This window comes from Streptomyces sp. NPDC005435 (genome assembly GCF_040703155.1).
Lineage (GTDB): Bacteria > Actinomycetota > Actinomycetes > Streptomycetales > Streptomycetaceae > Streptomyces.
In genome coordinates this window covers 1-114,303 of sequence record NZ_JBEXEQ010000023.1, presented here as the reverse complement: position 1 = coordinate 114,303, position 114,303 = coordinate 1, and the positions used below count along the sequence as shown (strand labels likewise).

Annotated in this window: 93 protein-coding genes and 1 riboswitch (1 of these 94 only partly in view); of the genes, 46 read left to right on the top strand and 47 right to left on the bottom strand. The window is 72.6% G+C overall.

The genetic code is table 11. The features are described 5' to 3' along the window. Positions 1-1,368, bottom strand: partial view of an ATP-binding protein gene (locus AB0898_RS26475; RefSeq protein WP_366805497.1) — the 5' portion only. 576 nt of this gene lie to the left of the window's left edge; the window shows 1,368 of its 1,944 coding nt (coding positions 1-1,368); its start codon is at positions 1,366-1,368; its stop codon lies off the left edge, out of view. Between the two features lie 464 nt (positions 1,369-1,832). On the opposite strand from AB0898_RS26475, the gene AB0898_RS26470 reads away from it, so the two are divergent. After that, positions 1,833-2,732 (top strand): hypothetical protein, encoded by a 900-nt coding sequence (locus tag AB0898_RS26470; RefSeq protein ID WP_366805496.1) that lies wholly within the window; start codon positions 1,833-1,835, stop codon positions 2,730-2,732. Between the two features lie 75 nt (positions 2,733-2,807). After that, positions 2,808-6,182: a pyruvate carboxylase gene (locus AB0898_RS26465; protein ID WP_366805495.1), complete on the top strand. Its 3,375-nt coding sequence runs from the start codon at positions 2,808-2,810 to the stop codon at positions 6,180-6,182. 72 nt (positions 6,183-6,254) lie between these two features. Here AB0898_RS26465 and AB0898_RS26460 read toward each other — a convergent pair whose 3' ends face one another. The 3 genes from AB0898_RS26460 to AB0898_RS26450 form a co-directional block, all read right to left on the bottom strand. Next, positions 6,255-6,710, bottom strand: a complete 456-nt coding sequence (locus tag AB0898_RS26460) for a hypothetical protein (protein ID WP_366805494.1) — start codon at positions 6,708-6,710, stop codon at positions 6,255-6,257. Between the two features lie 165 nt (positions 6,711-6,875). Continuing rightward, positions 6,876-7,649: a polysaccharide lyase family 7 protein gene (locus AB0898_RS26455; RefSeq protein ID WP_366805493.1), complete on the bottom strand. Its 774-nt coding sequence runs from the start codon at positions 7,647-7,649 to the stop codon at positions 6,876-6,878. A 128-nt stretch (positions 7,650-7,777) separates the two neighbouring features. Continuing rightward, positions 7,778-9,004 (bottom strand): chitinase, encoded by a 1,227-nt coding sequence (locus AB0898_RS26450; RefSeq protein WP_366805492.1) that lies wholly within the window; start codon positions 9,002-9,004, stop codon positions 7,778-7,780. 344 nt (positions 9,005-9,348) lie between these two features. On the opposite strand from AB0898_RS26450, the gene AB0898_RS26445 reads away from it, so the two are divergent. From AB0898_RS26445 to AB0898_RS26435, 3 genes are all read left to right on the top strand, one after another. Further along, positions 9,349-10,440 (top strand): GNAT family N-acetyltransferase, encoded by a 1,092-nt coding sequence (locus AB0898_RS26445; protein ID WP_366805491.1) that lies wholly within the window; start codon positions 9,349-9,351, stop codon positions 10,438-10,440. Positions 10,441-10,681: 241 nt separating this feature from the next. After that, positions 10,682-13,222 (top strand): discoidin domain-containing protein, encoded by a 2,541-nt coding sequence (locus AB0898_RS26440; protein WP_366805490.1) that lies wholly within the window; start codon positions 10,682-10,684, stop codon positions 13,220-13,222. Positions 13,223-13,572: 350 nt separating this feature from the next. Next, complete coding sequence (locus tag AB0898_RS26435; RefSeq protein WP_356094491.1) at positions 13,573-13,809, top strand: chaplin; 237 nt, start codon at positions 13,573-13,575, stop codon at positions 13,807-13,809. A gap of 54 nt (positions 13,810-13,863) precedes the next feature. Here the strand turns inward: AB0898_RS26435 and AB0898_RS26430 are convergent, their stop codons facing one another. Together AB0898_RS26430 and AB0898_RS26425 are read right to left on the bottom strand one after the other, a co-directional pair. Further along, complete coding sequence (locus AB0898_RS26430; protein WP_366805489.1) at positions 13,864-14,595, bottom strand: class I SAM-dependent methyltransferase; 732 nt, start codon at positions 14,593-14,595, stop codon at positions 13,864-13,866. A 102-nt stretch (positions 14,596-14,697) separates the two neighbouring features. Beyond that, positions 14,698-15,867 (bottom strand): acyltransferase, encoded by a 1,170-nt coding sequence (locus AB0898_RS26425; protein ID WP_366805488.1) that lies wholly within the window; start codon positions 15,865-15,867, stop codon positions 14,698-14,700. A gap of 438 nt (positions 15,868-16,305) precedes the next feature. Between AB0898_RS26425 and AB0898_RS26420 the strand changes: the two genes are divergently transcribed. The 6 genes from AB0898_RS26420 to AB0898_RS26395 all read left to right on the top strand — a co-directional run bounded on the left by AB0898_RS26420 (position 16,306) and on the right by AB0898_RS26395 (position 22,473). Next, complete coding sequence (locus tag AB0898_RS26420) at positions 16,306-16,743, top strand: Fur family transcriptional regulator (protein WP_366805487.1); 438 nt, start codon at positions 16,306-16,308, stop codon at positions 16,741-16,743. A gap of 33 nt (positions 16,744-16,776) precedes the next feature. Then, positions 16,777-19,017 carry a catalase/peroxidase HPI gene (gene katG, locus AB0898_RS26415; RefSeq protein ID WP_366805486.1) on the top strand — a complete coding sequence of 747 codons (2,241 nt, stop codon included), beginning with the start codon at positions 16,777-16,779 and terminating at the stop codon, positions 19,015-19,017. Positions 19,018-19,216: 199 nt separating this feature from the next. After that, a complete protein-coding gene (locus AB0898_RS26410) occupies positions 19,217-19,822 on the top strand; it encodes a hypothetical protein (RefSeq protein WP_366805485.1) in 606 nt (201 codons plus the stop codon). A 131-nt stretch (positions 19,823-19,953) separates the two neighbouring features. Next, positions 19,954-20,880: a class A beta-lactamase gene (gene bla, locus AB0898_RS26405; RefSeq protein WP_366805484.1), complete on the top strand. Its 927-nt coding sequence runs from the start codon at positions 19,954-19,956 to the stop codon at positions 20,878-20,880. A gap of 283 nt (positions 20,881-21,163) precedes the next feature. Further along, entirely contained in the window at positions 21,164-22,099 is a 936-nt protein-coding gene (locus AB0898_RS26400; protein ID WP_366805483.1) for a hypothetical protein, read from the top strand. A 197-nt stretch (positions 22,100-22,296) separates the two neighbouring features. Beyond that, on the top strand, positions 22,297-22,473 hold the full coding sequence (locus tag AB0898_RS26395) for a hypothetical protein (protein WP_366805482.1): 177 nt from the start codon (positions 22,297-22,299) through the stop codon (positions 22,471-22,473). 94 nt (positions 22,474-22,567) lie between these two features. Here AB0898_RS26395 and AB0898_RS26390 read toward each other — a convergent pair whose 3' ends face one another. Next, on the bottom strand, positions 22,568-23,698 hold the full coding sequence (locus tag AB0898_RS26390) for an ROK family transcriptional regulator (protein WP_366805481.1): 1,131 nt from the start codon (positions 23,696-23,698) through the stop codon (positions 22,568-22,570). Between the two features lie 144 nt (positions 23,699-23,842). Between AB0898_RS26390 and AB0898_RS26385 the strand changes: the two genes are divergently transcribed. Both AB0898_RS26385 and AB0898_RS26380 read left to right on the top strand, forming a co-directional pair. Continuing rightward, on the top strand, positions 23,843-25,147 hold the full coding sequence (locus AB0898_RS26385) for a DUF1479 domain-containing protein (protein WP_366805480.1): 1,305 nt from the start codon (positions 23,843-23,845) through the stop codon (positions 25,145-25,147). A gap of 130 nt (positions 25,148-25,277) precedes the next feature. Next, a complete protein-coding gene (locus tag AB0898_RS26380; RefSeq protein ID WP_366805479.1) occupies positions 25,278-25,745 on the top strand; it encodes a hypothetical protein in 468 nt (155 codons plus the stop codon). On the opposite strand, the gene AB0898_RS26375 is transcribed toward AB0898_RS26380, so the two are convergent. Both AB0898_RS26375 and AB0898_RS26370 read right to left on the bottom strand, forming a co-directional pair. Beyond that, positions 25,740-27,080 (bottom strand): MFS transporter, encoded by a 1,341-nt coding sequence (locus AB0898_RS26375; RefSeq protein ID WP_366805478.1) that lies wholly within the window; start codon positions 27,078-27,080, stop codon positions 25,740-25,742. The two genes, AB0898_RS26380 and AB0898_RS26375, sit on opposite strands and share 6 nt — an antisense overlap. 139 nt (positions 27,081-27,219) lie before the next feature. Then, complete coding sequence (locus tag AB0898_RS26370) at positions 27,220-27,492, bottom strand: DUF3761 domain-containing protein (RefSeq protein WP_366805477.1); 273 nt, start codon at positions 27,490-27,492, stop codon at positions 27,220-27,222. Between the two features lie 221 nt (positions 27,493-27,713). Here AB0898_RS26370 and AB0898_RS26365 point away from each other — a divergent pair, with 221 nt between their 5' ends. Together AB0898_RS26365 and AB0898_RS26360 are read left to right on the top strand one after the other, a co-directional pair. Continuing rightward, positions 27,714-28,355 carry a PAS domain-containing protein gene (locus AB0898_RS26365; RefSeq protein ID WP_366805476.1) on the top strand — a complete coding sequence of 214 codons (642 nt, stop codon included), beginning with the start codon at positions 27,714-27,716 and terminating at the stop codon, positions 28,353-28,355. Between the two features lie 50 nt (positions 28,356-28,405). Further along, positions 28,406-29,371 (top strand): threo-3-hydroxy-L-aspartate ammonia-lyase, encoded by a 966-nt coding sequence (locus AB0898_RS26360; protein WP_366805514.1) that lies wholly within the window; start codon positions 28,406-28,408, stop codon positions 29,369-29,371. A gap of 54 nt (positions 29,372-29,425) precedes the next feature. Here the strand turns inward: AB0898_RS26360 and AB0898_RS26355 are convergent, their stop codons facing one another. Beyond that, the gene (locus tag AB0898_RS26355) at positions 29,426-31,333 is read right to left on the bottom strand and encodes an acyl-CoA dehydrogenase (RefSeq protein ID WP_366805475.1); all 1,908 of its coding nucleotides are present in this window, start codon (positions 31,331-31,333) and stop codon (positions 29,426-29,428) included. Between the two features lie 384 nt (positions 31,334-31,717). Between AB0898_RS26355 and AB0898_RS26350 the strand changes: the two genes are divergently transcribed. From AB0898_RS26350 to AB0898_RS31900, 4 genes are all read left to right on the top strand, one after another. Then, complete coding sequence (locus AB0898_RS26350) at positions 31,718-32,401, top strand: ScbR family autoregulator-binding transcription factor (protein WP_366805474.1); 684 nt, start codon at positions 31,718-31,720, stop codon at positions 32,399-32,401. Between the two features lie 248 nt (positions 32,402-32,649). After that, positions 32,650-33,885, top strand: a complete 1,236-nt coding sequence (locus AB0898_RS26345; RefSeq protein ID WP_366805472.1) for a cytochrome P450 — start codon at positions 32,650-32,652, stop codon at positions 33,883-33,885. A 55-nt stretch (positions 33,886-33,940) separates the two neighbouring features. Further along, entirely contained in the window at positions 33,941-34,543 is a 603-nt protein-coding gene (locus AB0898_RS26340) for a ScbR family autoregulator-binding transcription factor (RefSeq protein ID WP_366805471.1), read from the top strand. Positions 34,544-34,709: 166 nt separating this feature from the next. Further along, positions 34,710-34,931 carry a hypothetical protein gene (locus tag AB0898_RS31900; protein WP_407078410.1) on the top strand — a complete coding sequence of 74 codons (222 nt, stop codon included), beginning with the start codon at positions 34,710-34,712 and terminating at the stop codon, positions 34,929-34,931. A gap of 381 nt (positions 34,932-35,312) precedes the next feature. Here AB0898_RS31900 and AB0898_RS26330 read toward each other — a convergent pair whose 3' ends face one another. The 7 genes from AB0898_RS26330 to AB0898_RS26300 all read right to left on the bottom strand — a co-directional run bounded on the left by AB0898_RS26330 (position 35,313) and on the right by AB0898_RS26300 (position 41,980). After that, positions 35,313-35,804 carry a peptidylprolyl isomerase gene (locus tag AB0898_RS26330; protein ID WP_366805470.1) on the bottom strand — a complete coding sequence of 164 codons (492 nt, stop codon included), beginning with the start codon at positions 35,802-35,804 and terminating at the stop codon, positions 35,313-35,315. A 245-nt stretch (positions 35,805-36,049) separates the two neighbouring features. Next, positions 36,050-37,300, bottom strand: a complete 1,251-nt coding sequence (locus AB0898_RS26325) for a cytochrome P450 (RefSeq protein ID WP_366805469.1) — start codon at positions 37,298-37,300, stop codon at positions 36,050-36,052. A 108-nt stretch (positions 37,301-37,408) separates the two neighbouring features. Continuing rightward, on the bottom strand, positions 37,409-37,564 hold the full coding sequence (locus tag AB0898_RS26320) for a DUF6131 family protein (protein ID WP_366805468.1): 156 nt from the start codon (positions 37,562-37,564) through the stop codon (positions 37,409-37,411). Positions 37,565-37,684: 120 nt separating this feature from the next. Further along, positions 37,685-38,761, bottom strand: a complete 1,077-nt coding sequence (locus tag AB0898_RS26315) for an NAD(+)/NADH kinase (protein ID WP_366805467.1) — start codon at positions 38,759-38,761, stop codon at positions 37,685-37,687. A 103-nt stretch (positions 38,762-38,864) separates the two neighbouring features. Next, positions 38,865-39,695: a serine hydrolase gene (locus AB0898_RS26310; protein ID WP_366805466.1), complete on the bottom strand. Its 831-nt coding sequence runs from the start codon at positions 39,693-39,695 to the stop codon at positions 38,865-38,867. Positions 39,696-39,823: 128 nt separating this feature from the next. After that, positions 39,824-40,738 (bottom strand): CAP domain-containing protein, encoded by a 915-nt coding sequence (locus AB0898_RS26305; protein ID WP_366805465.1) that lies wholly within the window; start codon positions 40,736-40,738, stop codon positions 39,824-39,826. 399 nt (positions 40,739-41,137) lie between these two features. Beyond that, positions 41,138-41,980, bottom strand: coding sequence for a helix-turn-helix transcriptional regulator (locus AB0898_RS26300; RefSeq protein WP_366805464.1), 843 nt, complete (start codon positions 41,978-41,980; stop codon positions 41,138-41,140). Between the two features lie 108 nt (positions 41,981-42,088). On the opposite strand from AB0898_RS26300, the gene AB0898_RS26295 reads away from it, so the two are divergent. Then, on the top strand, positions 42,089-42,871 hold the full coding sequence (locus tag AB0898_RS26295) for a glucose 1-dehydrogenase (RefSeq protein ID WP_366805463.1): 783 nt from the start codon (positions 42,089-42,091) through the stop codon (positions 42,869-42,871). A gap of 180 nt (positions 42,872-43,051) precedes the next feature. After that, complete coding sequence (locus AB0898_RS26290; RefSeq protein ID WP_366805462.1) at positions 43,052-44,260, top strand: MFS transporter; 1,209 nt, start codon at positions 43,052-43,054, stop codon at positions 44,258-44,260. Positions 44,261-44,278: 18 nt separating this feature from the next. Here AB0898_RS26290 and AB0898_RS26285 read toward each other — a convergent pair whose 3' ends face one another. After that, positions 44,279-44,701, bottom strand: coding sequence for a DUF1398 family protein (locus tag AB0898_RS26285; protein ID WP_366805461.1), 423 nt, complete (start codon positions 44,699-44,701; stop codon positions 44,279-44,281). 108 nt (positions 44,702-44,809) lie between these two features. Between AB0898_RS26285 and AB0898_RS26280 the strand changes: the two genes are divergently transcribed. Then, complete coding sequence (locus tag AB0898_RS26280) at positions 44,810-45,289, top strand: MarR family winged helix-turn-helix transcriptional regulator (protein WP_366805460.1); 480 nt, start codon at positions 44,810-44,812, stop codon at positions 45,287-45,289. On the opposite strand, the gene AB0898_RS26275 is transcribed toward AB0898_RS26280, so the two are convergent. The 3 genes from AB0898_RS26275 to AB0898_RS26265 are packed head-to-tail and all read right to left on the bottom strand — an operon-like array spanning position 45,277 to position 48,162. Next, on the bottom strand, positions 45,277-45,957 hold the full coding sequence (locus tag AB0898_RS26275) for a hypothetical protein (protein WP_366805459.1): 681 nt from the start codon (positions 45,955-45,957) through the stop codon (positions 45,277-45,279). The genes AB0898_RS26280 and AB0898_RS26275 overlap by 13 nt on opposite strands. A 37-nt stretch (positions 45,958-45,994) precedes the next feature. Continuing rightward, complete coding sequence (locus tag AB0898_RS26270; protein WP_366805458.1) at positions 45,995-47,566, bottom strand: glycerol-3-phosphate dehydrogenase/oxidase; 1,572 nt, start codon at positions 47,564-47,566, stop codon at positions 45,995-45,997. Further along, positions 47,563-48,162, bottom strand: a complete 600-nt coding sequence (locus AB0898_RS26265) for a TetR/AcrR family transcriptional regulator (RefSeq protein ID WP_366805457.1) — start codon at positions 48,160-48,162, stop codon at positions 47,563-47,565. The genes AB0898_RS26270 and AB0898_RS26265 overlap by 4 nt, the downstream gene beginning before the upstream one ends. 116 nt (positions 48,163-48,278) lie before the next feature. Here AB0898_RS26265 and AB0898_RS26260 point away from each other — a divergent pair, with 116 nt between their 5' ends. Genes AB0898_RS26260 through AB0898_RS26245 form a run of 4 tightly spaced genes read left to right on the top strand, consistent with a single transcriptional unit; the run spans position 48,279 to position 52,923 of the window. Next, complete coding sequence (locus AB0898_RS26260) at positions 48,279-49,862, top strand: FAD-binding oxidoreductase (protein WP_366805456.1); 1,584 nt, start codon at positions 48,279-48,281, stop codon at positions 49,860-49,862. A 43-nt stretch (positions 49,863-49,905) separates the two neighbouring features. Continuing rightward, the gene (locus AB0898_RS26255; RefSeq protein ID WP_366805455.1) at positions 49,906-50,787 is read left to right on the top strand and encodes a YegS/Rv2252/BmrU family lipid kinase; all 882 of its coding nucleotides are present in this window, start codon (positions 49,906-49,908) and stop codon (positions 50,785-50,787) included. Between the two features lie 58 nt (positions 50,788-50,845). Further along, the gene (locus AB0898_RS26250; RefSeq protein WP_366805454.1) at positions 50,846-52,102 is read left to right on the top strand and encodes a glycosyltransferase family 4 protein; all 1,257 of its coding nucleotides are present in this window, start codon (positions 50,846-50,848) and stop codon (positions 52,100-52,102) included. Beyond that, positions 52,099-52,923, top strand: coding sequence for a hypothetical protein (locus tag AB0898_RS26245; RefSeq protein ID WP_366805453.1), 825 nt, complete (start codon positions 52,099-52,101; stop codon positions 52,921-52,923). Before AB0898_RS26250 ends, AB0898_RS26245 begins: the two co-directional genes overlap by 4 nt. Before the next feature lie 70 nt (positions 52,924-52,993). Here AB0898_RS26245 and AB0898_RS26240 read toward each other — a convergent pair whose 3' ends face one another. Both AB0898_RS26240 and AB0898_RS26235 read right to left on the bottom strand, forming a co-directional pair. After that, a complete protein-coding gene (locus AB0898_RS26240; protein WP_366805452.1) occupies positions 52,994-54,922 on the bottom strand; it encodes a cellulase family glycosylhydrolase in 1,929 nt (642 codons plus the stop codon). Between the two features lie 219 nt (positions 54,923-55,141). Then, complete coding sequence (locus tag AB0898_RS26235) at positions 55,142-57,256, bottom strand: SpoIIE family protein phosphatase (protein ID WP_366805451.1); 2,115 nt, start codon at positions 57,254-57,256, stop codon at positions 55,142-55,144. 231 nt (positions 57,257-57,487) lie between these two features. Here AB0898_RS26235 and AB0898_RS26230 point away from each other — a divergent pair, with 231 nt between their 5' ends. Both AB0898_RS26230 and AB0898_RS26225 read left to right on the top strand, forming a co-directional pair. Beyond that, positions 57,488-58,075 carry a thioredoxin domain-containing protein gene (locus AB0898_RS26230; RefSeq protein ID WP_366805450.1) on the top strand — a complete coding sequence of 196 codons (588 nt, stop codon included), beginning with the start codon at positions 57,488-57,490 and terminating at the stop codon, positions 58,073-58,075. 100 nt (positions 58,076-58,175) lie between these two features. Then, a complete protein-coding gene (locus AB0898_RS26225; RefSeq protein WP_366805449.1) occupies positions 58,176-58,538 on the top strand; it encodes an NUDIX domain-containing protein in 363 nt (120 codons plus the stop codon). A gap of 10 nt (positions 58,539-58,548) precedes the next feature. Here the strand turns inward: AB0898_RS26225 and AB0898_RS26220 are convergent, their stop codons facing one another. The 3 genes from AB0898_RS26220 to AB0898_RS26210 form a co-directional block, all read right to left on the bottom strand. After that, entirely contained in the window at positions 58,549-58,905 is a 357-nt protein-coding gene (locus AB0898_RS26220) for a thioesterase, FlK family (protein ID WP_366805448.1), read from the bottom strand. 113 nt (positions 58,906-59,018) lie between these two features. Then, entirely contained in the window at positions 59,019-61,550 is a 2,532-nt protein-coding gene (locus AB0898_RS26215) for an ATP-dependent Clp protease ATP-binding subunit (protein WP_366805447.1), read from the bottom strand. Between the two features lie 142 nt (positions 61,551-61,692). After that, on the bottom strand, positions 61,693-63,441 hold the full coding sequence (locus AB0898_RS26210; protein ID WP_366805446.1) for an FUSC family protein: 1,749 nt from the start codon (positions 63,439-63,441) through the stop codon (positions 61,693-61,695). A 188-nt stretch (positions 63,442-63,629) separates the two neighbouring features. Between AB0898_RS26210 and AB0898_RS26205 the strand changes: the two genes are divergently transcribed. Beyond that, positions 63,630-64,265 (top strand): DUF1345 domain-containing protein, encoded by a 636-nt coding sequence (locus AB0898_RS26205; RefSeq protein ID WP_366805445.1) that lies wholly within the window; start codon positions 63,630-63,632, stop codon positions 64,263-64,265. Between the two features lie 30 nt (positions 64,266-64,295). Here AB0898_RS26205 and AB0898_RS26200 read toward each other — a convergent pair whose 3' ends face one another. The 7 genes from AB0898_RS26200 to AB0898_RS26170 form a co-directional block, all read right to left on the bottom strand. Further along, entirely contained in the window at positions 64,296-64,766 is a 471-nt protein-coding gene (locus AB0898_RS26200) for a molybdenum cofactor biosynthesis protein MoaE (protein ID WP_366805444.1), read from the bottom strand. 83 nt (positions 64,767-64,849) lie between these two features. After that, positions 64,850-65,125 carry a MoaD/ThiS family protein gene (locus AB0898_RS26195; RefSeq protein WP_161181366.1) on the bottom strand — a complete coding sequence of 92 codons (276 nt, stop codon included), beginning with the start codon at positions 65,123-65,125 and terminating at the stop codon, positions 64,850-64,852. Between the two features lie 71 nt (positions 65,126-65,196). Further along, positions 65,197-66,444 (bottom strand): molybdopterin molybdotransferase MoeA, encoded by a 1,248-nt coding sequence (locus AB0898_RS26190; RefSeq protein ID WP_407078409.1) that lies wholly within the window; start codon positions 66,442-66,444, stop codon positions 65,197-65,199. After that, positions 66,441-66,710, bottom strand: a complete 270-nt coding sequence (locus AB0898_RS26185; protein WP_366805443.1) for a DUF6457 domain-containing protein — start codon at positions 66,708-66,710, stop codon at positions 66,441-66,443. Before AB0898_RS26185 ends, AB0898_RS26190 begins: the two co-directional genes overlap by 4 nt. A 115-nt stretch (positions 66,711-66,825) precedes the next feature. Continuing rightward, positions 66,826-67,863 carry a GTP 3',8-cyclase MoaA gene (gene moaA, locus AB0898_RS26180; protein WP_366805440.1) on the bottom strand — a complete coding sequence of 346 codons (1,038 nt, stop codon included), beginning with the start codon at positions 67,861-67,863 and terminating at the stop codon, positions 66,826-66,828. Positions 67,864-68,273: 410 nt separating this feature from the next. Continuing rightward, positions 68,274-69,326, bottom strand: coding sequence for a cytochrome d ubiquinol oxidase subunit II (gene cydB / locus AB0898_RS26175; RefSeq protein ID WP_366805438.1), 1,053 nt, complete (start codon positions 69,324-69,326; stop codon positions 68,274-68,276). A 16-nt stretch (positions 69,327-69,342) separates the two neighbouring features. Then, the gene (locus tag AB0898_RS26170; protein ID WP_366805437.1) at positions 69,343-70,908 is read right to left on the bottom strand and encodes a cytochrome ubiquinol oxidase subunit I; all 1,566 of its coding nucleotides are present in this window, start codon (positions 70,906-70,908) and stop codon (positions 69,343-69,345) included. Between the two features lie 718 nt (positions 70,909-71,626). Here AB0898_RS26170 and AB0898_RS26165 point away from each other — a divergent pair. Together AB0898_RS26165 and fdhD are read left to right on the top strand one after the other, a co-directional pair. Beyond that, positions 71,627-73,930, top strand: a complete 2,304-nt coding sequence (locus AB0898_RS26165; protein ID WP_366805436.1) for an FdhF/YdeP family oxidoreductase — start codon at positions 71,627-71,629, stop codon at positions 73,928-73,930. A gap of 562 nt (positions 73,931-74,492) precedes the next feature. Then, positions 74,493-75,329 carry a formate dehydrogenase accessory sulfurtransferase FdhD gene (gene fdhD / locus AB0898_RS26160; RefSeq protein ID WP_366805435.1) on the top strand — a complete coding sequence of 279 codons (837 nt, stop codon included), beginning with the start codon at positions 74,493-74,495 and terminating at the stop codon, positions 75,327-75,329. Positions 75,330-75,382: 53 nt separating this feature from the next. Here the strand turns inward: fdhD and AB0898_RS26155 are convergent, their stop codons facing one another. Continuing rightward, on the bottom strand, positions 75,383-76,306 hold the full coding sequence (locus AB0898_RS26155) for a LysR family transcriptional regulator (protein WP_366805434.1): 924 nt from the start codon (positions 76,304-76,306) through the stop codon (positions 75,383-75,385). Positions 76,307-76,567: 261 nt separating this feature from the next. Here AB0898_RS26155 and AB0898_RS26150 point away from each other — a divergent pair, with 261 nt between their 5' ends. The 3 genes from AB0898_RS26150 (at position 76,568) to AB0898_RS26140 (ending at position 82,288) form a co-directional block, all read left to right on the top strand. Then, positions 76,568-78,409 (top strand): FUSC family protein, encoded by a 1,842-nt coding sequence (locus AB0898_RS26150; protein ID WP_366805433.1) that lies wholly within the window; start codon positions 76,568-76,570, stop codon positions 78,407-78,409. 387 nt (positions 78,410-78,796) lie between these two features. Further along, complete coding sequence (locus tag AB0898_RS26145; RefSeq protein WP_366805432.1) at positions 78,797-79,759, top strand: Dyp-type peroxidase; 963 nt, start codon at positions 78,797-78,799, stop codon at positions 79,757-79,759. Positions 79,760-79,981: 222 nt separating this feature from the next. Next, entirely contained in the window at positions 79,982-82,288 is a 2,307-nt protein-coding gene (locus AB0898_RS26140; protein WP_366805431.1) for an FdhF/YdeP family oxidoreductase, read from the top strand. A gap of 101 nt (positions 82,289-82,389) precedes the next feature. Here AB0898_RS26140 and AB0898_RS26135 read toward each other — a convergent pair whose 3' ends face one another. Continuing rightward, positions 82,390-82,842 (bottom strand): Hsp20/alpha crystallin family protein, encoded by a 453-nt coding sequence (locus AB0898_RS26135; protein ID WP_366805430.1) that lies wholly within the window; start codon positions 82,840-82,842, stop codon positions 82,390-82,392. Positions 82,843-83,139: 297 nt separating this feature from the next. Between AB0898_RS26135 and AB0898_RS26130 the strand changes: the two genes are divergently transcribed. Continuing rightward, positions 83,140-85,791, top strand: coding sequence for an AAA family ATPase (locus AB0898_RS26130; protein ID WP_366805429.1), 2,652 nt, complete (start codon positions 83,140-83,142; stop codon positions 85,789-85,791). A gap of 88 nt (positions 85,792-85,879) precedes the next feature. After that, on the top strand, positions 85,880-86,161 hold the full coding sequence (locus AB0898_RS26125) for a hypothetical protein (protein ID WP_366805428.1): 282 nt from the start codon (positions 85,880-85,882) through the stop codon (positions 86,159-86,161). A 22-nt stretch (positions 86,162-86,183) separates the two neighbouring features. Here the strand turns inward: AB0898_RS26125 and AB0898_RS26120 are convergent, their stop codons facing one another. The 3 genes from AB0898_RS26120 to AB0898_RS26110 all read right to left on the bottom strand — a co-directional run bounded on the left by AB0898_RS26120 (position 86,184) and on the right by AB0898_RS26110 (position 89,524). Further along, complete coding sequence (locus AB0898_RS26120) at positions 86,184-87,404, bottom strand: M20/M25/M40 family metallo-hydrolase (RefSeq protein ID WP_366805427.1); 1,221 nt, start codon at positions 87,402-87,404, stop codon at positions 86,184-86,186. Positions 87,405-87,498: 94 nt separating this feature from the next. Next, positions 87,499-87,975 carry a GreA/GreB family elongation factor gene (locus AB0898_RS26115; protein WP_018548779.1) on the bottom strand — a complete coding sequence of 159 codons (477 nt, stop codon included), beginning with the start codon at positions 87,973-87,975 and terminating at the stop codon, positions 87,499-87,501. A 136-nt stretch (positions 87,976-88,111) separates the two neighbouring features. Continuing rightward, complete coding sequence (locus AB0898_RS26110) at positions 88,112-89,524, bottom strand: glucose-6-phosphate dehydrogenase (protein ID WP_366805426.1); 1,413 nt, start codon at positions 89,522-89,524, stop codon at positions 88,112-88,114. 188 nt (positions 89,525-89,712) lie between these two features. On the opposite strand from AB0898_RS26110, the gene AB0898_RS31895 reads away from it, so the two are divergent. Continuing rightward, positions 89,713-89,790: a 50S ribosomal protein bL37 gene (locus AB0898_RS31895; protein WP_374100450.1), complete on the top strand. Its 78-nt coding sequence runs from the start codon at positions 89,713-89,715 to the stop codon at positions 89,788-89,790. 100 nt (positions 89,791-89,890) lie between these two features. Here AB0898_RS31895 and AB0898_RS26105 read toward each other — a convergent pair whose 3' ends face one another. Further along, positions 89,891-91,351 carry a sugar porter family MFS transporter gene (locus AB0898_RS26105; protein ID WP_366805425.1) on the bottom strand — a complete coding sequence of 487 codons (1,461 nt, stop codon included), beginning with the start codon at positions 91,349-91,351 and terminating at the stop codon, positions 89,891-89,893. A gap of 290 nt (positions 91,352-91,641) precedes the next feature. On the opposite strand from AB0898_RS26105, the gene AB0898_RS26100 reads away from it, so the two are divergent. Next, on the top strand, positions 91,642-92,667 hold the full coding sequence (locus AB0898_RS26100) for a cation diffusion facilitator family transporter (protein ID WP_366805424.1): 1,026 nt from the start codon (positions 91,642-91,644) through the stop codon (positions 92,665-92,667). A gap of 22 nt (positions 92,668-92,689) precedes the next feature. Here the strand turns inward: AB0898_RS26100 and AB0898_RS26095 are convergent, their stop codons facing one another. Continuing rightward, entirely contained in the window at positions 92,690-93,985 is a 1,296-nt protein-coding gene (locus AB0898_RS26095; RefSeq protein WP_366805423.1) for a DUF3533 domain-containing protein, read from the bottom strand. 270 nt (positions 93,986-94,255) lie between these two features. Here AB0898_RS26095 and AB0898_RS26090 point away from each other — a divergent pair, with 270 nt between their 5' ends. The 3 genes from AB0898_RS26090 (at position 94,256) to AB0898_RS26080 (ending at position 99,188) form a co-directional block, all read left to right on the top strand. Continuing rightward, positions 94,256-95,626, top strand: a complete 1,371-nt coding sequence (locus tag AB0898_RS26090) for an NAD(P)-binding protein (RefSeq protein WP_366805422.1) — start codon at positions 94,256-94,258, stop codon at positions 95,624-95,626. A 366-nt stretch (positions 95,627-95,992) separates the two neighbouring features. Then, a complete protein-coding gene (locus AB0898_RS26085) occupies positions 95,993-96,556 on the top strand; it encodes a DoxX family protein (protein ID WP_366805421.1) in 564 nt (187 codons plus the stop codon). A gap of 328 nt (positions 96,557-96,884) precedes the next feature. After that, entirely contained in the window at positions 96,885-99,188 is a 2,304-nt protein-coding gene (locus AB0898_RS26080; protein WP_366805512.1) for an FdhF/YdeP family oxidoreductase, read from the top strand. Between the two features lie 2,297 nt (positions 99,189-101,485). Here the strand turns inward: AB0898_RS26080 and cydB (AB0898_RS26075) are convergent. After that, positions 101,486-102,487 carry a cytochrome d ubiquinol oxidase subunit II gene (cydB, locus tag AB0898_RS26075; protein WP_366805420.1) on the bottom strand — a complete coding sequence of 334 codons (1,002 nt, stop codon included), beginning with the start codon at positions 102,485-102,487 and terminating at the stop codon, positions 101,486-101,488. Positions 102,488-102,499: 12 nt separating this feature from the next. Then, on the bottom strand, positions 102,500-104,035 hold the full coding sequence (locus AB0898_RS26070) for a cytochrome ubiquinol oxidase subunit I (protein ID WP_366805419.1): 1,536 nt from the start codon (positions 104,033-104,035) through the stop codon (positions 102,500-102,502). Between the two features lie 477 nt (positions 104,036-104,512). Between AB0898_RS26070 and AB0898_RS26065 the strand changes: the two genes are divergently transcribed. Beyond that, complete coding sequence (locus AB0898_RS26065; protein ID WP_366805418.1) at positions 104,513-105,949, top strand: NAD(P)/FAD-dependent oxidoreductase; 1,437 nt, start codon at positions 104,513-104,515, stop codon at positions 105,947-105,949. Positions 105,950-106,236: 287 nt separating this feature from the next. Here AB0898_RS26065 and gap read toward each other — a convergent pair whose 3' ends face one another. Together gap and AB0898_RS26055 are read right to left on the bottom strand one after the other, a co-directional pair. After that, positions 106,237-107,235: a type I glyceraldehyde-3-phosphate dehydrogenase gene (gene gap / locus AB0898_RS26060; protein ID WP_366805417.1), complete on the bottom strand. Its 999-nt coding sequence runs from the start codon at positions 107,233-107,235 to the stop codon at positions 106,237-106,239. A 137-nt stretch (positions 107,236-107,372) separates the two neighbouring features. Continuing rightward, positions 107,373-108,329, bottom strand: coding sequence for a helix-turn-helix domain-containing protein (locus AB0898_RS26055; RefSeq protein WP_366805416.1), 957 nt, complete (start codon positions 108,327-108,329; stop codon positions 107,373-107,375). Positions 108,330-108,486: 157 nt separating this feature from the next. Continuing rightward, positions 108,487-108,627, top strand: a riboswitch (cobalamin riboswitch). A gap of 34 nt (positions 108,628-108,661) precedes the next feature. On the opposite strand from AB0898_RS26055, the gene AB0898_RS26050 reads away from it, so the two are divergent. Together AB0898_RS26050 and AB0898_RS26045 are read left to right on the top strand one after the other, a co-directional pair. Continuing rightward, complete coding sequence (locus AB0898_RS26050; RefSeq protein ID WP_018548793.1) at positions 108,662-108,883, top strand: CbtB-domain containing protein; 222 nt, start codon at positions 108,662-108,664, stop codon at positions 108,881-108,883. Between the two features lie 22 nt (positions 108,884-108,905). Then, positions 108,906-109,658, top strand: coding sequence for a CbtA family protein (locus AB0898_RS26045; RefSeq protein WP_366805415.1), 753 nt, complete (start codon positions 108,906-108,908; stop codon positions 109,656-109,658). A gap of 170 nt (positions 109,659-109,828) precedes the next feature. On the opposite strand, the gene AB0898_RS26040 is transcribed toward AB0898_RS26045, so the two are convergent. Beyond that, positions 109,829-110,443 carry a histidine phosphatase family protein gene (locus AB0898_RS26040; protein ID WP_366805414.1) on the bottom strand — a complete coding sequence of 205 codons (615 nt, stop codon included), beginning with the start codon at positions 110,441-110,443 and terminating at the stop codon, positions 109,829-109,831. Positions 110,444-110,489: 46 nt separating this feature from the next. After that, on the bottom strand, positions 110,490-111,335 hold the full coding sequence (locus AB0898_RS26035; protein ID WP_366805413.1) for an oxidoreductase: 846 nt from the start codon (positions 111,333-111,335) through the stop codon (positions 110,490-110,492). A gap of 107 nt (positions 111,336-111,442) precedes the next feature. On the opposite strand from AB0898_RS26035, the gene AB0898_RS26030 reads away from it, so the two are divergent. Next, on the top strand, positions 111,443-112,351 hold the full coding sequence (locus AB0898_RS26030; protein ID WP_366805412.1) for a LysR family transcriptional regulator: 909 nt from the start codon (positions 111,443-111,445) through the stop codon (positions 112,349-112,351). Between the two features lie 82 nt (positions 112,352-112,433). On the opposite strand, the gene AB0898_RS26025 is transcribed toward AB0898_RS26030, so the two are convergent. Next, positions 112,434-113,750 carry an amidohydrolase gene (locus AB0898_RS26025; RefSeq protein WP_366805411.1) on the bottom strand — a complete coding sequence of 439 codons (1,317 nt, stop codon included), beginning with the start codon at positions 113,748-113,750 and terminating at the stop codon, positions 112,434-112,436. Between the two features lie 225 nt (positions 113,751-113,975). Here AB0898_RS26025 and AB0898_RS26020 point away from each other — a divergent pair, with 225 nt between their 5' ends. Further along, positions 113,976-114,149 carry a thiazolylpeptide-type bacteriocin gene (locus tag AB0898_RS26020; protein ID WP_018548797.1) on the top strand — a complete coding sequence of 58 codons (174 nt, stop codon included), beginning with the start codon at positions 113,976-113,978 and terminating at the stop codon, positions 114,147-114,149. Positions 114,150-114,303 lie beyond the last annotated feature (154 nt).

The following is a 114,303-nucleotide window of genomic DNA, read 5'->3' as shown; positions in this document are numbered from 1 at the left end:
CGAGGCGTCCTTCCCCGCCCCGCCGGACGGCCGTACCGCCTTGCGGAAGCTGGTGAAGCGGGCCGCCCGGGTCTTGGCCTCGGCCGGATCGGGGGCCGGGGACGGGGTCGTGGAGTGGGAGGAACGGGAGCGTTCGGCCTCCGCCAGGGTGCGGCCCCGGCGCCGGCGCGGAAGCGTGTCCGAGTTCTCCGGCTCGGGCTCGACGGGCGCGGGCAGCGCCGCCGGAGGCACCCGCTCCGGCGGGACCGGGCTCGTCAGGATGTCCTGCGGGACCAGCACCAGCACGCCGGTGCCGCCGCGGGCCGAGGGCCGGAAGGAGACCTTGAGACCGTGCTTGTGGGACAGCCGCCCCACCACCGCGAGCCCCAGCCGGGTGCCGGTGAGGCCGCCGAGCCCGGACACGTCACCGGTGACCGCCTTCTCCGCGCGGCGCAGCTGCACGTCACCCATCACCAGGCCGCTGTCCTCCACGGACACGATGACCCCGGCCGGAACCTCCTCCACGTACACATGGACTTCGGCGGTCGGCGGTGAGAAGTTGGTCGCGTTGTCGAGGACTTCGGCCAGCGCGTGCATCACGCCCTCGGCCGCGTGCCCGGCGACGGCGGCGTCACTGGTGGAGTGCACCCGCACCCGCCGGTAGCCGCCGATGCGTCCCATCGCACCGCGCAGGATGGACTCCATCGCGATCGGCCGCGCCCAACGACGGCCCGAACGCGCCCCGGTGAGCACGGCGATGGAGTCGGCGAGCCGGCCCGCCTGGGCCGTACGGTGGTCGAGGTGGAGGAGGTCGGTGAGCACGTCCTCGTCGGTGTGCCGGTCCTCCATCGCGCGCAGGTCGGCCAGCGTGGCCGTGGCCAGCGCCTGCATCCGGGCCGCCGCGTTGGAGGTCGCGGAGACAGCCGCCGCCCGCTCGCGCCGGGCCTGCTCCAACTCCGCGCGCACGGACGCAAGTTCCCCGCGCACCTCGTCGAGCGAACCGGCCCCCTCTCGCTCCAGGCGCTGCCGCTCCTCCTTGAACTCCACGCGCTGGGCGGCGAGTTCGTTGATGAGCCGCTGCTGCTCCCGGCGCGCGTCCTCCGTCTGCCGGTCCCGCTGCTGGGTGAGCCGGGCGATGTCCCCGGCCGCGCCCTCCAGCCGGCGGCGCAGCAGGCGCCCGGTGTGGCGGGCGTAGGCGGCGGTCGCCACGGCGGCCGAGAGCAGGACCGCGGCCGGAATCCCGCACCACAGCAGCGCGTTGTGCGCCGGACCCGGCGCGACGGCCACCGCCACGGCGAGCGCGAGCGCCGAGAGGACGGCGGTCGTGGCGGTCGCGGCGGCGGGCGCGCGGAGGGAGGAACGGTCGCCTGATGGCGTGGGCGCGGTCATCGGTCCGGTGTGGTCCTCGCGGCAGGTGGCGGTTGGTGGTTGGCAGTGGGACGTCGGCGGAAGGGAAACGGAACGGGAACGGAAGGCGAACGGCACCGCAGTGCGGATCGGCTGACGGGAAAACGACTGTCTCGGTGAACCGGCGGTCACTATACGAGAGTTGATGATCAAAGTGGAAAGAAAGCAGCGGCAGTCCATGAAGTGGACGTACAAACCCGCGCGTTGGCCGTGAACCGGGCGCCCGGGGCCGTATGCGCATACGGCACGGAACGCCGGACGCCACCGGACCGCGCGAGGTTGAGACGGCCGGACCCGATTCTTGTCACGCGTCCGCCGCCGCCGAAGATCTTGACGACCGGCCTCCGGCTCGCTGAACTGTGACCGCCGTCCCGCACCCGGGCACGGCCGGGGGAGGGGGCGATGTGCGGGTCGGGGCAGCCGGGAGCGACCGGGGACCGCGTCTCATGAGGACCGGCGGCCGCACCCACGTGGTCCGCGCCGCGCTCGCACGGCTCGCCCGGGGCACCGGACGCGTGCTGCGGGGCGAGTGGCACGCCATCGTGGTCGATCCGGTGCGCAGACTCGCCCGCCGGGGGCTCGCGGGACTCCTGCTGGCGTTCGTCGCCGCCTTCGGGGTCATCTTCTTCCACGATGTCGCCCAGCATCCGGCCGGCGCCGACTGGGTGCGCCGGCTCGGCGGCGTCACCGCCGACCTGCCCCTGTGGCTGTCCCTGCTGCGCACCCCCGTCTCGCTGTACGTCCCCGCCCTCGACCTCCCGGTCTGGGCGGGCATCACCCAGCTCTTCCTGGCCTTCGCGCTCGCCGAACTCGTCCTCGGCCGCGCCCGCACCCTCTTCATCGCCTACGCCACCACCCTGGCCGGCACCCTCACCGCGCGGGCGATGATCGCGCTCGGCCCGGACGCCTGGTGGGGGCTCGGGCTGCCGCCCGAGGCGGGACAGGTCCTCGACACCGGCCCCTCGGCGGCGGTCGTCGGCCTGTTCACCTATCTGGCGGTGGTGCGCCGGGCGCCCGTGGTTTTCACTCTGACAGGCGGATCCATGGTGTGGGAGTCGATCGCCGTCCCCAACCTCGCGGGCCGCGAACACCTGATCGCCGTGGGCGCCGCCGTCGTCCTCGGCGTCCTGCACACCCACGGCACCCGCCTGCGCCGCCTCCTGCGATCCCTGGCGGTACGGCGCGTACGGCCCCCGGCGGCAAGGCGGTACACGCCCCCCGCTCCCGTGCCGCCCGCCCCCGTGGCGCCGCCCGCACCGCCTCCCGCGCCCGCACGCGCGGCCACGTCGACGCGGTCACGTCAATGTGACGGTTTTCGCACCTCGACCGGAGCGGGCGCCCCCTAGTGTTTCCGCGAGATACCGGGGCAGGGCTTGGCTGACACGATGGTGTCGTCGCCGGCAGGCTGAAGGGAATCCGAGATGTTCCGCAAGGTGCTGGTCGCCAACCGGGGTGAGATCGCGATCCGGGCGTTCCGCGCGGCCTTCGAGCTGGGCGCGCGCACGGTCGCCGTGTTCCCCTACGAGGACCGCAACTCGCTGCACCGGCTCAAGGCCGACGAGGCGTACGAGATCGGGGAGCAGGGGCACCCGGTGCGGGCCTACCTCTCCGTCGACGAGATCGTGTCGGCCGCCCGCCGGGCCGGGGCCGACGCCGTCTACCCCGGCTACGGCTTCCTCTCGGAGAACCCCGAGCTGGCCCGCGCCTGCGAGGAGGCGGGCATCACCTTCGTCGGCCCGAGCGCGGCCACCCTGGAACTCACCGGCAACAAGGCCCGCGCGGTCGCCGCCGCCCGCGCCGCCGGAGTGCCCGTCCTCGCCTCCTGCGCGCCCTCCGACGACGTGGACGAACTCGTGCGCGCCGCGGGCGAGATCGGCTTCCCCGTCTTCGTGAAGGCGGTCGCGGGCGGCGGCGGCCGGGGCATGCGCCGGGTCGAGGACCCCGCCCAGCTGCGCGAGTCCATCGAGGCCGCCTCCCGCGAGGCCGCCTCCGCCTTCGGCGACCCGACCGTCTTCCTGGAGAAGGCCGTCGTGGACCCCCGCCACATCGAGGTGCAGATCCTCGCCGACGGCGAGGGCGAGGTCATCCACCTCTACGAGCGCGACTGCTCGGTTCAGCGCCGCCACCAGAAGGTCATCGAGCTGGCCCCCGCGCCCAACCTCGATCCGGAACTGCGCGACCGCATCTGCGCCGACGCCGTGCGCTTCGCCCGCGAGATCGGCTACCGCAACGCGGGCACCGTGGAGTTCCTGCTCGACCGGGACGGCAACCACGTCTTCATCGAGATGAACCCGCGCATCCAGGTCGAGCACACGGTGACCGAGGAAGTCACCGATGTCGACCTGGTCCAGGCCCAGTTGCGCATCGCCGCCGGGGAGACGCTGGCCGGCCTCGGGCTCTCCCAGGACCGGATCACCCTGCGCGGGGCCGCACTTCAGTGCCGTATCACCACCGAGGACCCCGCCAACGGCTTCCGCCCCGACACCGGCCGCATCAGCGCGTACCGCTCGCCGGGCGGCTCCGGTATCCGGCTCGACGGCGGAACCACCCACGCGGGTACGGAGATCAGCGCCCACTTCGACTCCATGCTGGTCAAACTCACCTGCCGGGGACGGGACTTCCCGACCGCCGTGGGCCGCGCCCGGCGTGCGGTGGCCGAGTTCCGCATCCGGGGTGTGGCCACCAACATCCCGTTCCTGCAAGCGGTCCTGGACGACCCGGACTTCCGCGCCGGGCGGGTCACCACCTCGTTCATCGAGGAGCGCCCGCAGCTTCTGACGGCACGTCACTCCGCCGACCGGGGCAGCAAGCTCCTCACCTATCTGGCCGACGTCACCGTCAACAAGCCGCACGGCGAGCGTCCCGATCTGCCCGACCCGGTCACCAAGCTGCCGGAGGTCCCGGCGGGCGAACCCCCGGCCGGTTCCCGGCAGTTGCTGGTCGCTCTCGGCCCCGAGGGCTTCGCCCGGCAGCTGCGCGAGTCCCGCACCCTCGGCGTCACCGACACCACCTTCCGCGACGCCCACCAGTCGCTCCTGGCCACCCGGGTGCGTACCAAGGACCTCCTCGCCGCCGCCCCGGTCGTCGCGCACACCCTGCCGCAGCTGCTCTCCGTGGAGTGCTGGGGCGGCGCCACCTACGACGTGGCGCTGCGCTTCCTCGCCGAGGACCCCTGGGAGCGGCTGGCCGCCCTGCGCGAGGCGATTCCCAACATCTGCCTCCAGATGCTGCTGCGCGGCCGCAACACCGTCGGCTACACGCCGTACCCCACCGAGGTCACCGACGCCTTCGTGCAGGAGGCCGCCGCCACCGGCATCGACATCTTCCGCATCTTCGACGCGCTCAACGACGTCGACCAGATGCGCCCCGCCATCGAGGCCGTACGCGAGACCGGCACCGCCGTCGCCGAGGTCGCCCTCTGCTACACCGCCGACCTCGGCGACCCCGCCGAGCGGCTCTACACCCTCGACTACTACCTGCGCCTCGCCGAGCGCATCGTCGAGGCCGGGGCCCATGTCCTGGCGGTCAAGGACATGGCGGGCCTGCTGCGCGCGCCCGCCGCGACGAAGCTGGTCACCGCGCTGCGGAGCGAGTTCGGCCTCCCCGTGCATCTGCACACGCACGACACCGCCGGCGGCCAGCTCGCCACCTACCTCGCCGCGATCCAGGCCGGCGTCGACGCCGTGGACGGCGCGGTCGCCTCCATGGCCGGGACCACCTCACAGCCCTCCCTGTCGGCGCTGGTCGCCGCGACCGACCACTCCGAGCGGCCCACCGGGCTCGACCTCGCCGTCGTCGAGGAGCTGGAGCCGTACTGGGAGGGCGTGCGCAAGATCTACGCCCCCTTCGAGGCGGGCCTCGCCTCCCCGACCGGGCGCGTCTACCACCACGAGATCCCCGGCGGCCAGCTCTCCAACCTGCGCACCCAGGCCGTCGCCCTCGGCCTCGGGGACCGGTTCGAGGAGATCGAGGCGATGTACGCGGCCGCCGACCGCATCCTCGGCCGGCTGGTCAAGGTCACCCCGTCCTCCAAGGTCGTCGGCGACCTCGCCCTGCACCTGGTCGGCGCCGGAGTGTCACCGGAGGACTTCGAGGAGACCCCGGACCGCTTCGACATCCCCGACTCGGTGATCGGCTTCCTGCGCGGCGAGCTGGGCACTCCGCCCGGCGGCTGGCCCGAGCCGTTCCGCACCAAGGCGCTGCGCGGGCGCGCCGAGCCCAAGCCGGTGCCCGAGCTGTCCGCCGAGGACCGCGAGGGGCTGGCCAAGGACCGCGGGCCCACCCTCAACCGGCTGCTCTTCCCCGGGCCCACCCGCGAGTTCGAGACCCACCGCCAGTCGTACGGCGACACCGGCGTCCTGGACAGCAAGTCCTTCTTCTACGGGCTGCGCCCCGCCAAGGAGTACGCCGTCGACCTGGAGCCCGGGGTGCGGCTGCTGATCGAGCTGCAGGCGGTCGGCGAGGCCGACGAGCGCGGGATGCGCACCGTGATGTCCTCGCTCAACGGCCAGCTGCGCCCCATCCGGGTCCGCGACCGCTCGGCGTCCTCCGACGTGCCGGCGACCGAGAAGGCCGACCGTGCGAACCCGGGGCATGTGGCGGCGCCGTTCGCCGGAGTGGTGACGCTCACCGCGGCCGAGGGCGACGAGGTCGAGGCCGGGGCGACGATCGCCACCATCGAGGCGATGAAGATGGAGGCCGCCATCACCGCGCCGAAGGCCGGCCGGATCGCCCGGCTCGCCATCAACCGCATCCAGCAGGTGGAGGGCGGCGACCTGCTGGCCGAGATCGTCTGACCCCGGCCGGTCGCCGCCCTCCTGCCGCGGGCTCCGGGAGCCCTGTCACCGCTCCCGGAGCCTGAGCCGCCCTCAGTCCCAGAGCGGGTACGTCATGACCTGCTTGAACCCGTCGGGACGGGCGTCCTTGTAGATCAGGGTCATCCTGGTGAAGTGCTGCACCCCCGGCTCCTTCTTCCACTCGGCCGGGCGGTCGAGTTGCACGGTCACCGGGTAGCCCCTGAAGGTGCCGCGGGCGCAGTACGGGTCACAGTTGTTGACCCAGTTCACGCCCTCGGCGACCGCCTTGCCGTCGTTCCACTTCGTCCAGTTCAGCCCCAGCAGACGGCTGTTCCCGTCGCCGCAGGCCAGCATGAAGTCCGCCGGACGCACATCGCGCTGCCACTGGCAGTCGACCAGGACGGGCCGGGAGGCGTCCGTGTGCGCGGCGGAATCGTCCGGGGGGCTGGCCGAGGCCGTGGTCATGGCCGCCGTGAGCAGCGCCCCCGCCGCCAGGGTGACCGCCGTTCCCATCAGTGTTCCGCGCATGGTCGCTCCCACCTGTAGTGCCGTGTCCGACCGTGTGCGCACCGACGCTACGACCCTTCGCTCAAATGCACCAGTTGCGCAGGTCACACCGTATGTCCGGGTGTGAGGCGGGTCACGGGACGCCTTCCCGGAGGGTCTGTGGATCAGCTGTGCGAGGCCCTCGGATCAGCTGTGGGACACGGTCAGGCCGTAGAAACCGACCTTCGCGCCGTTGGTCGTACTGTCCGAGGAGGACTGGTTGTAGGACCCGGCCTTGAAGTACTGCCGGTACGGGGAGAAGGCGGACGGGATGCCGTAGCGGGTGACGGTGCCGTTCACGGTCAGCTCGATCGTGTTCCCGCCGGTCACGGCGATGGTGTAGGTCCAGGTCTTGCCGAGGGACACATGGCCGACCGGGTGGAGGGTCTGGCCGCCGGAGGGGGAGTCCTCGGTGCCGAGCACGATGTCGCCGTTCGCGCGGTAGTACAGCTCGACCAGCGGCTTGGTGGAGGAGCCGCCCGAGCCGAGGTGGATCTGGCCGACGCACACGTTCTCGGTCACCGAGACCACGCGCAGGGTCGCGCTCAGCCGGTGCGAGCCGGAGAGTTTCCAGTCGGCGGCGCCGCCGTCACGGTTCATCTCGCGCAGCTCCGAGCGCGCGTAGTGGGAGTTGGGCGTGGTGACGCCCTTCTCGGGCGCCCAGAAGGTCATCGCGCCGTCGCGGGTGTCGGTGAAGAAGTACGCGTCCTGGTAGCCGTTCGCGCCGCGCAGCCGGGACGAGGGGATCGTGGTGGGGGAGCCGGGGGAGCCGACCGGCTCCTGGAGCTGCCAGACGGACAGGTCGAAGTTGCCGCCGGGCGCGACGTGCGGGTCGGCCGCCTGCGCGCTGCCGCCGCACACGCCGAGCGTGAGGGTGAGGCCGGCCACGGTCAGCGCGGCGAGGATTCTGGGACGGGTCATGTGGGGGGTCCTCCCGTCGGACCGGAAACGCCCGGAGTTCATGGATATGAACTCCGGGCGCATCCATGGACGTTGACGACCCGGAACGTAAAGGTTCGGACCATCGCCGTCAAGAGGTCAGCCGGGCGTCAGCAGGAGCCTTCGTCCTGCCAGGGACCCCAGTCGGAGCCGTTCGGTGCCTCGTTCTGGGTCCACCACTTGGCCTTCCAGTTGTGCCCGTTGTACGAGGCCTCGTCCCCGCTGACGTACACGGCCGACGAACTCCAGGCGGTCTTGCAGGAGTTGCCCGGGTTCGGCGGAGTGGGCGTCGGGGTGGGGGTCGGGGGCGTCGTGTTGCCGGGCGGGGTGGCCCCCGCGAACTTCACCGAGAACCTGGCGAATTCCCAGGCGCTCTGGGCCACACTGGAGCAGGACCCGGAGGTGTGGCCGCCGTTGTCGGCGGGGGAGCACTGGCGGTCCCGGTTCAGCGACCAGAACGTGAAGCGGTCCATATGGTGGCTGGTCGCGAAGTCCAGCACCGTCTGGAAGTCCGCCTGGGAGAAGTACTCGCCGGCGTCGCTGCGGCCGTTCATCCCGGAGAAGCCCTCGTGCGCGTACGCCGTGGCCTCGTTCCACCCGAAGGTGGACTGCAGGATGCCGTTGAACTTGGTCAGCGCGTCGGTCTGGCTCGCCGCGCCGTTGAAGCCGCCGTCGAAGGGCATGATGGAGAAGTTGTTCGGGGTGAACCCCTGCGACTTCGCCTCCAGCAGCATCTGCTTGCCGAACCAGCCGGTGCCGTCCGCCGTGCCCGGGGTGGTCACGGAGACGTACAGGCCGGGGTTGTTCTGCTGGAGGATCTTGGCGGCGCCGATCTCGTTCTTGATGGCCGCGGTGTTCTCGTACTCCGGCTCCTCCAGGTCGAAGTCGATCGCGTGCAGCCCGTACTTGGTGATGACCTGCTGGTACGCGGCCGCCGTGCTCGCCGCGTCCGAACAGGTCTGGCCCAGCTTGGTGCCGCCGTAGCCGCCGATCGAGACGGAGACGTCACCTCCCTTGGACCGGATGGTGTTGATCACCGACTGGACGGCGCTGTCGGAGGAGAGCGACGAGGTGCCGCCCCAGGTCGGGGTGCAGCCACCGCCGTTGGGCGCCAGGATGAAGGCCAGCTGGAAGGCCTTGAGCCCGCTGGCGTCCATGATCGCGGCCGCGTCCGGAGGATCGTTGTCCTCCGGCATCAGGTACGGGGCCGCCGCGTACCAGCGGTTGTCGAGGGCGCTGGGTGCACCCGAGGCGCTGCCCGCGGCCAGAGCGGTGGTACCGGCCGCGGCCAGCCCTACCGCGGCGGCCGCGCCCAGACAAGCGCGAAGACGTCCCACTACGTGCCTCCATGGGGGGTGGGGGATGGGGAAGACCCCAGCCTCTTGGCGGGGCGTCGTGTTGGTCTAGTCCAATGCGCACACTTGGACTGGACCAAACGAAGTCTTTACCCGCGCGGAGGATTGACGTCCGCTCTGTGTGCGTCAGTTGGCGAACCGGCCGATCTGCGCGGAACCGTGGCGGAGTGTCGTCCGACTGAGGCACCCTTGACAGGTGCGTACTGTTTCGCGACGTTTGAACGTCGGCGCAGGGCGGGGGGACGGCAAGGGCATGAGCGGTCACAGGGGTGGGGAGCGCCACGCGGCGCACGGGACGGCGACGCCGGAAGGACGGTCGATCTGAGGTGGAGATCACCATCCACAGACCCGGCGACCTGACCTCCGCACTGCGCGGGGCCTGGCACCGGGCGATGGAGGAGTCACCCGAGTACGCCAACCCGTTCCTGGCACCCGAGTTCGCCATCGGGGTCGGCCGGTACCGCAGTGGAGTGCGGGTCGCGGTCCTGCGGGAGGGCGGCGAGCCGGTCGGCTTCCTGCCCTATGAACGGGGGCCGTTGGGGACCGGCCGGGCCATCGGCCTCGGACTCTCCGACTGCCAGGCCCTGGTGCACCGGCCCGGAGTCACCTGGGACACCGGCCAGTTGCTGCGCGCCTGCGGGCTCAGCCTCTTCGAGTTCGACCATCTGGTGCAGGAGCAGCGGCCGTTCGCGCCGTACGTCACCGGCACCTTCGCCTCGCCGGTGATCGACGTGAAGCCCGGCGACGGCACCTACGCCGAGTGGCTGCGCGCGACCTACCCGGGGCTCGCCAAGACCACGCTGAAGAAGGAGCGCAGGCTCGGCCGGGACATCGGCGAGGTCCGCTTCGTCTTCGACGAGCGCGACCCGAAGGCGCTGCGCACGCTGATGCGGTGGAAGTCCGCGCAGTACCGCCGCACGGGCCGCATGGACCGCTTCTCCCGGCCGTGGATCGTGGATCTGACGGACCATCTCTTTCACGTTCGTGCCGAGCATTTCACCGGCGTTCTGTCGGTGCTCTACGCGGGCGACCGCCCGGTGGCCGCCCACTTCGGGCCACGCTCCAGCACCGTCCTGGCCGCCTGGTTCACCGCCTACGACCCCGAACTGCACTACTACTCCCCGGGGTTGATGATGCATCTGCGCACCGCCGAGGGGGCCGCGCGCGGCGGGGTGACGCTGGTGGACCTCGGGCGTGGCGACAAGGAGTACAAGGACTGGCTCAAGACCCGCGAACTCAGGGTCGGCGAGGGCTTCGCCGCCCGGCCGCATCCGGTCGCGCTCGCCCAGCGCATGTGGCGCCGCCCGGTGCGCGGTCTGCGCAACACGGTGCTGGCCCATCCCCGGCTGCGCGAACCGGCGGACCGGCTGCTCAGGACGGTCGGCGAACTGCGCACGCAGGGGCGGCCGCGCAGCTGAACCGGCATAAGGATCAAGGGAGTCGACGGCCGGCCGGACCACACCACGTGGTCCGGCCGGTCTCGTCGTGCGGCCGTGTCGCCGCCGTCATGGTGTGAACGGCCCGTGGGTGTGAACGCCCCTGCTGCGTAAAGGATGTGAGTCCCGAAGGCTTGCCGCGTCTTTGGTTCATCTCTTAAATCAAAACATGAACTAAGTGGGGAGGCCGGTATTCCGGTCCCCGAGCCGCAGGAGCCGCCACATGAGACTGAGATCCCTGGGAGCAGTGTTCGCCGTCACGGCGGCGCTGCTCGCCCTGCCCACCGCCCATCCCTCGGCCCGCGCGGCCGAAACCCCCTTGTCCCAGGGCCGGACGACCACCGCCTCCTCCGAGGAGAACGCCGGGACCCCCGCCGCCGCTGCCGTGGACGGCGACACCGGCACCCGCTGGTCCTCCGCCGCCACCGACGACCAGTGGCTGCGCGTCGACCTCGGCGCGAGCGCGAGCGTCACCAGTGTGGTCCTCAACTGGGAGGCCGCGTACGGCAAGGACTACAAGCTCCAGATCTCCGACAACGGCACCAGCTGGACCGACCTCAAGTCCGTCACCGGCTCCGACGGGGGCACCGACACCGTCGCCGTCTCCGGACAGGGCCGCTACGTCCGCATGCTCGGCGTCCACCGGGCCACCCCATGGGGCTACTCCCTCTGGGAGTTCCAGGTCTTCGGCAGCTCCGGCGGCGGCCAGGCCGGCTGCGACACCGCCAACGCCGCGCAGGGCAGGCCCGCCACCACCTCCTCCACCGAGAGCGCGGACTTCCCCGCCTCCGCCGCCGTCGACGGCAACAACGCCACCCGCTGGTCCAGCCAGGCGTCCGACCCGCAGTGGCTCCAGGTCGATCTGGGCTCGGTCAAGAGCCTGTGCGGGGTGGACCTGCGCTGGGAGGCCGCCTACGGCAAGGACTTCCGCATCGAGTCCTCCACCGACGGCCAGAACTGGAGCACCCTGAAGTCCGTCACCGGCGCGAGCGGCGGCAACGCCTCCTACGCCGTCAGCGGCTCGGGGCGCTACGTCCGCGTCTACGGCACCGCGCGCGGCACCGTCTACGGCTACTCGCTCTGGGAGTTCGCCGTCCACACCGGCACCACCGGCACCCCGCCGGTCCAGGGCGGCGGCGACCTCGGGCCCAACGTGATCGTCGTCGACCCCTCCACGCCGAACCTCCAGCAGAAGTTCGACGACGTCTTCTCCCGCCAGGAGTCGAACCAGTTCGGGTCCGGCCGCTACCAGTTCCTGCTCAAGCCCGGCACCTACAACAACATCAACGCCCAACTCGGCTTCTACACCTCCATCTCCGGCCTCGGCCTGAACCCCGACGACACCCAGATCAACGGCGACATCACCGTGGACGCGGGCTGGTTCAACGGCAACGCCACGCAGAACTTCTGGCGTTCGGCGGAGAACCTCGCGATCCGCCCCGTCAGCGGCGACGACCGCTGGGCCGTCGCACAGGCCGCGCCGTTCCGCCGCATCCACGTCCAGGGCGGCCTCAACCTCGCCCCGAACGGCTACGGCTGGGCCTCCGGCGGCTACATCGCCGACTCCAAGATCGACGGCACCGTGGGCCCGTACTCCCAGCAGCAGTGGTACACCCGCGACAGCTCGGTGGGCGGCTGGACCAACGGCGTCTGGAACATGACCTTCACCGGTGTCCAGGGCGCGCCCGCGACCAACTTCGACAGCGGCCCGTACACCACGCTGGACACCACCCCGGTCTCCCGCGAGAAGCCGTTCCTCTACCTCGACGGCAGCACCTACAAGGTGTTCGTCCCCGCCAAGCGCACCAACGCGCGGGGCGTGTCCTGGCCGGCCAACGCGGGCAGCTCGATCCCGCTCGACCAGTTCTACGTCGTCAAGCCCGGCGCGAGTGCCGCGACCATCAACGCCGCGCTCGCCCAGGGGCTCAACCTCCTCTTCACCCCCGGGGTCTACCACCTCGACCAGACCATCGAGGTGAACCGCGCCAACACCGTGGTCCTCGGCCTCGGCCTCGCCACCATCGTCCCCGACAACGGCATCGACGCGATGCACGTCGCCGACGTGGACGGCGTGAAGCTCGCCGGGTTCCTCATCGACGCGGGCCAGGTCAACTCCGAGACCCTGCTGCGGATCGGCACCCCCGGCTCCACCGCCGACCACTCCGCCAACCCCACCACCATGCAGGACGTGTTCGTACGCATCGGCGGCGCGGGCCCCGGCCTCGCCACCAACTCGGTCGTGGTCAACAGCAACAACGTCATCATCGACCACACCTGGCTCTGGCGCGCCGACCACGGCAGCGGCGTCGGCTGGGACACCAACCGCGCCGACTACGGCCTGCGCGTCAACGGCAACGACGTGCTCGCCACAGGGCTGTTCGTCGAGCACTACAACAAGTACGACGTCTACTGGGCCGGTGAGCGCGGCCGCACGATCTTCTTCCAGAACGAGAAGGCGTACGACGTGCCCAACGCGGCCGCCGTCACCCACGACGGCATCGTGGGCTACGCCGCCTACAAGGTCGCCGACTCGGTCACCACGCACGAGGCCTGGGGGCTGGGGAGTTACTGCAACTTCACCTCCGACCCCTCGATCGTCCAGGCCCACGGCTTCCAGGTGCCCACCGGCTCCGGCATCAAGCTGCACGACCTGCTGGTGATCTCGCTCGGCGGCAAGGGGCAGTACGCCCACGTCGTCAACAACACCGGCGCGCCCACCTCGGGCTCGGACACCATCCCGTCCAAGGTGACCAAGTTCCCGTAAGGCCCCACGGGTCGCACCACGCCGGCCGCGTACGCCGCCCAGGGCGGCGTACGCGGCCGGCCGGTGTACCGGACCCGCCGACCGCCCCCGGTCCGGGCGCCCCCGGGAAGGCCGGACCTGTGCGACAACCGCCGTACCGTCCGGCCGACTTCACCCACCGGACGGCGCCGGACGTCGTCCCGGTCGCGGCGGTCTCCGGCCCGGGGAGCCCGGCATTCGCCCCGCTCCGGACCGCGCCCCCCGGCCCCCGAACCGCCCCGTCCCTAACGGAGTAGCTGCGCGGGCGCGCCGGGGGTGTTGCCGTTGTGATGGAAGGGTCCTGATCTCGACCAGTGAGGCACCTCATGCGTATGCGCAGCATTGCCACAACGGCCCTTCTCGCGGGCTCCCTTGCCCTCGCCGGCACCACGGCGGCCCACGCGGCGGACCCCGACCCGGTGACCGGTACCGCGGTCGGCAGCCCCGGCGTCGCCTCCGGCAACGTCATCCAGGTACCGGTCGAGATCCCGGTCAACCTGTGCGGCAACACGATCGACATCGTCGGTCTGCTGAACCCCGCGTTCGGCAACGCCTGCGTCAACTCCTGACGCCCACCGTGAGCCGGCTCCCCGACCGGGGAGCCGGCTCACGGCCGTCCGCGCTCAGGCCGGGCGGCGGAACAGCGCGGTCCACAAGAATGGCAGGCCCAGCACGTCCGCGTCCTCGTCCTGCTCGCGCATGGGCCGCAGCTCCATCTCCGTGAGGTCCTGGAAGATCCAGCGCAACGACTCCGCCGTGTAGGCCAGCCCGCCGTGCAGCCGGCCGTCCCGGTACAGCTCCGCGTCGGACACCTCCGAGCCCATGTGCCCGGCGGCGAAGCAGGTGAGCGCGAAGTGGCCGCCGGGCGCGAGGACGCGGTCCAGGAGCTGGAGATAGCTCACGCGCCGGTGCGGCGGCAGATGGTGGAAACAGCCGGAGTCGTAGACCAGCCCGTACGGGCCGCCGAGCGTCCCCCGGGTGAGCTCGAAGGCGTCGCCCTGGTGGAAACGCACCTTCGCGCCCGCCTCCCGGGCCCGCTCCTCGCCCCACGCGACGGCCGTGGGGGAGAGGTCGACGGCGTCCACCTCGAAACCGCGCGCCGCCAGGTGCAGCGCGTTGCGGCCCGGTCCGCAGCCCAGGTCCAGGGCGCGGCACGGCTCGATCAGACCGTCGTCCAGGTGGGAGACCAGGTTCTCGTCGGGCTTGGCGGGGAAGAACGGCACCGGCCGGGACCGGTCGCCGTAGAACGAGTCCCACCACGAGGCCGCGCCGTCCGTCCAGCGGTCGGCGTCCGGCGCGAACAGGCCGTCGAGCAGCCGTAGTACGTCCTCCGTCGTGCGTATGTTCCGGTCCATCCGGTCCCCGCCCCTCCTCGGCCGGGCGGCGTCCGAGGCGCGCCGCCCGGCGGAACGTTAACGGGACCGGTGATCCCCCGCCAGTGGGTATTCCGCCGCTGGTCAGGCCCCTGGTGCGACCGGTGCGGGGTCGTGCGGGGCGGGGCGGGAGGCGGGGCGGTGACCGCGCAGGATCAGGCGGCGGGCGGGGCGTTCCACCGCTTCGTACAGGAGCCAGGACAGGCCCAGGGACAGGGCGAAGACGACCGCGGTGACACCCAGCCCGGCCAGGAGGCCGAAGCGGGGTTTGTCGCCGAGCACGGTGATGCCCGCGCGCAGCACCAGCAGATGGATCATGTAGAACGCGAAGGACAGCTCCCCGAGCCGCACCAGCCGGCGCCGCCGCCACAGCGAGGGCAGGCCCCGCAGGTCCGCCAGGGCCGCCGCCGGGATCAGGGTGACGAAGCCGGCCAGGGTGCAGGCGGTCCCCGTGTAGCCGCCCCGGATCTGCGGGACCAGGAAGTAGCCGAGCAGCGCCAGCGCCAGCGACGCCTCCAGCCCGGGACCGCGCCAGCGCCCGAGCAGCACCAGCCGCGCGGTCACCGCGCCGAGCACGAACTCGGGCAGCCGGGCCGGCGGCAGCGAGTACAGCGGCTGGTGCAGCCAGTGGTGCGAGTCGGCGCGCGCCAGCACCAGCACCGCCAGCACCGCGAGCGCGCCCAGCACCACCGCGCCGCGCGCGCTGAGCCTGCGCAGCACGAGGAACAGCGCGGGGAAGGCGGCGTAGAAGAACGCCTCGCAGGCCAGCGACCAGCTGACCGGGTTCAGCGTCTGCCACCAGGGCTGCCACCACGAATGCACCAGCAGGACGTTGGCCGCCGCCTGCCGGACACGCGGCCGGGGCAGCCCGCTCAGCGTGTACGCCATCACGAACGCGATGACGAGCGTGACCAGGTGCACCGGGTAGACGCGGGCGATGCGCCGCCGCCAGAAGCCGAGCGCCCGGTCGCCGGGGCGGGCGGACCACATGAGGACGAAGCCGGAGAGCACGAAGAAGAACGACACCCCGGTGGCCCCGGGCCCGAACGCCCAGGCCACCAGGCGGCCCGGCTGTCCGCCGAAGTAGCCGAAGTTGTTCACGTGCAGTCCGAAGACCAGCACGGCCGCCATCCACCGCAGGCCGGTGAGGGAGGGCAGGGAGGGTCTGGGGGCGGCCGAGGGGGAGGCGGGGGCCGGGGCCGCGCCGGTCCGGTCGGGCGGCGTCCGGGTCGTCCGGGGCGTCGCCGTGCTCATCCGATCACCTGCCGCTGGAGGTTCGCGTGGGGCATGAAGGGGAGCGTTGCCCCGTCCGCGCCCCTCATTCACCTCACGCGGGGAACATCACACTGCTGCCGAACGAGACGGCCGCCGCCATGCCACGGATGGCCGGGCGGCCGCACCCGAACGAGTGAGGGCGTCGCGGTTTCGGGGAACGGCTCCGATGGGCAGGGTGAGGCGCGTGAGGCGACACTCGATAGGTGAGGCGCGTCACTCCGTGCGGGGGACCTCCCGGCCCGCCGCCCGCGGGGGCACGGACGCCCGGACCCATGATGCGGGAGCCGGGTACCGGCGCCGGTACCCGGCCGGTGCGTTCCGCCGGAGACGGACCCTCCCGTTCGTCGGAAACCACGAATCAGACTTGGACGACTCGTTTTCTTGAATCTTTCGTGTTTATGGAGGTAGGTTCGCTGCATGACCGCATCCCAGCCTCCGACCACCGCCGCGGAGCTGCGCGGTGCCGGCCTGCGCGTGACGGCGGCCCGCGTCGCCCTGCTGGACGCCGTCCGTGACGGCGACCACCTCGGTGTCGAGGCCATCGCCGACAAGGTCCGCGACCGCGTGGGCCACATCTCCCTGCAAGCCGTCTACGACGCCCTGCACGCGCTCACCGCGGCGGGGCTCATACGCCGCATCGAACCGGCCGGCAGCCCCGCCCGGTTCGAGGGCCGCGTCGGCGACAACCACCACCACGCCGTCTGCCGGTCGTGCGGGGTCGTCGTCGACGTCGACTGCGCGGTGGGTCACGCACCGTGTCTCACCGCGTCGGACGACCGGGGCTTCGTCATCGACGAGGCCGAGGTCGTCTACTGGGGCACCTGCCCCGACTGTTCCACCGGTCGTACGGCCTGAGCGCCGCGTCCCGTCCGTTTCGGAAGGATTGACATGCCCGACAACAAAGATGCGATCGTCACTGACCCGAAGGACGAGGGAACCGGCGGCTGCCCCGTCGCCCACGGCGCCGGCGCCACCTCGCTGCACCCCGCCCTCGGCAGCGGCAACGACCGCTGGTGGCCGAAACAGCTCAACCTGAAGGTCCTTGCCAAGAACCCGCCCGTCGCCAACCCGCTGGGCGAGGAATTCGACTACGCCGAGGCCTTCCTGAGCCTGGACCTGCCGGCGGTGAAGCGTGACATCGCCGAGGTGCTGACCACCTCGCAGGACTGGTGGCCCGCCGACTTCGGCCACTACGGCCCGTTCATCATCCGCATGGCCTGGCACAGCGCCGGTACCTACCGCACCCTCGACGGCCGCGGTGGCGGCGGCAGCGGCCAGCAGCGCTTCGCCCCGCTGAACAGCTGGCCGGACAACGCCAACCTGGACAAGGCCCGCCGCCTGCTGTGGCCGGTGAAGAAGAAGTACGGCAAGAACCTCTCCTGGGCCGACCTCATCATCCTCTCCGGCAACGTCGCGCTGGAGACCATGGGCTTCAAGACCTTCGGCTTCGGCGGCGGCCGCGTGGACGCCTGGGAGCCGGACGCCGACGTCTACTGGGGCCCGGAGACCACCTGGCTCGGCGACGAGCGCTACACCGGCGACCGCGAGCTGGACAAGCCCCTCGCGGCCGTCCAGATGGGCCTGATCTACGTCAACCCGGAGGGCCCCAACGGCAACCCGGACCCGATCGCGGCGGCCCGCGACATCCGCGAGACCTTCGCCCGCATGGCGATGAACGACGAGGAGACCGTCGCCCTGATCGCGGGCGGCCACACCTTCGGCAAGACCCACGGCGCCGGCCCGGCGAGCGACGTCGGCCCCGACCCGATGGACGCGCCGATGGAGCAGCAGGGCCTCGGCTGGAAGAGCAGCTTCGGCACCGGCAAGGGCCCCGACACCATCACCTCCGGCCTTGAGGTCACCTGGAACTCCACGCCGATCACCTGGGACGAGAACTTCTTCGCCACCCTGTTCGGCTACGAGTGGGAGCTGACCGAGAGCCCGGCCGGCGCCCACCAGTGGAAGCCGAAGGACGGCGCGGGCGAGGGCACGGTTCCCAGCGCCTTCGACCCGAACAAGAAGATCGCGCCGAACATGCTCACGACGGACCTGTCGCTGCGCTTCGACCCGATCTACGAGCCGATCTCCCGCCGCTTCCACGAGAACCCCGAGCAGTTCGCGGACGCCTTCGCCCGCGCCTGGTACAAGCTGACCCACCGCGACATGGGCCCGAAGTCCCTGCTCCTCGGCCCCGAGGTCCCGGAGGAGACGCTGCTGTGGCAGGACCCGCTGCCGCAGCCCGTCGGGCAGCCGATCGACGCGGCCGACGCCACCGCGCTCAAGGCCAAGATCCTCGACACCGGCCTGACCGTGCAGCAGCTGGTCCACGCCGCCTGGGCCTCCGCGGCCACCTTCCGCGGCAGTGACAAGCGCGGCGGCGCCGACGGCGCCCGTGTCCGCCTGGAGCCCCAGCGCGGCTGGGAGGTCAACGAGCCCGACCAGCTCGCCCTGGTGCTGCGCACCCTGGAGGGCGTCCAGCAGGAGTTCAACGCCTCCGCAGGGGCCAAGCACGTCTCCCTGGCCGACCTGATCGTCCTCGGCGGCGACGCCGCGGTGGAGCAGGCCGCCAAGGACGGCGGGTTCCCCGTCGAGGTGCCCTTCACCCCGGGCCGCGTGGACGCCTCCCAGGAGCAGACCGACGTCGAGTCCTTCGAGGCGCTCAAGCCCGCCGCCGACGGCTTCCGCAACTACGTCGGCAAGGGCAGCAACCCCGGCCGCGCCGAGTACATGCTCGTCGACCGGGCCAACCTGCTCACCCTGAGCGCCCCGGAGATGACCGTCCTCATCGGCGGTCTGCGCGCGCTCGGCGCCACCTACCAGGGCTCCAAGCTCGGTGTCTTCACCGACCGGCCGGGCACGCTGACGAACGACTTCTTCGTCAACCTGCTCGACCTCGGCACCACGTGGAGCTCCACCAGCGGCGACGAGGCCACCTTCGAGGGCCGCGACTCCGCCACCGGCCAGGTCAAGTGGACCGGCACCCGCAGCGACCTGGTCTTCGGCTCCAACGCCGAACTGCGCGCCGTCGCCGAGGTGTACGCCAGCGACGACGCCAAGGAGAAGTTCGTCAAGGACTTCGTCGCCGCGTGGCACAAGGTCATGAACCTCGGCCGGTTCGACCTCGCCTGACCGGTCGGCCCTTGAGGCGCCCGGGACCGGCCCCGACGGGCCGGCCCCGGGCGCCTTCGCCTGCTCCCACCTGGGAATACGGGGCTTTACCCGCCCCCGACTGCGCCCACGCGGACCCGGGTGCACGATGGTGGTGAAGACGCCTTCGGGCCGGCACTCCGCCACGCGGCCGTGAGCAGGCGAGAGGAGGCGGCGGCCGATGACTCGCACCCCATGGACGCCCCCGGCCACCCGGGTCCGCCTGTGGCGCTGGCGGCGCAACCCGCTGCGGCGGCGCAGCGATCTGGCCGAGGGCTGGATCATCCTTCTCACCTGGATCTTCGCCGTCCTGGGCGGCGCGCTCGCCGGCTGGGCCGCCGGGCAGACCGTGGACGCCTCGCTCGCCGCCCGCCGCGCCGAGGTGCACACCGTCTCCGCCGTGCTCACCGCCGACGCGGCGCGGACCGTCACCGAGGGCAGCGGCTACGACGGCGACCACGTCTGGGGCACCGTGCGCTGGACCGACCCCGACGGCTCGGTGCACACGGGCCGCACCAAGGTACGGCCGGGGACCACCGCCGGCAGCGCCACCACCGTGTGGACCGACGGCACCGGCCGGACCGTGCCCCCGCCCGCCTCCACCGCCGAGGCCGCCCTCCAGACCGTCCTCACCGGCCTCCTCGTCGCCCAGGTCAGCGGTACGGCCGTCTGGGCCGGGGGCCGGCTGCTGCGCGGCTCGCTGGTGCGGCGGCAGCTGTCCGAGTGGGACAAGGAGTGGAAGCGCGTCGGCCCGGAGTGGCGCAAGCTCAGCGGGGGCCGGGGCTGAGCGCCGCCGCCGACACACGGGGTACGCGTGACCCTTGGACAGGGGTGGTGCGCGGCTGTTTCGCTGTTCCTCCCGTCGGTGACCGACAGGCCGACGGCCGATGCCCACGGCCGATCCGGGAGGACCTTCCCATGCCCCGTACCAACCCCGTGCCCCGCCGCCGGCTCCTCCGGGCGGGCGGCGCCCTCGCCACCGCCGCCGCGCTCACCCCCACGGTGCAGGCCCACGCCGCCGGCTCCGCGTCCGACGACGTGACCGCTCGACTGCGTTCGCTGGAGCGGGAGTACGACGCGCGTCTCGGCGTCTACGCCCACAACACGCGCACCGGCCGGACCGTGACGTACCGTGCGGGCGAACCGTTCGCGATGTGCTCGCTGTTCAAGGCGTTCGCGGCGGCGGCCGTGCTGCGCGACCACAGCGGCCGCGGCGGGCGCGCCGGCCGTACCGGGCTCGACGAGGTGATCCACTTCCCGCCCGCCGACATCCTGCCCAACTCCGAGCACAGCGCGGCCTTCGTGGAGACGGGCATCCCCGTGCGCGACGCGTGCGCGCTGGCCGTCCGGTACAGCGACAACACGGCGGGCAACCTCATGCTGCGCCGCATCGGAGGCCCGGCCGGACTCACCCGGTTCTTCCGCTCCCTCGGCGACGGGGTGAGCAGGCTCGACCGCTGGGAGACCGACCTCAACACCGCGATTCCCGGTGACCCGCGCGACACCACGACCCCGTACGCCATCGGGCGGAGCCTGGAGCGGCTGGCCCTGGGCCGTGCGCTCGACGGGGCCGGCCGGCGGCAGCTCGTCGCCTGGCTGCGCGGCAACACCACCAGCACGAAGCGGTTCGGTGCGGGACTGCCCGCCGGCTGGACGCTCGCGGACAAGACCGGCACCGGCTCCTACGCCAGCGCCCACGATCTCGGCGTCGCCTGGACCACGCGCGGCACCCCCGTCGTGCTCGCCGTGCTGTCCACGAAGGCGGAGCGGGACGCGCCCGTGGACGAGACAGTGATCGAGCGCACCGCCCGGCTGCTCGCGGCCGCCGTCGCACCCGGTGAGTAGCGGTGTCCGTGTCCGGGGATGACGCGACATGTCTGCCGCCCCAACTCCCGGATACCGGGCCCGATGCCGACATTTTCCATCCGTACTGAGCTGCGCAATCAGTCCGGTTGAGCTTCTGCGGTGATGAACTCGTGGAAAATTGACGGGAGTTGTAAAGCCGACAAGACTCTGCCCAGCTTCGCTCCGCCTCGGGCGGGCGAAGCGACGCGGCCGCCGTGCGCCGACGCCGGTGCGTCGCGTCCCGCCACCTCCCACACCTGCCTGAAATGGACAGAGGCTCACCTTGTCACGTTCCCAACCAGCCCGGTCCCTCGCCGCGGTCGCGGCCACCTTCCTCGCGGCGGCCGCCGCGCCCCTGATCGGGGCCGGCCCGGCCCACGCCTCCGACGGCGGCGGATGCCAGTCCGCCACCGTCCAGTACCGCCTCGTCGGCGCGGACGGCAAGACCGTCGGCGCGGACTGGACCTCGCAGGGCGGATTCCACCAGTGGGACACCGTCCCCGGCACCGTCGAGGTCCGCCTCGCCCCCGGCCAGAGCGTCAACGCGGGCTGCGAGTACCCCGTTTCGCTGGCCGAGTACACCACGGAGGGTCCCGACTGGCTCTCCTCCGGACAGCAGCAGCTGGTCGACAAGGCCACCGTCTTCCTGTCCGCCGAGGACGTCGCGGGCCAGGACGACGCGGGCCGCAGCTGGAAGAAGCTCAGCGTCAAGGCGCCCGACTGCTTCGGCCAGATAGACCTGTACGGCGACGACGTCTCCTACGACGGCAAGGAGGGCGAGGGCCATGGGCAGCTGCCCGACGTGCGGACCGGTGTCCTCACCCCGTACCACCTGATCGCCGCGTGGAACGGCGGTGACAAGCGCTGCGAGTCCACCCCGGCCCCGCAGTCGCCGTCCTCGCCGGCCTCGGCCTCCGCGCCCGCCCCGTCCGCCTCGGCCCCGGAGTCCTCCGCGACCCCGCAGCCGAGCGCGCCCGCGGGCAAGGAGACCACCCCGGCCCCGAAGCCGAAGCCGTCCGGGACGCCGTCGACCAGCGCGCACGTGCCGCCGCTGACCAGCTCCCCGTCGGCCGCGCCCAAGGCGTCGCCCAACGGTGGCGCCAAGCCGCCGCTGGCCGAGACCGGCGCGGGGTCGGTCGGCATGATCGCGGGCGGTGCCGCCCTGGTGCTGGCCCTCGGCGCCGGAACGGTCTACGTCAGCCGTACGCGCCGCTCCTGACGGCGCACCACAGCGGGAGGGGGAGCCGTCGGCGGACGGCTCCCCCTCCTTTGTGTGTACGGGAAAGTGCGCAGGTCAGCGCGGGGTTACTGATCAGTTTCCCAATACCGGCAGTAACATGATCACCTTGGCTCCGGGTGTTACCCGTCAGTCAAGTCAGCGCGGTCCGCGAGGACGCGCCCTGCCCGGAGATGGCCATGTCTGCTGCCGACGACGCATTCGAGAACGCGCGTTTCTCCTACGACCAGCACATCCGCACGTGCCGCCAGTGCCACGCCGACGCCGCCCCCTGCGCGGTCGCCAAGCACCTGCTGCGCCTCTACAACATCGCCCGCCGCGACCGAATGCGCGCGGCAGGCCCCGCGACGGGCTGACCCGAGGGGCGGGCCTTCACCGGAGCGGGGACTTCCCTTCACCGGAGTGGGGACTTTCTCCGGCAGTTCCAGCAGTACTCGGCCACCGGCGCGGTCACCCCGTCGGATGAGCCGACCGTACGATCAGGTCCCGTAGTTCCTCCACCGCTCGGGTGTGGGCGCCGGTCAGTTCCGGGGTTTCCACGGTGGCGGGGGTGAGGGGGACGGGGCGGGGGCCGGCTGTCACGTGGTGGCGGATGGCGTCGATCATGGTGGGGAGGCGGCCCCACTCGCCGCCCACGACCACCAGGTCCGGGTCGGTCAGGGCGACGGCCGCGCTCAGGACGCCGCCGACCGCTCGCGCGAGCGCGTCGCGTACCCGGGGCTCGTCGGGTCCGGTGACCGCCGCCCGTACCGCGTCCGCGTCGACCGCCGTCGAGTCGGCCCGGCGCAGCCCCAGCGCGGCGAACACCTCGGTCAGCGGCATCGCCGTACCGTCCGGACCCGGCACGCAGACATGGGCGATCTCGCCGGCGAGACCCCGGTGACCGCGCCGTACCGCGCCGTCCGTGACGACGGCGCAGCCGAGACCCTCGCCGAGGTGGACGTACACGAAGTCGTCCACCCCGGCCGCGCTGCCCGTCTGGCGCTCGGCGCGGGCCGCCCAGTTGATGTCGTTGTCCACCAGGACCGGGCCGTTCACATACGGGGCGAGGACGGCGGCCGGGTCCAGGTCGCCCACCAGGAAGGGCGCGTCGGGGAGCCGGACCAGCCGGCCGCTCGCCCGGTCCACCGGGTCGGCGGCGCTGACCACCGCCGTGCGCGGCGCGCCCCGCCCGGACACGCAGAGCTTCGCGGCGACCTCGGCCAGCGCGCGGGCGGCCCGGCGTTCGCCCGCGTTGCGGCCGAGGTCCGCGCGGGCCCGGTCCACGGTGGCGCCGAGGGCGTCCACGGTCTCGGCGGTCACGCCGTGCGGGGAGATGCTCGCGACCAGCGCGGTGCCGAGATGGGGGGCGAGCGCGTAGTACGAGCCCGCGCGGCCGCGCCCCGTCGTCCGCTCGCCGGTGTCCACCAGCAGCCCGGCCCCGGCCAGGCGCTGCACGCCGTCGGAGATGGTCGGCTTCGAGATACCGGTCAGGGCGGCGATCTCCGCCCTGGTCAGACGCGGATGCGCCATCAGCGCGCGCAGCACGTTCTCGTCGGTGAGCGCGCGGAGCATCTCCAGGGAGGGCTTGGCGGGAGTCATGCCCCGCATCCTAGTAAGGGCTGTTGCCTAAAGCCGGTGCGCTGTCTACCGTAGGGATTGGTAAGGAGTCCTGACTAAATCGTTCCGCCGGATTCCATGCCGTCGTACGTGACCCACACAGAGCCGTACCGAAGGAGCCGGGCGATGACGCTCGCCGCTGAACAGCAGCCCCAGACAGGTGAGTTGCCGCACTGGGACACCGTGCCCGAGGACCTGCCCGCCGCGATCCGCACCATCAAGGCCGCGCTGCGTGCCCGGATCGAGGCGTCGGGCCGGACCGTCGAGGAGGTCTACGCCGTCGCCGAGCGGCGCGTGGCCGAGCGGGTCGCGGAGATCCGCGCGGCGCGCGCGGCGGGCGAGCCGGTCTGGCCCGTGATCGAGTACGCCGACATCGAGAACGGCACCGTGACCCCCGAGCAGCGCGCCGCCGTCGAGCGGCGCGGCTGTCTCGTCGTGCGCGGCCACTTCCCGCGCGAGCGGGCCCTCGCCTGGGACGCCGGGATCGTGGACTACGTCGAGGGCAACCGGTTCTTCGAGAACTACCGTGGCCCCGGCGACGACTTCTTCGGCAGCGTCGGCTCCCGGCCCGAGATCTACCCCGTCTACTGGTCCCCGCCGCAGATGGAGGCCCGGCAGAGCGACCGCATGGCCCGGACGCAGTCCTTCCTCAACTCCTTCTGGAAGCACACCTCCGACGGGGTCCAGTGGTTCGACCCCGACCGCGACGCGCTCTACCCCGACCGCATCCGCCGCCGTCCCCCGGGCGCCGACTCCGCGGGCCTCGGCGCGCACTGCGACCCCGGCACCCTCGACCTGTGGATGACCGGCGCCTACCAGCGCGCCTTCCGCCACCTCTTCGACGGCACGGTCGAGGAGTACGACCCCTGGAACCCGGCCCACCGCACGGCGGGCCCGCAGTACCCCGGCTCCACCATGTGCTCGGCGTTCCGCACCTTCCAGGGCTGGACCGCGCTGTCCGACATGGACCACGACCAGGGCGTCCTGCACACCGTGCCGGTCCCCGAGGCCATGGCCCTGCTGATGCTCCGCCCGCTGCTCGCGGACGTCCCCGAGGACGACATGTGCGGGGTCACCGTCAACCGGGTCTTCCCCGCGAGCGAGAAGTGGCACCCCCTGCTCCTCGAAGCCCTCTCCGGCATCCCGGACGTGCGCGCCGGGGACTCCGTCTGGTGGCACTGCGACATGATCCACAGCGTGGCCCCCGTCCAGGACCAGCAGGGCTGGGGCAACGTCATGTACATCCCCGCCGCCCCCTGGTGCCCGCGCAACGAGGAGTACGCCGGCTCGGTCCGCGCCGCCTTCCTCACCGGCTCCAGCCCCTCGGACTTCCCCGAGGAGCACTACGAGCGCACCTGGCCCGACCGCTTCGGCCCCGAGGCCCTGAACGACACGGGGCGCCGGGGACTGGGCTTCGCCGAGACGCCGTAGGGGGATACCCCGAGCGGGGCCTGGGGGAGACCCGGAGCGTGGCCTCGGGGAGACCCCGGGCGCGTGATGGGGGCCGCGCTCCTGCTCCCGCACGAGGCAGCGCCCCGGCCCGGCGGCCTAGCGTCCTGGCATGACGTCGATCAGACCCCTCGCCAAGGACATCCTCCGGGCCGCGGCGCTCCTTCCGCTGAGCGTGGCCCGCGCGGCCACCGCGCTGAAGGGCCGCGCCCCCCACCGCTCACGCGGTCTGCTCCACGCCGGTACCGGCATCCTGCTCGGCGCCGTCGCGCTCGTCCTCGTCGGCACGGAACTGCTGGTCATCGCGCGCGGGGCGCTGTACGGATTCGTCGACCAGGGGCCGTACGACCACTCCTGGGGCGGCCCGACGCTCGCCGGGGCCTGGCTGGTGCACTTCCTGGCCAGCCTGCCCGTCGTGGCCGGCGCCCTGGGCCTGCTGTGGTTCATCGCGCACCTGGACGACCGCCTCGGCGCCCGGTTCGTACGGGGCGAGCGGACCGGGGCCTGGGCCCTGCCCGCCGCGCTGCTGCTGCCGGCCGGGGCGGTCGTGTTCGTGATCGCCTGGATACATCAGCTATAGAGCGGGTACCTTCTCGCCCGGCTGCGCCTCCGCCTTGCTCAGCGCCGCGTCCCGGGTGTCGGGCATCAGGACGTACGTCACCAGGGAGATCAGCGCGCAGCCGGAGACGTACCAGAAGAACAGCCGCTCGTGGCCGGCGTCCTTGAACCACAGGGCGACGTATTCCGCCGTGCCGCCGAAGAGGGCGTTGGCGACGGCGTAGGGCAGGGCGACACCGAGAGCGCGGACGCGGGTGGGGAACAGCTCGGCCTTCACCGCCGCGTTGATCGAGGTGTAGCCGGTGACGATCACCAGCGCCAGCAGGGACAGCCCCAGCGCGGGCCAGAAGGAGGACGCCGAGCCGAGCGCCGTCATGATGGGATACGTGCCCACCGTGCAGCCCACCGCGAAGGTGATCAGCAGCGGCCTGCGGCCGATCCGGTCGGAGAGCGCCCCGGCCAGCGGCTGGAGCAGCGCGAACACGGTGAGCGCGGTGAAACTCACCAGCGTGGCCGTCGACTTGGCCATGCCCGCGCTGCCGATGAGGTACTTGGTGAGATACGTGGTGTACGTGTAGTACGCCACCGTGCCGCCCAGGGTGAGCGCCATGACCAGGCCCGCCTCGCGCCGGTGCTCCCACAGCGCGGTGAGCGTGCCGCGCGCGGTCGGCGCGTTCTCCCCGGCCGCCTCCTCGGTGAACGCCGCCGTCTCCGTCAGCCGCCGCCGCAGCCAGAACACCACCAGGGCGAACACCGCGCCGACCACGAACGGCAGCCGCCAGCCCCAGCTCTTCAACTGGTCCTCGGTCAGGGTGTGTTGCAGCGTGATCAGGATGGCGAGGCCAAGGAGCTGGCCGCAGGTCATCGACACGTACTGGAAGGAGGAGCCGAGCCCGCGCCGGTTCCGCGCGGAGGCCTCGGTGAGATAGGTGGCGCTGGCCGCGTACTCGCCGCCGATGCTGAGCCCCTGGAGCAGCCGGGCGAGCAGCAGGACGAGGGCGCCGAAGTAGCCGGCCTGGCCGTAGGTGGGGGCCACGGCGATGAGCAGCGCGGCCACCGACATCATCGTGACGGTCAGGGTCAGCGCGCTCTTGCGGCCGTGCCGGTCGGCGGCCCGTCCGAGAATCCACCCGCCGACCGGGCGCATCAGGAAGCCGACGGCGAAGATGCCCGCCGTGTTGAGGAGTTGGGTCGTCGGGTTGTCGCCGGGGAAGAAGGAGTCGGCGAAGTAGATCGCGAAACTGGCGTAGACGAACCAGTCGTACCACTCGACGAGATTGCCGAGCGATCCGCCGACGAGGGCGAGACGGCGGCTGCCGGGGGAGTCCGTGGACGGTACGGCCGTGGGGGGTGTCATGGCGGCTCCAGGGGACGGCGAAGTCCCGGAGGCACGGCGACAGCCGCCGTTCCGCCGGGACACGGGTCCGCCCGATCATGAGTCACCGGCCCCACCCGCACAAGGGGCCGTCACCCCCGTGACGGCCCGGCGGGGCGGCCTACTTGAACCAGTACTTCACACCGCGGTGGTGCGAGCAGGTGCCCTGCGAGTGCTTCGAGTACGACACGGAGGCGTCCTTGCACTTCGCCGTCTCGTACGCGTCCTTCGGCTTCTGGTGGTGCGTCCAGCCGCAGACCCCGGTGGTGTGGTGCACACAGTGGTGGGCCGTGTTCTTGGCCGGCAGCGCCGTCGCGGCGGACGCGGACGGTGCGCTGAAGAAGGCGCCGGCGAGAGCGACGGCGACGGCCGTGGCGGCGAGGCGTGCGCGCAAAGGAATCCCCCCTAGAGATCGAATGTGATGCTCGCGTGAAGATCGTATACCAGGGTCTTCACATGTTTTGCGAGTTGGGCGAGGAATGGGTGGGTGGGAGAGGGGGTGCCGGCAAAGCCGTGGTGCGGCGCGGCGCTCGGATGTATTGTCCAGAACTGGAAATCCGGTCCAGAGTCGCTGTTCACGCGGGCCGCCAACTTCCCTGCGAGCGGAGGACGTTCATGGAAGGCCCCGAGGAATACGACGCGGACGAACATCTGATCCAGGAGGCCGAGAAGATCGCCGTCGCCCTCGGCCGGATGTTCCCCGGGCTGTGCGAGGTGGTGCTGCACGACCTGCGGGACCCGGGCCATGCGATCCGGGCGATAGAGAACAACCTCTCCGGGCGCCAAGTGGGCGACGCGGCGACCGAGTTGGGCCTCGCCCGGATCGCCGACCCGGACTACCCCGGCGTCGTCCAGAACTACCCCAACCGCTTCCCCGACGGCCGCCCGGCCAAGAGCACCTCCATCGGGATCAAGAACCGCGCCGGTGACTACGTCGCCGCCCTCTGCCTCAACCTCGACGTCTCCGTGCTCTCCCCGGTCGCCCTCACACTCGGCCGGCTCGTCGCCACCGGCCCCGAACACCCCGGCGAGCCACCGGAGTCGCTCGGCGACCGCACCGCCCGCGAACTGCGCACCGCCGTCGAGTCGTACGCGGCCCGCAGCGGGAGCACCCCCAGATCCCTGAGCCGCGACGCCAAGCGGGAACTGGTGCGGAGCCTGCACCGGGACGGCTACTTCGCCTCACGGGACGCCGCCCGGACCATCGCGGACCTGCTCGGGATCTCCCGGGCCACCGTCTACAACTACGCCGGATGACAGGACCGTCCGAGCCCACCCGTACCGCCGATCACCCCAGGGGACTCACCATGGCCGCCGTACCCTCCCTCACCCTCGACGACGTCCGGGCCGCCGCCGCGCGCCTGAAGGGCATCGCCCACCGCACCCCCGTGATCACCTCTCGCACCCTCAACTCCCGTGTCGGGGCGGAGGTGTTCATCAAGTGCGAGAACTTCCAGCGGGTCGGCGCCTTCAAGTTCCGGGGCGCCTACAACGCCGCCGCCCGGCTCACGCCCGATCAACTGGCCAAGGGCATCGCCGCGTTCTCCTCCGGCAACCACGCCCAGGCCGTCGCCCTTGCCGCTCGTGAACTGGGGACCACCGCCGTCATCCTGATGCCCGAGGACGCCCCCCGCTCCAAGGTGGAGGCGACCCTCGGCTACGGCGCCGAGGTCGTCACCTACGACCGCTACACCCAGGAACGCAACGCGCTCGGCACCGAACTCGCCGAGGAGCGGGGCCTCGCCCTGATCCCGCCCTACGACCATCCCGACGTCATCGCCGGACAGGGCACCGCCGCGCTCGAACTCCTGGAGGAGACGGGCGAACTCGACGCGCTCGTGGTGCCCGTGGGCGGCGGCGGGCTCATCGCGGGCAGCGCCACCGCCGCGAAGTCCCTCCATCCGGCGATCCGGATCATCGGCGTCGAGCCCGAGGAGGGCGACGACACCAAGCGCTCCCTGGACACCGGCGAACGCGTCACCATCCCCGTGCCCCGCTCCATCGCCGACGGCCAGGTGCTGCCCTCGCCCGGCGAGATCACCTTCGCGCTCAACCAGCGGCTGGTGGACGCCATCGCGCTGGTCGGCGACGAGGAGATCGTGGAGGCGATGCGGTTCGCCTTCGAGCGGCTGAAGATCGTCCTGGAGCCGAGCGGCGCCACCGGCCTGGCCGCCCTCCTCTCCGGCCGGGTCGAGAACCTCCCGCGCCGCGTCGGCGTCATCGCCTCGGGCGGCAACATCGACACCCGCAGGTTCACCGAACTCCTCGGCTGACGACGGCGGTTCCGGGCAAGGCCGGCGAGGCCGCGCCCGGAGACGCCGTACGCGCTACTCGGCGGGCAGCGCGTAGTCCGCGAGCGACACCGAGCCCGAGTTGGCCAGCGGCACCCCGTCCAGGAACGCGGCCGGCAGGTCGAACGCCTCCACCAGGGCGCCCATGTGCGGGGCCAGCTCGCGCAGCACGTCGTCCACCAGCCCGGGCAGCGAGCAGACCTGGTCCGGCGACAGATGCCCGTGCGCCAGCAGGTCACCGCTGCGGGCGCTCGTCTCCTGGAGCAGGAACAGCAGGCACAGCCGTCCGAGCAGGGCCCGCGCCCCCGGCTCCGACGCCCGGTCCACGGCGTCCAGGAAGGCGTCGGCGGCGCGCAGCCGGGCGTGCGCCGAGACCATCTCCAGGGCCGCCGAGGAAGCGCCGTTCCAGCGGGCCACGGGATCGCCGGACGGCCCCTGCCGCAGCCGGGTCCGCGCCCGGTCCCGCCAGATCGACTCGGCCCGCGCCAGCAGCCCCCGCAGATGCCCCGGCTCGGTCAACTGGGCCGCGCCGGCGGGGGAGTCGAGCGGACCGGGCGGCGGCTGCTCGGCGAACAGCATCTCGGCGGCCGCCTTCACCGAGATCACCGTGTTGTCGCCCTCGGCGGTCACGGTGCCCTCGATGTACTGCGGGAACTCGGAGAGCCCGTTGGCCGCGAACAGCGCCTGGGCACCGCAGCGTTCACGGCACTCCACGGTGACCTCCCGCGCCTGCCAGGTGATCCAGCTCTTGGCCACCGCGACCAGCCGCTCGGCCTCCGCCTGCCGTTCGGGGTCCGGGTCCGTGCGGTGCGTGGTCCAGCCGTCGAGTGCCGTGCGGTGCAGGAAGGTCATGGCGTACGCGGTGGCCAGGCCCTTCAACAGCGGCCCGTGGTGGGAGCGGTGGGCGTTCACCGGGATGCGCTCGCCCGCGCGCGGCCCGCTGACCTGCCGGTGTCCGCCGTAGCGCACGGCTATGGCGAGGGCTGCCCGGGTGGCGCCGATCGCGGCGCCGCTCATGCACAGCTTGCCCATGGTGACCCGGCCGATGGAGCGCAGGAACCGCTTGCGCCGGTTGCCGAGTTCGCTGTGCAGCGTGCCCTCGGCGTCGAGGCGGCCGTGCGCGGACTCCAGCAGGGCGGAGCGGGGCAGCGGCACCCGGTCGAAGGAGGTCATGCAGTGGTCCACGGGCGCGCCGGTGCGCATCGGCAGCCTGCGCACCCGTATGCCCGGACGCAGTCCGTTCTCGTCGCTCAGCGGGGTCAGGAACAGGAAGACCCCCTCGTCCCGGCCGTCCACCAGCAGCCGGGCGGCCACCACCGCGCTCTTGGGGCCGCCGGTCAGACTGGTGTTGGGCATGAACTTCTGGGCGCCGGCGTGCGGGGTGTGCAGCACGAACCCGCCGGTGGCCGGGTCGAGTTCGGCGGTCGTCTCCAGCGCGGAGGCGTCGTTGCCGTGCTCCAGCTCCGTGCACAGGAACGTGCCGACGCGGCGCAGCGAGGTGAAGTCGGAGAGGTCGCGGCCGCCGTCGTGGTCGAGCAGGCTGCCGAGGAACAGGTTGTAGTGGATGCTCGCCACCGTGCACAGGCCGCCGCCACCGTCCACGATGGCCGCCCACTCGTGCAGGGCCGCGAGTTCCGCCGGATCGTCGGCGAGCCGTTCCGGTGCCCCGGCGGTGTCGTTCACCAGGCGCAGCCAGGCGTAGGAGAGTTCGGCGCGCTCGGCGGCCGTGAGCCCCGGGCGGTGGCGGAAGGTGTCCCGCGAGATCAGGTCGCGCCAGCGGCCGTGCCCGCGCTCGCGCGCTCCGCCGTCGAAGAGGAGCCGGGTCAGTTCCGCGACGGCCGCCGGGGCCGGTGCGGAACGGGACGCGGACAGAAGGGACTTGTGGTGCTCGTCGTCGTTCCCGGGTGCCGAGGGGAGTTCTACCTGAGGTGTCAGAAGAGTCATGGGCCCGCTCCCGTGGTCGCAGATCCGGCAGGAAGGGATGCGCAGTGTCAGAAGATACGGACCTTCCGGTTTGCTTATCAAGCAAAGACTTTGTCAATCGGTTACCGCACGGTTGCGTAATGTGGGTGCTTCAAGTTCGACAACTGACCGAAACTGAACGGCTTTTACAGGGATGTGGCACCCTCCCGCAGCGCGCCGGGTCGGCCGGAAGGCGTTGTGATACCGGGCGGCACGTCTTATCGTGGCCGGCGGTGAGGGGCCCGGGCGCTCGTACGTGAGGGCGAGCGCACGCTTGAAAGGGCGAGTTGGCGGGTGGCAGGATGCGTACCCGCCGGTCTCTTTCCGTCACCGACCGGGCCGTGAAGCCAGTGCGGAGGGTGTGCCGTGGCGCTGCAGGAACGTGCGATCAGGACAAGGCGCAACATCCTGGTGGCAGCCGCCGACGTGTTCGCCGACGTGGGGTACGAGGCCGCCACGATCTCCGAGATTCTGCAGCGGGCCAACGTCACCAAGGGCGCCCTCTACTTCCACTTCGCCTCCAAGGAACAGCTCGCCCAGGCCGTCCTCACCGACCAGCTCACCTCGGTGCCGGACACCCCGCCGCGCGAACTCGTCCTCCAGGAAGGGCTCGACGCGGGCTTCCTCCTCGCGCATCTGCTCGGCGAGGGCGATCCGCTGGTGCGGGGCAGCGTCCGGCTCACCGTGGACCAGGGCTCGCCCCAGGACGGCCTGGACCGGCGGGTGCCCATGGCCTCCTGGATCGACCACAACGCCAAGCTCCTGGCGCGGGCGAAGGCGAGCGGTGAACTCCTGCCGCACGTCGACGTCGAGGCCGCCGCCAAGGCGTTCGTCGCCGCCTTCACCGGCGCCCAGGTGCTCTCCAAGATCATGAACGACCACACGGACCTCATGGAGCGCGTGGTCGACCTCTACCGGCATCTGATGACCAGCATCGCCGTCCCCGCCGTCCTCGTCCGCCTCGACATGGGCCTGGACCGGGGCGGGCGCGTCCACGCCGAGGCCCTGGCCCTGCGCCGGGAGACCGAGGAGCCCGGCGTCACCGGCTGAGCCGCCGGGAGCGGCGCACGGCGGGCGCGCGGGGACCGGACCGCCGCCCGGCCGGTACCCGGACCACGCCCCCGCCCGGTCGCCGGACCGCCGCCCGGCCACCGCTCGGACGGCGAGCACCCCTTCCCCACACGGCCCCCGGCCGCCACCCCTTCCCCACACGGACCCGCCCGGACGCCGGGGGACCTCCCGCCGGCCGGCACCGCAGCACGACCACGTGAGCGCAGGACCGAACCAGGAGGACACCGATGGAGACGACCGCCTGCCCCTACGTCTTGGACATCACCGGCCGCGACCACCAGGGCGAGGCCGCCCATCTGCGCGGACAGGGCCCCGCCGTCCCCGTCGAACTGCCCGGCGGCGTGACCGCCTGGGCCGTCGTGCGGCAGACGTACGTGGAACGGCTGCTGGCCGACCCCCGCGTCTCGCGCAGCGCCCGGCTGCACTGGCCCGCCTTCATCGAGGGGAAGATCACCGAGGACTGGCCGCTGTACCCCTGGGTGGCCAACGAGAACATGCTCTTCGCCTACGGGGAGCACCACTCCCGGCTGCGCAGGCTCGTCGCGGGCGCCTTCACCCTGCGCCGCTCCGAGGCGCTGCGCCCCCGCGTCGAGGAACTCTCCGCCGAACTCCTCGACTCCCTCGCCGCCGTGGCCCCCGGCACCCCGGTCGACCTGCGCACCGACTACGCCGAGGTGCTGCCACTGCGCGTCATCTGCGAGCTGTTCGGCGTGCCGCGCGGCGCCGACACCGACGCGCTCTCGGACGCGCTCAGCACGGTGTTCAGCTCCACGACCCCGGCCGCCGAGATGGAGGCCGCCCGGCTCCAGGCGTTCGGGCTCCTGGCCAAGCTGGTGGCGGTCAAGCGGGAGCAGCCCGGCGACGACCTCACCAGCTCGCTGATCGCCGCCCGCGACAACGGCGACCGGCTCACCGAGGAGGAACTGCTCGGCTCCCTCTTCATGTTCATCGCCGCGGGCCAGGACACCACCGCCACCCTCATCACCAACGCGGCCGGCGCCCTGCTCACCCACCCCGACCAGCTGGAGCACGTCCGGGAGGGGCGCGCCACCTGGGCCGACGTGGTATCCGAGGCGATGCGCGTGCACACGCCCGGCGCGTACTCGCCGCTGCGCTTCGCCGTCGAGGACATCGACCTGGACGGGGTGACGATCCGCAAGGGCGACTGCATCCTTGTCGACTTCGCGGCCGGCGGCCACGAGACCGACCGGCACGGCCCGGACGCGAGCCGCTTCGACGTGCTGCGCACCAAGCGCGACGTCCTCGGCTTTGGCCACGGCCCGCACCGCTGCCTGGGCGCCCCGCTCGGCGAGATCGAGGCCGCCTCCGCGCTCTCGAAGCTCTTCGGGCTCTTCCCGGACGTACGACTGGCCTGCGCGCCCGAGGAGTTGCAGCCGCTGCCGACCTTCATGCTCAACGGATTCCGTTCACTGCCCGTGCTGCTGCGTCCCACGGACGCCTGACGGGCCCACGGCGCGGGCCCGCTGCGGATGCGGGCTTTCGAAGGGGGAGCGCCACATGGTCAAGCAGGAGCGGGCCGTCCGTACCCGGCAGGCCCTGGTCCACGCGGCGGCGGAACTCTTCGCCGCCGACGGGTACGCCCGTGCCTCCTTACCCGCGATCAGCGCGCGGGCCGGGGTGAGCACGGGCGCCCTGCACTTCCACTTCCCGGACAAGGACGCCCTGGCGGGCGAGGTGGAGCGGGTGGCGGCCCGTACGGTACGGGAACTGGCCGGGCGCTGCGGGCGCTCCGAGGGCAGCGCGCTCGGGGCGCTCGTCACCGCCACCCGGCAGCTCGCGGTCACACTCGCCGCCGACCCGGTGACCTCGGCGGGCTTCCGGCTGAGCGGCGACCCCGCGCGGCGGCACCGGGCCGGGCTGCTCGACTGGTGGCAGGCATGGGTGCGCGAGACGGTCGGCCGGGCGGAGGCGGCGGGCGAACTGGCCGACGGGGTCTCGCCCGAGGGCGCGGTGGTGGCGGTCGTCGCCGCGACCGCCGGATTCGAGGCGCTGGGCAGCCGGGACCGCGACTGGCTCTCCCGCGAGCGGATGGACCGCTTCTGGACCCTGCTCCTGCCCTGTCTGGCCTCCCGCCCGCCAACGAGAGAACCCCGCCCCTGAGTTGTCAGGGACGGGGTTCCGCTGGAGCGCCGGGCAGGCCTTGCACCTGCATTTCCCCGCAGGAAGCGGGGCGTCTTTCCTTGGACCACCAACGCACGGCGCGTCACCCGTATTTGGGTGCCTCGCTCATGAACAAGCTTAGCCTACGATCACGGTGAGGTGAGCCATGGCCGACGACTGGACGGGGGACGAGACCCTGTTCGCGGGCACCGCCGCGTACTACACGCGCGGGCGCCTGCCCTACGCCCCCGGCCTCGCACTGGTGCTGGCGCGTGCGCTGCGTCTGGACGGCACCGGCCGCCTGCTGGACCTGGGCTCAAGGGCGGGGCGGGCAGCGGGGAGACGCGGTGGCCGCCGGTCCCGTACGAGGGCATCGGCCGGCTGGTGAAGGAGTACCTCGGGCCCGTACGGCGCGCGGGGCGTGGGGTGTTGCCGAGGGGTACGCCCGGCGGAGAGGCCGAGGTCTTCCGGCGGGCCGGGTTCCTGGGGCCCGAGCGTCATGTCGTCCCGGGGGCCGGGGAGTTGACGCGGGGCGAGGGCGATGTCGTCGCCGGAGTGTTCTCGCTGTCCTCGTCGGCGCCGCAGCTGTTCGGGCGCCGGTCGGGCGCGTTCGAGGCGGAGGTGCGGGGGCTCTTGCGGGCCCGGTCGCCACAGGGGTGGTTCTCGGAACGGGGGCCCGACACCGAGGTGTTCGTGTGGCGTATCCCGTGAACCCGGCGTCGCCGTGCCCCCGGAGCGGGGGCACGGCGCGGTGGGCCGGCGGGTGCCGTCAGACCGTGCCGCTGGCGGCGACGGTGATCTTGCCCTTGGTGGAGCCGCTCTGGCTGCCCAGGGACTCGACCTTGTCCACGACGTCCTGGCCCTCGACGACCTCGCCGAAGACGACGTGCTTGCCGTCGAGCCAAGGGGTGACGACCGTGGTGATGAAGAACTGCGAGCCGTTGGTGTTCGGGCCGGCGTTCGCCATGCTCAGCAGGTACGGGCGGTCGTGCTTGCGGGAGAAGTTCTCGTCCGCGAACTTCTCGCCGTAGATGCTCTTGCCGCCGGTGCCGTCGCCCCGGGTGAAGTCGCCGCCCTGCAGCATGAACTGCGGGATGACGCGGTGGAACGGCGAACCGGCGTAGCCGAAGCCGTGCTCACCGGTGGCCAGCTCGCGGAAGTTCTTGGCGGTCTTGGGGACCACGTCGTCGTAGAGGCGGAAGACGACCCGGCCGGCCGGCTGGTCGTCGATGTTGATGTCGAAGTAAACGTTGTCGCTCATGGAGATCAACCTACCGTCGTACGGCGCCCGGCGTTCACCGACGCCCCTTCCGGCGTACGCCGAGGAGTGTGATCCTCGGCGCACAACTGCCCTGGAATTCTCGACTGCAACCACTTTGTGAGGCGCCTGCGAACACCAATGGGCCCGCAAGAGCGCTGTGTTGACCCACCCGTGCGCCGGGAATGTGCGCACCTGTGAACTGTGTCACCTCTTGCCCCTCGCTCGCTATCCGCCGAACAACTGACCTACCAAGTGACCGGCAGCGTCCTCGGTCCCCGGATCAGCCCGTCGCGCTGGAACTCCACCTCCCCGGGCGCCACCGCCAGCCTCAGTCGCGGGAAGCGCTCCAGCACGGAACCGATCAGCACCTCCGCCTCCATCCGGGCCATCAGCGCGGCCAGACAGAAGTGCGGCCCGTGGCCGAACGCGACGTGCCCGGGGCCGGTGCGGTCGAAGTCCAGCGCGTCCGGGTCGGGGAAGACCTCGGGGTCGCGGTTGGCGGCGACGTAGGCGTTGTAGACGGCCTCGCCCCTGCGGATCAGATGACCGCCGATCTCCACGTCCTCGGTGGCGATCCGCGGGATGCCCACGCCGTTGCGGTGCGGCACGAAGCGGAAGAGCTCCTCCACCGCCCTCGGCAGCAGCTTCGGTTCGCGCCGCAGCCGGGCGCACTGCTCCGGATGGGTGAGCAGCGCGTACATCATCGACCCGCTGTTGTTGCGCACCGCGTGACCGCCGCTGACGTAGACCGCCATGGCGAGCGAGACCGCCTCGTCGTCGGTGATCTCACCGCTCGCGGCGGCCGCCGCCAGCACCCCGGCGAGGTCGTCGCGCGGCTCCTCGCGGCGCCGGCGCAGCAGCTCCACCACCCGGCCGCGCGTCGTCGCGCGGGCCTGCCTGTTGCGGTCCTCGCCGTCGGCGGCCTTGGACAGCAGCGCCTCGGAATGCCCCGCCCAGGCGCGCCAGTCGTCCTCGTCCGCGCCCAGGAACGCGCAGACCACGGCGATGGGGAACGGCGTGTACAGATGCTCCATGAGGCCGCCGGGCGGTCCCGCCTGCTCCATGCCGTCCAGCGCCCGGCGGGCGATGCGCTCCGCCACCGGCCGCAGCCGCGCCATGCTCCGCGCGGTGAACGCGCGCGCCACGACCCGCCGCAGCACCGTGTGCCGCGGCGGGTCGATGTACTGCAGCCCCGCCGTCTGCGAGGCGACCGCCTGGGGCGCCATGCTGGTCACCGAGCGTCCGACCAGCTCCGCGCGGGAGAAACGGGGGTCCGAGGTGACCGCGCGGACGTCCTCGTACCGGGTCACCAGCCAGGCGTGCCCGTCGCCGTACGGCAGGCTGATGCGGGTGACCGGCTCGTCGCGCAGCAGCTCGTCGAAGAACGGGTCGGGGTCGAGCGCGGGCAGGTCCTCGACGGTCCACGGCCGTACCGGCGGCGGGGGCGGGGGAGAGGCGGGCGCGGCATCCGGCGCGGACGTGGAGTCGAAGGGCATGGCGCATCACTCCCGAAGTTCCCGGATCGGCCCGGGCGGTGCGAACTCTGCCCCGTAGCCTGCCTCAGCCCCTCGGAGCCCGCACGCCGGACGCGCCCGGTCCGGGCGTCACCAGTAGTGACGGCGGCCGGCGATCGCGTGACCGGTGGCCCCCAGGATCCACAGCACGGCACCCACCACCGCCAGGATGATGCCGATGGTCCACAGGATCGAGATCCCGGTCAGAAAACCGATGATGAGCAAGATGACACCGACGGCGATCATGGTCTGCCTCCTGCGGGGAAGGGACTTCCTGACTCTCCTGGTGCCCCCGAACCGCCCGCATTCTCCTGCCGACGGCGGAAATCTTCCGCCGGCCCGCACGGGCGCGCGTACGACCGGGCGTCAGGACTCCCGCCGCGCGCCGTCCTCGGCCCGGGTGGGCAGCGCGAGGTGGGCGAGGTCGCCCGGCGGCGGCGTGCGCACCGGCCACAGCGGAGCGGCACCGCCGTCGGCCACGGCGGCGGGCGCGTCGGTGAGGTTCATGCGCTCGCGCAGCCGCCCGTAGAAGTCCATCGGCCCGAGCCGTACCACCCGCAGCCTGCGGGAGGCCGCGTACACCCCGATCCAGTCCCCGGGGTTGAGCACCCCGCGCACCTGGCCGTCGATGCTGACGGCGGCCGGACCCGAGCGCTCCAGGACGCGCAGCGCGATCGGCTCGTCCGGGGCGGCCAGCACCGAGCGGTTGAACGCCATGTGCGGCGCGACCGGCGTGAACAGCAGCCCCTCCGCGCGCGGCGAGACGACCGGCCCCCCGGCCGCGAAGCTGTACGCCGTCGAGCCCGTGGGCGTGGCCACCATCAGCGCGTCGGCGGAGTACGAGGCGAGCAGCTGCCCGGCGATGTACACGCCCACCGACACCTGGCGGTCCCGGGTCAGCCGCTCCACGACCACGTCGTTCAGCGCGGTGACGTTCAGCGCGACACCCCAGTCGTCGCTCTGCTCGCATTCCCCGCGCACCCTCGGCGGCGGCAGCAGGGGACCGCGCCCGTGGCCCACCAGCGGCTCCATGTGCGGGGGCACCTCCAGGCGGCACGAGGCGCGCAGGGTGAGCAGCATCCGGCTCTCCACGTCGAACCGGTCCTCCCGCACGGCGTCCAGGGCGGCATGCACCGCCGGAGCGGGCACCTCGGTCAGGAACCCGACGCGTCCGAGATCCACGCCGAGGATCAGCGCGTCGTCCTCCGTCGCGAGGCGGGCACCGCGCAGAAAGGTGCCGTCGCCGCCCAGGGTGACGATCAGATCCGGGTCGTGCGCCGCGGAGACCTCCTCACGGGCGCTGTGCCGCGTGCCGTCGCCCCACACGTCGATGTCGGCGCACCCCACCGCGTGCTCGGCGCACCACTCGCGCACGGTCTCCGCCGCGGCCAGGGCCGCCGGGCGTCCCTCGTGGACGACCAGGCCGATACGGTTCACCGTCATGTCCGTCGCCTCCCGGCCGCTCGCCCAGAGGGCCATCCTCGCCGGGAACCGCTACGGGTGCGCGGCGCGCCACGCCGCCCACGGCGGTCCCGGAGGGACGGACTCAGCCCGCGACCGCCGCGCGGGCCGCCCGCTCCACCAGCGCGACACCGTCCTCCATGGACGTGCTGCCGTCCGAGAGGACCGCGACGAGATAGCGGTGTCCGCCCTTCTCGACCCGGCCGACGCTGTTGACGTCCCACAGCCCGGTGGTGCTCCGCCGCAGCCAGCCGTTCTTCAGCGCCTCGTGCGAACCGGCCGCCGACACGCCCCAGGACTGGTCGTCGGCGACGTTCCCCATCAGCGAGCGGATGTACGCGCGGGAGGTCTGGTCGAGCGCGGTGTGCGGCCCGGGGTCGAACACCGCGCGCAGCAGCCGGATCTGGTCCCCCGGCGTGGTGCGGGTCAGTCCCCAGCGGGGTCCGGAACCGCCCTCGGTGCCGGTCAGCCCGAGCCGCTCGTTGGCCGCCTTCAGGCCCGGGGCGCGCCCGATGCTCCGCCACAGGGCGTTCGCCGCCGCGTTGTCGCTGTGCTCGATCATCGCCTTCGCCCGCTCGCGCTCCGCCGCGTTCAGGCCGTGCCCGGCGTCCCGGGCCTGCAGCAGGGCTGCCGCGAGGATGTCCACCTTGACGATGCTGGCCGTGTCGAACGGGCCGGTGTCGCCGTGGACCTCGGGCTCGCGCCCCGGGCCGTCCAGGTCGAGGACGGCGGCGGCGACGCGGGCCTTGCCCTCGGCGCGTACCGACTCGGCGAAGTCCGAGCCGTGTCCTGGCGCGGCGGCGGCCGGGAGCGCGCCGGCCGTCACCAGCGCGGCCGTCAGCGCGGCGAGCGCGCCCGTGACCGTGGCGCGCCGCGCCCTTTCGGCGCGGAACAGGTGCGTGAGCGGGTGGAGCATGGGGAGCGCCCTTCGCGGTGGGGGGTGGGGCACGGTGGAGCGAACCTAGACGGAAACGCCCCGGCCCCGGCGTGACGGCTGCCACGCCGGGGCCCGGTTCGCGTGAAATGTGACCAGGGCGACATGCCCTACTGGGCGGTGCCGAAGTCCTGGGTCCAGTAGCTGCCCGGCTGCGCGAGACCGACGCCGATCTCCTTGTACGAGCAGTTGAGGATGTTCTCGCGGTGGCCGGGGCTCGCCATCCAGCCCGCCATGACCTCGGCCGGGGTCGCGTAGCCGTACGCGACGTTCTCGCCGTACGCGCTCCACTGGTACCCGGCGGCGGTGATCCGGGTGCCCGGGTCGGAGCCGTCGGAGCCGGTGTGCGACATGTTCTGGTGGGCCGCCATGTCGTCGCTGTGCGCCTGCGCGGCCTTGTTCAGCTCGGCGTTGACGGTCAGGGGGCTGCAACCCACCTTCGCGCGCTCGGCGTTGACGAGCTGCACGATCTGGGCGACGGCACCGGAGGCGGGGGCGGCCGGGGCCGGGGTCGCGGCGGCGGTCGTCCGCACCGGCTTCGGCGCCGGCCTGGGCGCGCTCGGGGACGCGGTTCCGGCGGCCGACTCCACCGCGGTCTTCACGGCGGCCGGAGTGGCCTTCGGGGCGGCGGACTTCACCGGCGCCGAGGAGGGCGCGGAGGTGGTGGCCTTGGGGCGGGGCGCCGCCTGGTGGGTGCGGGCGGGAGCGGTGCGACGGGGCCCGGCGTGCTCGCGGTGCTGCTGGGCGGAGGGCGTCGCGGCCGGGGTGGCGGGCGCCGTCGAGTCGGCGGCCGGGCTGCTGCGGTGGCCCTCGGGGCGGAGGTGGTCCCAGCCCCGCGTCATGTGGTCCGCCGTGTCCTGCTGCCGGTCCCACGCCGTGCGGTACGGCGCCGAGCCGGTCTGCTCCCCCTTGTCGTCGCCCCACTTGACGCAGGCCATCGCGGCGGAGGGCACACCCACCGCGCCGACGGCGACGGCGGCTATCACCAACCGCCGGTACTGCTGCTGCTTGCGGTGCTTTGCCATGTGTGACCTCACTGCCATTGCGCGGACTTCGCCTTCTCAACTGCGAAGACGCTCTGCGAGACGCCATTCTTAGGAAGCGTTCACAGGGTGCGCAAAGAGCAGCTCGTACTACCTCGCTTCGTAGGACAGAAGCGGTCTGTACGTACAGGAAGGGGCAGGGCGGCCCCCTGGCGGCGGGTCGGTCCGCCCCTGCCGTGCCGTCAGAAACCCTGTGCGTTCGCGAAAACGAATCGCGGTCCCCGGTGAAGATCACCCCATGCGGTCAGGAATGATCCACATCCATACCAAGACGGACAAATCTCACTTGTCATCGGGCCGCCGACTACTAAGCGGCCCGCGTAGGTCGTGCGGAGGCTGTGACCGACGTCACGGAACCGTGTCCGATTTCGCCCGGTCGTCTCAGCCGGACACCTCCACGCGCCCGGCCGCCAGCAGCCGCAGCGCCTCCTCGGACGGCGATCCCGGCTCGGCGGTGTAGATGACGACGTTCTGGTCCCGGCCGGGGAGATGGAGGACGTCGCAGTTGACGGTCACCGGGCCGACCGCCGGATGGCGGAAGGTCTTGCGCAGGGTGTGGCCGGCCGCCACGTCGTGCGCGGCCCACAGACGGGCGAACTCCGGGCTCCCGGCGAGGAGTTCGTCGACCAGCGCCGTCACCTCCGCGGAGTCCGGATAGCGCGCGGCGGTGGCGCGGAGCCCCTGGACGGCGGAGCGCGCGAACCCGTCCGCGTCGGACACGCCGTAGAGCCGCCCGTCCCCCGGGTCCGGCCCGAGGAACGCGCGCCGGGCCAGATTGCGCTCGCGCGGGGGTACGGCGGAGAAGTCCTCCATCAGGGCGGCCGTGAGGTCGTTCCAGGCGAGCACCTCGTACGTCGCCGAGGTCACGAACGCGGCGGAGCCGGGCAGACGGTGGATCAGATCGAGGATGCTCCGCGGCACCTCGCGCGACGGGCCGGGCGGCGGGCCCGGGGGTGTGCCCGCGAGATGGTGGAGGTGCTCGCGCTCGGCGTCCGACAGCCGCAGCGCCCGCGCGAGCCCCGCCAGCACCTCGCGCGAGGGGCGCGGGGCCCGGGCCTGCTCCAGTTGTGTGTAGTACTCCGTCGAGATGAACGCCAGCTCGGCGACCTCCTCGCGCCGCAGCCCCGGCGTCCGCCGCCGCGCCCCGGCGGGCAGCCCCACCTCGGCGGGCCCGATCCGCTCCCGGCGGCTGCGCAGGAACCCGGCCAGTTGTCCTCTGTCCACGCCTCCAGTATTCCGCCGTCCGGACGTGCGCGGTGGGCACCGGGCGGGATTCCGCCAGGTACCGGTGGTACCTGGATGCGCCTGCGGCGGCGGCGCAGGCTTGCGGGCATGGACACCACCACCACCACCTCCCCCGGCCTGCTGGCCGGCAAGGTCGCCCTCGTCACCGGGGCCGGACGCGGGATCGGGGCCGCCGCGGCCCGGCTGTTCGCCCGCGAGGGCGCCCGGGTGCTGCTCGCCGCGCGCACCGAGGACCAGTTGAAGACGGTGACCGAGGACATCACCGCCGCCGGCGGGACCGCCGCGTACACCGTGTGCGACCTGGCCGACGCCGACTCGGTGCGCGCCGCCGTACAGCACGCCGTCGACCGCTACGGCCGCCTGGACGTCGCCTTCAACAACGGCGCGACCGGCCAGCCGCCCGGCCCCCTGGACCGGATGCCCGAGGCGGACTTCGACCGGCTCTACGCCGTCAACCTCAAGGGCCAGTGGCTCGCCATGGCCGCCGAGGTGGCCGCGATCCGGGCCACCGCGGGCAGCGGCGCCATCGTCAACAACTCCTCCGTCGGCAGCCACGGCGCCAACCCCGAACTGCCGGTCTACGGCGCGATGAAGCGGGCCCTGAACAGCCTCACCGAGTCCGCCGCCGTCACCTACGGACCCGAGGGCATCCGCGTCAACGCGATCGCCCCCGGCGGCACGCTCACCGAGATGATCCGCGCCTGGGAGGCCGAATCGCCGGGCCTGCTGGAACGGCTCGCCCAGGGCACCGCCCTGGGCCGCGCCGCCGCACCCGAGGAGATCGCGGAGGCCGCGGCGTGGCTGCTGAGCGACCGGGCGTCGTACGTCAACGGCACGATCCTGCGTGTGGACGGGGGCGCGAAGCTCTGAGCTCGGCGGGGGCGGCACGTCTTGCGGGGCGGGCGGGTCCTGCGGGGCGGGCGGAGCCGGCAGGTCCGGTGGGGCCGGTGGGGCCGGCCCGGCCGGGCGTCCGGCACATGTCCCGCGCGTCCCGCACGTCCGGCGTAGCCGCGCCGGTCCCGTGCGGGGCGGCCGTGCCTATGGTGGAGCGTGATCGACTCCGACACCGGGCCCGCCCGGCGGCGGCGCCGGCGGCCGGGCTACGCGGCCGCCGCGGGCGTCTTCGCCGTGGGCATGATGGGCACGACGCTCCCCACGCCGCTGTACGGGCTCTACCGGCAGCAGATCGGGTTCTCCGAGCTGATCGTCACCGTGGTGTTCGCCGTCTACGCCGTCGGCGTCATCACCGCGCTGCTCGTCGCGGGCGGCGCCTCCGACGTGCTGGGCCGCCGCCCGGTGCTGGGCTGCGCCCTGGGGCTCTCCGCGCTCAGCGCGGTCTGCTTCCTCTTCGAACAGGGGCTGCCACTGCTCTACGTCGGCCGGGTGCTGTCCGGCTTCTCGGCGGGGCTGCTCAGCGGCACGGGCACGGCGGCCGTCCTCGATCTGGCACCGGCCGGGCGGCGGGGGCGCGCCGCGCTCGCGGCCACCGCGGCCAACATGGGCGGCCTCGGCCTCGGCCCGCTGCTCTCCGGCTTCCTCGCGCAGTACGCGCCCCGTCCGCTGAGCCTGCCCTTCCTCGTGCACCTGGGACTGCTGGCCGTCGCCGCCGCCGTCACCGCCCTGCTCCCCGAGACGGTCCGCCACGAGGGGCGGCGCTCGCCCTTGCGTCCCCAGGGCATGACGATCCCGCCGCAGGTGCGCGGGGTGTTCGGGCCGAGCGCGCTGGCCGCGTTCGCCGGGTTCTCCCTGCTCGGCCTCTTCACGGCGGTCGCCCCCGCGTTCCTCACCGAGACGCTGGGCGAGCGCAACCTCGCCGTCACCGGCGCCGTCGTGTTCTGCGTGTTCTGCGCCTCGACCGTCGGCCAGCTCCTCATGGGGCGCCTGGGCCCGCGCGCCGCGCTCCCGACGGGGTGCGCGGTGCTCGCCGCGGGCCTGGTGCTGGTCGGGGTCTCGCTGCTGGCCGAGTCGCTGCCGGTGCTGCTCGCCGGGGCGGTGGCGGGCGGGATCGGGCAGGGCATGGCGTTCCGCGCGGGCCTCACGGCGGTCGGCTCGGCAGCACCCCCGGACCACCGGGGCGCCACCATCTCGGCCTTCTTCGTCGTCGCCTACCTCGGCATCTCCCTGCCCGTCGTCGGCGTGGGCGCCCTCGCCGTGGCGCTCGACGTGCGCGGGGCGGGCATCGTGTTCACGGCGTGCGCGATCGTGCTGGTGGCGGCGGTGGGTTTCCGGGTGGGGCGCCGGCCGCCGGAGGCGCTGTGACGGCTCCCCGGCGGGACGTCACGGCAGGGTGACCGCCGGATATGTCTCGGTGTACGTCTCACCGCGGGCGCCCTGATAGACGCAGGTGCGCGCCGTCAGATCGACGTCGTAGCGGACCACCCCCGCCTCCCAGCAGCCCCGCACGAACTCGGGGAACGAGGTCTCGCCCGCCTGGTCGGCGCGGAGTGCGGCGAGCAGGGCCGCGCGGTCGAACGGCGGCACGTCGGTCATGCCGCCGATCAGCGGCTCGCCCTGGACGGCGACGGGTCCGGCGTCGGTGACGTAGAGCATCGCCCCGGACGGGACGGTCATCGTGCAGCGGGTGGTGCCTGCCTGGCGGAGGGCTTCGGCGAGGTAGGGGAAGCCGCCCGCCGAGGGACGCACGGAGGCGCCGCGCTCCAGGGCTGCCTTGAGGGTCGGGACTGCGGTGTGGGGGGTCATGGGTGCCACGTTGCCATCATGGCAACATGTTGTCAAAATGGCCCTGTGGTGCGGATGTGGCACGCTGTTGCCGTATCAATGGCGAACGGGCGGGCCGGGAGGCTGGGCATGGGTGACGAGGCGGCACTGCTGGTCGCGGACATGTACGAGGCGGCGGGCGCGCTGCGGCGGCTGGGGGAGCGGACCGCTGCCGCCGAGGGGCTCACGCAGGCCCGCTGGCAGGTGATGAGCGTGGTGGCGGAGAGCCCGCTGACCGTGCCGCAGGCGGCGCGGCGGCTCGGGGTGAGCCGGCAGAACGTCCAGCGGGTCGCGGGCGACCTGGTCGAGCGGGACCTCGCCGCCTTCGAGCCCAACCCGGATCATCGGGGTTCACCCCTCCTGGTCCTCACCGGCGCGGGCGCCGAGGCACTGGGCCGCGTCACCGAACGCGCCACGGCGACGCACCGCGCGGTGTTCGGGGAGATCCCGGGCGAGGACGTGCACGCGGCCAGGGAGTTCCTGCGCGTGCTGCTGACGGAGCTGGACCGGTACGAAGCGGCCGGGGGAGAGGGCGCGGGCGGCCCCGAGGGTGCCGATCAGAACCGCTGACCCGCCGGCACCCGTACCGTCGTCGTCACCCGCGCCTGACCGGGCCCGCGCGGAGTCGAGCCGAAGCCGAACCGCACCGGCGGCACCACGGGCCCCACGGGTCCGAGGTCGCGCCCCTCGTACACGGCCGTCGCGGCGGTGACCCGGCGCAGATCACGGGCGCCGTACCACTCGTAGCGCCCGTTTCCCGCCGAGCCGCGGGTGCGCAGGCCCAGCAGCCGGGCGAACGGGTCGAACAGCGTGGCGCACCCGGTACTGGCCGCCACCCGGCCCGGCACCGCCCGCAGCAGCAGCCCCAGCGGCCCGCGCCGGCCGACCGTGAAGCGCAGGGCGAGCAGCGGACCCACGTCCACGCTCCAGTGGGCGCCGTCGGTCCGTACCCCTACGGGGACGACCCTGACCTCGTCGAAGCCGTACGTCCCGGCGATGAAGTCCGCCGTCCGGCGGGTCGGGGCCAGCAGGACCCGGTGGCCGCCGGCGGTCTCCACCATCACGTCGCTGAACGGGCCGAACGGCGAGCGCGGCCAGTGGCCCAGCACCAGCCGGGTGCCGGAGGCCGTGCCGATGCCGGTGATCCAGCCGTCGAAGCGCAGCAGAGCGGGCCGCCCGGGGGCGCCGTGCGCTTCGCGCGGGGCGGGGTGTGCCTGCTCCGATCCGGGGGACACCATCCGCCCCGACTCCCCCCGGACCCCTACGGCGAAACCCCTACTCCCGCGCCAGCATCTCCCGCGCCGCCTCCAGCGCCTCGGCCCGGTCGTGCGGGACGACACCGATCCGGGTGCGCCGGTCGAGCAGGTCGGACGGTACGAGGGCGGCCTCGTGCCGTACCGCCCACAGGAGTTCGGCGCGGGTGACCGGATGGCCGGGTATCACCGGCTCGGCCAGACCCGGGTCCCGCTCGGCCAGCGCGTGCACCGCCGCCGCCTCGGTGCCGTAGCGGCGGACAAGGCGGGCGGGGGCGGGCAGACGGCGCAGGGCGGCCGGTTCGGCGGCGCCGACCAGGGGGAGCGCGGCGGTGGGGGAGGGCCCGGCCGGGAGCCGGTGGGCGGCGACGGCCGCGTCCACGGCGTCCTCGGCCATCCGGCGGTACGTCGTCAGCTTGCCGCCGACCACGGTGACCACGCCCTCGCCCGAGGTGAGCACGGCGTGCCTGCGCGAGATGTCCGAGGTGCGCGCCCCGGCCGACCCGGGCGCCGAGGTGTCCAGGAGCGGGCGCAGTCCGGCGAAGGCGCCGTCCACCTCGTCCCGGCGCACCGGTGTGTCGAGGACCGAGCCGAGCACGTCGAGGAGGAAGCCGATGTCGGTCTCCGGCACCTCGGGCTCGTCGGGGATGTCGCCCTCCACCGGCTCGTCGGTGAGCCCGACGTAGGTACGACCGTCGCCCTGCGGCAGGACCAGGACGAACCGGTTGGTCTCGCCGGGGACCGGGATGTGCAGCCCGGCCGGCAGCGAGCCCAGCCGCCGCGAGCGCAGGACCAGATGGGTGCCCCGGGAGGGCCGTACACGCAGCCCCTCGACCAGGCCGCCCGCCCACACGCCGGTCGCGTTGACGACGGCCCGCGCCCTGATCTCCCCTTCCTGGCCGGTGAGTTCGTCGCGGACGCGGGCGCCCCCGGAGTCAAGGCGCAGCGCGCGCACCCGGGTGAGGACCCGGGCGCCGTGCGCCGCGGCCGTGCGGGCCAGCGCGGTGACCAGACGGGCGTCGTCGGTCACCTTGCCGTCCCAGGAGAGCAGCCCGCCGCGCAGGCCCTCGGCGCGTACCGCCGGGGCCAGCAGCCGGGCCTCGGCCGAGGTGAGCCGGCGCGGCACGGGCAGCACCTGGCGCGGGGTGCGGGCGGCCAGGCGCAGCATGTCACCGGCCCGGAACCCGGCCCAGGCCAGCGACGCCTGACCACGCGACACCAGCGGGGTCAGCGGCAGTACGAAGGGCTGCGCGGCCACCAGATGCGGTGCCGTGCGGGTCATCAGCACCCCGCGCTCCACCGCGCTCTCGTGCGCCACGTCGAACTGCCCGGCGGCCAGATAGCGCAGCCCGCCGTGGATCAGCTTGGAGCTCCAGCGGGAGGTGCCGAAGGCCAGGTCGTGCGCGTCGACCGCGACCACGCTCAGACCCCGTGCCGCCGCGTCCAGGGCGACACCGGCGCCCGTCGCGCCGAGCCCGATCACCAGCACGTCGGCCGTCGATCCGTCGGTGGCGGAGGCGAGTTCACGGGTGCGCCGGGCTGCGTCGAGGGACGATCCCGGTACCGCCCCGGCGGAGGCGTCCGTACGGCTCATGGCGTGAGGGTCCTCTCCAGAAGGGTGCGCAGTTCGCCGAGCAGGGCCGCGGAGTCCAGCTCGGGGTCGTCCTCGTCGGTCATGGTGCGCAGCGACAGCGCGAAGGACTGCACGGTCAACAGCAGGGCGCGCGCCTGCCGTTCGGGGTGTCCGGCGCGCACCGAGCCGTCGGAGTGGCCCGCCCGCAGCGACTCGGTCAGCAGGGCGAGCAGCGCCTGCTGGCTCGCGCCGCGCCGGTCGAGCACATAGGGGAGCAGCAGCTCGGGATCGACGTCGACGATCTTGCGGAAGAGGGGATGGGCGCGGAACTCGGCCACCCCGGTGACCAGTCCGTCCACGATCCGCTCCCGCGCGCCGGTGCCCGCGCGCTCCTCGGGGAGGACGCGCGTGGCGACCGCGAGCCATTCCCGGGTCATCAAGTCGCCCACCAGGGACCGCAGATCGGGCCAGCGCCGGTAGAGCGTCATCCGGGAGACCCCGGCGCGGCGGGCCACGTCGGCGAGGGTGGTCCGGCGGACGCCGACGGCCAGGACGCAGTCGCGCACCGCGTCGAGCACGGGGTCGGCGTCCGAACTGTTGTGACGGATGGACGTCATGTGTCACAGTGTAACGCCCCAAGGGGTCCGGCGGACCCGGGGCCGTACGCCGCCTCGTGCGAGCCGCCGTATGAACCGCCTTCCGTGTGAACCGAGTTGGTGAGGACGACCGTTCGATGGACATGCTGTGGAACGGCTGGGGCGACCCGGCCAAGGCGGCACCGCTGCCCGAGAACGTGACCGGCCTGCTGCGCGACCTGCTCGGCGTCCGCCCGCGCACCACCGCCCCGCTCGCCCTGACCGACCTCGACCTGCCCACGCCCCCGGCCGACCCGGCCGCGCTCGGCGCCCTCGCCGACGCCGTCGGCGGACCCGAACACGTGCGCACCGACGCCGAGTCCCGCGTCCGGCACACACGCGGCAAGTCCACCCCCGACCTGCTGCGCCTGCGCGCCGGCGACCTGACGGACGTACCGCACGCCGTCGTCCTGCCCGGCTCGCACGAGCAGGTCCTCGCCGTGCTGCGGGCCTGCGCCGCGCACGGACTCGCCGTCGTGCCGTTCGGCGGCGGCACCAGCGTCGTCGGCGGACTCGCCCCACGGAAAAGGGAGTTCGTCGCCCTCGACCTGCGCCGCATGAACGGCCTGCTCGGCCTCGACCCCGTCTCCCGCACCGCCGTCCTCCAGCCCGGACTGCGCGGCCCCGAGGCCGAAGCCCTGCTCGCCGCGCGCGGGTTCACCCTCGGCCACTTCCCGCAGTCCTACGAGTGGGCCACCGTCGGCGGATTCGCCGCCGCCCGCTCCAGCGGCCAGGCCTCCGCCGGATACGGCCGCTTCGACGAGATGGTCCTCGGCCTCACCCTCGCCACCCCCGAGGGCACCATCGAGACCGGCCGCGCGCCCCGCTCCGCCGCCGGACCCGACCTGCGCCAGCTGATCCTGGGCTCCGAGGGCGCCTTCGGCGTCATCACCTCCGTGACCGTGCGGGTACGCCCGCTGCCCGAGCAACGGCTGTACGAGGCATGGCGGTTCGGCTCCTTCGAGGAGGGCGCCGCCGCGCTGCGCCGCCTCGCCCAGGACGGACCCCGGCCCACCGTGCTGCGCCTGTCCGACGAGACCGAGACCCTGATCGGGCTCGCCCAGCCCGACCGCATCGGCGCCGCCTCGGACCAGGGGTGCCTCGCCGTCACCGGGTACGAGGGCACCCAGGAGGACGTCGCGTTCCGCCGCGAACGCGCCGCCGCCGTCCTGAGCGCGTCCGGGGGCGTCTTCGCCGGCGCCGAACCCGGCGAACGCTGGGCCCACGGCCGCTACTCGGCGCCCTATCTGCGCGACGCCCTCCTCGACGCGGGCGCCTTCGCGGAGACCCTGGAGACCGCCGCGTTCTGGTCGCGCATCCCCGAGCTGTACGCCGCCGTCCGCACCGCGCTCACCGACACCCTCACCGGCGCGGGCACCCCGCCGCTGGTGATGTGCCATGTCTCGCACGTCTACGAGAACGGCGCCTCCCTCTACTTCACCGTCGTCAGCGCCCAGGGCGAGGACCCGGTGGCCCACTGGACCCCCGCCAAGCACGCCGCCAACGAGGCGATCCTCGCCGCCGGGGGCACCATCTCCCACCACCACGGGGTCGGCACCGACCACCGCGACTGGTATGTGCGCGAGGCGGGCCCGCTCGCCGTCGACGCCCTGCGCGCCGTGAAGAACCGCCTCGACCCGGACGGCCTGCTCAACCCCGGCGTCCTGCTCCCCGCCGACTGACCGGCCCCCAACTCCCCGACCGCTTCGCCCCGGAGGCACACCGATGCGCCAGTTCACCGCCGTGGTCAACCCGACCGCGGGCGGCTCCACCGGGGCCGCCACCCTCCTCGCGGTCGGCCGCCTGCTCCGCGAGGCGGGCGCCACCCTGGAGACCGAGTACAGCCACGGCCTCGACCACGCCCGCGAACTCGCCCGCGCGGCGGGGGAGTCGGGCCGCGTCGTCCTCGCCGTCGGCGGCGACGGCATGGCGGGCGCGATAGGCGGCGCCCTCAGCGGCACCGGCGCCCTCCTCGGACTCATCCCCTCCGGACGCGGCAACGATTTCGTCCGCGCCCTCGGCCAGCCCGCAGAGCCCGCCGCCCTCGCCGAGGTCCTGCTGCGCGCCGAGCCCCGCCAGGTCGACACCATCGAGGTCGAGTCCGCCGTCCACCCCCGCACCGTCGTCCTCGGCAGCGTGTACGCCGGAGTGGACGCGCTCGCCAACCAGTACGCCAACCACGCCCGGCTGCTGCGCGGTTCGGCCTCCTACTACGCGGGCGGCCTGCGCGCCGTCGCCGGCTGGCGCCCCGCCGACTTCCGCGTCACCATCGACGAAGTCCCCTACGAACACCGGGGATTCACCGTCGTCGCCGCGAACTCCCGCTACTACGGCTCCGGCCGCGTCATCGCACCCGGCGCCGAGATCGACGACGGCCTCCTCGACGTCGTCTTCATCCGCGAGGCGCCCCGCACCCTCTTCTTCGCCCTCATGAACGACCTCAAGACCGGCACCCATGTGCGCCGCCCCGAGGTGAGCGTCGTACGCGGCCGGGAACTGCGCATCGAGGCCACCCGCCCGCTGCCCTACGGCGCCGACGGCGAGGTGGAGGCCACCCTGCCCGTCACCGCCCGCGTCCGCCCCCGCGACCTCGCCGTGCTCTGCTGAGCGTCGCGAACTGGTAACGTCGCGCAACCAACGCTCCGTCACCGAGGTCTGAACCAATATGAAGATCTCTTTCCTTCTGCACAACGCGTACGGAATCGGAGGGACGATCACCACGACCTTCAATCTGGCCGGGGCCCTCGCGGAGCGGCACGACGTGGAGATCGTCTCCGTGCTGCGCAACCGCGACAACCCGCCCCTCACCCTGGACCCCCGGGTCCGGGTGCGCCCCCTGGTGGACCTGCGCACCGAACGCGACGACCCGCTGCACAGGGAACCGGCGCGGATCTTCCCCGCCGCCGAACAGCGGCACGGCCAGTACAGCCGGCTCACCGACGAGCGCATCGCCCGGTGTCTGGCGGACACCGACGCCGACGTCGTGATCGGCACCCGCCCCGGACTCAATGTGCACCTCGCCCTCCAGGCCCCCGGCCGCGTCCTGCGCGTCGGACAGGAGCACCTCACCTGGGACCACCACTCGCCCCGGCTGCGCACCGTCCTGCGCCGCGCCTACCGCCGGCTTGACCTGCTCACCACCGTCACCGAGGCCGACGCCCGCGTCTACCGCCGCCAGGCCCGGCTCACCCGCGTCCCCGTCCGGGCCCTGCCCAACAGCGTGCCCGACCCCGTGCTGCCCCCCGCCGACGGCCGGTCCAGGCTGATCGTCGCCGCCGGACGGCTCGCCTCGGTCAAGGGCTACGACCTGCTCGTGCGCGCCTTCGCCAAGGTCGCCGCCGAACACCCGGACTGGCGCCTGCGGATCTACGGCATCGGCGAGGAACGCGACCGGCTGCGCGACCTCGTCCAGGAACTCGGCCTTAGCAACCACGTCCATCTGATGGGCGCCGCCGCCCCCATGGAGGGCGAGTGGGTCAAGGCGTCCATCGGGGCGGCCAGTTCGGTCTTCGAACCGTTCGGCATGACCATCGTCGAGGCGATGCGCTGCGGACTCCCCGTCGTCAGCACCGACTGCCGCTACGGCCCCGGCGAGATCATCCGGGACGGTGTGGACGGCCGGCTCGTGCCGCCCGGCGACCCCGACGCCTTCGGCGCAGCCCTGCTCGACCTCGTACGCGACGACGAGCGCCGCCGCGCCATGGGCCGCGCCGCCGCCGAGAACGCCCGGCGCTACGCCCCCGACTCCGTGGTGGCCGAGGCCGAACGGCTGCTCACCGGCGCGGTCGCCGCCCGCGCCGCCGGACACCACCCGGACCCGGACGCCCTGGGCCACCGCCTCACCGGCAGCGCCCACGCCGCCCGCGACCTCGCGCACGTCACCGCCGCGCGCGTGCTCAGAACCCTGAGGGGACGCCGATGACGACAGCGAACGGCCCCGCGCCCCGCGCCCTCTGCCACGCCGACGCCGACGGCCGGATCACCTTCGAACTCGCCGAGCCCGCCGCGCACCCCGAGGCCCGCGTCCTGCTGCGCCGCAGACCCGCCAAGGGCGAGCCCGAGCCCGAGGAACACGCGCTCCCCCTCGAACCGGCGGGCGGCGGACGCCATCGCGCCGTACTGGAGCCCAAACCCTCGCTCACCGAGGGCCGTTGGGACGTGCTCCTGGTCCGCGAACCCGGCGCGGAACCCGAGCGGCTGCGCTCCGGCCCGCGCGACCTGCGCGCCCTCGTCGACGGCCATCTGCGCGCCTGGGAGGCGCCGGTCGCGGTGCGCGTCCCGTACGCCGCCAAGGACGGCCACCTCGCGGTGCGGGCCTGGCGGCGCCCCGCGCACGCCGAGACCGGCCGCATCGACGTGGCGGAGCGGAGCACGACGGTGACCGCGCGCCTGCACGGCACCGAGTTCACCGACGGCGGCCTCGTACGGGTGCGGCTGCGCGGCGGCCGGGGCCGGGAGGTGACCGTGACGCCCACCGTGGACGACGACCGCCGGGGCTTCGCCTTCACCGTGGACCACGGCGGACTCGCGGGCCCCGAGGTGCCGGACGCGCCGGGCTACTGGGACGTGTACGTCCTGCCCGGGGCCGGTGCCGCGCCGGTACGGGCCGCGCGCCTCCTGGACGACGTGGCCGACCGCAAGCACTCCTTCGTCCATCCGGCGGCGCGCGTCGGGGCGGTCACCGTGCGGCCGTACTACACGGTCGACAACGACCTCTCCTTCGACGTCGGCCCGGCCGGCTGACGGGCACCCGCCGGCCGACCGGCGCCCCGGCCCGCGCCGTACGACGCGGGCCGGGAGCGCGGCCGTTCCCTCAGGACAGGGTGCGGCACAGCAGCGCCGCGGGTCCCGGACGGCTGCCGAGGCGGGTGGTGAAGGCGATCCCGGCCGCGTACTCGTTCACCGCGCACTGCCCCTTGAGGTTGCCCTCGGCGAAGTCGCCGCCCGCGCCGTCGGCGGGACGGTTGTCCGAGCGGTCGAACCACACCGTACGGCCGCTGCCACCGAGCGCGCCCTTGCCCGGCGCGCACACCGCCGCCGAGACCCGCGCGCCGCGCAGGCTGTAGCCGATGAGGAACGCCCCCGACGGGCACTGGAACTTGGTGTACCCCGAGGCCCAGTCGCCGCCCGAGGGGACGTACCGCTCGTCGTTCACCACCGTCTGGCCGCCGTCGGCCGCGCGCAGGTCGGCGGCGCCGGCGTCCGTGCACAGTCCGCGCCCGGCGGTGTGGCTCAGCCCGATCAGCCGCAGCCCGTCCGGGCAGGCCGCCTTGTAGGCGCCCGAGTCCCAGTCGCCGGCCGCCTTCGCCTTCAGGGACTCCACCGCGTCCCCGTGGTCGGTGCTCAGCATCCGCCACACCGGCACCGGAGTCACCGCGCCGGTCTTGCCCGAGTCGGCCATCAGCCGCTGCCAGCCCGCCGACCGCCAGTCGCCGCCGTCGAGGATGCCCGAGCGGTGCCCGGAGGCGTCGTAGCGCAGCAGCGCCCAGTCGTCGTGGCCCTCGAAGCCGACCAGCGGCCAGTACGCGAAGTCGGCGTCGTGGTCCGCGAAATAGTCGGTGACGTTGGTGAACCAGGTACGCGCCTTCGCGTTGGTGTCGCCCGAACCGGCGCCGAACTCGCTGATCCACACCGGGGCGGTGTAGTGCTTGCCGTTCTCCTCCACGAAGAACGCCTCGTCGTACAGGGCCTGCCCCAACTCCTCGCGGGACATGTCCTGGTAGCGGGCGTCGTGGGTCTCGCCGATGCCGGTCGCGCCGCTGTGCCGCGGTCCGGTGTAGCCGTAGAAGTGCGCGGAGTAGACCAACTTGTGTGCGTTCACGAGGGTGTTGGACAGGGTGCGCACCGGGGTGAGCATCGGGCGGCCGTGCGGCAGGCCGTCCACGGGCAGGCCCGTCCAGTTGATGCCCTCGATCACGATGAGCAGGTTCGGGTTGCCCTCGGTCAGGATGCGGTCCCCGGCCAGCTGGGCGGCCGCGTACCAGTCGTGGTCGTCGCCCAGGCCCCAGTTGGGGTCGTCGAGGATGTTCCGGCGGACCTCGTTGTAGAGGTCGGCGCCGACCACGCCGGGCACATTGGCGTAGCGGCGGGCCATGAACACCCAGTCGTCGGCCCACTGCTGGGTGGACTGGCTGGTGTTCCACCGCTCGTTGCCGTCGACCCCGCAGCACCAACGGGACGTGTTGGTGTGGTTGTTGAGGATGACCGCGAACCCGCTGTCGCTGAGCGCGTTCACCACGGCGTCGTAGACCTGGAGCGGGGTCTTGCCGCGCAGCTGGGGGTTGGCGGCCACGGCGGCGTCGGGGATCGTCGCCGTGGAGTGGACCATCTCGTTGGAGAACGGCAGCCGGATGCTGTTGATGCCCAACTGACGGAAATCGGAGAGCAGTTGGGCTATCGGCGTCCGGTCGAGGCCGAGCGGGATGTTGTGCGAGTCCTGGCCCGCGTGGTGGTTCGCCGCGTCGTCCTTGCTGCCGCTGCCGTTCCACGAGCCCTGCGCGCCGTCCCAGTTGGCGGACTTCAGCCGGAAGCGCTCGCCCCGGCTGTCGACGATGTAGCGGCCCTGGGTGGACAGCGGGCCGTGCCAGGTGGCGGCGGCCTCGGCGGCCGAGGCGCCGTGCGCGTCGGCCGCCGGAGCGGCGGTGGCGCTCGGTGCCGCGTGCGCGGCCGGGGCCGCGGCGGAGACGAGAAGCAGCCCTGCGGCCGTGGCGGCCAGACGCAGGGACGGTGAAGCTGTCGGCATGGGGGAGCCCTTGGTCTTCCGGGGGATGAAAGTGCGTGAACGCGCTTGAAAAGCACGGGAGTTGCCTGAGGAGGCCGGAGTGACGGCCGTACCGGCTGGGCGGCAGTCTCCACCACCGCGCCCCGGAGCGGAAGGGATTCCCCAGAAGGTACGGACCACACGCGCGCCCGGGTGTGGTGCGCGGGGCGGACGAAGGGTGCGGGTCCGGTCGTACGGGGCTCAGGCCGCCGAGGGCTGCGCCAGTTCGGCCCAGATGGTCTTGCCCCGGTGCTCGCGCCGGGTGCCCCAGTGCTCGGTGAGCTGGGAGGTGATGGACAGGCCCCGCCCGTGCTCGTCGTCGTCCTCCGCGTGCCGCAGCTGGGGCGCGGTGCTGCTGTCGTCGGTCACCTCGATGATCAGGGCCGAGTGGTCACGCACCAGCCGCAGCCGGATCGGCCCCTCGGAGTAGCGCACGGCGTTGGTGACCAGCTCGCTGACCACCAGCGTCGCGGTGAACGCCAGCTCCGTCAGGCCCCAGTGGTCCAGGCGCTCCTCCGCGTGGCCGCGGGCCTTTCCGACCGACTCCGGTTTGTTCGGCAGCGACCAGGAGGCGACGCGGTCGCTGCCCAGACCGAGCGTGCGGGCGAGCAGCAGCACGCCGTCGCCCGTGGGGTGCCGGGGCGCCAGATCGTGCAGGATCGCCTTGATGATGTCCGGCAGCGCGCGGTCCGCCGGACGCAGCGCCTCGCTGAGCCGGGCCAGCTGCTCCTGGGAGTCGGGGCTCGCGTCCCGCAGCAGCACCGGATTGCACAGCACCATCAGCGTGCCCTCCGGCAGCTCGGTGCGCACCGAGTGGTAGCGCGGCGCCCCGCGTCCCAGCGGGGGCCCGATCGGCATGTCGGCGAAGGTCACCGGCTCGCCCGGCCGGGCCACGGCGGGCGGCGGATGGCCCGCGCTGGCCAGGGTGCAGCGGTGCGAGACCGGGTCGTAGACCGCGTACAGACAGCATGTGCCCGCGCGCCTGCTGTCCAGGGTCTCCTCCGGATGGCGGGACTCCTCCGCGTCCAGCCGGGACACCAGGTCGTGCACCCGCTCCAGCAACTCCTCCGGCGGCAGGTCCAGGGTCGCGAGGGCGCCGATGGCCGCGCGCAGCCCGCCCATGGTGACCGCCGCCCGGATGCCCCGGGTCGGCGGCTCCCCGACGACCAGGCCGACCCGCGCGCCGGACAGCGGGATGATGTCGAACCAGTCCCCGCTGGTGCTGCTCGGCAGATAGCTGTGCGCCGTCTCCACCGCGCTGTGCCCGGGCACGTGCACCGGGCGCAGACTGAGCTGGAGGATACGGGCCACCGAGCGCTCACGGGTGTAGAGCCGGGCGTTGTCCAGGCACAGCGCGGTGTGCCGGGTCAGTTCGTCGGCGAGCCGGAGGTCGTCCTCGGTGAAGGGGGCGGCGGTGCGCTGCCGGTAGAAGCGGGCCAGGCCGAGGATGCCGCCCCGGGCCGCGAGCGGCACCGCCATCCGCGAGTGCGCGTCCTGCTCCGGCACCAGCGCGTTGCCCTTGCCGTGCGTCTCCGCCTCCTCGTGGCGGTCCGGGCCGCCGAGCAGCACCGGGCGCCGCTCGGTGAGCACCTTCTTGTAGCGGGAGGACAGCCCGGGTTCCAGCACGCTGCCGACCTCGATCGGACGGTGGCCGTTCGTGGGCCGCACCGAGCTGTAGCCCGCGCAGCGCAGCAGCAGATCGTGGCCGAGCGACTCCAGCGGGGGCACGTCGCCGCGCAGCACCGCGTCCAGGACGTCCACCACCACCGTGTCGGCGAGGTCCGGCACGCATATGTCGGCCAGCTCCTGTGCCGTGTGCACGATGTCGAGCGTGGTGCCGATCCGCGCGCTGGCCTGCCGCAGCACCTCAAGGCGCACCTGCGCCCGGTAGCGGTCGGTGGCGTCCATGACGCTCAGCGCGAGGCCCTTCACCCCGTGCACGGAGTCGCGCAGGCGGAACGCGGCCAGGGACAGCACGGTGTGGGGGAGGCCGGCGCCGGGGGCGGCGTCCGGTACGGGGCGGTGTTCCACCTCGAAGTCCGACCTCGGCTCTCCGGTGGTCAGCACCTCGTGGAGCATGGCCTCCACCGGCTCGTGGTGCAGGCCGGGGGCCCACTGGCGCAGCGGCATGCCGAGGGCGCCGGTGGGGGGCAGGTGCCGGAAGTGTCCGGCGGCGTCGTTGAAGCCTACGAGGCGGAGCTCGGTGTCCAGTACGTACACCGGGTGGGGGGAGTCGGCGAACAGGGCGTCCAGCACCGCTCCGTCGAGGTCTCGGCCTCGGTCCCGGCCTGCGGTCATGTCCTGCGATGCGTTCACCTATCCATGCTGCGTCAGGGGTGGCGGCGTGTCGTGCGGGGTGCCTTCGGCGATGTGGCGGGCGGGGCCGTTTGCGGGTGCGGGCCCGGTGCCGCTGCGCCCACCCTCCCCCAAGCTCTCGGCTTCGCTCGAGCAGGGGGGACCCCCATCGCCCCTGCGGCACGACTGCCCGCGGCTAAGCGCGCAGCTACGTCAGGACAGATTGAGCTGGTTTGTGCCAAGCTCAAGACCATGACGACTCCCGCACACACCACCGGGGCCGGTGGGAAGACGCTCTACTACGGGGATCTGTCCGCGCCGCATGAGCTTCAGGTGTTTCTGGAGATGCGTGACCGGGCGTCCGCGCGGATGGCGAAGGCGTTGCTGGGGACCATCAAGCAGCTGGCGGACGACGGCAAGGCGGTCGTGAAGTTCCATTTCGCCGGGAACATCGACGACAGCGTGGGCGGTGACGGCGACCAGCAGGCCGTAGCGGCGCTGGCGGCCGCGAGCGACGCCGGGCAGAAGCAGCTCATCGGCTATCTGGCGGCGCTGTTCGACAACCAGCCCTTCCCGCCCGGCGAGGACAAGTTCTCCGACGCCTCCGTGCTGCTGTCCGTGGCGAACGGCGTGGACGGGCTGCGCTCCTCCGACTTCGACCAGAAGGTGTCCGGGCACACGTATGTGACCTGGGCGGGCGAGTCCATCTCCACCTTCGACACCTTCGGCCTGCCCGGCACCCCGGCCGTCTGGTACGACAAGGAGAACATCCCCGTCGTCACCGTCGAGGGCGAGGTGGACACCGACCCGCAGAAGTTCCTCTCCCAGATCAAGTCCTGACCCGTTCGAGTGCGGCGCGCCCGGCCCCTGGGTAGGAGACGACCGTCCGGCCGCACGGCCGGGCGGTTCGACCTGCGAACAGGGATGGGGTGCACGGGGCATGACGTGGGAGCAGACCGGGGGCGGGGTACAGGCGGTGGTGCCGTACGACGGACGGCTGCTGCTGGTGACCGAGGGCGGCGGCTGGGTGCTGCCCTCGGGGTCCGCCGAGGAGGCGGAGTCGGCGGAGGCCGCGGCCGCCCGGATCGTATACGAACTCACCGGCTATCTGGTCGACGGCTCCCAGCCGCTGGAGCCCGGGGAGGAGCCCCCGGCCGTGCTGTGCAGCCTGCTCACCGACGACCCCTCGGGCGGCGCCCGCCTCGCGCCGGAGGCCGTCAAGTGGCTGCCGTTCGACGAGGCGGAGAGCGTCGCGCTGCCCCCGGCCGTGGTCGAGTACCTCCGGGGGCACAGCCCGGTCTGAGCGGGGAGCGTCAGCCGGGCGCCGCCGCGAGGAAGCCGGCGCGGTCCACGACCACCCGGTCGATCTCGCCCGTCGCCACCAACTCGCCCGATCCGTCCACGGCTTGTACGGCGAACGTCAGCCGCCGCCCCGGCTCACCGGGCGGCGGCTCGGCGCTCACCTCCACCTGCCCGCCCACCCGGGTGGCCCGCAGATGCCGTACCCGTACGGCGGTTCCCACGGTGGTCAGGCCGGGGCCGGTGAACGGCTCGGCGGCCCGTACGGTCGCCGCCTCCAGCCAGGCGATCAAGCGCGGGGTGGCGAGCACGGGTACGTCACCGCTGCCCACCGCCTCCGCCGTGTCGGCGTCGGTCACCTCATGGCGCATGGCCTCACGGTAGCGGGCGAACGGGCACGGCATACGGAAAAGGCATACGGAGGGGGCATACGGAAGGGGCGTACGGAAAGCCTCCGTACGCCCCTCCGACCGCAGCCGCCCGCCTACTTCGCGGGCTCCTCGGCATCCTCCGACGCGGCCTCGGACTTCTCCGGGTGACGCACGCTCAGATGCAGCGAGTCGTCCACCACGTCCGCCACGATCGTGTCGCCCTTGTCCACGTCACCGGCGAGGACCAGCTCCGCGATCCGGTTGTCCAGCTCGGTCTGGATCGTGCGGCGCAGCGGACGGGCGCCGAACTCCGGCTTGTAGCCGTGCGCGACGAGCAGTTTCTTCGCCGCCTCCGTGACCTCCAGACCGATGCCCTGCGCGCGGACCCGCTTGGCGCTGCGCTCCAGGAGCAGGTCGATGATGCGCCCGAGGTTCTTCTCGCTGAGCGCGTGGAAGACGATCGTCTCGTCGATACGGTTCAGGAACTCCGGCGGGAAGTGCCCCTGGAGCACCGACTCCAGCTCGCCCCGGATCTCGTCCACCTTGCCCTGGTGGGCGAGGATCAGCTGCGAGCCGATGTTGCTGGTGAGGATCACCACCGTGTTACGGAAGTCCACGGTGCGGCCCTGGGAGTCGGTCAGCCGACCGTCGTCCAGCACCTGGAGCAGCGTGTGGAAGACGTCCGGGTGGGCCTTCTCCACCTCGTCGAACAGCACGACGCTGTACGGCTGGCGGCGCACCTTCTCGGTGAGCTGGCCGGCCTCGTCGTAGCCGACGTACCCGGGCGGGGAGCCGACCAGGCGGGAGACCGTGTGCTTCTCCTGGAACTCGCTCATGTCGAACCGGATCAGCCGGTCCTCGTCGCCGAACAGCAGCTCCGCGAGCGCCTTGGCCAGCTCCGTCTTGCCGACACCGGTCGGGCCGAGGAACAGGAAGGAGCCCACCGGACGGTTCGGGTCGCCCATGCCCGCCCGGTTGCGGCGCACCGCCTGGGCGATGGCGAGGACCGCCTCGTCCTGGCCGACGACGCGGTCGTGCAGCGCGTCCTCCAGCTTGAGCAGGCGCTCCCTCTCGCTCTCGGTGAGCTGTGCGACCGGGATGCCGGTCTTGCGGGAGACGATCTCCGCGATGTCGTTCTCGGTGACCGCGACGACGCCCTCGCGGCGCTCCTCGATCTGCGCGAGCTCGTTCTCCAGCTCGGCGATCTCGTGCTTGAGGTCCTTGGCGCGGTCGAACGCCTCACCGGCGACCGCCTCGTCCTTCTCGCGGTTGAGCCGGGCGAGCCGGTCCTCGCGGTCCTGGACCTCCTTGGACTTGCCGCGCGAGCGCAGCCGTACCCGGGCGCCGGCCTGGTCGAGCAGGTCGATGGCCTTGTCGGGCAGGAAGCGGTCCGCGATGTAGCGGTCGGACAGCTCGGCCGCCGCGACCAGCGCCGCGTCGCTGAAGCGCACCTGGTGGTGGGCCTCGTAGGCGTCGCGCAGCCCCTCCAGGATCTGCACCGTCTCCTCGACCGAGGGCTCGGGCACCTTGACCGGCTGGAAGCGGCGCTCCAGCGCGGCGTCCTTCTCGACGTACCTGCGGTACTCGTCCAGGGTGGTCGCGCCGACGACGTGCAGTTCGCCCCGGGCGAGCGCGGGCTTGAGGATGTTGCCCGCGTCCATGGAGCCCTCGCCGCCGCCACCGGCGCCGACGACGGTGTGCAGCTCGTCGATGAAGAGGACGACCTCCTCCGACGCCTCGGTCACCTCCTTGATGACCTTCTTCAGCCGCTCCTCGAACTCGCCCCGGTACTTGGCCCCGGCGACCAGCCCGGCCACGTCCAGCTCGACGACCCGGCGGCCCTCCAGCGTGCGCGGCACGTCACCGGAGACGATCCGCTGGGCCAGGCCCTCCACGATGGCGGTCTTGCCGACACCCGGCTCGCCGATGAGCACCGGGTTGTTCTTCGAGCGGCGCGAGAGGATCTCGATCGTCTGCTCGATCTCCTCGCCCCGGCCGACCACCGGGTCGAGCTTCCCGGCCCTGGCGTCGGCGGTCAGATCACGGCCGTACTCGTCCAGGGTCGGCGTACTGCTCGGCTCCTGCGGGGCCTCGGCGCGCGCGGCCGCGCCGGCGTCGCGGGCGACCCGGTCGGTGTCCACCCCGAGATTGCGGGCGACCGTGGTGGCCTGGTCGTTGCCCGGGTCGAGCAGCGCTTGAAGGATGTGCTCGGGGCCGATGTACGAAGCACCGGTCGCCTGCGAGCGGGCGTGGGCGCCGATCAGCACCCGCTTGGCGGCCGGGGTCAGCCCCGGCTCGGCGGACGGAGTGCCGCTGCCCGCGGGCAGCGAGGCCTCCAGCTCCTTGGCCAGCTTGTCCGGGTCGGCCCCGGCGCGGGCCAGCAGCGAACGGGACGGCTCGACCTGGGTCGCCGCCCACAGCAGATGCTCGGTGTCCAGATCCTCGCTGCCGTCCTCGGCGGCACGGCGCGAGGCGCGCGCTATGAGCTCACGCGCGGACTCGGTGAGCAGACGGCCCACCGGCACCCGCTGCACGGCCGGCGGCGAGGACGTGGCCGACATCCCGAAGAAACGATTCAACAGATCGGAGAAAGGATCTGACGATCCAAAAGAGCCGAAGCCCATCGGTGGCACTGACAAGTTCATCAGCCTCCTCATCTCCCCGTGCGGGAAACCCCACCTAATCACAGGGGCCTTGAGGAAGTCCCGTACTACCGGACAATCACAACGGGCTCTCACACAACCGACGTGCGCGGCCCGGCGGTGCGTCCGCCGGGCCGCCCCGCCGTCAGTGGTGCAGCAGCCGCGCGAGGAGGAGATAGGCGCGCTGCTCGGCCGCGGCGAGCGCCGCCGGGTCGATCCCGGCCGACCACAGCTCGCCCGCCGCCGCGTCGTCGGCGTCCCGCAGCTCCACCACGGTCACCGCGAGCCGTACCGGGATGACCGGGTGCACCGGCCGGGTGGCGGCCAGCGCGCGCTCCGCCCGCCGGGTCGCGTCGGAGCAGGACGCCAGCGCGCGCTCCACGCGCACCGCCGCCTGGTCGTGCACCACGAGGAGCGAACACGCGAGCCCCACGATGATCCCGAGCAGACTGCCGAGCCCCCGGTCGTAGATCAGCGTCTCCGGCGAGGTGGGGTCGGCCAGATCGCTCAGCAGCAGCGCCAGCGGGGTCAGGAAGACCACGCCCAGGCCGTAGTTGCGCACCACCATGTATTCGAGCAGGAACTCCAGGAGCACGACCACCAGCGCCAGCAGCGCGGGCTCGGGATGCCCGGCCAGCACCCCGAGCGCGATCAGCAGGCCGACGGCCGTGCCCAGGGTGCGCTGCACGGCGCGCTGCATCGTGGTGCGCACGTTGACCGCGTGCAGCACGGCGGCAGCCGAGATCGCGGCCCAGTAGCCGTGCCCGAGGCCGAGCCCCACGGCCACCCCGCCCGCGACCAGCGTGCCGAGGAACATCCGCACCGCCGGCACCACCAGGACCGCCATCGGCGTGTGTCCGCCGGGCCGGCCGCGCACCAGTATCCAGGCGCGCCGGGCCGCCGGGTCGACGGGAGTGGTCCGCTGCCAGCGGTGTCTGCGGTGCGTCGAGGCCACCGGGGTGTGCGCGGACAGGTCGGGCAGCACCGGGGGATTGGTGACGCGCCGGTCCGCCAGCAGTCCGGCCTGCTCGCGCAGCAGCCGTGCCACCTCGGCCGGGTCGTGCGGGAGCCGTACGGAGGAGTCGACGAGGATCGTCCAGGACAGGTCGGTCAGCCGCACGGTGGTCGCGTCCCGGCTCACCCGGTCGCCGTCCGTGGGCGGGGCGAGGCCGAGGCTGTCGTACGCCATGAGCACGGCGGCCGTGGCCCGGTGCCGGGAGCGGCCGGTGCCGCCCCGGGCGGCGTCCATCAGCTCCGCGAGCGAGCGCAGCGCGCCCGCCACCGCCAGCCGCTCCGGCCGGTCGGGATGCACGAAGCGGCCCAGCACCGCGAGCAGCCAGGCGAGCGCGGCGCCCGCCGCGGCGAGTCCGGTGCGCGGCAGCACGTCGCCGAGCGTGGTGTGGGCGTTCGCGGACACCGCGAAGGAGAACAGCAGCAGGATCGCGCCGAGCCCGCCGAGCCGGGTGGCGTCGCAGCAGTACTTGGCCAGTCCCGCGACCACCGCCGTCGCCGCCACCACCACGATGGCGCCCACCTGCCCGTCCCAGGGGCGGGCCAGCGCCGCGAGCAGTGAACCGAGGCCCACGCAGGCCGTCATGGCCACCGCGACCCCGGCAAGGGCCCTGGCCCGGCGCCGGTAGGGAAGATTGCGCCCGAAGGTCGTCGTGAAGGCGCCCATCATCCCGTACACGCTCAGGTCCGGGCGTCCGGCCGCGACGACGGGCAGCGCGGCGAGCGCCATGGCGAGCGCGGCGCGCAGGGCGAAGGTGAGCGCGCCGTCCACCTTCTGCAGGGAGAGGGCTCCCCGGGGGGACAGCACACGCGCGAAAGCGGCGGCCGCTCGCCGCCGGCCGTCACCGGTCACGGCGCGCTGGGGCGGGCGGGAAAGGGACATGTTCGGTGTATATCACTTGCTCCGGTCGGATTCCTGATCACTTACGAAACCCCTACTGACCTGGGGTTCGACGGGTATGCCCGGCGGGTTCACCGGGGCCGCGGGGCCGCCTCGGACACCGGGTCCGCCCACTTTGGCCGCGGCGGACACCAGGCCGGGAACGGCCGGGACGGCTACTGTTGTGGCGCATGAGCATCTGGCTTCCGGTGTCCGCGGTTCCCCGGCTGGCCGGCGCGGTCGTCGTCGGCGCCGGAGTCGGTGTCGCCGTCGGGCTGACCACCCAGGCCGCGCTGGGCATCCTCTGCGGCATCGCGGCGACGGGCATCCTCTTCGTGCTCACGGGCTGGATCGTGCTGTGGCCCATGGACGCGAAGGCCACCCACGCCAACGCCCGGCGCGAGGACTTCCGTCCGCACATCGAGGAACTCGTGGTCGTGGTGGCCTCGCTGCTCGGCCTGGTCGGCATCGTGCTGCTGCTGGTCGCGGACCGCACCGGCACCGGCCCCGCGGCCGCCGCCGTCGCCGTGTGCGGGGTGTTCATGGCCTGGGCGGCGCTGCACCTGATGTACACCGCCCGCTACGCGTACCTCTACTACGGCCCGGCCGACGGCGGCATCGACTTCAACTCCTCGCTGCCGCCGGCCTACCGGGACTTCTTCTACTTCAGCTACAACCTCGGCATGACCTACCAGGTGTCCGACACCAGCGTCTCCAGCCCGCTGATCCGCTCGGTGGTGCTGCGGCACTGCCTGCTGTCGTACCTCTTCGGCATCAGCGTGCTCGCCACCACCATCAACCTGGTCACCGGGATCGTCACGGGCTGAGCGGACCCGGGGCGCCCGCCGTGCCGCGCCTCAGCAGGCGCCGACCCATTCCTCCGTGCCGTCCGTGAAGAGCTGCCGCTTCCAGACCGGCACCTCGTGCTTGAGGGTGTCGGTGAGCAGCTTGCAGGCCGCGAACGCCTCGGCGCGGTGCGGGCAGGAGACGGCGGTGATCACCGCGACGTCACCGATGGACAGCAGACCCGTGCGGTGCACGGCGGCCAGGGACAGCACGGGGAAGTCGGCGGCGACCTTCTCGGCCACCCGCCGCAGCTCCGCCTCCGCGCTCGGGTGGGCGCTGTACTCCAGCGAGGTCACGGACTTGCCGCCGTCGTGGTCGCGCACGGTGCCGACGAAGAGGGCGGTGCCGCCGGCCGCGTCGTCACCGACCGCCGCGTACACCTCGTCGAGCGAGAGCGCGGTGTCGCGCAGCGCGAGCAGCCGGATGGGGGAGGCCAGGGAGGAGGACAGGGAGGAGGACAGGGTCTCGGGCAGGTGCAGCATGGCGCGGTCCAGGGTCGGGTTCCGAAGGGAGCTCGTACGACGGCTGCCGTACGGGATGACGCGGCGGGGCGGGGCTGCGGGGCTCAGCCGCCCGCGAACGGGGGCAGCACCTCGACCGTGCCGCCCTCGGGCAGCGCGATCGCCGTGTGGTCGCGGTCGCCCACCGGGGTGCCGTCGACCAGGAACGAGCAGATGCCCAGCACCTGGCCGAAGCGCGGCCGGTCGGCGTGGCGGGCCCGCGCCTGCTCCAGCGCCTGCGCGAGGGTCGTGGCGCGGTAGGGCTCCTCGGCCGTACCGGCCGCGCCCTTGGCCGCGGCCCAGTAGCGGATGATCCCGGCGGGTGCCGTCTGTGTCTCCATGTCCTGTGCCTTTTCCGGTGGTTGTCGTCTGGCTCGTGGGGGCGGGGGAGTAGGGGGAGCGGCGGGGGCCGTCACCGTGCGGGCAGGTCGAGGACCTCCACCGTCGCACCGGGGGCCGCGCCGCCGGGCGGGACCACGGCGAGGCCGTCGGCCAGCGCCAGGCCGCGCAGCATGGCGGGACCGTCGTACGGCAGCGGCGCCACCTCGGTGCCCGCCCGGCGCACCGGCAGCAGCCGGGTGTCGCGCGGGTGCCCGGGCAGCTCACCGGCGGTGACCGAGAACAGCGGCTCGGGGCCCGCGTGGCCGCCGAGGGTGCGCAGCAGCGGTCCGGCCAGGGTGAGCGTGCCGGCCACGGCGGCCAGCGGGTTGCCCGGCAGGCCGACCAGCCGGCGGGCGCGGCCGTCCTCGGCGGGCGGCAGCTCGGCCAGGAGCATGGGGTGCCCCGGCCGGACGGCCACCGAGTCGACCAGCAGCCGGGCCTCCAGCATCTCCAGGGTGTCGTGCAGGAAGTCCACGGGTCCGGCCGCCGTGCTGCCGGTGGTGATCACGACGTCGGCGGGGGAGCGGCGCACCGCCTCGTAGAGCATCCCGAGCCGGTCGGAGATCCGGTGCCGGCCGATCACCTCGGCGCCCAGCCCGCGCAGCCAGGACGGCAGCATCGGGCCGAGCGCGTCGCGGACCCGGCCGCCCCGGGGCACACCCGAGCGCAGCAGCTCGTCGCCGAGGACGAGCAGCTCCACGCTCGGCCTGCGGTGCACGGAGAGCCGGTCGTACCCGGCGGCCGACGCGAGGCCGAGCACCGCCGGGGTCACCGTGGTGCCGGAGGGGAGCAGCGGCTCACCGCTGCGGCACTCCTGACCGCGCGGCCGTACGTCCCGTCCGTCGGCCACCGGGCCGCCGGGGGTGCGGTCGTACAGCAGACCGTCGCGCTCGCCGGGCTCCCCGTGCTCGCGGCGCAGCACCGCGCGGGCGCCGGGCGGCAGCGGGGCGCCGGTGGCGATGGGCACGGCGGTGTCCGGCGCCAGCGGGTCCGGCTGCTCACCGGCCAGCACCCGGCGGCCTGCCAGGTGCCAGGGGCCGGTGCCGGAGACCGCCCAGCCGTCCATCGCCGAGGTGGCGAACGACGGCAGGTCGGTGAGCGCGGTCAGCGGCTCGGCCAGCGCGTGGCCGAGCGCGTCGTCCAGGGTCCGGGGCACGGCGGGCAGCGGCAGCCCCGCCGTGCGCGCGATCGACCGGGCCCGCTCCCAGGTGGGAGCGGCGCCGCGGCCGTGCGCGTGCGGCGCGGCCGTCCGGCCGCCGCTCGGGTGTGCGTCGCTCACGGGGTCGCCGGGCCGTTCTCGTCCTCGGCCTCGCGCTCGGCGATCCAGCGCTCGGCCAGCTTCGTCACCCGGTCGTTGGCCGCGGCGACCGCTTCGGCGCCGCCGCCCTGGAGGGCCGCCGCGTAGCCGACCAGGAAGGACGTGATCGGCGCCGCCGGGCGGGCCACCCCGTGGGCGACCACCTTCGTCATGTCGAGCAGCTCACCGACGTTGACATCGAGGTCGATGCCCAGTTCGGTCTTGGCCGCGGTGATCCATTCGTGCATCCGGTTCACTTCGGTCGTCCTCGCGTTTCGTGTCCGTCGTCTTCGTGGTGTCGTCTTTGTGCGTGCCGTACGTGTCCGTCGTACCGTCTCGCGGGCCGCCCGGGCCGGTCCTCCGTCAGCCGCCGATGGCTGACATCGGACGGTCCGGCTGCTTGAAGTCCGCGCTGTTGATGGTGTGTCCGGGGCCCTTGCCCGCGATGCAGGAGCGCCACGCCGCCTCCAGGGCGTCGTCGTCGGAGCCGTCGCGCAGCAGGCTCCGCAGGTCCGACTCCTTGGTGGCGAACAGGCAGTTGCGCAGCTGGCCGTCGGCGGTCAGCCGCACCCGGTCGCAGTTGCCGCAGAACGGCCGGGTGACGCTCGCGATGACGCCGACCACGGAGTCCGTGCCCGCGATCCGCCACTCCTCGGCGGGGGCGTTGTCCTCCCTGGGGACCGGCACCAGCTCGAAGCGCTCGCCGATGCGTTCCAGGATCTCGGCGGCGGGCACCATCTTCTCCCGTTCCCAGGCACCCTGCGCGTCCAGCGGCATGGACTCGATGAACCGCATCCGGTAGCCGTGCTCCACGGCGAAGGCGGTCAGGTCCGCGATCTCGTCGTCGTTGACCCCGCGCACCGGGACCGCGTTGACCTTGACCGGCGCGAGTCCGGCGGACTTCGCGGCGGCGAGGCCCGCCAGCACGTCGGACAGCCGGTCGCGCCGGGTGATGGCGGCGAAGCGCTCCGGGCGCAGGGTGTCCAGGCTGACGTTGACCCGGCGCAGCCCCGCCTCGTGCAGCGCCTCGGCGCAGCGGGCGAGCCCGATGCCGTTGGTGGTGATGGACAGCTCGGGCGCCGGGTCGAGCGCCGCGAGCCGGGCGACCAGGGCCGGCAGCCCCCGCCGCACCAGCGGCTCGCCGCCGGTCAGCCGGACCTCCCTGATGCCCAGCCGCCCGGTCGCGATGCCCACCAGGCGCACGATCTCGTCGTCGCTCAGCAGCTCGTTCCTCGGCAGCCAGTCCAGGCCCTCGGCGGGCATGCAGTACGTGCACCGCAGGTTGCAGCGGTCGGTCAGGGACAGGCGCAGGTCGGTGTGGACCCGGCCGAAACGGTCCGTCAGCGGCCGTGCGACGGTCCCGGTGGTGCCGCTCGGCTGATCGGTGTGCGGTCGGGACACGGTCCTGCCTTCTTCCTCTGCTGCCCGGAGGCTGTCGTACGGTGCGGGATCTTCCCCTGCCGGGTGGTGATCCCCAGGTCGTATGGTGCGTGATCCGGGCCGGTGCCGGCCCCGCGCCGCCCGTCCGGGCGGTGACGCGGGGCCGGGCTCCGAACCCGCCGGCCGCCCGGCCGCGCCGTGCCCCCGCTCCCCGGCCGACCGCTCTTCGGCCGGGAGTTCGCGGGTGTGGGCACGGCGCGGCCGGAGCGGCGCGCGCCCACGGGTCCGGGGCACTTCCCGATGATCATCTCGGGTGGCGCCCCGGCCCGTGGACATCGCCACGCCGTCGCCTGCCTCCCCGCGCGCCGCGTACGGGACGCGGGCACGGGTGAGGCGGCGCAGGGCGTGGGACGTCATCACGCGGTGGGTGTTCACCGGGCGACGGTGTACCGGGCGCGGTGGTCGCCGTGGCCGTGGCCGTGGTGGTGCGACACGGGGATGTGCTGCACACCGATGCGCTTGCGGAACACCCAGTACGTCCAGCCCTGGTAGAGCAGGATCAGCGGGGTGGCGAACACCGCGACCCAGGTGATGATGCCCAGGGTGTAGGCGCCCGCGGCCGCGTTGGACTCGGTCAGGCTCCAGGCCGGGTTGAGGCTGGAGGGCATGACCTCGGGGAACAGGGCCAGGAACAGCACCGCGCTGGAGGCGGCGACGCCCACGCCGGAGCTGATGAACGCCCGGCCCTCGCGCGAGCCGAAGTTGAAGCCGAGCGAGAGCAGCACGGCCAGGACGGCGACCGCCTCGGCGATCACGCTGCCCAGGTTGCCGGTCAGGAACTGGGTCCAGGTGAGGAAGGCGAGCAGCAGCAGGACGGTCAGGATGCCGAGCTTCTGGGCCAGGTGACGGGCCCGGGGCCGGATGGAGCCGACCGTCTTCAGCGAGGCGAACACCGCGCCGTGGAAGGTGAACAGCACGGTCGTGGTCACGCCGCCCAGCAGCGAGTACGGCCGGATCAGTTCGCTGATGCCGCCGTGGTACTCGTGGTCGGCCGTGATCGGCAGGCCGTGGACCATCGCCGCGAAGAGCAGGCCCCACAGGAAGGACAGGATCAGGGAGGTGCCGAAGATGATCGCCTCCCAGTTGCGCTTCCAGGCGGCACCGTCGCGCTTGACGCGATACTCGAAGGCCACGCCGCGCAGGATCAGGCACAGCAGGATCACGAACATCGGCAGGTAGAAGCCGCTGAACATGGTGGCGTACCAGTCGGGGAAGGCCGCGAAGGTGGCGCCGGCCGCGGTGACCAGCCACACCTCGTTGCCGTCCCAGACGGGGCCGATGGTGTTGATCAGGACACGGCGCTCGGTCTCGCCGCGGGCCAGGACCCGGGAGAGGATGCCGATGCCGAAGTCGAAGCCTTCGAGGAAGAAGTAACCCGTCCACAGAAAGGCGATGACGAAGAACCAGAGGTCATGGAGATGCACGGTCCGGGACTTTCTCTCAGTAGGCGAAGGCCATGGGCTTGTCGGCATCCTGGTCGGCGCCCTCGAGCGTCGACCCGCCGCCAAGCCTCACGTCCCGCAGCGGTGGCCGTTCGGCGGTGACCGGTCCGGCCCCGGCGTACTTGACCAGCAGCTTCAGTTCGACCACGGCCAGCGCGATGTACAGCAGGCTGAACCCGATGAGTGTGATGAGCTGCTCGGTGAGCGAGACGTTGGGCGAGACCGCGTCGACGGTGCGCAGCAGACCGGTGACGGCCCACGGCTGACGGCCCATCGCGGTGAAGATCCAGCCGAAGGCGTTGGCGACCACCGGGAAGGCGAGCGTCGCGATGGCGGCGCGCCAGGCCAGACCCGTCATGACGGGGCCGAGTTCGCGCTTCTTCGTCAGCATCAGCCGCGGCACGTCGAAGGAGCCGGTGCGGAACTCGGGGTCCACCCAGAACCTGCGCCGGGTCAGCCAGAGGCCGGCGGCGCCGAGGGCGAACGACGTCATACCGAAGATGATCATCGCCCGGAAGCCCCAGTACGTCATGGGGATGTTGGGCATGTACTGCGAGGGGCTGCCGCCGTACTTGGCGGCCTCGGCCTTGGCCGTGTCGTTGATGCCGGGGACCGCCGAGTGGAAGTCCTTGTGCGCCAGGAAGGACAGCAGGCCCGGGACCTCGACGCTGACGCTGTTGCGGTGGTTGGCGACGTCCGGCACGGAGAGCACGGAGAAGGGGGCGGGGGACTCCTTGTCCCACAGGGCCTCGGCGGAGGCCATCTTCATCGGCTGCTGCTCGAACATGACCTCGCCGAGCTTGTCACCGGTGATCGCGGTGCCCAGGCCGAAGATGACGGCGAGCGTCAGGCCGAGCCGCAGCGAGGTGCGCATGGCCGCGACCTGCTTGAGGTCGTTGGGCCGGCCGCGGCGCTGGCGGCGGGCCGCCTTCCACAGATGGATGGCGGAGATGCCCATGACGAAGGCGGCGCCGGTCAGGAACGCGGCGGTCAGGGTGTGCGCGACGACGACGAGGTTCAGCTTCTGGAAGAGCACCGCGCCGATGTCGGTCAGATGTGCCTTGCCGGCCGCCTTGTCCAGGTGGTAGCCGACCGGGTTCTGCATGAAGGAGTTGGCGGCGAGGATGAAGTACGTCGACAGGATGGTGCCGATCGAGACCATCCAGATGCACGCGCAGTGGATCTTCTTGGGCAGCTTGTCCCAGCCGAAGATCCAGAGCCCGATGAAGGTGGACTCGAAGAAGAACGCCAGCAGCGCTTCCAGGGCGAGCGGCGCGCCGAAGACGTCGCCGACGAAGCGGGAGTAGGCGGACCAGTTCATGCCGAACTGGAACTCCTGCACCAGCCCGGTGACGACGCCCATGGCTATGTTGATCAGGAAGAGCTTGCCCCAGAACTTGGTGGCGTGGAAGTACTTGGTCTTCCCGGTGCGCACATACGCCGTCTCCAGTCCCGCTGTGATCGCCACCAGGCTGATGGTGAGGGGCACGAACAGGTAGTGGTAGACGGTGGTCATCCCGAACTGCCATCGCGCGATGGTGTCCGGGGCCAATGCCAGGTCCACGGCAGGTCTCTCCTCAACTCCCCGGTGTGGCCCGCGAAGCCGGGCCGGATCACCGGTGGAGGGTGAATGTGAATGTTTCGGTTATGTCGCCCATGTCTCCCGAAGTGGACATAAGGCGTGTCTTCTCGGGTGGGTGCCGGGCGGTCGTCGATTTCCGTCCGGGGCGACAATTCTTCGATTACTGCTCGCCCGTCAGCGTCGGCCAATTTCCGGAACAAGTCAAAGAGGGGTGATTGATCGGATGATCGGCGGCGCTTATCTATGCCTCGGAAAGCCGGTCCGGGGTGACCATCCGCGCCGCGTTTCACCTGGTCACGGGCGCGTGCGGCCGGCCGGGACGGTCGGGCGCGGTCCACCCGGAAAGGTGGACGTGTGTAGAGTAGCGGCTCGGATGAATCGCCGTTCACCGGGGGTGAAGGGACGATAAGCGGCGCCTATTAGGTGATCGAAATGGCCTCTTTGACTTCCCCCGGTAAAAGGCAGAAACTGGCTTTGCAGCGGGATTCGGATAACGCGAATCGCGGACAGGGCACGAGGGACGGCGCCCGAGGCTCTCCCTCCGGGCCGAACGTCTGCCGCAGCGGCCGCCCGCCCGGACCCGAGGGGACCTCACACCACGCTCCCGGGACCGAGCCGGCCTCCGCACGGCGGCGCGTCATCTCCCCGCCGACCGGAACCCGCCTGTACAGGCGTATGTGAGAAAGAGGCAGAGCACATTATGAGCAGCAGCATCGAGGACCCGATCGACGACCTTTCGGTCACGCCTCCCAAGAAGTGGGCCACCGGTGTGCCCGCCGTGACGCACGCTCTGGAGTACTCCCTGAGCCAGACGTCGCCGCGCCGCACCATGCTGACGCTGCTGAACATCAACCAGATCGACGGCATCGACTGCCCGGGCTGTGCCTGGCCCGAGGACAAGAAGCGCCACTTCAACGAGTACTGCGAGAACGGCGCCAAGCACATCAACGACGAGGCCACCTCGCGCCGCGTCACCCGCGACTTCTTCAAGCAGTACTCGATCGCCGAGCTGGACTCGAAGTCGGACTACTGGCTGAACCAGCAGGGCCGCCTGACCGAGCCGATGATCAAGCGCCCGGGCGCCACCCACTACGAGCCGGTCAGCTGGGACGAGGCTCTCTCCCTGCTCGCCCGCGAACTGCGCGCGCTGGCCTCCCCCGACGAGGCGATGTTCTACGTCTCGGGCCGCCTGAACAACGAGGCCGCCTTCCTCCTCCAGCTCTTCTCCCGCGCCTTCGGCACCAACAACCTGCCGGACTGCTCCAACATGTGCCACGAGTCCACCGGCTGGGGACTGGGCCAGTCGCTGGGCATCGGCAAGGGCAGCGTCTCGCTGGACGACATCCACCACTCGGACCTGATCTTCCTCGTCGGCCAGAACCCGGGCACCAACCACCCGCGCATGCTCGCCGCGCTGGAGGAGACCAAGCTCAACGGCGGCTCGGTCGTCGCGGTCAACACGCTGCCCGAGGCCGGTCTCATCCGCTTCAAGCACCCGCAGAAGGCCCGCGGCGTCATCGGCAACGGCACCGCCATCGCCGACCAGTTCGTGCACATCCGCGCCGGCGGCGACATGGCCCTCTTCCAGGGCCTCAACAAGCTCCTCCTCGACGCCGAGGACGCCGCGCCCGGCACCGTGCTCGACCACAAGTGGATCAAGAAGAACTCCATCAACTTCCAGGAGTTCGCCGAGCACGTCCGCAAGATCTCCTGGGACGACATCCTCACCGCGACCGGCCTGACCATGGCCGAGATCGAGGAGCTCCACCAGCGCGTCATGAAGAGCAAGAGCGCCATCGTCTGCTGGGCGATGGGCGTGACGCAGCAGAAGCACGGTGTCGCCACCATCCGCGAGATCACCAACTTCCTGATGCTGCGCGGCAACATCGGCAAGCCGGGCGCGGGCGTCTGCCCCGTCCGCGGCCACTCCAACGTGCAGGGCGACCGCACCATGGGCGTCTGGGAGCAGATGTCCGACGAGTTCCTGGACGCGCTCGGCCGCGAGTTCCGCTTCGAGCCGCCGCGCCACCACGGCTACGACGCCGTGCAGGGCATCAAGGCGATGTACGAGGGCAAGGCCAAGGTCTTCCTCGGCGTGGCCGGCAACTTCGTGCGGGCGACCCCCGACAGCGAGTACACCGAGCAGGCGATGCGCAACTGCCGCCTGACCGCGCACATCTCGACCAAGCTCAACCGTTCCCACACCGTCTGCGGCGAGTACGCGCTGATCCTGCCGACCCTGGGCCGCAGCGACCGCGACTACCAGAACGGCGTGGAGCAGTGGATCACCGTCGAGGACTCCATGAGCGACGTCCACCGCTCGCACGGCAAGCTGCCCCCGGCCTCCAAGCACCTGCTCAGCGAGGTCTCGATCATCGCCCGGCTGGCCCGCAAGACCCTCGGTGACAAGCCGAACATCGCGTGGGAGGAGATGGAGGCGGACAACGACAACATCCGCGACCACATCTCCCGCGTCGTCCCCGGCTTCGAGAACTTCAACGAGCGGGTGCGCCAGCCCGGCGGCTTCAACCTGGGCAGCCCGGTCAACCGCGACGTGTTCCCGACCCCGAGCGGCAAGGCCGTCTTCTGGTCGAACGACTTCTACGCGCCGCACGTCCCCGACGGCCACCTGCTGCTGCAGACCACGCGCTCGCACGACCAGTGGAACACCATCTGGTACGCGCCCAACGACCGCTACCGGGGCATCCACAACGCCCGCCGCGTCGTGATGGTCAACCCGGCCGACCTCAAGGAGCTCGGCTTCGAGGACGGCGACATGGTCGACCTGGTCAGCGTCTGGCACGACAAGGAGCGCCGCGCGGAGAACTTCAAGGTCGTCTCCTACCCGGCCAGCCGTGGCTCCGCCGCGGCCTACTACCCCGAGACGAACGTCCTGGTGCCGCTCGACAGCACCGCGGACATCAGCAACTGCCCCACCTCCAAGGGCGTCGTGATCCGCCTCGAACCCGCCCGCGTCCCCGCGGGTGCCCGCGCCGCCGGCTGAGCCGGCGCGCCCCCTCCTCCACCGACGGTCCGGTGGAGGAGGAGTGCCACGGATGGCCCGGACCCCGCAGCCCCGGCGGGCCCGGGCCATCCGTGGATGTCCCCGGACCACGAAACCCCTCCGGGACCACCCGCCTGACGACGAGTCACTGCCTTGACCCCTGACACCTCCCGGCCCCCCGGGCTCCGGCACCCCCGCCGCCCCGGCACCGGCCGCCCCGCAGGACGCCCCGCCGGACCCGTACGCCCCCGGCCCCGCCCGCCCCGCTGAGCTGTGCCCCACGCTCCACGCGGGGCACACGCGCACCCCGACCACCCACCCGTCGCGCCACGGCTCGCGCCGTCGGCCGTCACCCCGTACCACGGTGTCACCTACAGTGGATTTCTCAGAGCTCTGCTGTCTGCCGTCACCGCAGGAACCGCCCCCTGACCCCAGGGGACGCGCGGACCCCGTCGCCCGGCGCGTCCCTCCACCCCGGCGGCCCGCCCCGGCCGGCCGCCCCAGCGAACCAGCTCACCGGCGCGAGACCCCCCGCCGCCGGGCCTAGGAGAGGAACAAGACCATGGGACGAGTGACCGTGCGGCGTCGAGTGCTCCGCATCCGCGACGGCGCGTCCACGCACCGCCCGGACACCCTCGCCGCCGAGGAGCCGATGGAGATCCGCGTCGGCGGACGCCCGCTCACCGTGACCATGCGCACCCCCGGCGACGACTTCGACCTCGCCGCCGGCTTCCTGGTCAGCGAGGGTGTCGCGCACAAGGAGACCGACGTCGCGGGCATCCGCTACTGCCTGGGCGCCACCGACGACGGCAGCAACACCTACAACGTGGTGGACATCGTCCTCGGCCCCGGTGTGGAGGCCCCCGACGCCTCCCTGGAGCGGAACTTCTACACCACGTCCTCCTGCGGACTGTGCGGCAAGGCCAGCCTGGACGCCGTACGCACCGTCGCCGCCTGGTCCGTCGCCGACGACGAGCTGCGCATGAGCCCCGAGATGCTGGCCACCCTGCCCGAGAAGCTGCGCGCCGCCCAGAAGGTGTTCGACAGCACCGGCGGACTCCACGCGGCCGGGCTCTTCTCCTCCGACGGCGAGCTGCTGTGCCTGCGCGAGGACGTGGGCCGGCACAACGCCGTCGACAAGGTCGTCGGGCACGCCCTGCGCTCCGGGCTGCTCCCGCTGCGCGGCTGTGTGCTGATGGTCAGCGGCCGTGCCTCGTTCGAGCTGGTCCAGAAGGCGGTCATGGCCGGCATCCCGATGCTCGCCGCCGTCTCCGCCCCGTCCTCGCTCGCCGCGGACCTCGCCGCCGAGAGCGGCGTGACCCTGGTCGGCTTCCTGCGCGGCGACTCGATGAACGTCTACACCGGCGCCGAGCGCCTGGAGCCCCAGCCCGTCGCCTGACCGTGCACGGGGGTACGGCGCCTCGACGGGCGCCGTACCCCCGCGTACCCGTGTCAGACCGCGGTGCCGGGCAGCCGCTCCAGGGCGGCGGCGACGTCGGTGCTCCGGGCGACCTCCGCCAGGGCCCGCGCCATCACCGACCCCGGGGTCTGCGCCGTGGTCACCAGGCCGACCGGCACCTTCCAGTCCGGCTCCACCAGCGGCACCGCCCGCATCCCGTGCGGCACGCCGAACACATGGAGCCAGGCGTGCGGCACCACGCTGGCCCAGCGGCCCGTGCGCACATGCGAGAAGAGCGCGGCCACCGAGTCGGTCTCGATGCGCGGCGAGGGTGTGGCGCCGGCCTTCGCGAAGACGCCGTCCAGGATCTGGCGGCCCTGCATCGACTCGTTCAGCAGGCACAGCGGCAGCCGCGCCGCCTCCGCCCACGTCGCCGTCGCCTGATGGGCCAGCCCGTCGGCGGCCGTGAGCAGCAGGACGTAACGCTCCTCATAGAGCGGAAAGGCGTGGAAATGACTCGAAAGCTCCTCCGGAAGATAAGTGATTCCGGCGTCGATCTCGAAATGCTGGAGCTGGCGGAGAATGTCCTCCGACTGCAGATCCGCTATCACTTCCACCGTCACCAGGGGATGCGCGGTGCAGAAAGGCCCCGTCAGCAGCGACACCGCGGCGGACGCGGTCGGCACCGAGCCGATCCGCATCCGGCCGCTCAGACCGCTGCGCAGGGCACCGACCTCGTCCCGCAGCGCGTCGCGGTCGGCGAGGATGCGCTGCGCCCATACGACGATGCGCTCGCCCTCGGGCGTCAGGCCCTCGTACTTGCGCCCGCGCCGGACCAGCGGTACGTCAAGTTCGTCCTCCAGCTTGCGGATCGCCTCGGAGAGGGCGGGCTGGGAGACGGAGCAGGCTTGGGCGGCACGGGCGAAATGGTGCTCCCGCGAGAGGGACACGAGGTACTCGAGTTGGCGAAACAGCACGCAATGGGTGTACCGGAATGCTCCGCGAAATGCCAATCGGCGCTCGTGGCGCCGGTCGGGTCGGCTGCCCGGCCGGACCCGGGCCGGGCCGGTCCCGGGGCGTGTGACCAGGCCCGACGGGCCCCCGCGCGGGCCGTGCGAGATGTAGGGGAATTCACACATTGCCGGACCGGGAGCGGTTTCCCGGACTTCCGGAAATTCAGCGGCCGTATCGAACCGGCGAGGTCCGCCGGATCGCCGATTTGCTAGAGTTATTGAGAGATGCGAAAGAATCGCGGTAACTCCTCTTCTCTGTTCGCCGGACTGGCCCGTGTTCTCTCCCCGCGGGGCTCGTTCGCCATGGCCAAGGTGAGCGGAGCGCTTCCTTTCGCACTGCGGGCCGCGCTGACCATGGCGCTGCCGACCCTGCCGCTGGTGCTCCTCGGCCACCCCCGGCTCGCCTTCTTCCCGGCCCTCGGCGCGTTCACCATCACCTTCGAGCGCAGCCTGCCGATGAGCCGCCGGCGCCGGCTCTGGATGCTCGCGCTGGTCGGCGCCGTCATGACGCTCGCCGTCGGGCTCGGCTCCCTCCTCGCCGTCTGGGCCGGACCCTCCGGGCCCTGGTTCCAGGGCGTGGCCGCCGTCGCGGGGATGGCGGCGGTCGCGGGACTGGCCAAGTTCGGCTGCGACTACGCGGGACTGCGCGGTCTGGGCGCCGTCCTGATCCTGCTCTCCTTCGCGGTCACCGCGGAGGGCACCCCCGGCCTCGGCGACGTGCTCCCGCACACCGCGCTGGCCGCGCTCGGCGCCGCCGTCGCCTGGCTGGTCTGCCTGCCGAACTCGCTCCAGCCCCAGCGGCTCCAGCGACTCGCCCTCGCGGACGCGCTGAACGCCTTCGCGCGCGCCCTCGACGCCGCCGGGCCCGCCGAGACCGCCAAGGCCCGCCACCAGGCCGTCGCCGCGGCCCTGCGCGCCTACCACGCGCTGAACGAGTCCGGCGGCGGCGAGCCCGACCAGTCCGCCAAGCCCGTGTACTCGGCCGACTTCGTCTGGTCGCTGCTGACCGACGACACTCGGCACTCCACCGAGGACGCCGAGGTCGCCCGGCAGCTGCGCGAACAGGCCCGCGTCCTGGCCGACCGCCGCTGGCACACGCTCCTGCCGCTGCCCGAGGAACTGCTCGACGGCTCGCCCCGCCCCCGCTCCGGCGACGCCGTCACCCCGGACGAGGCCGGGGCCGCCACCCTGCCGCCCGTGCCCCCGCGGCCGGCCGCCCCTGCGTCGCGGCCCGCCGACCGGCGCACCCGGGTCGAGACCAAGCGCGGCGGACCCGGACGCCGCCGGGCCGCCGCCCTGATGCCGACCGCCGTACGCACCGCCGTCGGCACCGCCGTGGCGGGCGGACTCGCGCTGTTCCTCGGCGTCGGCCACAGCTACTGGGCCGCGATCTCCGCCGCGGCCGTGCTCCACTCGGTCAACGCCTGGAGCACCGTCCAGCGCTCCGTCCAGCGCACCATCGGTACGGCCGTCGGGCTGCTCATCACCAGCGCCGTCCTCGTCATGCACCCCGGCTCGCTGGCCATCATCTGCCTGATCATCGTCTTCGAGTTCCTGCTGGAGTACGTCGTCGCCCGCAACTACGGGCTCGGCGTCGTCTTCCTCACCCCGCTCGCGCTGCTGCTGAGCGAGCTGTCCTCGCCGGTCTCCGCCGAGCGGCTGCTGCACGACCGGGTCATCGGAAGCGTCATCGGCATCAGCGTCGGCCTGGTCTGCGCCCTGCTCCTCGTCCACGGCCGGGCCGCCGAGCGCCTGCGCGACGCGCTCGCCGCCTCCGTCTACGCCGCCGACCGCGCCCAGCGCGCCCTCTCCGGCACGCCGGGCCAGCGCCGCTTCGCCCAGGTCCAGCTCGCGGCCGCCTCGGTGGAGCTGTACGAGGCGAAGGAGGCCGCGCGCGGCGAGCTGCGGCCGTCCCGTGTGGACCCCGCCGCCGTCCTCGCCGCCCAGCGACGCGCCTACGACCTGCTGGGCCGCCTCAGCCACTCGATGCTCCGCGGCACCCCCACGACCCGCCAGAGCCTCCGCCCCGGCCACTCCCCGTCCCACCGGACGCACCCGGACCCGTGACGCGTCGGACCCGTGACGCCCTGGGCCTGTGATGCCCCGGGCCCGTGACGCCCCTGGGGCCCTGGCGCCCGGCCCGCGCCTGCCCCGACACTGCGCCTGCCCCGGCGCCCGGCCCGCGCGGGGCCCGACACCGGGGCCGCGCTCGGCTCCGCCACCGGCCTCCCGCTGCCCCGGCGGACCCGGACCGGCCCGACACCGTACGGCTCGCCGTCGACCCCGACGTCACCGCCCGGCCCGCGCTCGCCCCTGCGCCGGGCCCGCGCCGGCCCCTGCACCGGGCCCGCGCTAGCCCCCGCGCCCGGCCCGCAGTTCCCCGAATGTGCCCCCAACCCCCCACCGGCGTCTATGTTCGTGCTGCGTACAAGCGATGAGAAGGCAGGTTTTTCCGTGATCGAGACGCAGCCGATAGTCGTCCCGCCGGCCAGGGCGGCGGTGTTTCTCGTGGCCACCGTGGACCCGGGCGGGGAGGAGAAGGTGCGGGAGCTGCTCGGGGACGTGGCGTCGATGCGGCGGTCCACCGCCTACCGGGACCCCGACGCGCAGTTGAGCTGTGTCGTCGGTGTCGGCTCGGAGGTGTGGGGGCGGCTGTTCAGCGGGCCGAGGCCGGCCGGGCTGCATCCGTTCGTCGAGCTGAAGGGGGAGCGGCACCACGCGCCCTCCACCCCGGGCGACCTGCTCTTCCACGTGCGCGGCCGCCGGATGGACGTGGTGTTCGAGCTGGCCCGGCAGTTCGGGGAGCGGCTCAAGGGCGCCGCCACGATCGTGGACGAGGTGCACGGGTTCAAGTTCTTCGACGACCGCGACCTCCTCGGCTTCGTCGACGGCAGCGCGAACCCGGAGGGCCGCCTCGCCGCCGAGTCGGTGCACATCGGCGACGAGGACCCGGAGTTCACCGGCGGCAGCTATGTCATCGTGCAGAAGTACCTGCACGACATGGACGCCTGGCAGGGCACCTCGCTGGAGGAGCAGGAGGCGACCATCGGCCGCTCCAAACTGGAGAACATCGAGTTCCCGGACGACGTGAAGGCCCCGGACTCGCACGTCGTGGTGAACACCATCACCGGCGAGGACGGCCGCGAGCTGAAGATCGTGCGCGAGAACATGCCGTTCGGCCGCATCGGCGACCGCGAGTACGGCACATACTTCATCGGCTACGCCCGCACCCCCGAGGTCACCGAGCGGATGCTGCGGAACATGTTCCTGGGCCGCGAACCCGGCCTGCACGACCGCATCCTGAACTACTCCACGGCCGTCACCGGCACCCTCTTCCACGTGCCCACGGCCGACTTCCTGGAGGACCCGCCGCCCGCGCCGAAGCCGGACGGCAGCGCGCACACCCCCGCGCCGTAGCCCAACGGACCCCGCGCACCGCCGAGTCGGAACGGCGGTGCGCGCCGGGCCCGGCACCTGGTGAACCCAACAGCCTTTCTTTACGAAGGCTTTTCCGCAGACCCGGCCCCATCTCCCTTGAGGCACCCGGCGATTCGGGTCCACCTGCGAAGCAGTGACCTAGGCTGGGCACACTCGCGACATGCACGCGCCGCGCGTTGACCCGGAGCACAGGGAGTTGCCATGACCCAAGACACGTCGGGACGGTCCGCAAGCGACGAAGAGACGCGGTCTCCCGAGTTCCACCCGTACGACCACCCGGCGGCGGGCTGGGGCGCCGCGAAGAGCGTGACACGCTTCGTCATACGCGAGGGCGAGTTCGTCGACGGCCCCCGGGCCATACGCAAGATGAACCACGAGGACAAGGGCTTCGACTGCCCCGGCTGCGCCTGGCCCGACGACCTCAAGGGCCTCAAGCTCGACATCTGCGAGAACGGCATCAAACACGTCACGTGGGAGATGACCCGCAAGCGCGTGGACCCCGCCTTCTTCGCCGCCCACACCGTCTCCGAGCTGGCCACGTGGAGCGACGCCGCCCTGGAGGACCAGGGCCGCCTGACGCACCCGATGCGCTACGACGCGGACACCGACACCTACGTCCCCGTCTCCTGGCAGGAGGCCTTCGACCTGGTCGGCCGCACCCTGCGCGGCCTCGACAACCCCGACCAGGCCGCGTACTACACCTCGGGCCGGCTCGGCAACGAGGCCACCTTCCTCTACCAGCTGATGGCCCGTGAGCTGGGCACCAACAACCTGCCCGACTGCTCCAACATGTGCCACGAGGCATCCGGCCGCGCCCTCCAGGCCGCCCTCGGCACCGGCAAGGGCACCGCCGACCTCAAGGACTGGGAGGTCACCGACGCCCTGTTCATCCTCGGCGTCAACGCGGCCTCCAACGCCCCCCGGATGCTCACCTCGCTCGCCGAGGCGTACAAGCGCGGCGCGCAGGTCGTGCACATCAACCCGCTCGTCGAGGCCGCCGCCCGGCGCACGATCATCCCGCACGACTTCGTGGACATGGCGCTGTTCAAGTCCACCCCCACCAGCACGCTCAACCTCCAGCCGCGCATCGGCGGCGACATGGCGCTGCTGCGCGGCATGGCCAAGGCGATCCTCGCCGAGTCGGAGACCGACCCCAAGGCGCTGGACCGCGAGTTCATCGAGCGGCACACCGTGGGCTTCGAGGCGTACCGGACGCTCGTGGAGGCCACCACCTGGAAGGAGATCGAGGAGCAGAGCGGTCTCACCCAGGCCCAGGTCGAGCAGGCCGCGCGCATCTACTGCGACGCCGACCGCTCCATCTTCAGCTGGTGCCTCGGCGTCACCCAGCACGAGCACGGCGTCGACACCGTCCGCGAGATCGTCAACGTCCTGCTGCTGCGCGGCAACCTCGGCCGCGAGGGCGCGGGCCCCTCGCCGGTGCGCGGGCACAGCAACGTGCAGGGCAACCGCACCTGCGGCATCGACCACCGCCCCTCCAAGGACTTCCTGGACCGGCTCGCCGCCGCCTGCGAGATCGACCCGCCCCGCGAGCACGGCCTCGACACCGTCGGCACCATCGAGGCCATGCACACCGGCGAGGTGAAGGTCTTCGTCGGCATGGGCGGCAACTTCGCCCTCGCCGCGCCCGACACCGCCTACACCTTCGACGCGCTGCGCACGTGCGAGCTGACGGTGCAGGTCAGCACCAAGCTCAACCGCAGCCACCTGGTCCACGGCAGGCAGGCGCTCATCCTGCCCTGCCTCGGCCGCACCGAGAAGGACGACCAGGTGGCCGGCGAGCAGTCGACCTCGGTCGAGGACGCGATGAGCATGGTCCACCTCTCGCGCGGCATGAAGCGCCCGGCCTCCGAGCACCTGCTCTCCGAGCCCGCGATCATCGCCGGCATGGCCCGCGCCGCGCTCCCCGACAGCGCCACCCCGTGGGAGTGGTACGTCGAGGACTACGACCGCATCCGCGACACCATGGCGAAGGCGCTGGAGGGCTTCGAGGACTTCAACCGCCGCGTCCGCCTCCCGCTGGGCTTCCGCATCAAGCAGCCCGCCCGCGAGCTGGTCTTCCGCACCCCCTCCGAGCGCGCGGAGTTCTCGGCGGCCGAGCTGCCCGACGTGCTGCCCAAGCCCGGCATGCTCAAGCTGGGCACGATGCGCTCGCACGACCAGTGGAACACCACGATCTACTCGGACGACGACCGCTACCGGGGCATCAAGAACCTGCGCACGCTCGTCTTCATGAACGAGGACGACATGAGCGAGCGCGGCCTGAAGCTCTTCGACGAGGTCGACATCACGAGCGTCGCCAAGGACGGCAGCACCCGCAGCGTGTACCGCTACAAGGCGGTGCCGTACGACATCCCGCAGGGCTGCGCGGCCGGGTACATGCCGGAGATGAACGTGCTGTGCGCCATCGGCGACTACAGCACGCAGAGCGACCAGCCGCTGATGAAGAACGTCAACGTGCGGGTGGTTCCGGCCGGTTCGGCCCAGTAGGCACAGCGGTGCGCGCGGCCGGCCCCCACGGCGGGACCGGCCGCGCCGTGTCGTGCCCGCGCCGTGTCGTGCCCGCGCCGCGCCGTGCCCGCGCCGCGCCGTCAGCCGCCGATCTCGATGTTCCGCCGGGTCGTCGCGCCCGTCTTGGGCAGCAGCACCGTCAGCACGCCGTCGGACAGGTCGGCCTGCACACCGTCCACGTTCACGTCGCCGGGGACGCGGATGCCGTAGGAGAAGCTGCCCTCCCTGCGGCGCAGCGCGTTGGTGCCCTCGGTGTCGTCGAGCCTGCCGTGGATGTGCAGTTCCCGGCCGTCCACCTCGACGCCGACCTGTTCGCGGGGGATGCCGGGAAGCTCGGCGCGCACCAGATAGGCGTCGCCCGCGTCCTCCTCCTCGACGAGCGGCATCCAGTGCCGGGCCGGGCTCTCCGGCTGCGCGGACTGCTCCACCAGGCGGCTGACCTCGCCCCACAGCTGCTGGAGTTCCACCACGGGATCGTGACCGGCCCACCAGGCCGACCTCGCGGTCTTGGCGACGTCCGCTCGTTCGTCCATGCCCTGTCTCCGATTCGTCTCCTCGGCCTTTCGGATTTCCGAGTCTAGGCCCGATGCTCTGCGCCCGCGCAGGCAACGGAGAGTGACCGAATTCCGGTGCGCGGGGCGTGCCGAAAGAGGGTGCGCGGGGTGTGCCGATAAGAGAGGAGAAAGCTGTCCGGCACCCCCCTGGAGAGGTCCGTACAAGCGGTGTGGAAAACCCCTCGGAGCCCTTGCGGGAGCACGCCCGCTCCGGTTGCGGCGCACTGGACATCGCGGTTCAGTGAAAACCTGATCCGTCGCGCACCAGGAGCTGCCATGTCGATGTCGTTCGGCTCACCGTTCGGTTCGTCCGACCCTTTCAGCGACCTGCTGAATCGGTTCTTCGGCATGTCGCCGGCGTCCTCGCCGCCCGCCGTCCAGCGTGTGCCCATCGGCCGGCTCCTGACCGAGTCCTCGCAGGAACTGCTCAACCTGGCGGCCCAGCGCGCGGAGGAGGACGGCACCTCCGATCTCGACACCCAGCACCTCCTGTGGGCGGCCACCAAGGTCGAGCCCTCGCGCAGGCTGCTCGCCCAGGCAGGGGTGAACCCGGACAAGCTCGCGCAGACGATCGCCGAGGTGCTGCCGAGCGAGTCCGGCACCCCCTCCGCCGAGCCGGGCCTCACGCCCGCGGCCAAGCGCACCCTCGCCGACGCCTTCGCCCAGTCCCAGGCGGCCGGCGTCTCGTACATCGGCCCGGAGCACATCCTCGCCGCGCTCCTCGACGACGCCGACTCCGGCGCGGGCCGCCTGCTGTCCGCCGAGGGCGTCGACGGCAGGAAGCTGGCGTCCCGCACCGAGCAGGCCGCGCGGCAGGACCAGGGCCGCGGCGGCGGCCCCACCAGCACCCTGGACGAGTTCGGCCGCGACCTGACCGAGGAGGCCAGGCAGGGCAAGCTCGACCCGGTGGTCGGACGCGCCGACGAGATCGAGCAGACGGTCGAGATCCTCTCCCGCCGCTCCAAGAACAACCCCGTCCTCATCGGCGAGCCCGGCGTCGGCAAGACCGCCATCGTGGAGGGCCTGGCCCAGCGCATCGTCATCGGGGACGTCCCCGAGACGCTGAAGGACAAGCGGGTCGTCGCCCTCGACATGTCGGGCCTGGTGGCCGGCGCGCAGTACCGCGGCCAGTTCGAGGAGCGCCTGAAGAAGGTCATCGAGGACGTCCAGGCGTCCGAGGGCGAGATCATCCTCTTCATCGACGAGCTGCACACCGTCGTCGGCGCCGGCGCCACCGGCGAGGGCTCCATGGACGCGGGCAACATCCTCAAGCCCGCCCTGGCCCGCGGCGAGCTGCACGTGGTGGGCGCGACCACCATCGACGAGTACCGCCGGTACGTCGAGAAGGACGCCGCCCTGGAGCGCCGCTTCCAGCCGGTCATGGTGCCCGAGCCGAGCGTCGCCGAGACGGTGCTGATCCTGGAGGGGCTGCGCGACGCCTACGAGGCCCACCACCAGGTCCGCTTCGAGAACTCGGCACTGGAGGCCTGCGCGGGCCTGTCCGACCGTTACATCACCGACCGCTTCCTCCCCGACAAGGCCATCGACCTGATGGACCAGGCCGGTGCCCGCGTCCGGCTGCGCAGCGCGGCCCGCTCCACCGAGGTCGTCGCCCGCGAGGACAAGATCGCCAAGCTCCAGCGCGAACTGGACGAGGCCGTCTCGGGCCAGAACTACGAGAAGGCGAACGACCTCAAGGGCAGGATCGCCGAAGTCGAGTCCGAACTCGCCGGGATCGAGGAGCGGCGCGAGGGCGTCGTCACCGTCACCCCCGGCGACATCGCGGACATCGTCTCCCGCCGCACCGGCATCCCCGTCTCCCAGCTGACGGCCAGCGAGAAGGAGCGGCTGCTCCACCTGGAAGAGGAGATGCACGCGCGGATCGTCGGCCAGGACGAGGCCGTCACCGCCGTCTCCCAGGCGGTGCGCCGCAACCGCGCGGGCATGGGCGACCCGAACCGCCCGGTGGGCTCCTTCCTGTTCCTCGGCCCGACCGGTGTCGGCAAGACCGAGCTGGCCAAGGCCCTCGCCGAACTGCTCTTCGGCGACGAGGACCGCATGATCCGCTTCGACATGAGCGAGTTCCAGGAGAAGCACACCGTCGCCCGCCTGGTCGGCGCGCCTCCCGGATACGTCGGCTACGAGGAGGCCGGGCAGCTCACCGAGAAGGTCCGCCGCCAGCCGTACAGCGTGGTGCTCTTCGACGAGATCGAGAAGGCGCACCCCGATGTCTTCAGCACGCTGCTGCAGATCCTGGACGACGGCCGGCTGACCGACGGCCAGGGCCGCACCGTCGACTTCCGGCACACGGTCATCATCATGACGTCGAACATCGGCGCCCATCTGATCCTCGCGCACCAGGGCGACGTGTCCGAGATCAAGGACGACCTGATGGAGGAGCTGCGCGGCCGGTTCCTGCCGGAGTTCCTGAACCGCATCGACGACATCATCATCTTCCACAGCCTTGGCGAGGACGAGCTGTCGAAGATCGTCGACCATCTGCTGGCCCAGACCCGCCGCCGGGTGGAGGCGCAGGGCCTGCACCTGGAGGTCACCGAGGCCGCCAAGAAGCTGCTGATCGCCCACGGTCACCAGCCGGAGTTCGGCGCCCGTCCGCTGCGCCGCACGATCCAGGCGGAGCTGGACAACCGCATCGCCGAGCTGCTGCTGAGCGGCGACGCCGAGCCGGGCGACACGATCGTCGCCGACGTCCGCGACGACTCGATCCACTTCTCGGTGCGCAAGGGCGGCGAGCACGACAAGGGCGACGACAAGGGCGACAAGGACAAGCACGCCGAGAAGAAGACCGAGGCGAAGGCCGGGAAGGCGAAGAAGGACGCCGAGCCGGCCGCGAAGAAGACGGCCTCGTCCGGCGGGCGCAAGAAGGACCACAAGGACGCCGAGCACGAGGAGCCGAAGAAGGACTGACCGCCCAGGGCCCGCCCCCTCGCGCGGCGGGCCCGGCAGGCGCGGCCCGGGCGTGAGAGGCGCCCGGGCTCTCATCGAGGGAGCACCGATGGCGCACCACCACAAGACGAACAAGGAAGTCGAGGGCAACCCCGACCGCGGCCACGGGCGCGGGATGCCCCTCCGTCCCGACGAGGAGCGCCTCGAGGAGCGCACCCGGGAGGACGAGCGGGACGTGGGCCTGCCCGTCCGGGAGCCGGAGAGCCCCGAGCGCGTCTACGAGCAGGAGCGCACCGAGATCGACCGCCAGGTGGACCGGGGCGAGGTCGAGACCGGCGACGTCACCCGCAAGGAACGCGACCCCTTCCCGCCGTCCGACTACGACGACTGAGCCGCACGACGCTTTCCGGCTCTCAGGCCGCCGCCCCGAGACATCTCGTCGCGGCGGCCGTGAGCGCGCGGGTCCCGGTGGCGATCGTCGGCTCGATCCGCGAGGGCGCGCAGAACAGGGCCGGTGTCCCGGCGCCGTCCGGCTCCGCCTCCGGCATCACGAGTCCGCCGCCCAGCAGCCAGAAGCAGGCGGGGGTGTCGGTGGCGGCGAGCACCCGGCCCATCGCCAGGTTCTCCGCGCACGGGCCGGGGCGGATAACCGCCATGCCGCGCGCGGTGAACGCGGTGAGCGTCCGCTCGGTCAGAGGCGGGTCGTTCCCGATCCCGGGCAGCGAACGCACCTGCCGGATCTCCGGCACCCGGTCCGCGCCGGCGGAAAGCGCCTCCAGATGAATGGCGCGCACAATGGCGCTCAATACCCGGGTGCGGACGCTCTCCTGGAATGTCCGTGCGTTTATCAGGATGTGCGCCTGCGCGACGGCCTCGGAATTGTGATCGGCGCCGCTGTACAGAGGGTCGCGCGGTGTCGAGAAAAGCCCCGCGTCGACGTGTGCCATTCCCGGATCAGGAATTGCGTCGGGAATGCGGTGCAGGCGCCGCACGATGGCGGCGGCGAGTTCGGCGGGCGCGAAATCGGGGCGGACACTTCCGTACACGGTGGCGCTGAGCACGTCACAGGCGGCGAAGCGCTGGCCGGGACGGCAGCCGACCGTGCCCGGCGGCAGCGCGGACAGCCGCTGGCCGAGCGCCACGGCGGGCCGGCCGAAGCGTTCGTAGAGCCCGTCCCCGAGCAGGGCCTGCGCGCCGCGGCCGGTCTCCGTCGCGGGCTGGAACAGACAGACCAGCCGGCCGCGCCAGCGGGCACGTCCCGCCGTGAGGGCGCGCATGGCGCCCAGCAGACAGACCATGTGCATGTCGTGGCCGCGCGCGTGCATCACGCCGTCGTGGACCGAGGAGTAGGGCAGGCCGGTCAGTTCGGTGACCGGCGGCGCGTCCAGACCCGCCGTCAGCAGGACCGTGGGCCCCGGCCCGTTGGCCAGCGTCGCGACGACGCCGGTGCGGCCGACCCTGTCGGTGACGGCGTACCCCAGCCGGGAGCACCGCTCCGCGATCTCGGCGGCGGTGCGGTGCTCCTCGAAGGCGGGCTCGGGGTGGGCGTGCAGCGCGCGGTAGAGCCGGGCGAGCGCGGGCACCGCCCCGCCCGGGCCGGGGCGCCCCCGGCCGCTGTCCGCGTGCTCTGCCAAGGCGTCACTCCCCGGCTCTCCCCGAGCGATTCGGGCATTCAGGGAGAGTCTACGTGAAGCATATGACAGCGGGCCGGGCGTGCCCCGGGGACGGTCAGCCCTGCTCGCCGGGCGTGCCGAGCGAGACCACGACCGCCGTCGCCTTGCCGTCCGGCGCGTCGTACGACACGGTGTCGCCCGCGCGGTGGCCGAGCAGCGCCTGCCCCAGCGGGCTGTCGGACGTCACCAGGCTCTCGTCGCGCGAGTCGGCGATCTCGCCGATGTGCAGCGTCTGCGTCGTGTCGTCCGAGAACCGGATGGTCACGGTCGTGCCGACGCCCACCACGCCCTCGGGCGGCGGACCGGCCAGCTCCGACTGCTTCAGCCGTACGGTGACGTCCTCGATGCGGCCGTCGAGGCGCCGCAACTGGTCGGCGCGCTGCAGCTCGTCGGCCTGGTCGGCGCGGTCCCCGACCTCCTCGGGGTCCTTCAGCGTCGAGGCCACCAGCGCGCGTTCCTCGCGCAGGTCGGCCAGCTCCTGTTCGAGCGCGTGACGTGCGTCGGCGCTGATGGGCTCGGGGTCACCGGTCATCCCTGCTCCTGAGGTACATGCGTACGGGCTGGACAGGAGAAACCTTAGGTGGGCCGTCAAGTGCCCTGCCAGTCGGCGCCGCTCGTCGGCCCGGCGCGTCTCATCGGCCCGGCAGGTCTCACCGGTCCGGCGCGTCTCACCGGTCCGACGGCCCCGCCGGGTGGTCCGGCACCCACGGCCGCTGCCACGGCACCCCGCCCGACACCAGCGCGTCGGCCTGCGGTGGCCCCCAGGAGCCGGGCGGGTAGGGGTGCACCGGCGGGGGATAGGTCAGCAGCGGCTGCACGATGCGCCAGCACTGCTCCACCACGTCCTGCGGCGCGAAGTAGCGGCCGTCGCCGGTCAGCGCGGCGTACAGCAGCCGTTCGTACGGTGCGAGGGGCGCGCCCAGTTCATGGGCGAAGACGTTGTCCAGCGGGACCATGCGCCACGCGGAGTTCTCGTCCAGCGCGGACAGTTGCAGCCGCATCCCGGCCTCGGGGTCGATGCGCAGCACGATCTGGTTGCCGGCGACCCGGCACGGATCGGGCAGGAAGTTCAGCGTGGGCGGCTCGCGCAGGATCAGCCGCACCTCGGTCACCCGGACCGGCAGCCGTTTGCCCGCGCGGATGAGGACGGGCACCCCGGCCCAGCGCCAGTTGTCGATGCCGAGCCGGAGCGCGGCGTACGTCTCGGTCGTCGAGCCCGGCGCCACCCCGGAGATCCCCTGGTAGCCGGTGTACTGGCCGAGCACGCAGTCGTGGGCGTCGGCCTCCGGCATCGCGCGCAGCACCTCGACCCGCTTGGCCCACAGGTCGGCCGCGCTGGAGCCGGCCGGCGGGTCCATCGCCACCAGGGCGAGGACCAGCAGCAGATGGTTCTGCACCACGTCCCGCACGGCGCCCACGTCGTCGTAGAAGCGGCCGCGCTGCTCCACCCCGAACTCCTCGGCCAGGGTGATCTGCACGGCCGTCACGCTGTCGCGGTGCCACACCTCGGCCAGCGCGGAGTTCGCGAAGCGCAGATACTCCAGCTCGATCACCGGCTCCTTGCCCAGGAAGTGGTCCACGCGCAGGATCTGCCCCTCGTCGAGCACCTGGGTGAGCTGCCGGTTCAGCGCGCGGGCCGAGGCCAGGCCGTGTCCGAAGGGCTTCTCCAGCGCCACCCGCGCCTGGCCGAGCAGCCGCGCGGCGGCCAGCTGGTCCACGATCGGCGTGAACAGCGAGGGCGGCGTCTCCAGATAGAACAACGGCCGCCTGCGACGGCCCAGTTGATCCGCCAGCCGCTGGTAGGGCCCGGGGCCCTGGAGGTCGCCGTGGATATAGCTCAGGCGGCTCGCCAGCCGGTCGAAGACGGCCGCGTTGACGGACGGTTCGGCCGCCTCCACCGCCTCGCGGGCCCGCTCCACGAGCTGCTCGTCCGTCAGCTCCCGGCCCGCCATGCCGATCACCGGGCAGTCGAGCAGCCCGCGCCGCTCCAGCCGGTACAGCGCGGGGAACGTCATCTTCTGTGCGAGGTCCCCGGTCACCCCGAAGATCACCAGAGCATCGGCTTCCCACGAACCGGGCATGGGCTCCCGCTCCTCACCGTGGACGCGATCCTTCCCGCCATCGTCCGTGCCCCGGACCCGGTACGCGACTCGGCCGGTCGGCGCTGGCCCGGCACACGGACGGCGGGTACGGTGTCCGGACGCGTCGCGCGGTGGCCCGTTCCGCCGTGCGTCCGGACCGAGCCGTCGAGAGCCGCAGGAGGTATCCCATGTCCTCGAAGCGCCGTCGTAAGAAGAAGGCCCGCCGCGGCAACGCCGCGAACCACGGCAAGCGGCCTCAGAGCTGACACCGGCCTGAGCCGCACGGGCCCGGGAGCCTCTCCCTCGGGGGAGGAACCCGGGCCCGGCCTCGTTTCCCGGCCCGCCGGCCCGACGGACCGGCCCCGCTCAGCTCCGCCGCGCCGGCTCCTTCACGTCGCCCCGGCCGCCGCGCGGATGCCCGAAGCGGGCCTGGAGCGCCGCGTCGATCTCCTCGTACGAGCGGTCCTTCGTCTCCGGCACGAAGCGGGCCACGAACAGCAGCCCCAGGAAACAGATCACCGCGAAGACGAGGAAGGTCTGCCCCTGGCCGATGGCCGCGGCCACGGGCAGGAACGCCTGGCTGACGACGAAGTTGGCGATCCAGTTGGCCGTCGTCGCCGTACTGGAGCCCAGCGCGCGCACCCTGGGCGGGAACACCTCGCCGACCAGCACCCAGAAGATCGGCCCGAGACCGCCCGCGTAGGCGGCGATGTACAGGATCATGCACACCAGGGACAGCTCGGAGTTCCAGCCCGCGATGAAGCTCAGGCCCAGCAGCGCCACCAGGAGCGCCATGCCGGCCAGCGAGACCAGCAGCAGGGTGCGGCGGCCCGCGCGGTCGATCAGCTTGGTGGCCAGGATCGTCATCAGCAGGTTGATCACGCCGATGAACACCGAGTAGAAGATCGAGTTCGAGGCGCTCAGACCGGTCTTCTCGATGATCGTCGGGGCGTAGTAGATGATCGTGTTGATGCCGCCGAACTGCTGGATCAGGGCCATCGCCAGACCCACGGCCAGGGCGGGACGCACCCCCGGGGTGAGCAGCGTGCGCCAGCCCACCGGGCGCTCCGGCTCCTCGCCCGGCTTGCGGCGCGGCCCCGGCACCTCGTTGCGCAGCCGCGCCACCACCCGGGACGCCTCCTCGGGCGGCAGGACCCGGCCCAGCACCTCGCGCGCCTGCCGCCAGCGCCCCTTGCGCACCAGCCACGGCAGCGACTCCGGGAGCACCAGCAGACAGCACAGGGTCAGCACGGTCGCCGGGACCGCGCCCAGCGCGAACATCAGCCGCCAGTCGCGGCTGCCCGCGAACGCCAGGTCCACGAGGTACGACACCAGGATGCCGACCGTGATCATCAGCTGGTTGGCGCTGAGCACCCGGCCCCGGACGCGGGTGGGGGAGATCTCCGAGAGGTACACCGGCACGGTCGCCGAGGCCGCGCCCACCGCCAGACCGAGCACGACCCGGCCGATGAGCAGCGTCCAGTAGGCGGGCGCCGTCGCCGCGATGGCCGTACCCACCAGGAAGACCGCGCCCTCCAGGGCCACCGCCCTGCGCCGCCCGAGCGCGTCCGCGAGGCGCCCCGCGCACAGCGCGCCCGCCATCGCGCCGATCAGCAGGACGCTGACGATCGTGCCCTGCTCGGTGGGGGAGAGACGGAAGTCGTCGGTGACGAAGAGCAGCGCGCCGGAGACGACACCGGTGTCGTAGCCGAACAGGAAGCCGCCGATGGCGATCATCGCCGCCCAGCGGTAGATCCTCCGCATCCCCTCGGGCGGCACCTCGGTGACCGGCCCGTGCGTCCCCGGTTCGCGGGAGAACCCCTGCATCTGCGCGTCCCCCTGTCCTGGGAATGTCCTCAGCGTGTGTCCCCGGTGAGGGCCGGGTGGCGGTGCGGGCAAGGTCTTCCGCGCCGGGCGGCCGCGGAAACGGCCGCGGACCTGGGCGGGTACGCCTTTCCCCCGGACGGACGGCAGCGCTGGCCGGGGCGCGCGGGGCCGCCGAGACTGGACGGCGACTGCCGGTCCAGGCCGTCCCGAGGCCCGCCCCGACCGGGCCGCACCCGCGCGGGCGCCGCCACGCCGGGACTTCCCGCACCGAAGGGGATTACTGTCCGGCTATGAGCGAACAGGGTGAACCCGAGCAGGACCCCGGGACGAACGCGCGCAAGGGCCCCTACCTGGACGCCCGGGTGGGCTCCGCGGCCGGTCCGGGCGCGGGCGGATCGACCTTCACGGTGCTGGTGGCCGCCGCCGCCAACCTCGGCGTCGCGCTCGCCAAGGCCGTCGCCGGTGTCCTCAGCGGCTCCAGCGCGATGCTGGCCGAGGCCGGGCACTCGGCCGCCGACACCGTCACCGAGGGGCTGCTGTTCGTCGCCCTCAAACGCAGCCGGAAACCGGCCGACGACGACCACCCCCTCGGCTACGGCCCCGAGCGGTACATCTGGGCGCTGCTCGCCTCCGTCGCCACCTTCGTCGGCGGTGGCGTCTTCGCCCTCTACGACGGCATCCACGCCCTCACCCACGGCGAGAAGCCGGGCAACCCGCTGATCTCGTACATCGTGCTCGCGGTCGCCTTCGTCCTGGAGGGACTGTCCCTGCGCACCGGCCTGCGGCAGGCCACCGGGCGCGCCGAGCACTTCCGCGTGCCCATCCTGCGCTACCTCCAGCACACCCCCGACACGGCCGTGAAGGCCGTCGTCATGGAGGACTCGGCCGCGCTCATCGGCCTCGCCCTCGCCGCGCTCGGCCTGCTGGGCGGCCAGCTCACCGGGTCCGGGGTGTACGACGGAATCGCCTCGATCCTCATCGGTGTACTGCTGATCTTCGTGGCCTGGGTCCTCGGCCGCGCCAACACCGAACTCCTCGTCGGCCGCGCCCTGCCCAAACCGATGCGGGACGCGGTACGCCGCGAACTGCTCTCCGTCGACGCCGTCCAGGAGGTCCTGGAGCTGACGACCATGGTGCAGGGCCCCGGCGAGATCCTCATCGCCGCGAAGATCGACTTCCGCGACGTCTCCACCTCCAGCCAGATCGAATGGGCCTGCGAGGAGGCGGAGACCCGCCTGCGCACCCTGATCCCGGCCGTCAAGCGCGTGTACCTAGACCCGACCCCGCCGCGGACCCCGACGCCTCCGGCGGCCTGACCGGGCCGGCCTGTCCCCTCTGTCACGCCTGCTCCGCCGGGCGCGGCACCATGCGGGACAGGCCCCGGCGGTCGTAGTAGCGGGTGGCGGTGAAGCCGAAGGCCAGGGCCACCGCGAAGCCGAGGGCGATCATCAGCCAGCCGCGGTCCAGGCCGGCGTCGGCGCGGGCGTCGAAGTAGAGGATCGCGCGGACGCCGGCGGCGAGCTGGCGCATCGGTTCGAACGCGCCGAGGAAGCGGTAGAACCCCGGGACCGCCTCCAGCGGGACCGTGGCGCCCGAGGACGGCAGGGCGAAGGCGATGAAGACGAACATCGAGACCAGCTGCCCGAGGGTGCCGAACGCCGCGTTGATGGCCTGCACGCCGAGGCCGACGGCGAGCGTCGCGCAGTAGGAGAAGATCCACAGCAGGCCCGGATGCGGGGCGTCCATGCCCAGCGCGCCGACCGTCGCCAGCATGATCAGCGAGGTGGTGAGCAGCGAAAGACCCGCCGTCATGACCATCTTCAGCACCAGCATCTGCGTACGGCTGATCGGCACCGTCGGCCTGCGCGAGTGCCAGGGGCCGATCTCGCTGTCCGCGTAGCCCAGCGCGCTGTCGACCGTGTTGTGGATGATGTTGCCGCCGATGAAGCCGGACAGCACCAGCAGCAGCGCGTAGTAGAAGGCGCTCAGACCGAGCCCGCTGTGCGCCCCGATGGGATGGCCGACCTCGGTACGGACCTCCACCGGGTCGGCGATCAGCACCCGCGTGGACGCGCTCTCGCCCCGCACCGCCGGGGAGGCGGAGAGCTGCTTGCCCACCGACAGCGAGATCTCGTGCGCCGCCCGCTGGGTGATCTGGCTCGCCAGCGAGGAGGCCAGGCTGCCGACTCCCGGGTTGGTCAGCACGGTCAGCACCGGACGCTTCGCGGCGCGGGAGGTGGGCAGCGCTCCCACCGTGTCCGTGAAGTCGGCGGGGATCACCAGCGCGCCGTAGACCCGCCCGGTGTCCAGCCGCTCCTGCGCCTGCGCCCGGGTCAGCTTCAGCCAGCGCACGTCACCTCCTTGCGTGGAGGACAGGACGGCGCGGCTCGCCTGCGCGCCGACGTTGGCACGCTGCCCCGGCAGCGGCTTGCCGGTGTCCTCGTCGACCACCGCCACGGGCAGCCGGTGCAGGCTCCCGGTGGGGGTCAGGATGCCGCCCATGTAGAGGAGGGAGAGGAGCAGCGACACCAGCCCGGTCATGACGGCCGGGACGAGCCACAGCTTCTTCCTCCGCAGCAGCTGGGCCGCGTGGAGCCGGTGGACGGAGGGGCGCGGAGGCTTCCCGGAGGCCATACAACTCCAAGGTCGGGGCGGCGACGGCACGCGGGTCGGCGCGCGCAGACGACGATAGATCGGGCGCGGGCGAACCGGACGACACGACACTTTCCGCCCCCGCGAGAGCGCGGGCGTTCCGCCGTCCCCACCCCTGCCGCCGGGGACGTGTGCCTCCTTCCGGGTGACCGGACGGGGCCGACCTCGTAGGGTTCCGGTACCGCGCCCGTACGGCGGCGACGCCCGCACCCGGTGTGCGCGCCCCCGCGAGTGAAGGGACACTCCGCCTCCGTGACCTCCCCGCTCCTGCCTCCCCGGCCGTTCGTCGTGATCGGCAACACCAACCTCGGCCGCCGCGTCTGCGCGACCCTCCAGGAGCGCGGCCGCACGGTCACCCACCTGGCCGGACCCGGCGACCGGGAACTGCGGGCCGCGCTCGCGGACGGCGCCGAGGGGGTCGCGATCCTCCTGCACGACGACGTGGCCGCCCTGCGCTACGCGCTCGCCGTCGCCCACCTCGGACCGCGCGTCCCCATCGTGGCCACCGTCTTCGACCGGACCGTCTCCGACGAACTCGAACGCCTGCTGCCCCAGTGCGACGTGACCTCGCCCGCCGACCTCGCCGCCCCCGCGCTCGCCGGACCCTGCGTCGACCCGGCCACCCTCGCCCTGGAGCGCTCCGGGGAACGGCTGCGGGCCGTACGCGCCCGCGACGGCGTGCCCTGCCTGGAGGAGTGGCTGCCGCACCGGCGCGGTCCCGGCCACCGGATGGGCCGGCTCGCCGGTCAGCTCCGGCCGTACGACGCGGGCGCGCGGCTGCTGCTCATCGGGCTCTTCGGCATCCTCGCCGTCCTCGCCGGCGACTGGTCCTGGATGGTCGCGCACGGCCATCCGCCCGCCGAGGCGTTCTTCCACGCGGCCCGCGTCGTGGCCGGGGTCGGCCCGGCCACGGCCGGCGAGGACGAGACCGGCTACCAGATCGCCTCCGGCCTCGCGATGCTCGCCACCCTCGTCTTCAGTGCCCTGTTCACCGCCGGGATCATCGAGCGGATGCTCGGCCTGAAGCTCATCGGGCTCATCGGCCCGCGCACCCTGCCCCGCTCCGGGCACGTCATCGTCGTCGGCATGGGGCAGGTCGGCATGCGGCTCGCCGCCGAGCTCCAGCGGCTCGGCATCCCCGTCGTCGGCGTCGAACGCGACCCGCACGCGGCGACCGCGCGGCTCGCCCGCTCCCTCGGCATCCCCGTCATGACCGGCCACGGCGGCGACCGGGCCGTCCTCGAACGGCTGCGCCTCGGCCACGCCCGCGCGCTCGCCGCCGTCGGCTCGGACGACCTCGACAACATCGCCGTCGCCATCGCCGCCCACGGCGTGGCACCGGGCACCCGCATCGTCGTACGGGCCGGGGAGCACGAGGCCATCGCGGAGACCCGGTCCCTGCTCCCGATGGGCACCGTCCGCGACGTCACCAGCCTGGCCGCCGCCTACGTCCTCGCGCGGCTGCTGGGCGAGCCGGTCACCGCGGTGGTCGCGCACCGGCACGACATCTGCCTCCAGACGGACGAGGAGACCTTCGTCCCCTTCCCGCTCACCTCCCGCGACCACTGCCCCCACCCGGGCGGCACCGTTTCCGCGCCGGAGGCGCCGGCGCCGCACCACTGATCGGGGGCGGTGGGGGCCGGCTGCGGGGTGGTTAGGGGTCCGGCCGTGGGGGTGGTGGCGGGTTGGGTCGTGGTGGTGGTGGGTCGGGGTCGTGGGGTGGTGCCGGGTCGGGTCGTGGGGTGGTGCCGGGTCCGACTGTGGGGCGGTGGCGGGTCGGGTCGTGGGGTGGTGCCGGGGCCGACTGTGGGGTGGTGCCGGGTCCGGCCGTGGGGCCGTAGCGGGTCGGGCCGCGGGGGCGATGCCGGGTCCCGACTGTAGGGCGGTGCCGGGTCCGTCTGTGGGGCGGTGGCGCGTCCTCGGGCGGCGCGCGCGGCGGGGAGACCGAACACTGGACGGGACCGCTTCTCTCGACGGAAGGATCTCCTCATGGGTCTGCTGCACCGCAAGGATCTCGGACTGCTGGCCCTGCGCCTGGGCACCGGCGGCGTCCTGGCCGCGCACGGCGCGCAGAAGCTCCTCGGCTGGTTCGGCGGGGGCGGGATCGACGGGACCGCCCAGGCGATGGAGGCCATGGGCTACCGGCCCGGCAAGCCCAGCGCCATCGCCTCGGGGCTCGCCGAGGGCGGCGGCGGGGTGCTGCTCGCGCTCGGCCTGGCCACCCCGGCGGCCGGTGCGGCGGTGGCGGGCGGCATGTCGGGCGCCGTGGCCGTGCACCGCAAGGCCGGGTTCTTCATCACCGCCGGCGGCTACGAGTATCCGGCCTACCTCGGCTTCGTCGCAGCCACCGTCGGGCTGTTCGGCCCCGGCCGCTACTCCCTGGACCGGCTCATCGGCTACCGCCTCGACCGGCCCGGCATGATCGCGCTCTCCTTCCTGGCGAGCGGCGCCGCCGCGGCCGTCGTCGTGGGCCGCCGGGAGCGGGGCGTGGCCGAGCAGGCGAAGGAGAGCGAGCGGGCGGCCGCGAGGCGGGGCGCGGGCCCGGCGAAGTGAGCAGCTGCTCGCGCGCCGCCCACCCGGGGTCCGCACATGCGAGCAAAAGTGACGAAAAGCCTCGTATCTGCGACGAAGGACTCGGCCCGGCGGGCCGGGTTCTTCGCATTTCCGCCTTTTCCGCCCCGCCCGCCGGCCTCTTCTCAAGTGACTTGAAGGGAAGGCGAGTTGGAATTTATGCCCCGAAATTCCCGGCTATTGCGCGTCGCGTGGCGGGGGGTCTTTCACCGGCATAGTCTGGCTTAAAGCGCCATATATGGGATATGGATGCCTGCCCAACGGCGGAAGGGTGAGAGCCTTGAGCACCTTGGACGAAGAACAGTCAAAGATGATGGAAGCGGAGTCGGATCTGGAGCCCCGCGTGGGCCCGATCCCCAAAGGGGAGCCGTACTTCCACCCCTACCATCACCCCGCCGCAGGCTGGGGCGCGGCCACCAGCGTGACCAAGTTCCTGCTGCGCGAGGGCACCCTGGTCGAGGGCCCGCGGGCGATCATGAAGATGAACCACGAGAACGGTGGTTTCGACTGTCCCGGGTGCGCCTGGCCCGATGACACCAAGGGCCTGAAACTCGACATCTGCGAGAACGGCATCAAGCACGTCACCTGGGAGCTGACCCACAAACGGGCCGGCCGGGAACTCTTCGCCCGCCACACGGTGAGCGAGATGCACGAATGGAGCGACTACAAGCTGGAGGACCAGGGCCGCCTCACCGAGCCCATGGTCTACGACGCGGCCACCGACCACTATGTGCCGATCTCCTGGCACGACGCGTTCGAGCTGGTCGGACGGCACCTGCGCAACCTGGAGAACCCCAACCAGGCGTCGTACTACACCTCCGGACGCCTCGGCAACGAGGCGACGTTCCTGTACCAGCTGATGGCACGCGAGCTGGGCACCAACAACCTGCCCGACTGCTCCAACATGTGCCACGAGGCATCCGGACGCGCCCTGCAGGCGTCCCTCGGCACCGGAAAGGGCACCGTCGACCTCAAGGACTGGGAGGCCACCGACGCCCTCTTCGTCATCGGCGTCAACGTCGCCTCCAACGCGCCCCGGATGCTGACCTCGCTCACCGAGGCCTTCGACCGCGGCGCGCAGATCGTCCACATCAACCCGTTCATCGAGGCGGGCGCCACCAAGGCGATCATCCCGCACGACTTCGTGGACATGGCCACGTTCCATGCCACGCGGACCAGCACGCTGGACCTCCAGCCGCGGGTCGGCGGGGACATGGCGCTGCTGCGCGGCATGGCCAAGGCGGTCCTGGAGCAGGCGAAGACCGACCCCAAGGCGATCGACAAGCAGTTCATCGAGCGCCACACCACCGGCTTCGAGGAGTACCGGGCCCTCTGCGAGTCCACTCCGTGGGAGGAGCTGGAGCGGCAGTCCTCGCTCAGCCGGGCCGAGATCCTCAAGGCGGCGCGCATCTACACCGACGCCGACCGCTCCATCATCAGCTGGTGCCTCGGGATCACCCAGCACGAGCATGGGGTGGACACGGTCCGCGAGATCGTGAACCTGCTGCTGCTCCGCGGCAACCTCGGCCGCGAGGGCGCGGGACCGTCCCCCGTACGCGGGCACAGCAATGTGCAGGGCAACCGCACCTGCGGCATCGACCACCGTCCGGAGCCGGAGTTCCTGGACCGGCTGGCCGAGGTCTGCAAGATCAACCCCCCGCGCGACCACGGTCTCGACACCATCGGCACGCTCCAGGCGATGAACCGGGGCGACGTCAAGGTGTTCATCGGCATGGGCGGCAACTTCGCCCTCGCCGTGCCCGACTCGCCGTTCAGCTACGAGGCGCTGCGCAACTGCGACCTCACGGTCCAGGTCAGCACCAAGCTGAACCGCAGCCACGTGGTCCACGGCAAGGAGGCGCTGATCCTTCCGTGCCTCGCCCGCACCGACAAGGACCACCAGCGCAACGGCGTCCAGAGCACCTCCGTCGAGGACTCGATGTCCATGGTGCACCTGTCGGTCGGCATGAAGCGGCCCGCCTCCAAGCACCTGCTGTCGGAGCCCGCGATCATCTCCGGCATGGCGCGTGCGGCGCTGCCCGCGAGCCCCACGCCGTGGGAGTGGTACATCGAGGACTACGACCGCATCCGGGACACCATGTCCGAGGTGCTCGACGGGTTCGAGGACTTCAACCGCCGGGTGCGGCTGCCGCTGGGCTTCCGCATCAAGCAGCCCGCCCGCGAGCTGATCTTCCTCACCGAGTCCGGCAAGGCGGAGTTCTCCCACGCGCCGCTGCCGGACGTGGTCCCGCCGCCCGGGATGCTGATGCTGGGCACCATGCGGTCGCACGACCAGTGGAACACCACGATCTACTCGGACAACGACCGCTACCGGGGCATCAAGAACCTGCGCGAACTCGTCTTCATGAACGAGGACGACATGCGCGAGCGCGGCATCTCGGAGTTCGACCCCGTGAACATCGTCTCCACGGCGAAGGACGGCAGCCACCGCTACCTCGACGGCTACCTCGCCATCCCGTACGACATGCCCCGGGGCTGCGCGGCCGGCTACATGCCCGAGATGAACGTCCTGATCGCCCTGTGCGACTACAGCACCCAGAGCGACCAGCCCCTCATGAAGCAGGTCAGAGTCCACATCACCGCGGCAACCTGACCCCTTTCCCCGCCGAAGGCCGAGCGGCCTCCCTCTTTGCGAGGGGGGCCGTTTGGTGTGTTGGGGGGAGGGGCGCGTGGTGTGTCGGGGAGTGAGGGGGAGAGGCCGCTTGGTGTGTTGGGGCGTGAGGGGGCGTTTGGTGTGTCGGGGCGTTAGGGGGATAGACCGCTTGGTGTGCTGGGGGTGCGCCGGGGAGGGGTGCGCGGGATTGTTGGGCGCGTTCGGGGTCTTCGCCGGGTCGTGTGCGGCGGCCCGGGTCCGGACGAAGCCCCCTGTGCTGGGGACTGCTTTCGCGGGCGTCGCCGCTCCCACTGAGACCCACCGCCCGGCCTCTGCGCCGGCCCCGCACCTCGGACGCGATGGGCCCCGCCGTCACGCGCCGGGTCGGTGTCCCGAACGAGCGTCGCCGGCGCGGCTGTCCGGTGCGCTGAGGCTTTCCTGTTCCCAAGCGAAACCGAGCGTTCCCTCTCCGGGCGCCGCCTCCCCGCCGCCCGGGCGATTGGCCTCGGAGCTCCGGCAGGCCGACGCTGCCTTGCGCCAGCCGCGCGGGATCGCCACGGGGCGCGACTTGCCAGGGCAGCCCGGCGACCTGAACCCCGCTCCCCGCCGAAGGGCAACGGCCTCCCGCCTGGCGAGGGGGCAGCCGGGTGCGCGGGGGCATGACGGGGAGGGCAGCCGGGTGCGCAGGGGTGTGACGGGGAGGGGGTGGCCGGTGTGTTGGGGGGGTGAGGGGGAGGGGGACCAACTGGGTGTGTGGGGGTGTGACGGGGAGGCTGCGCGAGATTCGGCGGGTGCGCCCGGAGCCATCGCCGGCCGCGTGTGTCGCCCCCAGCCCGGTGAAGCCCCCGCCGGCCGGGGACTTGCCCTCGCGGGCGTCGCCGCTCCCACCGCCGTGCCCGCCCCGGACCTCGCGCGCGGTGGACCGGCTACCGCCACGCGCCGGACCGGTGCCCCGTGTGAGCGTCACCGACACGGCTGTCCGGCGCGCCGAGGCTTCCCTGTGCCGAGCGATACCGGGTCCCCCTCCGGGCGCCGACCCTCTGCTGCTGCCGCCGCTGCCGCTGCCGCTGCCGCTGCCGCTGCTGCCGCCGCTGCCGCTGCCGCTGCCGCTGCCGTCCTCCGCCCGGGCGCTTGCTCCCGGACGCGGCAGGCGGCGTTGCCTCGTTCCGGGTCGGCTGCATGCGACCGCCACGGGCGCGGCTTGTTACGGTCGTCTGGCGACCCGAGGCCTCTCGCCCCCGCTCGTCTCCGCTTCGCTTGCGCTCAACGGCGGGGCGCTGGCGCTGCGTTGGGCCGGGTCGGCTGTGCGCGGCCGCCGTGAGCGTGGCTTGGGCGGCGCGCCGAGGCTTCGCGCCGCCGCTCGGCTCTGCTTCGCCGGCGTTCAACGGCGGGGTGCCAGCGCTGCCTTGGGCTGGGTCGGCTGTGCGTGGCCGTCGTGGGCGTGGCTTGTCGCGGCTGGGCGGCGAGCTGAGGCTTCGCGCCGCCGTTCGACTCTGCTTTGCCGGTGCTCAACGTCCGAGCGTCGGTGCTGCCCTGTGTTACTCGGGCTGCGTGCGGCCGTCCGGTGCGTCGAGGTCTCCGCCTCCATTTAATTCCGCTCCGTCGGTGCTCAACGTCCGCGTGCTGGGTCGGCCGTGGCTTGTTAGGGGCGCCTGGTGAGCCGATGCCTCTTGCCCCCGTTCGGCTCCGCTCAACGTCGGGGCGTCGGCGCTGCGTTGGGTCGGGTCGGCTGTGCGCGGCCGCCCCTGGGCATGGCTTGTCACGGTTGGGCGATGAGCTGAGGCTTCGCGCCGCCGCTCGACTCTGCTTCGCCGGCATTCAACGACCGGGCGCCCGCGCTGCCTTGCGCCAGTTTGGCTGCGTGTGGCCGTCCGGTGCGGCTAGGTCTCCGCCTCCATTCGACTTCGCTCTGTCGGCGCTCAACGTCCGTGCGCTGGGTCGGCCGCGGCTTGGTACGGCCGTCTGGTAAGCCGATGCCTCTTGCCCCCCGTCCGGCTCCGCTCAACGTCCGGGCGTCGGTGGTGCGGGGTGGGGTCGTTACGGTCGGGCGGGGTGGCGAGGTGTGCCCGTTCGACTCCGTCCACGGCCGGGCGGCTGTGCTGCTGCGGTCGTCGTGGGCTCGGCTGGCTGCGGGTGTTCGGGGTGCCGAGGCTCCGGCCGTTCCGACGGGGCCCAACCTCGGGGCGTTGCCGTCGTCTTCGGGGTCGTACCAACTGCCCAGTACAGCTGCGGCAGTCCGGCGTGTCGAGGCTCCCCGGTTCCGTGGGGGACCGGGGAGCCTCGGTGGGGGGGGATTGTCAGTGGCCCGAGGGGATGTGGTGGACCGCGATGCGCTTGCTGAAGACCCAGTACGTCCAGCTCTGGTACAGGATGATGAGCGGAGCGAAGATCGCGGTGACGATGCTCATCACGGTCAGCGTGTAGGAGCCGGACGAGGCGTTGCTCACCGTCAGGGACCAGTTGGGGTTGAGCGTGGAGGGCATGACGTCCGGGAAGAGCGCCAGGAACAGCATCGCGATCGCCGCCACGATGCTCAGCCCGGAGAAGATGAACGCCCAGCCCTCACGGCCCAGTTGGTTGAAGAACAGGGCCACGGGGAGCGCCACGAACGCGACGATCATGATGGCGAGGCTCTCGCCGTTGCCGGAGTTCACCTGGGTCCAGATGAGGAAGGCGAGCACCAGCGGAAGGGTGATCAGCCCCAGGAGGGGCGCGAACTTCCGGGCCCGCTCCCGGATCTCACCCGCCGTCTTCAGCGCCACGAAGATCGAGCCGTGGGTGACACAGACCGCCAGCAGGGCGAACCCGCCGAGAATCGCGTACCCGTTGAACAGCTCGCCGGGCGTGCCCACGTACGACTTGTCCGCGTTGATCGCGACGCCGCGCACGATGTTGGCGAAGATGACGCCCCACAGGAACGGCAGAATCAGCGAGGTCCAGAACGTGACCTGCTCCCAGCTGCGCTGCCAGCGCTCGTTGTCCCGTTTGCCGCGGTACTCGAAGGACACACCCCGCGCGATCAGACAGAGCACGATGATCAGCAGCGGGATGTAGAAGCCGCTGAACATGGTGGCGTACCAGTCCGGGAAGGCCGCGAAGGTGGCGCCGGCGGCCGCGATCACCCAGACCTCGTTGCCGTCCCAGACGGGCGCGATCGTGTTGATGAGGACGCGCCGTTCCTTGTCGTTGCGGGCCATCACCTGGGTGAGGACACCGACTCCGAAGTCGAATCCCTCCAGGAAGAAGTACCCGACCCACAGGAGGGCGATCAGGATGAACCAGAGATCGTGGAGATACATGACCGTCCGTCCTCAGTAGGCGATGGCGAGGGGCTTGTCCTGGTCGTCCGGGGACATGCGCATGGTCGGATCCTTGGACGGCGGTTTCTCCTCGACGTCCGGACCGGGTTTGGCGTACTTGACCATGAGCCCCCCTTCCACCACCGCGAGAATCGCGTAGACGGCGCTGAGGGCGGCCAGCGAGCCGATCTGGGTACCGATGCTCACGTTCGGGGAGACGGCGTCCGCGGTCTTCATGAGGTGGAAGACGACCCAGGGCTGGCGGCCCATCTCGGTGAAGATCCAGCCGAAGCTGTTGGCGATCAGGGGGAAGCCCAGCGTGAGCATCACGATGCGCCAGCTCCACTTGGTGAAGAAGTCGTTCATCCTGATCTTGTTGGTGATCATCAGGTTGGGCGGCTCGTCCTCACCGGTGCGGTATCTGGACTGCAGCCAGAATTTCTTGCGTGTGAGCCAGAGGCCGAGGACGCCGATGCCGAAGCTCGTCATCCCGAAGAAGATCATGAGCCGGAAGCCCCAGTACGTCATGAAGATGTTCGGGATGTAGTCCTCGCGGCTGCCGCCGAACAGCGCGACCTGTTCGTCGGCGCGGTTGTTGATGCCGGGGACGGGCGAGTGGAAGTTGCTCTTGGCGAGGAAGGACAACAGGCCGGGAAGCTCCAGCGCGACGTCGTTGCGCCCCTCGTTGACGTTGCCCACCGAGAGGATCGAGAAGGGTGCGGGTCCCTGGGTGTCCCACAGGGCCTCGGCCGCGGCCATCTTCATCGGCTGCTGGCGGAACATGACCTTGCCCAGCTGGTCGCCGCTGAACGCGGTCAGGATGCCGGCGATGAGCATGACGATGAGCGAGCACTTCAGGGAGGCCCGCATGGCGGCGATCCGGCGGCGGTCGGTGTCCTTGCCCCGCTTGGCCCGCCACAGGTGATAGGCGGCGATGCCCATCACGAAGGCCGCGCCGGTGATGAAGGCCGCCGACAGGGTGTGCCAGACCTGCGTCAGGGTCGTGTCCTGGAACAGCACGCGCCAGATGTTGACGAGCCGGGCCTTGCCGGAGACGGGGTCGATCCGGTAACCGACGGGGTGCTGCATGAAGGAGTTGGCCGCCAGGATGAAGTACGCCGAGAGCAGGCTGCCGATCGTGACGACCCAGATGCACGCGAGGTGCACCTTCTTCGGCAGCCGGTGCCAGCCGAAGATCCACAGGCCGATGAACACGGACTCGAAGAAGAAGGCGATCAGCGCCTCCATCGCCAGCGGGGCACCGAACACGTCACCGACGAAGCGGGAGTAGGTGGACCAGTTCATGCCGAACTGGAACTCCTGGAAGATGCCCGTGACCACACCCAGCGCGATGTTGATCAGCAGGAGCTTGCCCCAGAACTTGGTCGCGTGGAAGTACTTCTCCTTTCCTGTCCGCACCCAGGCCGTCTCCAGACCGGCGACGATGCCTCCCAGACCGATGCTGAGCGGGACGAAGAGGAAGTGGTAGACGGTGGTGACACCGAACTGCCATCGGGCGATGGTCTCGTGAGCGATTGCTAGTTCCACTGCGTCCTTCTCTCGCTTCGATCCAGCCGCATTGTGGCTAAAAGGTATCTCCAGTGCATAGTCGCGTCGACTCGAACAAATGCGGAGGAACCGGGCGAGCCGTGAAACGGGCCCCGGCGGTCGGGTGCCCTCCCAGGTTCGTTCTGCCGGACGGGTGAGCCGGACACGCGGACGGGGGCGGGCTGTTCGGGTGAGCGGGGGCGTGGACGGGGACCGGACGGGCGCGGGCGGTCTCGCGCGCAGGGCCGCACCTGCGTGCCGGAAGGGTGGATTCAGTGTGCAGATGCGACCTTTATGCGGCATTTATTCCGTAAATGGTTTGCCCCCACAATCGAATAGGGGCGGCTTTGTCCTATTGCCCGTCGCGCTTTCCTTCACGTTCGGCGCATAACCGGCCGGTAATCACGCGAGAGCTGTTTGGAAGGCGGGCCCCTCCACCAGCAGACTCGGCACCATGAGATCCACGGACACCGCCTCATGACCTCCGCCCTCGTGGTCGGCGGCGGCCCCAACGGGCTCGCCGCCGCGGCCCTGCTCGCCCGCGCGGGTCTCGAGGTCACCCTGCTGGAGGCCTCGGACGAGGCCGGCGGCGGCACCCGCAGTTACGAGGCCCTCGTGCCCGGCCTGCTGCACGACCACTGCTCCGCCATCCACCCCATGGCCGTCACCTCGCCCGCGCTGCGCGCCCTGGACCTGGAACGCCACGGGCTGCGCTGGCGGCTGCCCGAGATCGACTGCGTCCACCCCCTGGACGGCGGCGACGCGGGCGTGCTGCTGCGCTCCGTCGAGGACACCGCACGCCTGCTCGGCGCCGACGGCGACCGCTACCGCGCCCTCCTCGGGCCCGCCGTACGGAACTGGGACGCGCTCGCCCAGGACGTGATGGGCCCCCTGCTGCGCATGCCCTCGCACCCGCTGCTGCTCGCCCGGTTCGGGCTGCCCACCACCCTGCCCGCCGCCGCCCTCGCCAGGCTGTTCACCACCGAGCGGGCCCGCGCCCTGTGGGCCGGGGTCGCCGCCCACGCCTACCGCCCGCTGAACCGCCCGCTCACCTCGGCCATCGGGCTCGGCATCCTCGCCGCCGGGCACGCGGCCGGCTGGGCCGTCGCCGAGGGCGGCTCGCAGTCCATCGCCCGCGCGCTGGAGAAGGTCCTGCGTGAGCACGGCGGCACGATCCACACCGGCGTCCGCGTCACCGGCCACCGGCAGCTCCCGCCCGCCGACGTCACCCTGCTCGACCTCGACCCCGGCCAGACACTGTCGATCTACGGCGACCTGCTGCCCGCCCGGACCCGGGCCGCCTACCGGCGCTTCCGGCGCGGCCCCGGCGCCTACAAACTCGACCTGGCCGTCGAGGGCGGCGTCCCCTGGACCGACCCGGACGCCCGGCGCGCGGGCACCGTCCACCTCGGCGGCACCTTCGCGGAGATCGCCCGCGCCGAGCGCGAGGTCTCGGCGGGCCGGATGCCCGAGCGGCCCTTCGTCCTGGTCGGCCAGCAGTACCTGGCCGACCCCGGCCGCTCGGTGGGCGACGTGCACCCGGTCTGGGCGTACGCCCATGTGCCGTACGGCTACGACGGCGACGCCACGGGCGCGGTTCTGGCCCAGCTGGAGCGGTTCGCGCCGGGGGTGCGTGAGCGCGTCATCGGCATGGAGGTCACCCGGCCCGCCGGGTTCGCCGCCGCCAACCCCAACTTCGCGGGCGGCGACATCCTCACCGGCGCCAAGACCGTGCCCCAGCTGGTGTTCGGCGGCCGTCCCGCCCTCGACCCGTACGCCACGGGGCTGCCCGGGGTGTTCCTGTGCTCGGCGGCCACGCCTCCCGGGCCGGGCGCCCACGGGATGTGCGGCGCGGGCGCGGCGGCCTCGGCGCTGCGGCACCTTGGCATGCGGGCCGATCTGCTCGCGGGGTGAGGGTGTGGGGCCTGGGCACGTGTGGGCTGAGCACGTGTGGCCTGGGCATGTGTGGGCCGGGCACGTGTGGCCTGGGCACGTGTGGCCTGGGCATGTGTGGGCCGGGCACGTGTGGCCTGGGCACGTGTGGCCTGGGCATGTGTGGGCTGAGCACGTGTGGGCCGGGCACGTATGGCCCGAGCACATGTGCCCTGGGCACGTATGGGCTGAGCACATGTGGCCCCGGCACGTATGGCCTGAGCACATGTGGGCGGCCCCGGCTCAAGAGGCCGCCCACCAGCGCGTGTTCAGCTGCCCGCGAGGAGCTCCAGCGTGTCGATCACGCGGTTCGAGAAGCCCCACTCGTTGTCGTACCAGGCGACGACCTTGATGTGCCGGCCGTCCACCCGGGTCAGCGCCGAGTCGAAGATCGAGGAGGCCGGGTTGCCGACGATGTCGGCCGAGACCAGCGCGTCCTCCGAGTACTCCAGCACCCCGGCGAGCGGGCCCTCGGCGGCCGCGCGGTAGGCGGCCAGCACCTCGTCGCGGGTCACGTCGCGGGCCACCGTGGTGTTCAGCTCCACGATCGAGCCCACCGGCACCGGCACCCGGATCGAGTCGCCCGACAGCTTGCCGTCCAGGTTCGGCAGCACCAGGCCGATGGCCTTCGCCGCACCGGTCGTCGTCGGCACGATGTTCACCCCGGCGGCACGCGCCCGGCGGGGGTCGCGGTGCGGGCCGTCCTGGAGGTTCTGCTCCTGGGTATAGGCGTGCACCGTGGTCATGAAGCCGTGCTCGATGCCCGCGAGGTCGTCCAGGACGGCGGCCAGCGGCGCCAGCGCGTTGGTCGTGCAGGAGGCGTTGGAGACGACCGTGTGCAGCTCCGGGTCGTAGGCGTCGGTGTTCACGCCGTACGCCAGCGTCACGTCCGCGCCGTCCGACGGCGCGCTCACCAGCACCCGGCGCGCGCCCGCGTCGAGGTGGACGCGCGCGGCCTTGGCGGCGGTGAAGCGGCCCGTGGCCTCCAGGACGACGTCCACGCCCAGCTCCGCCCACGGCAGCCGCGCCGGGTCGCGCTCGGCGAGCACCTTGATGCGGCGGCCGTCGACCACCAGGGTGTCCCCGTCCACGGACACCGGGCGGCCCAGGCGTCCGGCGGTGGTGTCGAAGGCGAGCAGCCGGGCGAGCACGGCGGGTTCGGTGAGGTCGTTGACGGCGACCACGTCGAGGTCGCTGCCGCGCTCCAGCAGCGCGCGCAGCACATTGCGTCCGATGCGGCCGAATCCGTTGACGGCGATACGAGTCATGAATGGTGTCCCTTCCGTTCGCCCTCAGATTCGCGGGCGGCGCGCGGGCGGGGGAGCGGCGGGAGCGCCATGGTTCGCAAGGATCGTGCCAGGGCCTTTCGCGCCGCCGTGGCCGCCACTGTGGCCGCCGCCGTGGCTCAGCTCCCCTTGGTGAAGGTGCGCCGGTACTCGCTCGGCGTCGTGCCCAGCACGCGCTGGAAGTGCAGCCGCAGATTCGCGCCCGTACCGAGCCCCACCTCAGCCGCGATGCGCTCCACCCCGTGGTCCGAGCGCTCCAGCAGTTCGCGGGCCAGGTCGACCCGGGCCCGCGTCACCCACTCCATCGGTGTGTAGCCGGTGTCCTCCACGAACCGCCGCGAGAAGGTGCGCGGCGACACCGAGGCGTGCCGGGCCAGCGCCGCCAGGCTCAGCGGCTCCCCGAGCCTGCGCAGCGCCCACTCGCGGGTGCCGGCGAACCGCTCGCCCAGCGGTTCGGGCACACTGCGCGGCACGTACTGCGCCTGGCCGCCGCTGCGGTAGGGGGCCGCGACCAGGCGCCGGGCCGCGTGGTGGGAGGCGGCCACGCCGAGGTCGCCGCGCAGGACGTGCAGACACAGGTCGATGCCGGAGGCGGCGCCCGCCGAGGTGAGCACGCTGCCCTCGTCGACGAACAGCACGTTGCCGTCCACCCGGACCAGCGGATGCCGCTGGGCCAGGGCGCGGGTGTAGTGCCAGTGCGTGGTGGCCCGCTTCCCGTCGAGCAGCCCCGTGGCGGCCAGCGCGAACGCGCCCGTCGAGATCGCCGCGAGCCGCGCCCCGCGCGCGTGCGCGGCGAGCAGCGCCTCGACCACGGCGGCCGGCGGGTCCTCGCGGTCCGGGAACCGGTAGCCGGGCACGAACACGATGTCCGCCCACTCCAGCGCCTCAAGCCCGTGCGCCACGTGGTACGACAGCCCGTCGCCGCCGGTCACCAGACCGGGTTCGGCGCCGCAGACCCGTACCTCGTACGGCATGGAGGCGCGGGTGGTGAACACCTGGGCGGGGATGCCCACATCGAGCGGCTTGGCCCCTTCGAGGACGAGGACGGCGGCGCGGAAGAGCGGGGAGGACGGCACGGGGAGCAGCGTACGAGGAGGGCGAACCGGTACGTCGGCACGGCGTACGAGGAGGGTGAACCGGCGCGTCGGCACGGCGTGTTCACCGCGCGCCCACACCTTCCGGCCTGCCGGGAGAGGAAGATCACCCGGCCCCGGCGCGGTCTTGGCCGCGCACCCCTTACGCGGTACCGTCGGTGCGAAATCGATGACGGCGGAACGGAAGCCGGTGGAAGTCCGGCACGGTCGCGCCACTGTGAGCGGGGCCCCGGGAGGGGCAGCGCGAGTCAGACCCGTGGCCGTCGTCCTGTGCACCACCGAGATGGGACGCGAATTCCCGAGGAGGTCCTGCCATGGCGCAGACCGTCGCCCCGCCGACAGCCACCAGCCCCGCCGTACCCGCCAAGCTGCCGCTCAAGGACATCGCGCCCTGGGCCGTCTTCTTCGGCGTCCTCATGCTGATCCTGCTCTACTTCGTCGGCGCCGAGCAGGGCGCCACCTCCGTGTTCAGCGGCACGGACGTCCACGAGTGGGTGCACGACGCCCGCCACCTGCTCGGCTTCCCCTGCCACTGACGTAAGGGACGCCGCGACTCCCATGAACTCCGCAACGGTCAGAAACCTCCTCGTCCGGGGCATGCTGGCGGGTCTCGCCGCCGGGCTGCTCGCCCTGGTCGCCGCCTACTTCCTCGGTGAACCGAACGTCGACCGGGCGATCGCCTTCGAGGACGCCCACTCCCACGAGCACGAGATGGAGGTCGTCTCCCGCTCCCTGCAGTCCACCGCCGGTCTCGCCACCGGTGTCCTGGTCTACGGGGTCGCTTTCGGCGGCATCGCCGCGCTCGCCTTCTGCTTCGCGCTCGGCCGCGTCGGGCGCTTCGGCCCCCGCGCGACCGCGCTGCTGCTGTCCACGGCCGCGCTGCTCGCGGTGTACGTGGTGCCCTTCCTCAAGTACCCGGCGAACCCGCCCTCGGTGGGCGACCCGGACACCATCGGCAAGCGCACCACGCTGTACTTCCTGATGATGCTGCTCAGTGTGCTGCTCGCGATCGGCGCCACCCTGCTCGGCAAGCGGCTCGCCCCGGGCCTGGGCACCTGGTGGGCCACGGTCGTGGCCGTCGTCGCGTTCGCCGTGGTGATCGGCCTCGCGTACGCGTTCCTGCCGGTGATCAACGAGGTGCCCCGGGACTTCCCGGCCACCCTGCTGTGGCGCTTCCGGCTCGCCGCGCTGGCCGTGCAGGCCGTGCTGTGGGGCGGATTCGGGCTGCTCTTCGGCGAGTTGGCCGAGCGGCAGCTCAACCCGCGTCCGGCGAAGGTGCCTTCGGGCGCGGCGGTCGCGGCCTCGGGCTGAGCCCCCGGTACGACGACGAGAGGGCCCCGGGACCGTCCGGGGCCCTCTCGCGTTCGTCCGCCCGGCCCCCGCCACTGGGAGCGGCACGGGGTCATGGGCGAAGAGCGGCGCCCGGTGGGACCGAGTACCGGGCGTCTGCTCGTATAACTTAGCTTAGCCTTGCCTAAGTTTCATTGGCCAGTCCGGGAACGGCCGGATTCCGGCGGCGTCGGCGCGTCTTCCGCGAGCGGGCGGCCGAGGCGCAGATTCCAGCGCCCGGCGCGGCCGCTCAGCTCCGTGACGGTCAGCGGGGGTACGTCCAGCCGCCAGAACGTCTCGGCCGGCAGGCGCAGCGCGTGGACGACGGCCGCGCGGACGACGTCCGGCTCGACGACGGCGAGTGTGCGGGCATCCTCGGGTGCCGACTCCAGCCACGCGCCGACGCGTTGGCACAGGGCGCGCACCGACTCCCCGCCGTGCGGGGCGCTTTCGGGGTCGGCGAGCCAGAGCGTCAGCGCCTCGGGCTCTGTGGTGCCCACCTCCTCCAGGGTGCGGCCCCGCCAGCGGCCCGCGTCGAGGGGGGCCAGCTCGGACAACTCGTCGCCGTGCAGGCCTAGTTCGGACGCCGTCTCGTGGCAGCGGGCGCCGGGGGACCGTACGACCCGGTCGGCGCGGGGCACGGAGTCCGCCGCCGCGCGGGCGCGGGCCGCACCGGAGGTGTCCAGGGGGCCGAGCCCGTCGTAGAAGCGGGCCTGCCGCAGCGCCGGGCTGCTCGCGGGCGAGACGAGGAGGACACGGCTGGTCACGGGGCTCCTGACGCGGTCGTACGGGTGGACCGTGAACGTAACACCGTCACGGTGTGTCGAGGTCCGTGGCCCGCGAGACCTCCTCCCAGCTCGCCAACTCCGCCCGGACCGCGTCCAGATGGGCGACCAGGGCGTCCACCGCGTCACCGCCGAGGGCGAGCCGCAGCGGGGTGTGCCCGGCGTCCAGAGCCTGCCGGATCGCGCGGGCGGCCTTCGCGGGGTCGCCGGGCTGGGTGCCGGCGCCGTCCCGTACCAGCCGCCGGGTCGTGCCGACCTTCTCCTCGTACGCCGGGTGCTCGGCGGAGAAGTACGCGGCGCCCTTGTCGAACAGGTTGGTGCGGAACGCGCCCGGCTCCACGATCAGCACCTTGACGCCGAACGGCGCCACCTCGTCGGCCAGTCCCTCCGACAGCTGCTCCAGGGCGGCCTTCGTCGCGCTGTAGGCGGAGAACCCGGCGAAGGACAACTGCCCGCCGTAACTGCTGATGTTGACGATCGCGCCGTCGCCCCGCTCCCGCATCCGCGGCAGCAGCGCCCGGGTCAGCCGCGCGGGGCCGAACACATGCAGCTCGAAGAGGTCCCGCAGCTCGTGGTCGGTGGTCTCCTCGAACGCGCCGACCTGGGTGCGCCCCGCGCTGTTCACCAGTACGTCCACCCGGCCGTAGCGGGCGAGTACGTCGGCGGCCACCGCGTCGACCCGCTCGCCGTCGGTGACGTCCAGCGCGACGGCCTCCACCAGATCGGGGTGCGCCTCGACCAGATCGGCCAGTGCCTCGGGGTGGCGCGCCGTACCGATCACCGTGTCACCGGCGGCGACCGCGGCCTCCGCGAGGGCGCGCCCGAAACCGCTGCTCGCCCCGGTGATCAGCCAGACCCTGCCCTTGTCGGTCATGTGTCCGTCTCCTTCGTGAACCGCCGTACGGGATCTTCCCGCCGGTGTCCTCCATCCTTCGCCGCCGTCCGGGCCCTGTCCAAGACCTGCTGTGATAGCCATGCGGCATGGATGTCCACGGACGGGATCTGCGCTACTTCGCCGCCGTAGCCGAGGAGTTGAGCTTCACCCGGGCGGCCGAGCGGCTGTTCGTGTCGCAGCCCGCGCTGAGCAAGCGGATACGGATGCTGGAGCGACAGCTCGGCACGGAGCTGTTCCTGCGGGACCGGCGGACCGTGCGGCTGACCCCGGTGGGGGAGGCCCTGCTGCCGCACGCCCGCGCTGTGCTGGCCGCCTGGACGGCGGCGGAGGCGGCCGTGGCGGAGGCCCGGGACGCCGAGCGCGGCACCCTGGTGATCGGCATGTCCACCAGCCCGGGACGCGGACTGCTGCCCGCCCTGCGGACCCGGTTGCTCTCCGCGCATCCCGCGGCGCGGCCTGTGCTGTGGCAGGTCAACTGGGCCGATTCCACCGCCGGGCTGGCCGACGGCACCAGTGATGTGGCCTTCGTCTGGCTGCCGTTGGCGGACGGTGAGCGTTATCGGTGGGCCGTGGTGGCTCAGGAGCCGCAGGTGGTGGCGTTGCCGCGCGGGCACCGGCTCATGGCGCAAGCCGAGGCGGATGACGAGGGGGCGGTGGACTTCGCCGACCTCCTCGACGAACCCTTCCTCGCCCTCCCGCCGGAGGCGGGTCCGGTGAGGGACTACTGGCTGGCCCTGGACGCCCGGGACGGACGCGCTCCCCGGATCGGCGCCGTGGTGGCCAGCGCCGAGGAGACCCACGAGGCGGTCGCCAACGGGCAGGGCGTGGTGCTGCTGGCCCGGGGCAACGCGCCGCTGGTCGTCCGGGACGAGGTGGTCGCCGTGCCGGTGCGGGGTCTCTCTCCGGCGCGGTTGGCGGTGGCCGCTCGGTGGGATGACGAACGGCCCCTGGTGCGGGGTTACTTGGAGGCGGCGGCGGAGGTGGGAGCCTTCTGACCCCACGTGCTCGCGTGATCTGGCGCCCTCACGGGCTCCGGCGTCCTTGCGCGCCTCGGCAACCTCACGCGCCCCCGCGTCCTCACGCTTCCGCCCCCAGCCGGCTCAGCGCCCCCGTCACCAGCGCCGCCGTGCCCGTCTCCAGGGTCAGCCGGGCGCTGGGGAGATAGTGCGGGGAGTGGTTGCCGGGCAGGGTGCGGAACTTCTCCGCCGGGGTGGTGCCGGGCGCGGCCGCCCACTGGGCCGGGCCGACCGTGCCCAGCATCCAGTAGGCGGCCAGGATGCCGGGGTGGCCGTGGAGGCCGGCGCCCGCGCCCGTGAGCAGGGGGAAGTCCTCGGTGGCCGTGGTGGCGGGCCAGCCCGTGACGCGGGACGGGCCGAACGCCGCGCGGTGGGCCTGCCGTACGGCCGCGGTGACCACGGGGTCCGACAGCGTGACCCCCGAGCGGGACAGCTCCGTGACGGTGACCCGGGGCGGCAGCGCGGCGGCGGCCGCCTCGGCGCGGGCCACGCGCTCCACGGCGGCGGCCGCGCCGGAGAGCACCGGCTCGGCGAACGCCCTGATGGTGACGCGGAGTTCGGCGCGCTCGGCGATGACGTTCCCGGCGTGAGCGGCGTCGCCCGTGCGCAGCGCGGAGGCCGTGACCGTCAGCCGTTCGGCCGGGTCGCTCTCCCGGGCCACGATCGCGGGCAGCCGGGTGACCACCCCGGCCGCCGCCGACAGCGGGTCGGCGGTCAGATGCGGGGTCGCCGCGTGACCGCCGTCGCCCTCGAAGACCAGCTCCAGCGTGCGGCTGCCCGCGAGCACCGGGCCGTTCGCGTGCGCCACCATCCCCGCCGGGAAGGCGGCCGTGTGCTGCGCCAGCACCACGTCGGGCACCGTGATCCGCTCGTACAGCCCGTCCTCCAGCATGGCCCGCGCCCCGCTCAGCGTCTCCTCGGCGGGCTGGCCGACGACCAGCAGCGTGCCGCGCCAGCTTTCCCGGTGGGTGGCGAACCAGCGGGCGGCCGCCGCCGCGCAGGCCAGGTGCGCGTCGTGGCCGCACGCGTGCATCACCGGCACCGGGCGCTCGTCGGGGCCGGGCGCGGTGACGGTGCTCGCGTAGGGGGCGCCGGTGCGCTCGGCGACCGGGAGCGCGTCGAGTTCGGCGCGCAGCAGGACGGCCGGGCCGTCGCCGTTGCGGAGTTCGGCGGCCACGCCGTGGCCGCCCACGCCCCGCAGCACGCGGAAGCCGTCCGACTCCAGCCAGTCGGCGAACAGGGCGGCGGTACGGGCCTCCGCGCCGGACAGCTCGGGGTGCCGGTGCAGATCGAGGTACAGCTCGGCGGCCGGGGCGAGCAGGGGGCGGATGTCCGGCGACTCGGCCCCGGTGGTGGGGGATTCACGGAGGTCGGGCACGGCGGGGCTCCTCGGGATCACGACCGGCCCGGGTGGAACGCGGGGGCGCGGTGGCGGGCTTGGGCGGAACATGTCAGCGATGTGACAGCGGAACGCCAGGGGGGTGACAACGGACGCGCGTAGAAAAGGAGGTGCCGAGGGCCACGGCCTCCGGCGGGTTCGCCGCACCACCGGCCGGGAGCCGTCCCGTCCGGAGTTACGTCCCCTGACCCGGAAGGAGCCATCATGGCTGACAACAACCTCGCCTCCCTCGCCCAGGAGATCCTGGACCTGGAGTCGGAAACCTTCGAGATCACCGACTACTCGGACGCCAGCGAGGTCATGCTCGGTTCGTCCACGAGCTGCTCCTCCACGAGCACCTGCTCCAGCACGACCAGCACCACCTCCTGCACCGCCTGACGCTCGTCGTCGGCCCGACGGTCCCCGGCGCGCACCTCGCGCGCCGGGGGCCGGCGGGGTGTAAGGGGCGGGGGGGAGGGACAGATGGGGAGAGGGGGGGGGTGGGGAAGAGTGTTATTTGGGGGGTGTATTTAGAGGTGGTGGGCGGTTAAAT

Excerpts from the sequence above, each read along its gene's own strand:
- AB0898_RS26050 (WP_018548793.1), top strand. The coding sequence starts at position 108,662 with ATGGCGCAGACCGTCGCCCCGCCGACAGCCACCAGCCCCGCCGTACCC.
- AB0898_RS26355 (WP_366805475.1), bottom strand. The coding sequence starts at position 31,333 with ATGACTCTTCTGACACCTCAGGTAGAACTCCCCTCGGCACCCGGGAAC.
- AB0898_RS26320 (WP_366805468.1), bottom strand. The coding sequence starts at position 37,564 with ATGATCGCCGTCGGTGTCATCTTGCTCATCATCGGTTTTCTGACCGGG.
- AB0898_RS26440 (WP_366805490.1), top strand. The coding sequence starts at position 10,682 with ATGAGACTGAGATCCCTGGGAGCAGTGTTCGCCGTCACGGCGGCGCTG.
- AB0898_RS26250 (WP_366805454.1), top strand. The coding sequence starts at position 50,846 with ATGAAGATCTCTTTCCTTCTGCACAACGCGTACGGAATCGGAGGGACG.
- AB0898_RS26225 (WP_366805449.1), top strand. The coding sequence starts at position 58,176 with ATGACGTGGGAGCAGACCGGGGGCGGGGTACAGGCGGTGGTGCCGTAC.
- AB0898_RS26430 (WP_366805489.1), bottom strand. The coding sequence starts at position 14,595 with ATGGACCGGAACATACGCACGACGGAGGACGTACTACGGCTGCTCGAC.
- AB0898_RS26270 (WP_366805458.1), bottom strand. The coding sequence starts at position 47,566 with ATGAGCCGTACGGACGCCTCCGCCGGGGCGGTACCGGGATCGTCCCTC.
- AB0898_RS26200 (WP_366805444.1), bottom strand. The coding sequence starts at position 64,766 with ATGCTGCACCTGCCCGAGACCCTGTCCTCCTCCCTGTCCTCCTCCCTG.
- AB0898_RS26185 (WP_366805443.1), bottom strand. The coding sequence starts at position 66,710 with ATGCACGAATGGATCACCGCGGCCAAGACCGAACTGGGCATCGACCTC.
- AB0898_RS26315 (WP_366805467.1), bottom strand. The coding sequence starts at position 38,761 with ATGACGGTGAACCGTATCGGCCTGGTCGTCCACGAGGGACGCCCGGCG.
- cydB (WP_366805420.1), bottom strand. The coding sequence starts at position 102,487 with ATGTATCTCCACGATCTCTGGTTCATCCTGATCGCCCTCCTGTGGGTC.
- gap (WP_366805417.1), bottom strand. The coding sequence starts at position 107,235 with ATGACTCGTATCGCCGTCAACGGATTCGGCCGCATCGGACGCAATGTG.
- AB0898_RS26110 (WP_366805426.1), bottom strand. The coding sequence starts at position 89,524 with ATGCCCGGTTCGTGGGAAGCCGATGCTCTGGTGATCTTCGGGGTGACC.
- AB0898_RS31900 (WP_407078410.1), top strand. The coding sequence starts at position 34,710 with ATGGCCGACGACTGGACGGGGGACGAGACCCTGTTCGCGGGCACCGCC.
- AB0898_RS31895 (WP_374100450.1), top strand. The coding sequence starts at position 89,713 with ATGTCCTCGAAGCGCCGTCGTAAGAAGAAGGCCCGCCGCGGCAACGCC.
- AB0898_RS26020 (WP_018548797.1), top strand. The coding sequence starts at position 113,976 with ATGGCTGACAACAACCTCGCCTCCCTCGCCCAGGAGATCCTGGACCTG.
- AB0898_RS26080 (WP_366805512.1), top strand. The coding sequence starts at position 96,885 with ATGATGGAAGCGGAGTCGGATCTGGAGCCCCGCGTGGGCCCGATCCCC.
- AB0898_RS26230 (WP_366805450.1), top strand. The coding sequence starts at position 57,488 with ATGACGACTCCCGCACACACCACCGGGGCCGGTGGGAAGACGCTCTAC.
- AB0898_RS26205 (WP_366805445.1), top strand. The coding sequence starts at position 63,630 with ATGAGCATCTGGCTTCCGGTGTCCGCGGTTCCCCGGCTGGCCGGCGCG.
- AB0898_RS26100 (WP_366805424.1), top strand. The coding sequence starts at position 91,642 with ATGAGCGAACAGGGTGAACCCGAGCAGGACCCCGGGACGAACGCGCGC.
- AB0898_RS26390 (WP_366805481.1), bottom strand. The coding sequence starts at position 23,698 with ATGACTCCCGCCAAGCCCTCCCTGGAGATGCTCCGCGCGCTCACCGAC.
- AB0898_RS26395 (WP_366805482.1), top strand. The coding sequence starts at position 22,297 with ATGTCTGCTGCCGACGACGCATTCGAGAACGCGCGTTTCTCCTACGAC.
- AB0898_RS26420 (WP_366805487.1), top strand. The coding sequence starts at position 16,306 with ATGACCGCATCCCAGCCTCCGACCACCGCCGCGGAGCTGCGCGGTGCC.
- AB0898_RS26245 (WP_366805453.1), top strand. The coding sequence starts at position 52,099 with ATGACGACAGCGAACGGCCCCGCGCCCCGCGCCCTCTGCCACGCCGAC.
- AB0898_RS26460 (WP_366805494.1), bottom strand. The coding sequence starts at position 6,710 with ATGCGCGGAACACTGATGGGAACGGCGGTCACCCTGGCGGCGGGGGCG.
- AB0898_RS26260 (WP_366805456.1), top strand. The coding sequence starts at position 48,279 with ATGGACATGCTGTGGAACGGCTGGGGCGACCCGGCCAAGGCGGCACCG.
- AB0898_RS26375 (WP_366805478.1), bottom strand. The coding sequence starts at position 27,080 with ATGACACCCCCCACGGCCGTACCGTCCACGGACTCCCCCGGCAGCCGC.
- AB0898_RS26470 (WP_366805496.1), top strand. The coding sequence starts at position 1,833 with ATGAGGACCGGCGGCCGCACCCACGTGGTCCGCGCCGCGCTCGCACGG.
- AB0898_RS26140 (WP_366805431.1), top strand. The coding sequence starts at position 79,982 with ATGACCCAAGACACGTCGGGACGGTCCGCAAGCGACGAAGAGACGCGG.
- AB0898_RS26150 (WP_366805433.1), top strand. The coding sequence starts at position 76,568 with ATGCGAAAGAATCGCGGTAACTCCTCTTCTCTGTTCGCCGGACTGGCC.
- AB0898_RS26105 (WP_366805425.1), bottom strand. The coding sequence starts at position 91,351 with ATGCAGGGGTTCTCCCGCGAACCGGGGACGCACGGGCCGGTCACCGAG.
- AB0898_RS26435 (WP_356094491.1), top strand. The coding sequence starts at position 13,573 with ATGCGCAGCATTGCCACAACGGCCCTTCTCGCGGGCTCCCTTGCCCTC.
- bla (WP_366805484.1), top strand. The coding sequence starts at position 19,954 with ATGCCCCGTACCAACCCCGTGCCCCGCCGCCGGCTCCTCCGGGCGGGC.
- AB0898_RS26045 (WP_366805415.1), top strand. The coding sequence starts at position 108,906 with ATGAACTCCGCAACGGTCAGAAACCTCCTCGTCCGGGGCATGCTGGCG.
- AB0898_RS26035 (WP_366805413.1), bottom strand. The coding sequence starts at position 111,335 with ATGACCGACAAGGGCAGGGTCTGGCTGATCACCGGGGCGAGCAGCGGT.
- AB0898_RS26195 (WP_161181366.1), bottom strand. The coding sequence starts at position 65,125 with ATGGAGACACAGACGGCACCCGCCGGGATCATCCGCTACTGGGCCGCG.
- AB0898_RS26425 (WP_366805488.1), bottom strand. The coding sequence starts at position 15,867 with ATGAGCACGGCGACGCCCCGGACGACCCGGACGCCGCCCGACCGGACC.
- AB0898_RS26310 (WP_366805466.1), bottom strand. The coding sequence starts at position 39,695 with ATGCTCCACCCGCTCACGCACCTGTTCCGCGCCGAAAGGGCGCGGCGC.
- AB0898_RS26410 (WP_366805485.1), top strand. The coding sequence starts at position 19,217 with ATGACTCGCACCCCATGGACGCCCCCGGCCACCCGGGTCCGCCTGTGG.
- AB0898_RS26360 (WP_366805514.1), top strand. The coding sequence starts at position 28,406 with ATGGCCGCCGTACCCTCCCTCACCCTCGACGACGTCCGGGCCGCCGCC.
- AB0898_RS26265 (WP_366805457.1), bottom strand. The coding sequence starts at position 48,162 with ATGACGTCCATCCGTCACAACAGTTCGGACGCCGACCCCGTGCTCGAC.
- AB0898_RS26255 (WP_366805455.1), top strand. The coding sequence starts at position 49,906 with ATGCGCCAGTTCACCGCCGTGGTCAACCCGACCGCGGGCGGCTCCACC.
- AB0898_RS26210 (WP_366805446.1), bottom strand. The coding sequence starts at position 63,441 with ATGTCCCTTTCCCGCCCGCCCCAGCGCGCCGTGACCGGTGACGGCCGG.
- AB0898_RS26065 (WP_366805418.1), top strand. The coding sequence starts at position 104,513 with ATGACCTCCGCCCTCGTGGTCGGCGGCGGCCCCAACGGGCTCGCCGCC.
- AB0898_RS26215 (WP_366805447.1), bottom strand. The coding sequence starts at position 61,550 with ATGAACTTGTCAGTGCCACCGATGGGCTTCGGCTCTTTTGGATCGTCA.
- AB0898_RS26280 (WP_366805460.1), top strand. The coding sequence starts at position 44,810 with ATGGGTGACGAGGCGGCACTGCTGGTCGCGGACATGTACGAGGCGGCG.
- AB0898_RS26295 (WP_366805463.1), top strand. The coding sequence starts at position 42,089 with ATGGACACCACCACCACCACCTCCCCCGGCCTGCTGGCCGGCAAGGTC.
- AB0898_RS26340 (WP_366805471.1), top strand. The coding sequence starts at position 33,941 with ATGGTCAAGCAGGAGCGGGCCGTCCGTACCCGGCAGGCCCTGGTCCAC.
- AB0898_RS26345 (WP_366805472.1), top strand. The coding sequence starts at position 32,650 with ATGGAGACGACCGCCTGCCCCTACGTCTTGGACATCACCGGCCGCGAC.
- AB0898_RS26305 (WP_366805465.1), bottom strand. The coding sequence starts at position 40,738 with ATGGCAAAGCACCGCAAGCAGCAGCAGTACCGGCGGTTGGTGATAGCC.
- AB0898_RS26125 (WP_366805428.1), top strand. The coding sequence starts at position 85,880 with ATGGCGCACCACCACAAGACGAACAAGGAAGTCGAGGGCAACCCCGAC.
- AB0898_RS26165 (WP_366805436.1), top strand. The coding sequence starts at position 71,627 with ATGAGCAGCAGCATCGAGGACCCGATCGACGACCTTTCGGTCACGCCT.
- AB0898_RS26115 (WP_018548779.1), bottom strand. The coding sequence starts at position 87,975 with ATGACCGGTGACCCCGAGCCCATCAGCGCCGACGCACGTCACGCGCTC.
- AB0898_RS26275 (WP_366805459.1), bottom strand. The coding sequence starts at position 45,957 with ATGGTGTCCCCCGGATCGGAGCAGGCACACCCCGCCCCGCGCGAAGCG.
- fdhD (WP_366805435.1), top strand. The coding sequence starts at position 74,493 with ATGGGACGAGTGACCGTGCGGCGTCGAGTGCTCCGCATCCGCGACGGC.
- AB0898_RS26130 (WP_366805429.1), top strand. The coding sequence starts at position 83,140 with ATGTCGATGTCGTTCGGCTCACCGTTCGGTTCGTCCGACCCTTTCAGC.
- AB0898_RS26325 (WP_366805469.1), bottom strand. The coding sequence starts at position 37,300 with ATGCCCTTCGACTCCACGTCCGCGCCGGATGCCGCGCCCGCCTCTCCC.
- AB0898_RS26465 (WP_366805495.1), top strand. The coding sequence starts at position 2,808 with ATGTTCCGCAAGGTGCTGGTCGCCAACCGGGGTGAGATCGCGATCCGG.
- AB0898_RS26385 (WP_366805480.1), top strand. The coding sequence starts at position 23,843 with ATGACGCTCGCCGCTGAACAGCAGCCCCAGACAGGTGAGTTGCCGCAC.
- AB0898_RS26030 (WP_366805412.1), top strand. The coding sequence starts at position 111,443 with ATGGATGTCCACGGACGGGATCTGCGCTACTTCGCCGCCGTAGCCGAG.
- AB0898_RS26330 (WP_366805470.1), bottom strand. The coding sequence starts at position 35,804 with ATGAGCGACAACGTTTACTTCGACATCAACATCGACGACCAGCCGGCC.
- AB0898_RS26095 (WP_366805423.1), bottom strand. The coding sequence starts at position 93,985 with ATGGCCTCCGGGAAGCCTCCGCGCCCCTCCGTCCACCGGCTCCACGCG.
- AB0898_RS26365 (WP_366805476.1), top strand. The coding sequence starts at position 27,714 with ATGGAAGGCCCCGAGGAATACGACGCGGACGAACATCTGATCCAGGAG.
- katG (WP_366805486.1), top strand. The coding sequence starts at position 16,777 with ATGCCCGACAACAAAGATGCGATCGTCACTGACCCGAAGGACGAGGGA.
- AB0898_RS26455 (WP_366805493.1), bottom strand. The coding sequence starts at position 7,649 with ATGACCCGTCCCAGAATCCTCGCCGCGCTGACCGTGGCCGGCCTCACC.
- AB0898_RS26220 (WP_366805448.1), bottom strand. The coding sequence starts at position 58,905 with ATGCGCCATGAGGTGACCGACGCCGACACGGCGGAGGCGGTGGGCAGC.
- AB0898_RS26240 (WP_366805452.1), bottom strand. The coding sequence starts at position 54,922 with ATGCCGACAGCTTCACCGTCCCTGCGTCTGGCCGCCACGGCCGCAGGG.
- AB0898_RS26285 (WP_366805461.1), bottom strand. The coding sequence starts at position 44,701 with ATGACCCCCCACACCGCAGTCCCGACCCTCAAGGCAGCCCTGGAGCGC.
- AB0898_RS26085 (WP_366805421.1), top strand. The coding sequence starts at position 95,993 with ATGGGTCTGCTGCACCGCAAGGATCTCGGACTGCTGGCCCTGCGCCTG.
- AB0898_RS26135 (WP_366805430.1), bottom strand. The coding sequence starts at position 82,842 with ATGGACGAACGAGCGGACGTCGCCAAGACCGCGAGGTCGGCCTGGTGG.
- AB0898_RS26380 (WP_366805479.1), top strand. The coding sequence starts at position 25,278 with ATGACGTCGATCAGACCCCTCGCCAAGGACATCCTCCGGGCCGCGGCG.